General features: G+C 64.7%; 103 protein-coding genes, 2 pseudogenes and 1 riboswitch (1 of these 106 running past the window's edge). Of the genes and pseudogenes, 61 read left to right on the top strand and 44 right to left on the bottom strand.

Translation table 11 applies throughout. The annotated features are described in order from the left end of the window. Nucleotides 1–67: 67 nt before the first annotated feature. The 5 genes from ACE04A_RS26760 to ACE04A_RS26780 all read left to right on the top strand — a co-directional run bounded on the left by ACE04A_RS26760 (nt 68) and on the right by ACE04A_RS26780 (nt 4387). Entirely contained in the window at nt 68–850 is a 783-nt protein-coding gene (locus ACE04A_RS26760) for an amino acid ABC transporter permease (protein WP_259251306.1), read from the top strand. Nucleotides 851–859: 9 nt separating this feature from the next. After that, nucleotides 860–1549, top strand: coding sequence for an amino acid ABC transporter permease (locus tag ACE04A_RS26765; protein WP_259251307.1), 690 nt, complete (start codon nt 860–862; stop codon nt 1547–1549). A 33-nt stretch (nt 1550–1582) separates the two neighbouring features. Continuing rightward, nucleotides 1583–2317 (top strand): amino acid ABC transporter ATP-binding protein, encoded by a 735-nt coding sequence (locus ACE04A_RS26770; protein WP_050447375.1) that lies wholly within the window; start codon nt 1583–1585, stop codon nt 2315–2317. A gap of 5 nt (nt 2318–2322) precedes the next feature. Continuing rightward, nucleotides 2323–3381: a threonine aldolase family protein gene (locus ACE04A_RS26775; protein WP_485820698.1), complete on the top strand. Its 1059-nt coding sequence runs from the start codon at nt 2323–2325 to the stop codon at nt 3379–3381. Between the two features lie 100 nt (nt 3382–3481). Then, nucleotides 3482–4387, top strand: coding sequence for an EamA family transporter (locus tag ACE04A_RS26780; RefSeq protein WP_279993507.1), 906 nt, complete (start codon nt 3482–3484; stop codon nt 4385–4387). A gap of 128 nt (nt 4388–4515) precedes the next feature. On the opposite strand, the gene ACE04A_RS26785 is transcribed toward ACE04A_RS26780, so the two are convergent. Then, nucleotides 4516–4812 (bottom strand): acylphosphatase, encoded by a 297-nt coding sequence (locus tag ACE04A_RS26785; protein ID WP_438859310.1) that lies wholly within the window; start codon nt 4810–4812, stop codon nt 4516–4518. 159 nt (nt 4813–4971) lie between these two features. On the opposite strand from ACE04A_RS26785, the gene ACE04A_RS26790 reads away from it, so the two are divergent. Then, nucleotides 4972–5868 carry a phytanoyl-CoA dioxygenase family protein gene (locus ACE04A_RS26790; RefSeq protein ID WP_046804032.1) on the top strand — a complete coding sequence of 299 codons (897 nt, stop codon included), beginning with the start codon at nt 4972–4974 and terminating at the stop codon, nt 5866–5868. Between the two features lie 205 nt (nt 5869–6073). Further along, nucleotides 6074–7237, top strand: coding sequence for an alpha-hydroxy acid oxidase (locus tag ACE04A_RS26795; RefSeq protein ID WP_100853675.1), 1164 nt, complete (start codon nt 6074–6076; stop codon nt 7235–7237). Between the two features lie 305 nt (nt 7238–7542). Here ACE04A_RS26795 and ACE04A_RS26800 read toward each other — a convergent pair whose 3' ends face one another. Next, a complete protein-coding gene (locus ACE04A_RS26800) occupies nt 7543–8385 on the bottom strand; it encodes an IclR family transcriptional regulator (protein WP_100853674.1) in 843 nt (280 codons plus the stop codon). 211 nt (nt 8386–8596) lie between these two features. Here ACE04A_RS26800 and ACE04A_RS26805 point away from each other — a divergent pair, with 211 nt between their 5' ends. The 9 genes and pseudogenes from ACE04A_RS26805 to ACE04A_RS26845 all read left to right on the top strand — a co-directional run bounded on the left by ACE04A_RS26805 (nt 8597) and on the right by ACE04A_RS26845 (nt 17926). Beyond that, nucleotides 8597–9676, top strand: a complete 1080-nt coding sequence (locus ACE04A_RS26805; RefSeq protein ID WP_448715689.1) for an ABC transporter ATP-binding protein — start codon at nt 8597–8599, stop codon at nt 9674–9676. A gap of 1 nt (nt 9677) precedes the next feature. Beyond that, nucleotides 9678–10559: an ABC transporter permease gene (locus tag ACE04A_RS26810; RefSeq protein WP_259251314.1), complete on the top strand. Its 882-nt coding sequence runs from the start codon at nt 9678–9680 to the stop codon at nt 10557–10559. Between the two features lie 17 nt (nt 10560–10576). Then, nucleotides 10577–11371, top strand: a complete 795-nt coding sequence (locus ACE04A_RS26815; RefSeq protein ID WP_279993509.1) for an ABC transporter permease — start codon at nt 10577–10579, stop codon at nt 11369–11371. Nucleotides 11372–11408: 37 nt separating this feature from the next. Next, nucleotides 11409–11750 carry a (2Fe-2S)-binding protein gene (locus tag ACE04A_RS26820; RefSeq protein WP_448715690.1) on the top strand — a complete coding sequence of 114 codons (342 nt, stop codon included), beginning with the start codon at nt 11409–11411 and terminating at the stop codon, nt 11748–11750. Further along, nucleotides 11747–13132 (top strand): FAD/NAD(P)-dependent oxidoreductase, encoded by a 1386-nt coding sequence (locus ACE04A_RS26825; RefSeq protein ID WP_448715691.1) that lies wholly within the window; start codon nt 11747–11749, stop codon nt 13130–13132. The genes ACE04A_RS26820 and ACE04A_RS26825 overlap by 4 nt, the downstream gene beginning before the upstream one ends. Next, a pseudogene (locus ACE04A_RS26830) lies at nt 13129–14297 on the top strand (NAD(P)/FAD-dependent oxidoreductase). The gene ACE04A_RS26825 and the pseudogene ACE04A_RS26830 overlap by 4 nt, the downstream one beginning before the upstream one ends. Continuing rightward, on the top strand, nt 14294–15364 hold the full coding sequence (locus ACE04A_RS26835; protein ID WP_279993514.1) for an ABC transporter substrate-binding protein: 1071 nt from the start codon (nt 14294–14296) through the stop codon (nt 15362–15364). Before ACE04A_RS26830 ends, ACE04A_RS26835 begins: the two are co-directional and overlap by 4 nt. Before the next feature lie 107 nt (nt 15365–15471). Beyond that, on the top strand, nt 15472–16407 hold the full coding sequence (locus tag ACE04A_RS26840) for a 2-hydroxyacid dehydrogenase (RefSeq protein ID WP_448715693.1): 936 nt from the start codon (nt 15472–15474) through the stop codon (nt 16405–16407). Nucleotides 16408–17092: 685 nt separating this feature from the next. After that, nucleotides 17093–17926 carry an AraC family transcriptional regulator gene (locus tag ACE04A_RS26845; RefSeq protein ID WP_448715694.1) on the top strand — a complete coding sequence of 278 codons (834 nt, stop codon included), beginning with the start codon at nt 17093–17095 and terminating at the stop codon, nt 17924–17926. Between the two features lie 9 nt (nt 17927–17935). Here ACE04A_RS26845 and ACE04A_RS26850 read toward each other — a convergent pair whose 3' ends face one another. After that, nucleotides 17936–18832 (bottom strand): LysR family transcriptional regulator, encoded by an 897-nt coding sequence (locus tag ACE04A_RS26850; RefSeq protein ID WP_259251323.1) that lies wholly within the window; start codon nt 18830–18832, stop codon nt 17936–17938. Between the two features lie 159 nt (nt 18833–18991). Here ACE04A_RS26850 and ACE04A_RS26855 point away from each other — a divergent pair, with 159 nt between their 5' ends. From ACE04A_RS26855 to ACE04A_RS26865, 3 genes are read left to right on the top strand one after another with little or no spacing between them, the layout of a single operon-like run. Beyond that, on the top strand, nt 18992–19972 hold the full coding sequence (locus ACE04A_RS26855) for a Bug family tripartite tricarboxylate transporter substrate binding protein (protein WP_259251324.1): 981 nt from the start codon (nt 18992–18994) through the stop codon (nt 19970–19972). Nucleotides 19973–20009: 37 nt separating this feature from the next. After that, nucleotides 20010–22073: a hydantoinase/oxoprolinase family protein gene (locus ACE04A_RS26860; RefSeq protein ID WP_485820699.1), complete on the top strand. Its 2064-nt coding sequence runs from the start codon at nt 20010–20012 to the stop codon at nt 22071–22073. Then, a complete protein-coding gene (locus ACE04A_RS26865) occupies nt 22066–23844 on the top strand; it encodes a hydantoinase B/oxoprolinase family protein (RefSeq protein ID WP_448715697.1) in 1779 nt (592 codons plus the stop codon). Before ACE04A_RS26860 ends, ACE04A_RS26865 begins: the two co-directional genes overlap by 8 nt. Here the strand turns inward: ACE04A_RS26865 and ACE04A_RS26870 are convergent. Further along, complete coding sequence (locus ACE04A_RS26870) at nt 23831–24634, bottom strand: GntR family transcriptional regulator (RefSeq protein WP_259251328.1); 804 nt, start codon at nt 24632–24634, stop codon at nt 23831–23833. The two genes, ACE04A_RS26865 and ACE04A_RS26870, sit on opposite strands and share 14 nt — an antisense overlap. Nucleotides 24635–24766: 132 nt before the next feature. Here ACE04A_RS26870 and ACE04A_RS26875 point away from each other — a divergent pair, with 132 nt between their 5' ends. The 9 genes from ACE04A_RS26875 to ACE04A_RS26915 are packed head-to-tail and all read left to right on the top strand — an operon-like array spanning nt 24767 to nt 33026. Continuing rightward, complete coding sequence (locus ACE04A_RS26875; protein ID WP_259251329.1) at nt 24767–25798, top strand: ABC transporter substrate-binding protein; 1032 nt, start codon at nt 24767–24769, stop codon at nt 25796–25798. A gap of 59 nt (nt 25799–25857) precedes the next feature. Beyond that, nucleotides 25858–26919: an ABC transporter ATP-binding protein gene (locus ACE04A_RS26880; protein WP_279993521.1), complete on the top strand. Its 1062-nt coding sequence runs from the start codon at nt 25858–25860 to the stop codon at nt 26917–26919. After that, nucleotides 26916–27782 carry an ABC transporter permease gene (locus ACE04A_RS26885; protein ID WP_448715698.1) on the top strand — a complete coding sequence of 289 codons (867 nt, stop codon included), beginning with the start codon at nt 26916–26918 and terminating at the stop codon, nt 27780–27782. The genes ACE04A_RS26880 and ACE04A_RS26885 overlap by 4 nt, the downstream gene beginning before the upstream one ends. Nucleotide 27783: 1 nt before the next feature. Then, nucleotides 27784–28584, top strand: coding sequence for an ABC transporter permease (locus tag ACE04A_RS26890; protein WP_100853657.1), 801 nt, complete (start codon nt 27784–27786; stop codon nt 28582–28584). After that, on the top strand, nt 28584–29741 hold the full coding sequence (locus ACE04A_RS26895; protein WP_448715699.1) for an NAD(P)/FAD-dependent oxidoreductase: 1158 nt from the start codon (nt 28584–28586) through the stop codon (nt 29739–29741). The genes ACE04A_RS26890 and ACE04A_RS26895 overlap by 1 nt, the downstream gene beginning before the upstream one ends. Then, nucleotides 29725–30033 carry a (2Fe-2S)-binding protein gene (locus ACE04A_RS26900; protein ID WP_100853655.1) on the top strand — a complete coding sequence of 103 codons (309 nt, stop codon included), beginning with the start codon at nt 29725–29727 and terminating at the stop codon, nt 30031–30033. Before ACE04A_RS26895 ends, ACE04A_RS26900 begins: the two co-directional genes overlap by 17 nt. Continuing rightward, nucleotides 30030–31472 (top strand): FAD/NAD(P)-dependent oxidoreductase, encoded by a 1443-nt coding sequence (locus ACE04A_RS26905; RefSeq protein WP_259251334.1) that lies wholly within the window; start codon nt 30030–30032, stop codon nt 31470–31472. The genes ACE04A_RS26900 and ACE04A_RS26905 overlap by 4 nt, the downstream gene beginning before the upstream one ends. Nucleotides 31473–31476: 4 nt before the next feature. Continuing rightward, nucleotides 31477–32640 (top strand): NAD(P)/FAD-dependent oxidoreductase, encoded by a 1164-nt coding sequence (locus tag ACE04A_RS26910; protein ID WP_485820700.1) that lies wholly within the window; start codon nt 31477–31479, stop codon nt 32638–32640. Next, the gene (locus tag ACE04A_RS26915) at nt 32637–33026 is read left to right on the top strand and encodes a RidA family protein (protein WP_448715701.1); all 390 of its coding nucleotides are present in this window, start codon (nt 32637–32639) and stop codon (nt 33024–33026) included. Before ACE04A_RS26910 ends, ACE04A_RS26915 begins: the two co-directional genes overlap by 4 nt. On the opposite strand, the gene ACE04A_RS26920 is transcribed toward ACE04A_RS26915, so the two are convergent. The 5 genes from ACE04A_RS26920 to ACE04A_RS26940 form a co-directional block, all read right to left on the bottom strand. Further along, nucleotides 33001–34281 carry an amidohydrolase family protein gene (locus ACE04A_RS26920; RefSeq protein ID WP_448715702.1) on the bottom strand — a complete coding sequence of 427 codons (1281 nt, stop codon included), beginning with the start codon at nt 34279–34281 and terminating at the stop codon, nt 33001–33003. The genes ACE04A_RS26915 and ACE04A_RS26920 overlap by 26 nt on opposite strands. A 143-nt stretch (nt 34282–34424) precedes the next feature. Further along, nucleotides 34425–35375, bottom strand: a complete 951-nt coding sequence (locus ACE04A_RS26925) for an ABC transporter permease (protein ID WP_485820701.1) — start codon at nt 35373–35375, stop codon at nt 34425–34427. Between the two features lie 10 nt (nt 35376–35385). Continuing rightward, the gene (locus tag ACE04A_RS26930) at nt 35386–36459 is read right to left on the bottom strand and encodes an ABC transporter permease (protein ID WP_100853649.1); all 1074 of its coding nucleotides are present in this window, start codon (nt 36457–36459) and stop codon (nt 35386–35388) included. A gap of 49 nt (nt 36460–36508) precedes the next feature. Continuing rightward, nucleotides 36509–38038 (bottom strand): ABC transporter ATP-binding protein, encoded by a 1530-nt coding sequence (locus ACE04A_RS26935; protein WP_279993527.1) that lies wholly within the window; start codon nt 38036–38038, stop codon nt 36509–36511. Continuing rightward, the gene (locus tag ACE04A_RS26940) at nt 38035–39069 is read right to left on the bottom strand and encodes a BMP family protein (RefSeq protein ID WP_259251344.1); all 1035 of its coding nucleotides are present in this window, start codon (nt 39067–39069) and stop codon (nt 38035–38037) included. The genes ACE04A_RS26935 and ACE04A_RS26940 overlap by 4 nt, the downstream gene beginning before the upstream one ends. Nucleotides 39070–39399: 330 nt before the next feature. On the opposite strand from ACE04A_RS26940, the gene ACE04A_RS26945 reads away from it, so the two are divergent. From ACE04A_RS26945 to ACE04A_RS26975, 7 genes are all read left to right on the top strand, one after another. Next, complete coding sequence (locus ACE04A_RS26945; RefSeq protein ID WP_485820702.1) at nt 39400–40314, top strand: DedA family protein/thiosulfate sulfurtransferase GlpE; 915 nt, start codon at nt 39400–39402, stop codon at nt 40312–40314. A 197-nt stretch (nt 40315–40511) separates the two neighbouring features. Beyond that, a complete protein-coding gene (locus ACE04A_RS26950; protein ID WP_279993529.1) occupies nt 40512–41339 on the top strand; it encodes a VRR-NUC domain-containing protein in 828 nt (275 codons plus the stop codon). Nucleotides 41340–41509: 170 nt separating this feature from the next. Continuing rightward, nucleotides 41510–42922, top strand: a complete 1413-nt coding sequence (locus tag ACE04A_RS26955) for a type VI immunity family protein (protein WP_448715752.1) — start codon at nt 41510–41512, stop codon at nt 42920–42922. Nucleotides 42923–43079: 157 nt separating this feature from the next. Continuing rightward, nucleotides 43080–44006 carry a 2-dehydropantoate 2-reductase gene (gene panE, locus ACE04A_RS26960; RefSeq protein WP_279993531.1) on the top strand — a complete coding sequence of 309 codons (927 nt, stop codon included), beginning with the start codon at nt 43080–43082 and terminating at the stop codon, nt 44004–44006. Between the two features lie 183 nt (nt 44007–44189). Continuing rightward, entirely contained in the window at nt 44190–44801 is a 612-nt protein-coding gene (locus ACE04A_RS26965; protein ID WP_259251349.1) for an NAD(P)-dependent oxidoreductase, read from the top strand. Between the two features lie 53 nt (nt 44802–44854). Further along, nucleotides 44855–45442, top strand: coding sequence for a flavin reductase family protein (locus ACE04A_RS26970; protein WP_438857844.1), 588 nt, complete (start codon nt 44855–44857; stop codon nt 45440–45442). After that, complete coding sequence (locus ACE04A_RS26975; protein ID WP_259251351.1) at nt 45442–45951, top strand: nucleoside 2-deoxyribosyltransferase; 510 nt, start codon at nt 45442–45444, stop codon at nt 45949–45951. The genes ACE04A_RS26970 and ACE04A_RS26975 overlap by 1 nt, the downstream gene beginning before the upstream one ends. 24 nt (nt 45952–45975) lie before the next feature. Here the strand turns inward: ACE04A_RS26975 and ACE04A_RS26980 are convergent, their stop codons facing one another. Then, a complete protein-coding gene (locus ACE04A_RS26980) occupies nt 45976–46626 on the bottom strand; it encodes a TetR/AcrR family transcriptional regulator (protein ID WP_259251352.1) in 651 nt (216 codons plus the stop codon). 150 nt (nt 46627–46776) lie between these two features. Here ACE04A_RS26980 and ACE04A_RS26985 point away from each other — a divergent pair. After that, nucleotides 46777–47981, top strand: a pseudogene (locus tag ACE04A_RS26985) (MFS transporter). A gap of 85 nt (nt 47982–48066) precedes the next feature. Here ACE04A_RS26985 and ribB read toward each other — a convergent pair. Then, nucleotides 48067–48780, bottom strand: coding sequence for a 3,4-dihydroxy-2-butanone-4-phosphate synthase (gene ribB, locus ACE04A_RS26990; protein ID WP_485820703.1), 714 nt, complete (start codon nt 48778–48780; stop codon nt 48067–48069). 113 nt (nt 48781–48893) lie between these two features. Next, nucleotides 48894–49048, bottom strand: a riboswitch (FMN riboswitch). 85 nt (nt 49049–49133) lie between these two features. Next, nucleotides 49134–49664 (bottom strand): SET domain-containing protein, encoded by a 531-nt coding sequence (locus tag ACE04A_RS26995; protein WP_279993537.1) that lies wholly within the window; start codon nt 49662–49664, stop codon nt 49134–49136. Between the two features lie 127 nt (nt 49665–49791). On the opposite strand from ACE04A_RS26995, the gene ACE04A_RS27000 reads away from it, so the two are divergent. Then, nucleotides 49792–50712 carry a bestrophin family protein gene (locus ACE04A_RS27000; RefSeq protein ID WP_341767766.1) on the top strand — a complete coding sequence of 307 codons (921 nt, stop codon included), beginning with the start codon at nt 49792–49794 and terminating at the stop codon, nt 50710–50712. A 7-nt stretch (nt 50713–50719) separates the two neighbouring features. Here the strand turns inward: ACE04A_RS27000 and ACE04A_RS27005 are convergent, their stop codons facing one another. Next, on the bottom strand, nt 50720–51190 hold the full coding sequence (locus tag ACE04A_RS27005; RefSeq protein WP_050447422.1) for an Lrp/AsnC family transcriptional regulator: 471 nt from the start codon (nt 51188–51190) through the stop codon (nt 50720–50722). A gap of 93 nt (nt 51191–51283) precedes the next feature. Between ACE04A_RS27005 and ilvB the strand changes: the two genes are divergently transcribed. After that, nucleotides 51284–53110, top strand: coding sequence for a biosynthetic-type acetolactate synthase large subunit (gene ilvB, locus ACE04A_RS27010; RefSeq protein WP_438859791.1), 1827 nt, complete (start codon nt 51284–51286; stop codon nt 53108–53110). A 285-nt stretch (nt 53111–53395) separates the two neighbouring features. Here the strand turns inward: ilvB and ACE04A_RS27015 are convergent, their stop codons facing one another. From ACE04A_RS27015 to ACE04A_RS27035, 5 genes are all read right to left on the bottom strand, one after another. After that, complete coding sequence (locus ACE04A_RS27015; protein ID WP_259251358.1) at nt 53396–54175, bottom strand: SDR family oxidoreductase; 780 nt, start codon at nt 54173–54175, stop codon at nt 53396–53398. 25 nt (nt 54176–54200) lie between these two features. Continuing rightward, on the bottom strand, nt 54201–55055 hold the full coding sequence (locus ACE04A_RS27020; protein ID WP_167400949.1) for an ABC transporter permease: 855 nt from the start codon (nt 55053–55055) through the stop codon (nt 54201–54203). A 13-nt stretch (nt 55056–55068) separates the two neighbouring features. Then, entirely contained in the window at nt 55069–55839 is a 771-nt protein-coding gene (locus tag ACE04A_RS27025) for an ABC transporter ATP-binding protein (protein WP_259251360.1), read from the bottom strand. Beyond that, nucleotides 55839–56897 (bottom strand): ABC transporter substrate-binding protein, encoded by a 1059-nt coding sequence (locus tag ACE04A_RS27030; RefSeq protein WP_100853635.1) that lies wholly within the window; start codon nt 56895–56897, stop codon nt 55839–55841. The genes ACE04A_RS27025 and ACE04A_RS27030 overlap by 1 nt, the downstream gene beginning before the upstream one ends. A 172-nt stretch (nt 56898–57069) precedes the next feature. Beyond that, on the bottom strand, nt 57070–59682 hold the full coding sequence (locus ACE04A_RS27035; protein WP_485820704.1) for a DNA topoisomerase III: 2613 nt from the start codon (nt 59680–59682) through the stop codon (nt 57070–57072). A gap of 62 nt (nt 59683–59744) precedes the next feature. Between ACE04A_RS27035 and ACE04A_RS27040 the strand changes: the two genes are divergently transcribed. Then, nucleotides 59745–62372: a GDYXXLXY domain-containing protein gene (locus ACE04A_RS27040; protein ID WP_448715706.1), complete on the top strand. Its 2628-nt coding sequence runs from the start codon at nt 59745–59747 to the stop codon at nt 62370–62372. 11 nt (nt 62373–62383) lie between these two features. Here ACE04A_RS27040 and gluQRS read toward each other — a convergent pair whose 3' ends face one another. The 4 genes from gluQRS to ACE04A_RS27060 all read right to left on the bottom strand — a co-directional run bounded on the left by gluQRS (nt 62384) and on the right by ACE04A_RS27060 (nt 67144). Beyond that, nucleotides 62384–63274 (bottom strand): tRNA glutamyl-Q(34) synthetase GluQRS, encoded by an 891-nt coding sequence (gluQRS, locus tag ACE04A_RS27045; RefSeq protein WP_448715707.1) that lies wholly within the window; start codon nt 63272–63274, stop codon nt 62384–62386. A 27-nt stretch (nt 63275–63301) separates the two neighbouring features. Next, nucleotides 63302–63760: a Smg family protein gene (locus tag ACE04A_RS27050; protein ID WP_050447430.1), complete on the bottom strand. Its 459-nt coding sequence runs from the start codon at nt 63758–63760 to the stop codon at nt 63302–63304. Nucleotides 63761–64036: 276 nt separating this feature from the next. Then, a complete protein-coding gene (locus ACE04A_RS27055; RefSeq protein WP_485820705.1) occupies nt 64037–66061 on the bottom strand; it encodes a TRAP transporter permease in 2025 nt (674 codons plus the stop codon). A 120-nt stretch (nt 66062–66181) separates the two neighbouring features. Continuing rightward, a complete protein-coding gene (locus tag ACE04A_RS27060) occupies nt 66182–67144 on the bottom strand; it encodes a TAXI family TRAP transporter solute-binding subunit (protein WP_485820706.1) in 963 nt (320 codons plus the stop codon). Nucleotides 67145–67433: 289 nt separating this feature from the next. On the opposite strand from ACE04A_RS27060, the gene ACE04A_RS27065 reads away from it, so the two are divergent. Beyond that, entirely contained in the window at nt 67434–68573 is a 1140-nt protein-coding gene (locus ACE04A_RS27065) for a DSD1 family PLP-dependent enzyme (protein ID WP_279993546.1), read from the top strand. A 63-nt stretch (nt 68574–68636) separates the two neighbouring features. On the opposite strand, the gene ACE04A_RS27070 is transcribed toward ACE04A_RS27065, so the two are convergent. From ACE04A_RS27070 to ACE04A_RS27100, 7 genes are all read right to left on the bottom strand, one after another. Beyond that, entirely contained in the window at nt 68637–69368 is a 732-nt protein-coding gene (locus ACE04A_RS27070; protein WP_050447434.1) for an amino acid ABC transporter ATP-binding protein, read from the bottom strand. Further along, nucleotides 69349–70005 (bottom strand): amino acid ABC transporter permease, encoded by a 657-nt coding sequence (locus tag ACE04A_RS27075; protein WP_259251370.1) that lies wholly within the window; start codon nt 70003–70005, stop codon nt 69349–69351. The genes ACE04A_RS27070 and ACE04A_RS27075 overlap by 20 nt, the downstream gene beginning before the upstream one ends. Further along, the gene (locus tag ACE04A_RS27080; RefSeq protein ID WP_100853627.1) at nt 70002–70670 is read right to left on the bottom strand and encodes an amino acid ABC transporter permease; all 669 of its coding nucleotides are present in this window, start codon (nt 70668–70670) and stop codon (nt 70002–70004) included. Before ACE04A_RS27080 ends, ACE04A_RS27075 begins: the two co-directional genes overlap by 4 nt. A gap of 18 nt (nt 70671–70688) precedes the next feature. Beyond that, complete coding sequence (locus ACE04A_RS27085; protein WP_100853626.1) at nt 70689–71471, bottom strand: transporter substrate-binding domain-containing protein; 783 nt, start codon at nt 71469–71471, stop codon at nt 70689–70691. Between the two features lie 223 nt (nt 71472–71694). Further along, nucleotides 71695–72603, bottom strand: a complete 909-nt coding sequence (locus ACE04A_RS27090) for a LysR family transcriptional regulator (RefSeq protein WP_448715708.1) — start codon at nt 72601–72603, stop codon at nt 71695–71697. 18 nt (nt 72604–72621) lie between these two features. Then, complete coding sequence (locus tag ACE04A_RS27095; RefSeq protein ID WP_259251372.1) at nt 72622–73395, bottom strand: SDR family oxidoreductase; 774 nt, start codon at nt 73393–73395, stop codon at nt 72622–72624. A gap of 189 nt (nt 73396–73584) precedes the next feature. Continuing rightward, nucleotides 73585–74550 (bottom strand): Bug family tripartite tricarboxylate transporter substrate binding protein, encoded by a 966-nt coding sequence (locus tag ACE04A_RS27100; RefSeq protein WP_259251373.1) that lies wholly within the window; start codon nt 74548–74550, stop codon nt 73585–73587. A 220-nt stretch (nt 74551–74770) separates the two neighbouring features. On the opposite strand from ACE04A_RS27100, the gene ACE04A_RS27105 reads away from it, so the two are divergent. Continuing rightward, the gene (locus ACE04A_RS27105) at nt 74771–75964 is read left to right on the top strand and encodes an acetylornithine transaminase (RefSeq protein WP_259251374.1); all 1194 of its coding nucleotides are present in this window, start codon (nt 74771–74773) and stop codon (nt 75962–75964) included. A 112-nt stretch (nt 75965–76076) separates the two neighbouring features. On the opposite strand, the gene ACE04A_RS27110 is transcribed toward ACE04A_RS27105, so the two are convergent. Next, complete coding sequence (locus ACE04A_RS27110; protein WP_448715709.1) at nt 76077–76682, bottom strand: HD domain-containing protein; 606 nt, start codon at nt 76680–76682, stop codon at nt 76077–76079. Nucleotides 76683–76910: 228 nt separating this feature from the next. Here ACE04A_RS27110 and ACE04A_RS27115 point away from each other — a divergent pair, with 228 nt between their 5' ends. Further along, complete coding sequence (locus ACE04A_RS27115) at nt 76911–77477, top strand: ECF transporter S component family protein (RefSeq protein WP_448715710.1); 567 nt, start codon at nt 76911–76913, stop codon at nt 77475–77477. Between the two features lie 8 nt (nt 77478–77485). Here ACE04A_RS27115 and ACE04A_RS27120 read toward each other — a convergent pair whose 3' ends face one another. Further along, a complete protein-coding gene (locus ACE04A_RS27120) occupies nt 77486–78457 on the bottom strand; it encodes an AraC family transcriptional regulator (RefSeq protein WP_448715711.1) in 972 nt (323 codons plus the stop codon). Between the two features lie 93 nt (nt 78458–78550). Between ACE04A_RS27120 and ACE04A_RS27125 the strand changes: the two genes are divergently transcribed. From ACE04A_RS27125 to ACE04A_RS27155, 7 genes are all read left to right on the top strand, one after another. Continuing rightward, on the top strand, nt 78551–79381 hold the full coding sequence (locus ACE04A_RS27125) for an oxidoreductase (protein WP_448715712.1): 831 nt from the start codon (nt 78551–78553) through the stop codon (nt 79379–79381). Between the two features lie 93 nt (nt 79382–79474). Continuing rightward, nucleotides 79475–79957: a cupin domain-containing protein gene (locus ACE04A_RS27130; RefSeq protein WP_485820707.1), complete on the top strand. Its 483-nt coding sequence runs from the start codon at nt 79475–79477 to the stop codon at nt 79955–79957. A gap of 88 nt (nt 79958–80045) precedes the next feature. Then, on the top strand, nt 80046–80627 hold the full coding sequence (locus tag ACE04A_RS27135) for a nucleotidyltransferase family protein (RefSeq protein ID WP_448715714.1): 582 nt from the start codon (nt 80046–80048) through the stop codon (nt 80625–80627). Nucleotides 80628–80969: 342 nt separating this feature from the next. Further along, a complete protein-coding gene (locus tag ACE04A_RS27140) occupies nt 80970–81302 on the top strand; it encodes a hypothetical protein (RefSeq protein ID WP_447987684.1) in 333 nt (110 codons plus the stop codon). 167 nt (nt 81303–81469) lie between these two features. Beyond that, nucleotides 81470–81973 (top strand): hypothetical protein, encoded by a 504-nt coding sequence (locus tag ACE04A_RS27145; RefSeq protein ID WP_438858772.1) that lies wholly within the window; start codon nt 81470–81472, stop codon nt 81971–81973. Nucleotides 81974–81994: 21 nt separating this feature from the next. After that, nucleotides 81995–82606 (top strand): class I SAM-dependent DNA methyltransferase, encoded by a 612-nt coding sequence (locus ACE04A_RS27150; RefSeq protein WP_448715715.1) that lies wholly within the window; start codon nt 81995–81997, stop codon nt 82604–82606. Between the two features lie 45 nt (nt 82607–82651). Continuing rightward, complete coding sequence (locus tag ACE04A_RS27155; RefSeq protein WP_448715716.1) at nt 82652–83158, top strand: GNAT family N-acetyltransferase; 507 nt, start codon at nt 82652–82654, stop codon at nt 83156–83158. Between the two features lie 101 nt (nt 83159–83259). Here the strand turns inward: ACE04A_RS27155 and ACE04A_RS27160 are convergent, their stop codons facing one another. Beyond that, a complete protein-coding gene (locus tag ACE04A_RS27160; protein WP_448715717.1) occupies nt 83260–83673 on the bottom strand; it encodes an ASCH domain-containing protein in 414 nt (137 codons plus the stop codon). Nucleotides 83674–83814: 141 nt separating this feature from the next. After that, nucleotides 83815–84759 carry a LysR family transcriptional regulator gene (locus ACE04A_RS27165; protein WP_448715718.1) on the bottom strand — a complete coding sequence of 315 codons (945 nt, stop codon included), beginning with the start codon at nt 84757–84759 and terminating at the stop codon, nt 83815–83817. 135 nt (nt 84760–84894) lie between these two features. Here ACE04A_RS27165 and ACE04A_RS27170 point away from each other — a divergent pair, with 135 nt between their 5' ends. The 6 genes from ACE04A_RS27170 (at nt 84895) to ACE04A_RS27195 (ending at nt 91321) form a co-directional block, all read left to right on the top strand. Continuing rightward, the gene (locus ACE04A_RS27170) at nt 84895–86331 is read left to right on the top strand and encodes an NAD-dependent succinate-semialdehyde dehydrogenase (RefSeq protein WP_485820708.1); all 1437 of its coding nucleotides are present in this window, start codon (nt 84895–84897) and stop codon (nt 86329–86331) included. 14 nt (nt 86332–86345) lie between these two features. Then, the gene (locus tag ACE04A_RS27175; protein WP_448715719.1) at nt 86346–86696 is read left to right on the top strand and encodes a carboxymuconolactone decarboxylase family protein; all 351 of its coding nucleotides are present in this window, start codon (nt 86346–86348) and stop codon (nt 86694–86696) included. Beyond that, nucleotides 86693–87700: an NAD(P)H-quinone oxidoreductase gene (locus ACE04A_RS27180; protein ID WP_485820709.1), complete on the top strand. Its 1008-nt coding sequence runs from the start codon at nt 86693–86695 to the stop codon at nt 87698–87700. Before ACE04A_RS27175 ends, ACE04A_RS27180 begins: the two co-directional genes overlap by 4 nt. Nucleotides 87701–87997: 297 nt before the next feature. Next, nucleotides 87998–90400: a mechanosensitive ion channel domain-containing protein gene (locus tag ACE04A_RS27185; RefSeq protein WP_448715753.1), complete on the top strand. Its 2403-nt coding sequence runs from the start codon at nt 87998–88000 to the stop codon at nt 90398–90400. Further along, entirely contained in the window at nt 90378–90920 is a 543-nt protein-coding gene (locus tag ACE04A_RS27190; RefSeq protein WP_448715721.1) for a helix-turn-helix domain-containing protein, read from the top strand. The genes ACE04A_RS27185 and ACE04A_RS27190 overlap by 23 nt, the downstream gene beginning before the upstream one ends. Continuing rightward, nucleotides 90917–91321, top strand: a complete 405-nt coding sequence (locus tag ACE04A_RS27195; protein WP_279993560.1) for a VOC family protein — start codon at nt 90917–90919, stop codon at nt 91319–91321. The genes ACE04A_RS27190 and ACE04A_RS27195 overlap by 4 nt, the downstream gene beginning before the upstream one ends. A 31-nt stretch (nt 91322–91352) precedes the next feature. Here the strand turns inward: ACE04A_RS27195 and ACE04A_RS27200 are convergent, their stop codons facing one another. Next, nucleotides 91353–91973 carry a LysE family translocator gene (locus tag ACE04A_RS27200; protein WP_448715722.1) on the bottom strand — a complete coding sequence of 207 codons (621 nt, stop codon included), beginning with the start codon at nt 91971–91973 and terminating at the stop codon, nt 91353–91355. A 118-nt stretch (nt 91974–92091) separates the two neighbouring features. On the opposite strand from ACE04A_RS27200, the gene ACE04A_RS27205 reads away from it, so the two are divergent. Together ACE04A_RS27205 and ACE04A_RS27210 are read left to right on the top strand one after the other, a co-directional pair. Further along, nucleotides 92092–92568: an Lrp/AsnC family transcriptional regulator gene (locus ACE04A_RS27205; protein WP_259251389.1), complete on the top strand. Its 477-nt coding sequence runs from the start codon at nt 92092–92094 to the stop codon at nt 92566–92568. Nucleotides 92569–92764: 196 nt separating this feature from the next. Then, complete coding sequence (locus ACE04A_RS27210) at nt 92765–95560, top strand: CheR family methyltransferase (RefSeq protein WP_485820710.1); 2796 nt, start codon at nt 92765–92767, stop codon at nt 95558–95560. Here ACE04A_RS27210 and ACE04A_RS27215 read toward each other — a convergent pair. Together ACE04A_RS27215 and ACE04A_RS27220 are read right to left on the bottom strand one after the other, a co-directional pair. Next, on the bottom strand, nt 95530–96849 hold the full coding sequence (locus ACE04A_RS27215; RefSeq protein WP_485820711.1) for a sigma-54-dependent transcriptional regulator: 1320 nt from the start codon (nt 96847–96849) through the stop codon (nt 95530–95532). The genes ACE04A_RS27210 and ACE04A_RS27215 overlap by 31 nt on opposite strands. Beyond that, nucleotides 96846–98234, bottom strand: coding sequence for an ATP-binding protein (locus ACE04A_RS27220; RefSeq protein WP_485820712.1), 1389 nt, complete (start codon nt 98232–98234; stop codon nt 96846–96848). The genes ACE04A_RS27215 and ACE04A_RS27220 overlap by 4 nt, the downstream gene beginning before the upstream one ends. A gap of 343 nt (nt 98235–98577) precedes the next feature. On the opposite strand from ACE04A_RS27220, the gene ACE04A_RS27225 reads away from it, so the two are divergent. The 4 genes from ACE04A_RS27225 (at nt 98578) to ACE04A_RS27240 (ending at nt 101800) form a co-directional block, all read left to right on the top strand. Continuing rightward, nucleotides 98578–99063 carry a tripartite tricarboxylate transporter TctB family protein gene (locus ACE04A_RS27225; protein ID WP_242001359.1) on the top strand — a complete coding sequence of 162 codons (486 nt, stop codon included), beginning with the start codon at nt 98578–98580 and terminating at the stop codon, nt 99061–99063. A gap of 3 nt (nt 99064–99066) precedes the next feature. Further along, nucleotides 99067–100587, top strand: coding sequence for a tripartite tricarboxylate transporter permease (locus tag ACE04A_RS27230; RefSeq protein ID WP_279993565.1), 1521 nt, complete (start codon nt 99067–99069; stop codon nt 100585–100587). A gap of 120 nt (nt 100588–100707) precedes the next feature. After that, nucleotides 100708–101130, top strand: coding sequence for a hypothetical protein (locus ACE04A_RS27235; protein ID WP_448715726.1), 423 nt, complete (start codon nt 100708–100710; stop codon nt 101128–101130). 55 nt (nt 101131–101185) lie between these two features. After that, entirely contained in the window at nt 101186–101800 is a 615-nt protein-coding gene (locus ACE04A_RS27240) for an ABC transporter ATP-binding protein (protein WP_259251396.1), read from the top strand. Nucleotides 101801–101844: 44 nt separating this feature from the next. On the opposite strand, the gene ACE04A_RS27245 is transcribed toward ACE04A_RS27240, so the two are convergent. The 8 genes from ACE04A_RS27245 to ACE04A_RS27280 form a co-directional block, all read right to left on the bottom strand. Beyond that, nucleotides 101845–102396: a type 1 glutamine amidotransferase domain-containing protein gene (locus tag ACE04A_RS27245; protein ID WP_438860097.1), complete on the bottom strand. Its 552-nt coding sequence runs from the start codon at nt 102394–102396 to the stop codon at nt 101845–101847. A gap of 405 nt (nt 102397–102801) precedes the next feature. Continuing rightward, nucleotides 102802–103176: a glutaredoxin family protein gene (locus tag ACE04A_RS27250; RefSeq protein WP_050447462.1), complete on the bottom strand. Its 375-nt coding sequence runs from the start codon at nt 103174–103176 to the stop codon at nt 102802–102804. A 153-nt stretch (nt 103177–103329) separates the two neighbouring features. Next, nucleotides 103330–105357 (bottom strand): acetyl/propionyl/methylcrotonyl-CoA carboxylase subunit alpha, encoded by a 2028-nt coding sequence (locus tag ACE04A_RS27255; protein ID WP_485820713.1) that lies wholly within the window; start codon nt 105355–105357, stop codon nt 103330–103332. Nucleotides 105358–105414: 57 nt separating this feature from the next. Continuing rightward, nucleotides 105415–107022: a carboxyl transferase domain-containing protein gene (locus ACE04A_RS27260; RefSeq protein WP_100853598.1), complete on the bottom strand. Its 1608-nt coding sequence runs from the start codon at nt 107020–107022 to the stop codon at nt 105415–105417. 307 nt (nt 107023–107329) lie between these two features. Continuing rightward, nucleotides 107330–108511, bottom strand: coding sequence for an acetyl-CoA C-acetyltransferase (locus ACE04A_RS27265; protein ID WP_100853597.1), 1182 nt, complete (start codon nt 108509–108511; stop codon nt 107330–107332). A 2-nt stretch (nt 108512–108513) separates the two neighbouring features. Then, nucleotides 108514–110451, bottom strand: coding sequence for a bifunctional isocitrate dehydrogenase kinase/phosphatase (gene aceK, locus ACE04A_RS27270; RefSeq protein WP_447987699.1), 1938 nt, complete (start codon nt 110449–110451; stop codon nt 108514–108516). Between the two features lie 22 nt (nt 110452–110473). Beyond that, nucleotides 110474–111652 (bottom strand): isovaleryl-CoA dehydrogenase, encoded by a 1179-nt coding sequence (locus ACE04A_RS27275; protein WP_100853595.1) that lies wholly within the window; start codon nt 111650–111652, stop codon nt 110474–110476. A gap of 195 nt (nt 111653–111847) precedes the next feature. Beyond that, nucleotides 111848–112091, bottom strand: the 3' end of a protein-coding gene (locus ACE04A_RS27280) for a hypothetical protein (protein ID WP_448715728.1). Its footprint extends 848 nt past the window's final position; the window shows 244 of its 1092 coding nt (coding positions 849–1092); the start codon falls outside the window, past its right edge; it ends in the stop codon at nt 111848–111850.

Here is a 112091-nt window from a genome sequence, read left to right on the forward strand (position 1 = left end):
GCCCAGGCCCCCCGCGGCGGTTTTGGGGCAAGGCGCCACGCACGGCGCCGCCATCTAGGGCACGGGCATGAATTACAACTGGAGTTGGAGCGTCTTCCTGGAGATGTCGCCGGACGGCGTGCACACCTTCCTGGAAACGCTGCTGATCGGCGTGGGCTGGACGCTGGCGCTGGCGCTGACCGCGTGGGTCTTTTCGCTGTTGCTGGGGTCTTGGCTGGGCGTGATGCGCACGGCGCAGTCGCGCGTGATGAACGTGCTGGGGGCGACCTACGTCGAGCTGTTTCGCAACATACCGCTGCTGGTGCAGATGTTCCTGTGGTATTTCGTGCTGCCTGAATTGCTGCCGCATGCCTGGGGCCTGGCGATGAAGCAGATGCCGCAGCCGTGGGGGCAATTCGTGCCTGCCGTGCTGTGCCTGGGGTTCTATGGTTCGGCGCGCGTGGCCGAGCAATTGCGCGCCGGCATCCAGTCCTTGCCGCGTGGCCAGTTCCAGGCGGGCACCGCCCTGGGGCTGACCGAGGTGCAGGTGTACCGCTACATCATCCTGCCCGAGGCGTTTCGCATTGTGCTGCCGCCGCTGACGTCCGAGTTCATGGGCACCATCAAGTATTCCTCGGTGGCGCTGACGATCGGCCTGCTGGAGCTGACCGGCCAGGCGCGTTCGATGCAGGAATTCAGCTTTCACATCTTCGAGGCGTTCTCCGCCGCGACGGTGATCTACCTGATCCTCAACGGTATCGTCGTGCTGGGCATGCGCCTGCTTGAACGGCATATCGCGGTGCCCGGCTTGATCGGCGCGGCCAGCAAAGCCGGTCCGGCCGCGGTCAAGACCGCCGCCCTGAGCCGATAGGGGATCGCGATGGGTAAATTTGATTTCGACGTTATTTCGACCGCGCTGCCCTATCTGTTCCAGACGGGCATGACGTTCACCCTGACGCTGACGGTGCTGGCCGCCGTGATGGGCCTGGCGCTGGGCACGCTGCTGGCCATGATGCGGCTGTCGCGTTTCAAGATTCTGTCGGTGCCGGCGGGCATCTACGTGAACGTGATGCGCTCGATTCCGCTGCTGCTGGTGATCTTCTGGTTCTACTTCCTGATGCCGTACATCGCGGCCTGGGTGGTGGGCTCGGCCACGCCCTTGCGCGTGGGGGCGTTCAATTCGGCGGTCATCACCTTCACCTTGTTCGAGGCCGCGTACTTTTGCGAAATCATGCGGGCGGGGATTCAGTCGATTGCGCGCGGCCAGGTGTCGGCCAGCATGGCAATCGGCCTGACGCCGTGGCAGGGCATGCGCTACGTGGTGCTGCCGCAGGCGTTTCGCAACATGGTTCCCGCGCTGTTGACCCGCGTGATCATCCTGTTCCAGGACACGTCGCTGGTCTATGTGCTGTCGTTGACCGACTTCCTGGGCGCGGCGTCCAAGATCGGCCAGCGCGATGGCCGGCTGGTGGAGCTTTATCTATTCGTGGCGGTGGTGTATTTCGTGATCTGCTTCACGGCGTCCCGCCTGGTCAAACTACTGGAAAAGCGCACCCGTGTGCTGCGATAGGGTTTAGCGATGCAACTATCTTCGACGCCTCCGATGATCGAGATCTCGCAGGTCAGCAAGTGGTACGGCGCCTTTCAGGTGCTGGATGAATGCACGACGACAGTCGGCAAGGGTGAAGTCGTGGTGGTGTGCGGGCCGTCGGGGTCCGGCAAGTCCACGCTGATCAAGACCGTGAACGCGCTGGAGCCCTTTCAAAAGGGCAACATCGTGGTCAACGGTATTTCGGTGGGCGACCCGCGCACCAACCTGCCCAAGCTGCGGTCGGTGGCCGGAATGGTGTTCCAGCACTTTGAACTGTTCCCGCATTTGTCGGTGACCGAAAACCTGTGCCTGGGCCAGACCAAGGTGCTGGGCCGTGGCAAGGAAGAGGCCCGCGCCCGGGCGCTGACGCTGCTTGAGCGCGTGGGCCTGTCGGCGCACAAGGATAAGCACCCCGGTGAACTCTCGGGCGGCCAGCAGCAGCGCGTGGCGATTGCGCGCGCGCTGTCGATGGACCCCGTGGTGATGTTGTTTGACGAACCCACCTCGGCGCTGGATCCCGAGATGGTCAACGAGGTGCTGGACGTCATGACCGACCTGGCCAGCGAAGGCATGACGATGATGGTGGTGACCCACGAAATGGGGTTTGCCCGCCGCGTTGCCGACCGTGTGATCTTCATGGACGGCGGCAAGATTGTCGAAGACTGCGTCAAGGACGAATTCTTCGGCAATGTCGAGGAGCGTGCCCCGCGCACGCGCCAGTTTCTTTCCAAGATTTTGCAGCATTGATACCCATGACCCAGCGGACTTCCGCCGACAATCCCGCCCTTCCCGTCGACCTGCGCAGCGACACGGTGACCCATCCCACGGCGGCCATGTACGAACGCATGCGCACCGCCCCGATCGGCGACGACGGCCTGGATGGCGACCCTTCCGTGCGCGCGCTGGAAGCCCACGTGGCGACGCTGCTGGGCAAGGAAGCCGGGCTGTTCGTGCCCAGTTGCACGATGGCCAACCTGCTTGCCGTGTTGGCGCAAACGCAGCGTAACGAGCAGGTGGTGCTGGAGTCGTCAGCCCACATGTACACCTCGGAACGCGGCGCGGCTACCTTTACCGGGCTGTTCTACCAGGGCGTGTCCGGCACCGATGGCGCGATGGACCTGAACCGGCTTGAAGAGGCGCTGTTGTCCGGTGGGCACCGGCTGAAGACGTCGCTGGTGGCGATGGAAACGTCGCACAACAACGCCGGGGGCGCCGTCCTGCCGCTGGAGCACATGCGCGCGGTGTACGGCATGGCCAACGCCGGCGGCATTCCCGTGCACCTGGACGGGGCGCGCTTGTTCAACGCGGCCGTGGCGCTGGGCGTGCCGGCGGCCGAGATCACGCAGTACGCCGACACGGTGTCGCTATGCCTGTCCAAGGGCTTGAGCGCACCCGTGGGCGCGGTGCTGGTGGGCAGCAAGGCCGTGATGGCCCGCTCGCGCACGTTGCGCCGCATGCTGGGCGGCACGCAGCGCCAGTCGGGCATCATGGCGGCGGCCGGCCTGGAAGGCGTGCAGACGATGACCGACCGGCTGGTCGAAGACCACGTGCGCGCGCGCCGCTTGAGCGATGGCATCAACCGTCTGGCGCCGGCCTTGTCGGCCACGGTGCCGCAGACCAATATCGTGCAGGTCGAGACCGCCGACTCCGGCATGACCAACACGCAGTGGGTGGCGGCCTTGCAAGCCGAAGGCCTGCTAACGCGCCCCTGGGGCCGCACGCGCCTGCGTTGCGTCACCCATCGCCACATCGAGGACGAGGACATCGACAGCGCTGTCCAGGCCTTCGCGGCGGTGCTGGAAAAGCGCTGAAAGTCACTGAAGAATCGCTGAAAGCCAGCGCTGAAAACTGGCCCTGAAACCCCGTGTTCATCGACGCCGCCGGCAGGTTCCGGCGGTGCGATAATGCCGCATGTCCACGACTCACCTCACCCGAAAAGACTATTTCTGCGCGCTGGCGGTTGTGGTCATATGGGGCCTTAATTTTGTAGTCATGAAGGTCGGCATGCGGGGCTTGTCGCCCATGATGCTGGGCGCGCTGCGATTTGCGCTGGCTGCCTTTCCCCTGATTCTTTTCGTGCGCCGGCCGCAACTGCCGTGGCAGTGGATCGCGGCCTATGGGCTGGTGCAGGGGCTGGGCCAATTCGGCCTGCTGTTCACCGCGCTGAAATTCGGCATGCCGGCCGGCATGGCTTCGTTGGTTATCCAGACCCAGGCATTCTTCACCTTGCTGCTGGCGGCGCCCGTGCTGGGCGAACGCGCGCGGCGGCATCACTGGATCGGCCTGGGCGTGGCCGCGCTGGGGCTGGCGGTGATTGCGGGTGGCCGGGGCGAAGGTCCGGGCCAGATGACCATGCTGGGCTTTGTGCTGACGCTGGGCGCCGCATTCATGTGGGCAGCGTCCAACATGATCGTGCGGCGGGCCAGCCGCAAGGCGCCCGGCTACGACCCGTTTGCCTTCATTGCCTGGAGCAGCGCCGCGCCGGTGCTGCCGTTCCTGCTGCTGGCCGTGCTGATCGATGGCTGGGAGCCCGTGGTGGGCATGATCACCGGCATCGGCTGGGGCGAGGCGCTGTCGGTGCTGTACCTGGCGGTGCTGGCGACGCTGGTGGCCTACACGCTGTGGACACGCTTGCTGACGCGCCACCCAGCGGCCAAGATCGCGCCGTTCTCGTTGCTGGTGCCGGTGGTGGGCCTGTGGGCGGCGTCCATGGCGTTTGGCGAACAGTTGCAGCCCTTGCAGTGGCTGGGCGCGGCCTGCGTGCTGGCGGGCCTGATCATCAATCAGGTCGGCGGGCGCTGGCTGCGCAGCCGCTGATTTTCCCGTCGAACCGGGTTACCAAGCTCGTCGCAGCCCCGCCGTAACTACTGTCTCAGCCCGGCCTCAACTCCTCGGCCGACCGGACTACGGCTTAACGCCGAGGCGCCTGATCGCCTACTCCACGCCTAGACCTGTTCGAAGCGAATGTAACGCTTGTCGGTGTATTCCCGGCGGGTCGTGATTTCTTGCACGGACGCGCCCGGCGGGCCGCGCCGCAACCACTCAAGCATGTGATCCACCTGGTCGGGCGTGCCCTGCACCAGGGCTTCGACCGTGCCGTCCAGCAGATTCTGCACCCAGCCCGTCACACCCAGCATGTGGGCGCGCCGCACAGTGGCGTGGCGATACCCCACGCCTTGCACCGTGCCGCTGACGGACACGAGGACGGTTTCGATAGGGGAGTCGGTTTTAGGGTCGTGCATGGATTTTTCCTTCGGATGATGCGCCGCCAATGGGATGAGTAGGCGGATAAGGCTACAGCGGATGGTCTATAGGCCCGGTGGGCATCGAAGCGATACGTTAGTGCTCATGTCAAAACGTGCCAACGGGAACACCCGCTACTAGAGCTTGGAGAAGCCATTATGGAAGAGACCAGTTTGTTGTCGGAAGCTGAGACAGCGCGCTACAGGGATCAGGGCTACCTGGCCCTGAAGGACATGTGCCCGCAGGATGAGGTGGGCTACATCCGCCGCACCCTGCTGGACTTGTTCGCGAATAAAACGGGATACAACGAGGGTGCGCAGTATGACTTCGTCAGCCGCGACGACCCGTCCAAGCCCGCGAAGTTTCCAAGCCTGCACGATCCGCGTCATTATGCCCCCGGTCTGCTGAAGACGACTTACCACGAGCGTACGTTGGACCTGGCGCGGCAGTTGCTGGGCGAAGAGGCGGCGCTCTATGGCGAGCACGCACTGCTCAAGCCTGGCCCGTTCGGCCCGGAAACGCCGTGGCACCAGGACGAGGCGTTCCGCTCGCCCGACTTCGTCTACAACGAGCTGAGCATCTGGCTGGCGCTGCAACCCGCCACCGTGGAAAACGGCTGCATGCAGTTCATCCCCGGGTCCAACAAATGGGACGTGCTGGAGCATCGTTCACCCGGCGGCGACAAGAGCCTGCATCCGCTGGAATGCTGCGGCGACTTCCGGCGCGACCAGGCGGTGGCCGAACCGCTGGATCCGGGCGGCATCACCGTCCACGACGCCCGCACGCTGCACTTCACCGGGCCGAACACGTCGCCGTCACCGCGGCTGGCGTACATCCTCATCTACAACACGCCACCGGTCTACAAGCCGGGGCGTCGCGAATTTCCGTGGCTGGAAGGCCGCTGGACCGATAGCCAGACGCGCAAGAAGCAGTGGCACAAGCGCGGCGGGCTGGCCGTGGACGTGATGCGCCGCTTGCCGGGCGCGCGGCTGACCAGCCCGCGTTGGGTGGCGTGGGCAACCATACGCGCGGTCAGCAAGGTCTGGCCGCGATAGCTCGGGCGACGGGGCCGTAGAGCCCCAGTCAGAGGGGGGGCGAACGAGGCCGGCAAGCGACGCTTGCCGGCCTCGGCGCGTATACTGGGCGGCGCCGCAGGGCCTGTCGCCCAAGCGTTGCGGCGCAGCCGCCCGCAGCCGGCGGCTCCAGATTCCAAGAATACAAAACGTAGCTGGCGCCCCTCTCTCACTCCTCAGACCTCTCATGACCGCTAACCTTTCTACGATCACCTGCATCGAAGATCTGCGAGTCGTCGCGCAAAAGCGCGTGCCGCGCATGTTCTACGACTACGCCGATTCCGGCGCCTGGACCGAAGGCACCTACCGCGCCAATGAAAGCGATTTCCACAAGATCAAGCTGCGCCAGCGCGTGGCGGTGAACATGGAAGGCCGGTCGCTGCGCACCACGATGGTGGGCCATGACGTGGTGATGCCGCTGGCGATTTCGCCCACCGGCCTGACCGGCATGCAGCATGCCGACGGCGAGATCCTGGCGGCCAAGGCCGCGGCCGATTTCGGCGTGCCGTTCACCTTGTCCACAATGAGCATCTGCTCGTTGGAAGACGTGGCCGAAGCCACCAGGAAGCCGTTCTGGTTCCAGCTCTACGTGATGCGCGACCGAGAGTTCGTGGCCAACCTGATCGACCGCGCCAAGGCCGCCGGCTGCACCGCGCTGGTGCTGACGCTGGACTTGCAGATCCTGGGCCAGCGCCACAAAGACATCAAGAACGGTTTGTCGACGCCGCCCAAGCCCACGCTGCGCAACCTGATCAACCTGGCGACCAAGCCGCGCTGGTGCATGGGCATGCTGGGCACCAAGCGCCGCACGTTCGGCAACATCGTCGGGCACGCCAAGGGCGTCAGCGACCTGTCGTCGCTGTCGGCCTGGACGGCCGAACAATTCGACCCGCGCCTGAGCTGGGACGACGTGGAATGGATCAAGCAGCGCTGGGGCGGCAAGCTCATCATCAAGGGCATCCTGGATGTGGAAGACGCGCAACTGGCCGCCAACAGCGGCGCCGACGCGTTAATCGTCAGCAACCACGGCGGGCGCCAACTGGACGGCGCCATGTCGTCGATCGCCGCGCTGCCGGCGATTGCGGATGCGGTGGGTTCGAAGATTGAAGTGTGGATGGACGGCGGCATCCGCTCCGGCCAGGACATCCTGAAGGCGGTGTCGCTGGGTGCGCGCGGCACGATGATCGGCCGCGCATTTTTGTATGGCCTGGGCGCGTATGGCCAGGCGGGCGTCACCCGCGTGCTGGAGCTGCTGTACAAGGAAATGGATACCACGATGGCGCTGTGCGGCCGCCGCAATATCGAGGTGGGCGATCGCAGTATTTTGCTTCCGGGCACGTATCCGACGTGATGTTGTTGGGGTGTTTTGGGGCGGGGGCTGCTTGATGGGTTCGCGCGATCGGCGGCGTGGTTCTTGGGTATAGCTTCGCGCGCCGCACCCATCCTACGGCCACTCGTAGGATGGGTGAAGCGCGCAGGATTCGCGGCAAGAACGCCTGTGACGAACGCGCGCAACCCATCGAACCACCGCCAAGATATGGCTGGGTTATTTCGGGTTCCGGCGTTGCTTGATGGGTTTCGCGCGATCGGCGGCGTCGCTCTTGGGTATGGCATCGCGCGCTGCACCCATCCTACCGCCAGCGCCCCACCCCAACATCACCCCCCGTTTCCTGCGCCCAGGTACTGGCTGGGGCGGCGCAGCGCGGGGTCGAAGGGGTTGATCTGCGCGCCTACCGCGTCGGCCTCGCGGCGCAGCATTTCAACGATCAGCGGCAGGCGTTCGTCGTCGATGCGTTCAATGGGGGCGGCCACGCTTAGCGCTGCCACCGTAACGCCGTTGGGGTCGTAGACCGGCACCGCCAGCCCTGCAATGTTCGGAAACACGCCCTGCCCCTGGCTGCGCGCGTATCGCCGTTCCAGGCATTCCTTGATGCGTACCCGCATCGAAATCTCGTCCACAAACCCCAGATGGTGCAAGCGCGGGATGTTGAAGCGGATGACTTCTTCGCGTTCGGCTTCCGGCAGGCTGGCCAGCAGCACCAGGCCGCCCTGGCCCATGCCCAGGGGCACGCGCCCGCCGATATCGCCGGTATGCGAACGCACCGGGAATGCGCCATCCACGCGGTCCACGCAGACCGCGTCAAAGCCGCTGCGCACCAGCAGAAAGATGGTGTCGTTCAACATGCCAGACAGGCGCAGCATGGCCGGGCGGTATAGCGAGCGCAGGCTGGACTGGTGCGTGCCGGCCGCCGCCGCCAGCGCAAAGAACGCCACGCTCAGTTGATACCCCTTGCTTTGCGCGGGCTGCTCCACCACGCCTTCCTGCATCAAGCCCTGAAGCACGCGGTGCACCGTGGCTTGCGCCTGCCCGGTACGCGCCGCGATGTCGGTCAGGCGCAGCTTTTCCCCCTTGGCATCGGCCAGCACCCGCAGCACGGCAAACGCCCGTTGCAACACACCCTGGCCGCCCGAATCATCCGCTGTCTCTGATTTCTTCATTATTGAATTCCGCTGATCAAAATACCTAACCATATTTTTATCAGTAAATTCAGTCAGATGGAAAGTATCAACAAAAAATTCGATTCTTCGGAAAACCCTAATTGACCCTGCCTTTTCGCGAATCCTAGACTGCCCCATCAATAAGCCGCCGCACCGGGAAACCGGATCAACGGGCGGCACAACGCCCGCACCGGGCGACGGGGTTTGGAAAATGTCATTTCTGCGGCTGGACAACGTCTCGAAGAACTACGGCGACCTGCGCGTCGTTTCCGATCTGAACCTGACCGTTGAAAAAGGGGAATTCGTCTCGCTGCTGGGGCCGTCGGGCTGCGGCAAGACCACCACCTTGCAGATGATTGCCGGCTTTGCGGACGTGACGCAGGGCGTCATCACGCTGGACGGGCGCGACATCACCCACGCCAAGCCCAATACGCGCGGGCTGGGCATCGTGTTCCAAAGCTATGCGCTGTTCCCGCACCTGACCGTGACCGACAACGTGGCCTTCGGCTTGAAGATGCGCAAGGTCGAACGCGCCGAACGCCAGGAGCGCGTGCGCGAAGCGCTGGCGCTGGTGAAGCTGGACAAGCATGCCGACCGCTACCCGCGCGAGCTTTCGGGCGGCCAGCGGCAACGCGTGGCGCTGGCCCGCGCGCTGGTCATCCGCCCGCCCGTGCTGCTGCTGGACGAGCCCCTGTCCAACCTGGACGCCAAGCTGCGCGAAGACATGCAGTTTGAACTGCGCGGCATCCAGAAGAAGATCGGCACCACCACCGTGATGGTCACGCATGACCAGGCCGAAGCCTTGTCCATCAGCGATCGCGTGGTGGTCATGCAGGACGGCCGCGCCACGCAGGTCGACGCCCCATTCCGCATGTACGAACATCCGCAAAGCGAATTCATTTCGCGCTTTGTGGGCAAGACCAACCTGCTGCCCGGCCGCGTCACCCGCTGCGGCGAGCAAGCCGAAATCGAGACCGGCGCGCTGCGTGTCCTGGTCGATGGCGAAGGCTTGCGCCATGGCGACAACGTGCAGTTGTCGCTGCGCCCGGAAAAGCTGGTGCCGGTGCCCCCAGGCCAGGGCAAGCTGGCCTGTGTGGTCAGCACGCGCTACTTCCTGGGCAGCCAGTGGATGTACGACCTGGATTCGCCGGTGGGCACGCTGACCATCCTCACGCCCAACGACGGCCGCCGCCCGCATGACGATGGCGAGGCCATCGGGCTGGACTGGGCCGAGGGCGTGTTGCGCGTGCTGCGCGCTCCGGCCGCCTCGACCGTTCAAGAGGCCGCCTGACATGGCAACGCTGACTCACGCCGCGGCCGGCCCCAAGCCCCGCAACGACGGCCTGCTTGCCATCCTGGGTTCCATTCCGCTGACCATCGTATTTTTGACCCTGGTGCTGACGCCGCTGGGGCTGACGCTGGTGCTGTCCTTCCGTCCGTTCGACTACAGCGCGGGCATCCTGCCGGGCCATACGTTCGAACATTATCTGGCGGTGGTCACCGACAGCTACTTCGTCGAAATCTTCTGGCGCACCTTCTGGATCGCCGGCGTGACCACGCTGATCTGCGTGCTGATCGGCGCGCCCGAGGCCTACATCCTGTCGCGCATGGGCAAACCCTGGCGCTCCATCTTTCTCTTGGTGGTGCTGTCGCCGCTATTGATCTCGCTGGTGGTGCGCGCCTTTGGCTGGAGCATGCTGCTGGGCCCGCACGGTGTCGTCGGCCGCGCCGCCGACGCCTTGGGGCTGGGGCCGCTGCTGTACACGCCCACCGCCGTCATCATCGGCCTGGTGCACGTGATGCTGCCCTTCATGGTGATCCCCGTTTGGACCTCGCTGCAAAAACTGGACCCCACCGTCGAGCACGCCGCGCTGTCGCTGAACGCATCGCGCTTTCAGACCTTGACGCGCATCGTGCTGCCGCAGGCCATGCCGGGCATTCTGTCGGGCAGCCTGATCGTGTTCGGCCTGTCGGCAAGCTCGTTCGCCATTCCCGCCCTGCTGGGTGGACGCCGCCTGAAGATGGTGGCCACCGTGGTGTACGACGAGTTCCTGACCGAGCTGAACTGGCCGCTGGGCGCGGCCATCGCCATCATCCTGCTGGTGGTCAATGTCGTGATCATGATGGCCTACAACCGCGTTGTTGAACGCTCTTACCGCCGCAGTCTGGGCTAAGGCGCCAAGGAACCAACATGCAAAAAAATGGCCCCTTCGCGCTGGCGTTCAACTTCCTGGTGGTGGTGTTCGTGCTGGCGCCGCTTGCCATCGTGTGCCTGGTGGCGTTCACGCCCGACACCACCCTGACGGTGCCCACCACCAGCTTTTCGCTGCGCTGGTTCCGCGCCGTGTTCGAGCACCCCAACTTCATGCAGGCATTCCAGAACAGCCTGTGGCTGGCCTTCCTGTCGGCCACCATCGCCGTCTGCCTGGCCGTGCCCGCCGCCATCGCCATCACGCGCTACCGCTTTCCGGGGCGCGACGTGTTGAACGGCTTGTTCCTGTCGCCGCTGATGATTCCGCATCTGGTGCTGGGCGTGGCGCTGCTTCGATTCTTCGCGCTGATGGGCATGGCGGGCAGCTTTCCGTGGCTGGTCGCCGCGCACGTCGTCGTCATCACGCCTTACGTGATGCGGCTGGTGATCGGCGCGCTGGTCGGCTTTGACCGCTCGATTGAACACGCCGCCCTGTCGCTAGGCGCCAGCCGCGCCACGGTGTTCTTCCAGATGACCTTGCCGCTCATCATTCCGGGCGTGTCGGGCGGCTGGCTGCTGGCCTTCATCAACAGCTTCGATGAGCTGACGATGTCGGTGTTCATCACCGCGCCGTCCACCATCACCCTGCCCGTGCGCATGTACATGTACGCCACCGAATCCATCGACCCGATGATGGCGGCCGTGTCCGCGCTGGTCATCGCGCTAACCGCCGTCACCATGCTGCTGCTGGACCGCGTGTATGGCCTGGACCGTGTGCTGGTGGGGCAAAAATGAAACCCTTGCCGATGGCGAAAAGAGAGGCGCCGGCATCATGGCAATACTGAAACGCCTGGCCGAAACGGCCCGGCCCGCCGTGCCCTTCATGCTGGACGGTCAAGCCTGCCAGGCCCTGGCGGGCGACACCGTGCTGACCGCCGTGCTGACGCAAGCCGAACGCCTGCGCCATTCCGAATTCAGCGGCGCGCCGCGCGCCGGCTTCTGCATGATGGGCGCGTGCCAGGACTGCTGGATGCAGCTGGAAGACGGTTCGCGTCTGCGCGCGTGCTCCACCTTCATCGAACCCGGCATGCGCCTGCAAAGCACGCCCCTGCCGCCCGCCGCCGTGCCGGGCACCTTGGCGGTGGCCGCCTGGCCCGAGGACAACATCGCATGAGCATCGTGATGCCCGTTATCGTCGGCGCCGGCCCTGCCGGTGTGCGCGCCGCCCAGGCGCTGGTGGCACAGGGCCTGCGGCCCGTGATCCTGGATGAGGCCCCCCGCGCGGGCGGTCAAATCTACCGCCAGCCGCCGCCGGGATTCCAACGCGCAAAGCCCGCGTTGTATGGATTCGAACACCGCAAGGCCGATGCCGTGCACCGCGCCATGAACGACATGCTGGCGCAGGTGGACTACCGCCCCGGCAGCCTGGTGTGGAACGTGGAAGGCAAGACGCTGGACGTGCTGCAAGACGGCGTCAGCACCGCCGTGCCCTACACGCATCTGATCCTGGCCACGGGCGCCACCGACCGCGTGCTGCCCTTTCCTGGCTGGCTGACGCCCGGTGTCTACACCTTGGGCGGATCGCAAGTGGCCTTGAAGTTCCAGGGCTGCGCCATCGGGTCGCGCGTGGTGTTCATGGGCACAGGGCCGCTGCTGTATTTGGTGGCCTACCAATACGCCCGCGCCGGCGCGCAGGTGGCGGCCGTGCTGGACACGTCGCGCTTTACCGACCGCCTGGCGGCGCTACCCGGCATGCTGCGCGCGCCCGGCCTGTTGGCCAAGGGGCTCTACTACATGGCGTGGTTGCGCGCGCATGGCGTGCCGCTGCGTAGCGGCGTGCGGCCGATAGCCGTGCAGGGCCAGGCGCGCGTCACGGGCCTGAGCTACCGCCAGGGCGGGAGCGAACATACCGTGGAATGCGATGCGCTGGCCTATGGCCTGGCCCTGCGTTCCGAAACCCAACTGGCCAGTCTGGTTGGCTGCGAATTTGAATTCAACGCGCGCGACCGTAACTGGACGCCTCGGCGTGACGCCGCCGGGCGCGGCAGCGTGCCGGGCGTCTACGTGGCCGGCGACGGCGCAGCAATCGCAGGCGCCGATGCCGCGGAACTGGCGGGCGAGCGCGCCGCGTTGGCGCTACTGGAAGACATCGGGCAGCCCGTGGATGCCCGGCGCGCGCGAGAGTTGGAAAGCCACCTTGCCGCCAACAGCCGAATCCGGACAGCGCTGGAACGCGCCTTTCCCTTTCCGGAGGATTGGGCGGCAAGCATCGCCGATGACACCGTCATCTGCCGCTGCGAAGACGTTACTGCCGGGACCGTGCGGCGCGCGGTGCACGACACGGCGGCACAAGAGATGAACCGAGTGAAGGCGCTGACGCGCGTGGGCATGGGCCGCTGCCAAGGCCGCATGTGCGGCGCGGCCACAGCCGAGGTGCTGGCGCAGGCCTGCGGCCGCACACCCGCCGAAGTCGGGCGCCTGCGCAACCAGCCGCCGGTCAAGCCCGTGCCGGTGCGCGTGGTGTGCCTGGAGCGCCAGGAAAAGGTGTCGGCATGACGCAGCGTATCGACACCGAGGTGGCCATCATCGGCGGCGGCATCGTGGGTGGCAGCGCCGCGCTGTTCTTGCGCCGCGCGGGCGTGCCCGTCGTGCTGTTGGAGTCCGCGCTGTGCGGCGCGCGCGCAAGCGGCGTGAACTACGGCGGCGTGCGCCGCCAGGGACGCGGCCTGGAACAGATGCCCCTGACGCGGCGCGCGCACGAACTCTGGGGCCAGCTGCCCGCGCTGATCGGCATCGACGGCGAATACGTGCGCTCTGGCCATTTGAAACTGGCGGCGTCTGACGCCGACATGGCGCTGCTTGAGGCGTATCGCGACCGCACGCGCGGCTTCGGGATGAACCTGCGGCTGCTTGGCCGCCACGACCTTGCCGACCGCTTCGGCTGGCTGGGGCAAGACGTGGTGGGTGGATCGCTCTGCCCGGAAGACGGCCATGCCAACCCCAGGTTGGTGTCGCCCGCCTTCGCGCGAGCTGCCGCCGCGCTGGGTGCCGACGTGCGCGAAGGCGTGCGCGTCACCACCGCTGAACATGACGGCTCGCGCTTCATCGTGCGCGCGGACGGCCTGGAAGTGCGCTCGCGCTACCTGCTGAATTGCGCGGGCGCCTGGGCCGGACAGTTCGCCCAAAGCTTTGGCGAAGCCGTGCCTGAAACCGCCATCCATCCCTTGATGATGGTCACCGAGCCGCTGCCCGTCTTCATGGACGTCAGCCTGGGCGTGCAAGGTGGCGGCATCTATGCGCGCCAGGTCGCGCGGGCAATTGCGTGAGCGGAGGCGGGCGCGGCGTGTCGTCCGGCGCGGACTACGCGCGGCCCGGCCGCGCTGGCCTGGGGGCGCTGATGGCCAACGCCATGAAGCTGCTGCCGGTGCTGCGCGGTGCGCAGGTCATCCGTTTCTGGACGGGCGTGGAAGGCAACATGCCCGACCACAATCCGGTGCTGGGACCCAGCGCCACCACGCCTGGCCTGTTCCATGCATTCGGCCTGTCGGGCGCCGGCTTTCAGATTGGCCCCGCCGTGGGTGAAGTGTTGTCCGAACTGGTCGTGCGCGGCCAGTCCTCCATTCCTATCGATGCGTTTCGCATCGAACGATACGCGGTGGCCGCTCACGCCGCCGTGGCTCGGCCCGGACCTGTTCGTGAGCAAACGCTGGAGTCACCATGATGGATAAGAAACAGGGCGCATCGCGCCTGAGCAAGGGGAAGCGGTTGTTGGGCGCGGCGATGTTGATGATGCTGTCGGCAGGCGCGATGGCGGATCAGAAAACCTTGTACGTCGGCATGAACGGCGGCGACATGGAGCGCGCGTTCACGCAGTACGTGTTCCCCCCCTTTGAAAAAGCCAACAACGTGAAGATCGTCGTCGTGCCCGGCACCTCGACGGACGTGCTGGCCAAGGCCCAAGCCTACAAAGACAACCCGCAGATGCACGTCATGTTCCTGGACGACGGCATCATGGCGCGCGCCATTTCCATGGGCCTGTGCCAACAGCTCAACGACGACCCCGTTCTGAAAGAGCTCTACCCCACAGCCGTGATGAAAGACCGCATGGCGGCCGGCATCGACATCGGCATGACCGGCCTGGGCTACAACACCAAGATGTTCGCCGACAAGGGCTGGGCGCCGCCCACATCCTGGATGGACCTGGCCGACCCCAAGTACAAGGGCAAGGTGGTGTTCCAGTCTGCCTCCAGCAGCACCTTCGGCCTGCATGGCTTCCTGATGTTCAACCGCATCCAGGGCGGCGACGACAAGAACTACGAGCCCGGCTTCAAGAAGTGGCCCGACACCATCGGCCCCAACGTGCTGGAATACATCCCCAACTCGGCCAAGCTTGCCGAGATGATCCAGTCCAACGAAGCCGCCATCTTCCCGCTGACGCCCACCGCAATCGCGCGCCTGAAGAAGCGCGAGATTCCCGTGGAATACGCGCAGCCCAAGGAAGGCTCGGTGATCCTGATGGTGGGTGAATGCGTCATCGCCAAGAACAGCGAGCCCGAACTGTCGCAGAAGCTGGCGCTGTACCTGTTGTCCGCCAGCGCGCAGGCCAAGGCGCTGGAAATGGGCGGCCACTTTCCGTCGAACAAAAACGTGAAAGCGCCGGCCGACAACGTCGATGCGCTCAAGCGCTTCCAGGGCTACATGGAAAACGCCGAGATCCTGGACTGGGACGACGTGAACAAAGCGCGCCCCGCCTTCAACGCCCGCTGGAACCGCACCGTCGAACGTTGATAAGATCTTGCGGCGCGGCACCTGTGGATAAACCACCGGCGCCGCGCGCAAACCGACGGCGCGCCACGCCCGACGCGCCCGAAGCGTTCGACACAAGGAACTGATCCATGCGGCTCATCATCAACTCCGGCGGCCCCCAGGCAATCGACGCCTGGCGCGCGCAGTTCCACACCTTTGCGCCCGGCCTGGACGTGGTGGGCTGGCATGAAGACGTCGACCCCGCCAGCGTGGACTACGCGTTGGTCTGGGCGCCCGACGCCGGCCGCCTGGCCACCTTTCCCAACCTGAAACTGATCATCAGCGCCGGCGCCGGCGTCGACCACATCCTGGCCGACCCCCAACTGCCACGCCACCTGCCCATCGCGCGCATGGTCACCGCCCGCACCCAGACCGAAATGGCCGAGTTCGTGCTGACCTCTGCGCTGATGCTGACGCGCGATATCAAACGCGTTGTGGATAACCAGGCACGCCGCCATTGGGAGCTTTTTGATTCCCTGCGCGTGGCCGCCGATGTGCGCGTGGGCATCATGGGGCTGGGGCATCTGGGCGTGGCGGCAGCCCAATTGCTGTCGCGCGTGGGCTTTCAAGTCAGCGGCTGGTCACGCGGGGCCAGCAAGCTGGAAGGTTTGCCGTCCTATGCGGGGCAGGAGCAGTTTGGCGAATTCCTGGGCAACACCGATTTGTTGGTCTGTTTGTTGCCGGCGACGGAAGCGACGAAGGGCATATTGAACACCACCACCTTGTCGCAATTGCCGCGCGGCGCCAGCCTTATCAATGCGGGGCGAGGCGCGCACATGGTGGAGAAAGATGTGATTGCCGCGTTGGATAGTGGCCAGTTGCATCAGGCGGTGTTGGATGTGTTTGAAGCCGAGCCGTTGCCAGTGGAGTCACCGTTGTGGTCGCATCCGGGGATCATCATTACGCCGCATTGCGCGGCGATTCCGGATCGCAAGGAACGCGCCCGTCATACGTCGTGGTTGATTGCGGCGAATGAGCGTGGGGAAGCGTTGCCGAATATTTTTGATCCGGGGCGGGGGTATTGAGTTGGGGAGATGATGGGTTACGCGCGTTTGTCGTCATCGCCCTAGCAGAGACCCGGACGCGCTTCACCCATCCTACGATGTATGAGTCAGTCCAAGCATTGGCACATCGCATCAGTCCGAGAATTGGCACGTTGCGTAAGCCCCAAAAGGCCGCCCGCGCGGCCGGCCTGGGGCGGGCCCTGCAAGATCTTTCATGCCGCCGACATCGTACGCAAAAATGCCAAGCACGCAGCTCTCCCCTGCTGACGCCAGATTGCCGCAATTCGAGCATGGTGGGGTGGTGGCTGGTGGGGGGCGGGGAGTCGATCAGCCCGAGGGAATCCGTAGGGAGCCGTAGGCGTACGAGGATGACGACGGGGCAGTCCGGAGCGAAGGCTCCGGACCCCCCCCCCCCCCCCCCCCCCCCCCCCCCGCCGCCCCGCCGTGCGCCACCAGAATGCACGACGCCGTGCTTCACCAGAATGCCGCCCCGCCGTGCGCCACCAGAACGCACGACGCCGTGCGTCACCAGAATGCGCCACGCCGTGCGTAACGAAAACCCCACCATGCTGTGCGCCACCAGAATGCCGCCACGTCGCGCCTCACAAGACGCCACCATCCCCCCGTCAAAAATCCCCGCACCCTCCCAAAAAAACCGCAAAATCCGCAAATCACCCAAAGCTACATTGCCCTCCAAGGAGCAAGCATGAAGCCCGAAACCCGAACCCTTTACATCGAACGCCTCGACCCCGTTTTGCGTTGGCTTGCCGCCCACCCTGACGCCGACCCCGATCTGCACCAGCTTGCCGACCTGGCTTGCCTGTCGCCGTATCACTTTCACCGGGTCTACCGCGCCATGATCGGCGAAACGGTCAACGCCACCGTCCAGCGCCTCCGCATGCATCGTGCCGCGGCGGCATTGGCGGATTCGCAGGCCTCGCTCAGGGATGTTGCACAACGCGCCGGCTACGACTCCGACGCTGCGTTCAACCGGGCCTTCGGTGCTTTATTCGGCATCCCGCCGGGCCGGTATCGCGCCGCGCGCTCCCTACCCCTAGCCTCCCAGGAGATTGCCATGTACCCCATCGTCATCGAAAACTTTCCCGGCGCCACCTTGGCCGTCCTGCCGCACCAAGGCAACTACCAGGACATCGGACCCGTCTTCACCCGCGCCTTCCTGCTTGCCTTGGGCCGTGGCATCGCCAACCCCGAGGCCACCGGCTTCGGCATCTACTTTGACGATCCCGAACAAGTGCCTGCCAGCCAACTGCGTTCATTGGCAGGCATGGTCGTCCAACCCGACGCCGACCTCGGCGACGAACTCGAACGCTTCGACATCCCCGCCACCCGCTGCGCCATCCTCACCTACACCGGCCCCTACAACGAAATGGCCAAGCCCTACCAATGGATGTTCTCGGAATGGCTACCCGCCAGCGGCTTGGTCCCCGCCGACATCCCCATGTTCGAGCAATACCTGAACGACCCTCGCACCACCCCGCCCGCCCAGCTGCAAACCCGCATCTGCCTGCCGCTGAAATAGCACCCCACGCTACCCCAGCACGCCGGCCAGGTACTGCCTGAGCCAGGCGTGCGCGGGGTCATCCTGATAGCGCTCGTGCCAGTACAGCGACACCGCAATCGGTGGCAACGTCAGCGGCACCTTCTGCGTCACGATCCGCGCCGCGCCCGCCATCGCCCGCGCGATGCTTGCCGGCATCGTCGCAATCAGATCTGACCCTTCCACAATGAACGGGCAAACCAGATAACTCGACAGCGTCGCCACGATCTTGCGGCTGCGATTCTGCCCCAACAGAATGCGGTCAATCGCCGTACTGAAATAGCGCGTATGCGCCGCCAAATCCAGATGGCCATAACGCAGGTACGCATCCAGATTCCAACGCTTGCGCAAACACGGATGGCCTTCGCGCACGATGCACACCGCCGGCTCCTGATACAAGAACCGCGTGCGCAGATCCGGCGCCGGGTCCGGGAAATAACCCGCAATCAACTCCACATGATTCGTGTCCAGCATGCTCAAACCATGCTGCGGCCGCGCCGGCACGATCTGCAACTGGAAATGCGGAGCATCCACCGCCAGACGCGGGATCAGCTTCGGCAGCAAGGTGTATTGAACATAGTCCGTGGCATACAGCGACAGAGTGCGCGATGAATGTGCCGGGTCGAATGCCTCGCGAGTGCGCGTTGCGCGATGCCAGCTTTCCAGCAAAGGCTTGAAGTTCTGATGCAGCTCCAGCGCGCGCGGCGTCGGCTGCCACGTGCCTCCCTCGCGCACCAGCAACGGGTCGCCAAACAATTGCCGCAGCCGATTCATCGCCGCGCTCATTGCCGGCTGGCTGATGTTCAGTGTGTCCGCCGCGCGCGACACGTTGCGGCACGCCATCAAGGCGTCGAAATGCATCAGCAGATTCAAGTCCGGGTTTTTCACGGCCGCGCACCTATAAATGGCATCTATACAAATATAAACCTGTAGGACTGCTGTCATTGAAGTCAGAAGCCTAGGATGGCCCTGTTGTTGCAGCGAACCAGGACCGGACACGCATGATCCGGCCACCACGAAGTTCTATCAACAAGGGGAAACCAAGCCATGAACCAAGGGCTGATACGCAGTTGCTTCCGCATTGCCGCCGGGGTCGCGTTGTTTGCCGCTGCCGGCACCGCTACCGCCGCGTGGCCGGACAAGGTGATCCGCATCGTCGTGCCGTTTGCCGCGGGTGGGTCCACCGACCTCATTGCACGCAAGATCGCCGACGGATTGGGCCAGCGCCTGTCCGCCAACGTTATCGTTGAAAACCGGCCCGGCGCCGGCGGCACCGTCGGCACCGAATACGTGGCCCGCCAACCGGCCGACGGCTACACCATTCTGATGGGCTCGGTCAGCACACACGGCAGCGCCCCGTGCATCTACTCCAAGCTGCCCTACGACGCCGTCAAGGACTTCACGCCCCTGACCGTGGTGGCCACCATTCCCAACGTGATGTCGGTGAACCAATCGGTGCCCGCCAACAGCTTGAAAGAGTTCGTGGCGCTGCTGAAAAAGGAACCCGAGAAGTACTCCTTCGCCTCCAACGGCCAGGGCACCTCCAACCATCTGGCGGCCGAACTGTTCAAGTCCACCGCCGGCGTCTCCATGGTGCACGTGCCGTATCGCGGCTCCGGCCCCGCGCTCATTGATCTGGTGGGCGGCCAGGTCAACATGATGATGGACGTGGTGATGACGTCGTACCCCTACATCAAGGACGGCAAGATCAAGGCGCTGGCCGTGACCTCGCCCGAACGTTCTTCCCTGTTGCCCGATGTGCCCACCGTCGCGGAATCCGGTTACCCCGGCTACGAGGCCATGGTGTGGTTCGGCATGCTGGCGCCCGCCAACATGCCCGAGCCGCTGCGCCAGCAGCTCACGGACGGCCTGGTGCAGACCCTGCACGCGCCCGCCATGAAGACGTACCTGGAACAACAGGGCGCGCAGGTGTCGGACGTGGCGGGCCCCGCGTTCGCCACGATGATCAAAAGCGAGATCAGCAAATGGTGCGGGGTGGTCAAGCAAGCCGGCATCCGCCTGGACTGATCTTCCCCGGCTCGACCTTTTCTTTGGAACACACGATATGTATCGCATAGGGATAGACGTCGGCGGCACGTTCACCGACTTCACGATGATCGATGAGGACGCGGGCGTGGTGCACTTCCACAAAGTGCCCTCCACCCCGCACGATCCGTCCGAGGCCATCGCCACCGGCATTGGCCAGATGTTGGCGGACCATGACGTGGCGCCCTCGCAGGTGTCGCACGTGGGCCACGGCACCACCGTTGCCACCAACCTCATCATCGAGCGCAAGGGCGCGCGTGTTGGCCTGATCACCACGCGCGGCTTTCGCGACGTGCTGGAAATTGGCCGCCAGACGCGGCCCCACCTGTACGACTACAGCGTCGGCAAGCCGCCCGTGGCCGTGCCGCGTGAGTTCCGTGTTGAAGTGAGCGAGCGCGTGAGCGCGTCGGGAGACGTGCTCACGCCGCTGGATGAAGCCCAGGTGCAGGCCGCCGCGCGGCAATTCGCCGAAGCCGGCATCGAAGCCGTCACCATTTGCTTTCTGCACGCCTACCGCAACCCCGCGCACGAGCGCCGCGCCGCGCAGATCGTGGCCGAGGTCATGCCCGGCGCCTACATCAGCATGTCGTCCGATGTGCTGCCAGAATTTCGCGAATACGAGCGCCTGTCCACCACGGTGCTGAACGCGGCGGTGGGGCCGAAGATGGCGCGTTACCTGGAACGCTTCCTGCAACGGGTGCGCGACCTGGACATCAGTCACGAGCCGCACACCATCCACTCCAACGGCGGCCTGATGTCGATCGGCACCGTGCGCCAATACCCCGTGCGTACCTGCCTGTCGGGGCCGGCGGCCGGCGTGGTGGGCGCGGCGGCGGTGGGGCGCGCCATCGGCAGCCTGAACCTCGTCACCTTCGACGTCGGCGGCACCAGTACCGACGTGTCGCTGGTGTGCGACGGGCGTCCGCTGTTTACCTCGCATCGGCAGGTGGCTGGCTACCCCGTCAAGACGCCCATGGTCGACATCCACGTGATCGGCGCGGGCGGCGGCAGCATCGCCTGGCTGGACGATGCGGGTGCCTTGAAAGTGGGCCCGCACAGCGCGGGCGCGGTGCCCGGGCCGGTGGGCTATGGCCGTGGCGGGCAGGAGCCCACCATTACCGATGCCGAAATCGCGCTACAGCGGCTGAACCCCATCGCATTGCTGAACGGACGCATGCCCGTGCACGCCCAGGCCGCGCGCGACGTGATCGAGCAGCGCGTGGCGCAGCCGCTGGGCCTGGAACCCGAGGCCGCGGCCGAAGGCATCCTGCGCATCGCGGCAGCCAACATGAGCCGCGCCATTCGCGCGGTATCCACCGAACGCGGATATGACCTGTCCTGCTTCGCGCTCTACGCCTATGGCGGCGCGGGGCCCCTGCATGCGGTGGAAGTGGCCGAGGAATGCGGCATCCCTGTCGTCATCGTGCCGCAGGAGCCAGGCACCATGTGTGCGCGCGGCATCTTGTTGAGCGACATCTCGTTCGACTTCGTGCAAAGCGAAATCTCGCTCGCGTCCGATGACACCTGGCCCGCCATCGCCGCCATCTTCGACGGCTTGCGCCAGCAGGCCGAGCGCTGGCTTGAAACGGAGCGCGTGGACCCCGCACTACGCGTGTGCCATAGCGCCATCGATGCGCGCTATGAAGGCCAGAACTTTGAAGTGCAGGTCAGCCTGGATGGCGTCGACATGGGCGCGGGCGGCCATGCGGAATTTGCCCGCCGTTTTGCCGAGGCGCATGAACGCGAATATGGCTACACGGTGGATGACCGCAAAGTGCAGATCATCAATTGCCGCATGCAGGCCGTGGGCCAGGTGGTGAAGGCGCCGCTTGCGCCGCGCTACATCGGTGGCGTGCTGGAAGACGCCAGCCTGGGACGGCGCAAGGCCTACTTCGGCGCCGAGCACGGGGGGGGGGAGACGCCCGTGTACGACCGCGACCGTGTGCCCACCGGCGCATGCTTCACCGGCCCCGCCCTGCTTGAGGAAATGAGCTCGACCACGGTGGTGGGCGTGGGCCACGCTGCCAGCGTGGACGAGTACGGCAACCTGATCATCCGTTTGCAAGGAGGCTTGCATGAATAAGCCCGACAACGCTATGCCCGACAACGCCACTCCCGACCATTCCAATACCGCCGTGGCGCTGGCCGACCCCATCGGCATGGAGGTCTTCTGCAACCGCCTGCTCTCCATTACCGAGGACATGAACAACACGCTGGTGCGCGCGTCGTTCTCCACCAACATCAAGGAACGCAAGGATTGCTCGGTGGCCTTGTTCGACGCGGCCGGCAGGCTGGTTGCGCAGGGCACGCAGATTCCGCTGCACCTGGGTTCGCTGGACGGGGCCATGGGCGCGATCTTGCGCACCTACTCCGTGGATGACATCCGCGAGGGCGACGTTTTCATCTGCAACGACCCCTATCTGGCCGATGGCAGCCACCTGCCCGACATCAACATCGTCACCCCCGTATTCTGGGACGGCGTGCTGCGCTTCTTCGCCGCCAACATCGCGCACCATTCGGACGTGGGCGGCGCGGTGCCAGGGTCCATCGCGGGCGGCTTGAAGTCGATCTTCGAGGAAGGTATTCGCATCCCCGCCTGCCGCATCGCGCGTCACGGCCAGAACGATGAAGACATGCTGCGCCTGATCTGCGCCAACACCCGCGACCCCGAAGAGCGCGTGCTGGACCTGCGTGTGCAGATGGCCACCAACCGCCGTGGCGCGGCCGCCGTGCAAGGCCTGATTCGCCAGATGGGGCTGGACGCCGTGCTGCGTTCGGTGGACGACGTCATCGCCTACACGCGCCGCCGCCTGCTCAACCGCATTGCCGAACTGCAAGCGGGCAGCTACACCTTTCGTAGCGATCTGGACGACGACGGCATGGGCGGCGATCCCGTGCCCATCCAGGTGACGCTGACCGTCAGCCACGACAACCTGCACTTTGATTTCGAAGGCTCCGGCAAGCAGGCGCGCGGCGCGATGAACCTGCCGATCAATGCCCTGCGCGCCTGCGTGTACTACGCCGTGAAAGCGCTGCTGGACCCTGACCTTGCACCCAACGCCGGCTTGTTCGATCCCATCACGCTGTCGGCCCCGGTGGGCACCATCACCAACCCCGAGCACCCGGCCGCCGTGGGCGCGCGGTCCATCACCGCGCAGAAAGTCGCGGGTGCCATCTTCGGTGCGTTCCGTGGCCTGCTGCCGCCGGAAAAGACCATGGCCTCCAGCAATGACTGCTGCCCCGCCATCGTGTTTTCAGGCCGCTGGCGCGAACGCGCGGGCCACTTCGTGTACTTGGAAACCTTGGGCGGCGGCGCGGGTGCGCGCTTTGATGCGGACGGCATGGACGCCGTGCATGTGCACATGACCAACACCTCGAACCTGCCCGTGGAAGCGCTGGAAAACGAATACCCCTTGCTGATGGACGAGTACGCGATGATCCAGGACTCGGGCGGCCCAGGCCGCACGCGCGGCGGCATGGCGATTGCCAAGCAGATTCGCGCGGTGGGCCCCGGCATCGTGTTCTCGGCGCGGTCGGATAGCCACACGGTGGGCGTGGCGGCGGGCGTGGATGGTGGCGGCGACGGGCGGCGTGCCCGGCTGGTACGCAACTTCGGCACGCCGCAAGAGGAAGAGCTGTTTTCCAAGACCGCCAACATTGCGCTGGCGGCCGGCGAAAGCGTGCGTATCGAAACGCCCGGCGGCGGCGGCTATGGGCCGCCCGCCGAACGCACCCGGGCTCGCATCGCCCAAGACCTGGCCGACGGCAAGATCAGCTTGGATGCGGCACGCACGGCCTACGGTATGCGAGGCGTGCGGGCGGCCGACGGCGCAGGGGCAACTACCCCACGTTGAGGGTCATGGAGTACTTCATCTTGTCGTGCGGGAAGGTGGTGATGGTGGCCAGCAGCAGCAAGCCGCCATCGCCGTAGTAGCGGCGGGTGATGACGAAGCCCGCCGTCTTGGGTTCCACCTTGAGCTGCTTGGCAATGGTGGCGTTGATGGGCGTGGCCGAGAACTCCTGGTTGACCTCGGTGATGCGGTCGCCGAAATGGTCTTCGATCAGGCGCAGTAGCGATATGCGTGATTTGACGTCCACGCGCACGTCCGAATGCTCGGGGTCCGCGTAGATCAGCGTGCTGGCCGCGGCGGTGCCCTGGTCGTCGAGCGTCTTGATGGAGTTGATATGCAGCCAGGACTTGTCAGCGGGGCAGCCCAGCGATTCGGCCAGCCGCTTGGGCAGCTTGATAGTGCGCACGTCCTGCACCAGCAGCGCGGCGTTGCGCGCGTACTGGAGCAGGTCGGGGAATTGCGAGATGCGTTGCGTGAAGCGCGTGCTGGCGCGAGCCGTTTCAACGCGGGTGCCCACGCCGGGGCGGCGCGACACCATGCCCGCCACGGTCAGCATGCGGATGGCTTCACGGATGGTGTGGCGGCTGGCGTCGAACTGGTCGCAAAGCTCGTGCTCGGTGGGCAGCAGCGTCATTACGGGATAGCGGCCGGCGCTGATGTCCTGCGACAAGGTTTGAAAAATGCTCTTGTAGCGGGGGCCGCCGGTGTCAACGTCCGGCGCTTGCGATTCGGGCTTGCCACGCGCTTGCCGTGCTCCGCCGGGGCCGGTTGCGCGCTCGGAGGATCGGGTCATGAGGAGGCTCCTTGAATTGTTATATGGGGTTTGTACGGACGATAACCCGATTGACAACGATGTCCGGTCGGATTCATTATTTGTCCGGACATTCATGTACGGACAAAGTGTACCAACAAATCGGGGGTTCTCATGAGCAAGGTACTTGCAGTACTCGCAGCGGCAACGGTAGCCGCAGGGCTCAGCGCCAACGCCATGGCGCAGCAGAAGTTGGTGGTGGCAGGTTATGGCGGCTCGTTCGAAGACATCATGCGCAAGGACATCTTCCCGCCCTTCGCCAAGCAGCACGGCATTGAACTGGACTATGTGGCCGGCAATTCCACCAACACGGTGGCGCGCCTGCAAGCGCAGAAAAGCAATCAGCAGATCGACGTGGCCATCATTGATGACGGCCCCATGTATCAAGCCATCGCCCTGGGCTTTTGTGCCCCCATCAAGGGCCTGCCCGCCGACGACCTCTACAGCACCGCGCGCTACAAGGACGACAAGGCAGTGGCCATCGGCATCGTGGCCACCGGCATCATGTACAACAAGAAGGCTTTCGAAGAGAAGAAGTGGGCCCCGCCCACGTCCTGGAAAGACCTGAAGGACCCCAAGTACAAGAAGCTGTTGGTGGTGCCGCCGCTGAACAACACCTATGGGCTGCACGCCGTGGTGGAGTACGCCCGCGAGGGTGGCGGCGGTGAAAAGAATATCGACGCCGGCTTTGCCACCTTCAAGAATGAAATCGGCCCCAACGTGCTGGTGTACGAGCCTTCACCGGGCAAGATGACCGAGCTGTTCTCCAGCGGCCAGGCGCTGATCTCGGTCTGGGGCAGCGGCCGCGCCAAGTCCTTCGCCGACACCGGCTTCCCGGTGGGCTTCGTCTACCCGCAGGAAGGCGCCTACGCCTTGCTGTCGTCCGTGTGCCCGGTGGCCAAGCCCAACGCCAACCCGGCCGCGCAGGCGTTCGTGCAGTACCTGGTGTCGCCCGAGGTGCAGGAAAAGCTGGCCTCTGCCTATGGCTACGGCCCGGTCAACAAGAAGGCCAAGGTCACCGACGACCCGCGCGTGCCGCTGCCGATTGGCAAGCGCGCCGCCGACCTCATCGTGATCGACTGGGACACCGTCAACCAGAACCGCGACGAATGGAACAAGCGCTGGACGCGCGAAGTCGAGCGTTGACGCGCAATCGCCGGTAGTGCAATACGGGGCGGCGCGGCGCGTCGCCCACGGGAGCCTTCATGACCTATCTAGTGTTGAACCGCCTTAGCAAGCGCTATGGCGAGACCACCGCCGTGCAAGAGCTGAGCCTGTCCGTGAATCGGGGCGAATTCATTTCGCTGCTGGGGCCCTCGGGTTGCGGCAAGACGACCACGCTGCAAATGATTGCGGGCTTTGTCGAACCCACGGGCGGCAGCATCGTGCTGGACGGCCGTGACGTCAGCCGCGTGCCGGCCAACAAGCGCGGCCTGGGCCTGGTGTTCCAGAACTACGCGCTGTTCCCGCACATGACGGTGGCCGAGAACGTGTCGTTTGGTCTGGAGATGCAGCGGGTCAAGAAGGACGAACGCGAAGCGCGCGTGGCCGATGCGTTGAAGCTGGTGGGGCTGTCGCACCTGGCAGACCGCCATCCCGCACAGATGTCGGGCGGGCAGCAGCAGCGGGTGGCCTTGGCCCGCGCGCTGGTCATCCGGCCCAGCGTGTTGCTGCTGGACGAACCGCTGTCGAACCTGGACGCCAAGCTGCGCGAGGAAATGCAGTTGGAACTGCGCAGCATTCAGCGCACCATCGGCACCACCACCATCCTGGTCACGCACGACCAGTCCGAGGCGCTGGCGCTGTCGGACCGCATCGTAGTCATGAACCAGGGCCGCGTGGAACAGGTGGCCGAACCCTTCCAGGCCTACGAAGGGCCGGCCAGCCATTTCGTGGGCGGCTTCCTGGGCAAGGCCAATGTGTTCACGCCCCAGGCCGAGCAGTACGAAAACGAAACGCGCGCCCGCATCGGCGAGGCGCATATCCCGATGGCCGGCGCGGCCGTGCCGCAAGGCGCGGTGATCGTGCGGCCCGAGAAAATCCTGTTTTCCGAACCCGCCGCCTGTGCCCTGCCCGGCCGCATGAAGACCCGCGTGTTCCAGGGCAACCACTGGCTATGCCAGGTGGATACGTCGGTGGGCGAAGTGATGGTGATCCGCCAGAACGACGGCGTGCCGGTGCCCGCCGAGGGCGAGACCGTGCACTTGCGCTGGCGCGCGCAAGACATGTGCGAGGTGGCGTCCGCGCCGCGGGGCAGCGCGTCATGAGCACGCGTACCAACCCCTGGGTACTGAGCGCGCCGGCGCTGGTGGTGTACGCCACCTTCCTGGTGGTGCCGATGGCGCTGGTATTCCTGATCAGCTTTTTTGACTTCCAGTTCTACGGCGGCATGCAGGCCACGTTCACCTGGAAGAACTACTTCGAAATCTTCAGCGACGGCTATTACTACGAGATCTACGCGCGCACGTTCGTCGTGGCCGCCGCCGTGACCGTGGCCTGCCTGATTCTGGGCACGGCCGAAGCGTATGTGCTGTCGCGCATGGCCAACCCGTGGAAAGGCTTGTTCCTGATGGTGGTGCTGGGGCCGCGCTTGATTTCGGTGGTGGTGCGCACGCTGGGCTGGGCGCTGCTGTTCGGCTCCACCGGCCTGATCAGCAAGGTGCTGATGGGTATCGGCCTGACCTCGACTCCCGTGGACCTGATGTACAGCAACCTGGGCGTGGGCATCGCGCTGACGCACGTGCTGGTGCCCTTCATGGTGATTTCGGTGTGGGCGTCCCTGCAACGGATCAACCCGGCTACGGAGGCCGCCGCGCTGTCGCTGGGCGCGTCGCAGTTCACCGTGATCCGGCGCGTGATCGTGCCCCAAGTCATGCCGGGCATTCTGTCGGGCGCCATCATGGTGTTCGCGATGGCGGCCAGTTCGTTCGCCACGCCTGCCATCATCGGCGGACGGCGGCTGAAGAACGTGGCGACCGCCGCCTACGACGAATTCCTGAACACGCTGAACTGGCCTTTGGGCGCGGCCCTGGCGGTGGTGCTGCTGCTGGCGACCGTGGTGGTGTTGCTGTCGGCCAACCGCATCATCGAACGCAAGTACGGCGCCGTCTTCAACCAGGCCGGAGGCTGAGATGCAATTTCGAAACGGCCCCATCGGGCTGATCTTCCACACGCTTTTCATCCTCTTCATCCTGGCGCCCATCGTCATGGTGTGCGCGGTGGCGTTCACCTCCGAAGGCTTTATCTCGCTGCCCACCACCGGGTTGTCGCTGCGCTGGTTCCGCGCCATTCTGGACAACCCGCGCTTTGTCGAGGCGTTCTGGTTCAGCCTGGGCCTGGGCACGCTGTCGGCCACGCTGGCGATCGGCCTGGCCGTGCCCAGCGCGCTGGCCCTGGCCCGCAACCGTTTCCGTGGCCGCGAGGCGCTGGTGGCCTTCTTCATGTCGCCGCTGATGATTCCGCATGTGGTGCTGGGGCTGGCCTTCCTGAAGTTCTTCACCACGGTGGATCTGGCCGGCACTTATGTGGGTTTGGTGGTGGCGCACGTGATATTGGTGATGCCGTATGCGCTGCGCCTGGTGCTGGCGTCCGCCACCGGCATCGACCCCGCGCTGGAGCGCGCCGCGCAGTCGTTGGGCGCATCCAACTGGACGGCGTTTCGGCGCGTGGTGCTGCCGCTGCTGCTGCCGGGGGTGGTCAGTGGCTGGGTGATCGCATTCATCACGAGCTTTGACGAATTGACCATGTCGATCTTCATTGCCTCGCCGTCCACGACGACGTTGCCGGTGCGCATCTTTCTGCACATCGAAGACACGATCGACCCGCTGGTCACCGCCGTGTCGGCCGTGCTGATCTACGTGACCATCATCGCCATCTTCATCCTGGACCGCGTGGTCGGCCTGGAAAAGCTGTTTGTAGGAAAGGGACGCTAATGACGGACGAGAAAGAACTGGCGCCCCGCGCGCCCGTGCATCGCGGCATTTATGACGCCGTGGTGATTGGCGGGGGCTTGGTGGGCTCAGCAATCGCTTATGGCTTGCGGCGCGAACTGGACCACGTGGCCGTGCTGGACGAAGGCGACGTGGCTTACCGCGCGTCACGCGGCAACTTCGGGCTGGTGTGGGTACAGAGCAAGGGCATGGGTCTGCCGCGCTACGGCGTGTGGACGATGACGTCCGCGTCCGGCTGGCCTCGGCTGGCCGCGCAACTGCTGGATGAGACCGGCGTGGACGTGCATCTGGAGCAGCGCGGCGGTCTGCACGCGCTGCTGAGTGATGAAGAAGTGGAAGCGCGCGGCCAGTTCATGAAGACCCTGCTGGCGCAGCCCGGCATGGCGCAGTACGACTGGAAACTACTCGACCGCGCCGAAGTCGCCGACCTGGTACCGGGCATCGGCCCCGACGTGCGTGGCGCCACGTGGACACCGGTGGATGGCATTGCCAACCCGCTCAAGCTGCTGCGCGCGTTGCATGCCAGTTTTGCACAGCGGGTTGTGGATTACCTGCCGCGCCGGCCGGCACAAAGCATCAAGCAGCGCGACGGCGTGTTCGAGATCGGAACGCCAGGCGGCACGGTGCGTGCACACAAGGTGGTGCTGGCCTCGGGCCTGTCCAATAAGGATCTGGGCGCGCAAGTTGGCCTGGACGTGCCGGTGCGCCCGCAGCGTGGCCAGATCGTGGTGCTGGAACGCACGCGCCCCATGCTGGAGACGCCGCTATCCACCTTGCGCCAGACCGATGAAGGCACCTGGCTGATCGGCGATTCGCAGGAAGAAGCCGGCTATGTGGATAACCTGGTGGGCCTGCCCATCCTGGGTACGCTGGCCGATCGTGCCGTGCGCACGCTGCCGGCCTTGCGCGACGTGCGCGTGGTGCGCAGTTGGGCGGCGTTGCGCGTGATGTCCAAGGACGGTTTTCCCATTTATCAGCAATCCGAAACGTGCCCCGGCGCCTTCGTCGCCACCTGTCATAGCGGTGTGACGCTGGCCGCCGCGCACGCGCTCAATCTGGCGCCCATGATCGTGGCCGGCAAGCTTGCCGACGACATGGCGCCCTTCTCGACCCGGAGGTTTCATGTTCAAGAGGCTTGACGAGGCGCAGCGCCAGACGCAAAGCGCGCCCGTGCGCGTGACGGTCAATGGGGCCGAACTGCAATGCCGGCCGGGTGATACGGTGGCGGCGGCGTTGTTCGCGGGCGGTGTGTCGGCCTGTCGCGACACGGCGGTGAACGAAGTGCCGCGCGGCCCCTATTGCATGATGGGCGTGTGCTACGACTGCCTGGTCACCATTGATGGCCAGGCGAACCAGCAGGGCTGCATGACGGCCGTGCGCGAGGGCATGAAGATCGAGCGCCAGTTGGGCGCGCGCAAGGTGCAGGCATGATCGAAACAACGCAATGCGATTTGCTGGTGGTGGGCGCGGGCCCGGCGGGCCTGGCGGCGGCGACGCTGGCGGCCACCTTGGGCGTGGACACGGTGCTGCTGGATGAACAGCCGGCGCCGGGCGGCCAGATCTACCGTGCCATCACCACGACCCCGGTCACTGACCGGGGCATCCTGGGCGAAGACTATTGGCATGGCGCGTCGCTGGTGGCGCCGTTCAAGCAATCGGGCGCGCGCTACGTGCCGGGCGCCACCGTCTGGGCCGTGGCCGAACGCACCGCGCCGGAACCCGACAAAGGCTTCGAGGTGGCGTATTCGGTGGCGGGCGAAGCGCGCATCGTGCACGCGCGCCGACTGCTGCTGGCCACGGGCGCGCAAGAGCGGCCCTTCCCGATTCCGGGCTGGACGCTGCCCGGTGTCATCACGGCGGGCGCGGCGCAGATTCTGCTGAAGTCGGCGGGCGTGGTGCCAGCCGACCGCACGGTGCTGGCGGGCAGCGGCCCCCTGCTTTATCTGGTGGCCTGGCAGTACCTGAATGCCGGCGTGAAGATCGACGCGCTGCTTGAAACCACGCCGCCCGGACGCATGGGCCAGGCGCTGCCCAAGGTGTGGGGGTTCTTGCGATCGCCTTACCTGGGCAAGGGGCTGAAGCTGCTGCGCGCCGTCAAGGCGGCCGTGCCGATCACGCGCGGTGTCACGGCCTTGGAAGCGTTGGGCAACGGCAAGCTGGAAAGCGTGCGCTACACGGCGGGCGGCGTCACCAAGACCTTGCCCGCCGCGCAACTGATGCTGCATCAAGGCGTGGTGCCCAACGTGAACCTGTCGCGCGCCGTGGGCGCGGAGCACCGCTGGAACGACGCGCTGGACTGTTGGGAGCCGCAGGTTGATGAATGGGGGCTGACGACGGTGGACGGCATCGGCATGGCGGGCGATGGCGCGGGGATCGCGGGCGCGCTGGCGGCGGAACACCGGGGCCGGCTGGCCGCGTTGCAGGCCGCGCATCTGCTGGGCCGCATCGATGCCCGCAAACGCGATAGCGAGGCCGTGGCGCCGCGCGACGCGTTGGCTCGTGCCGTCAGGGGCCGCGAGTTCTTCGATGCGCTGTACAAGGCGCCTGACGCCTTCCGGCGGCCCACCGGCGACACCATCGTGTGCCGCTGCGAGGAAGTCACCGCCGCGCAAGTGCGCGAGACGGTCAAGCTGGGCTGCACCGGTCCGAACCAGATGAAGGCCTTCCTGCGCTGCGGCATGGGGCCGTGCCAAGGGCGCTTCTGCGGGCTGACCGTGGCCGAGATCATTGCCGAGGAACGCGGCGTGCCGACGCAGGAAGTGGGCTATTACCGGCTGCGCTTCCCGACCAAGCCGCTGACCTTGGGAGAACTCGCGTCGCTGCCGCAGACGGATGATTCCCGCCAGGCCGTGGTCCGCTTGAAGAAGTAATGCCATGACCGATGCAACGCGGTCGGCGCAAGTCATCATCATCGGCGGGGGCCTGCATGGCAGCTCGGCGGCGCTGCATCTGGCGCGCGCGGGCGTGTCGGCTTTGGTGATTGAAAAGAACTACGTGGGGCGGCATGCCTCGGGCGTGAACGCGGGCGGCGTGCGCACCTTGTCGCGGCATCTGGCCGAGGTGCCGCTGGCGCTGGCCTCGCGTGAACTTTGGTATCGCATCGGCGAGCTGGTGGATGACGACTGCGGCTTCGAGCAGCACGGCCAGGTGCGCGTGGCCGAGAACGCCGCCGACGTCCAGGCGCTGCAAACTCGCTTGCGCACGATGACCAATCACGGCTACACGCATGAACAATGGATCAGCGCTGAAGCGCTGCTGGACATGATCCCGATGATTGCGCCCAGCATTCAGGGCGGCTTGATCGCGCGCGAAGACGCGGCGGCCGACCCCTACCGCACGACGCTGGCGTTTCGCAGCAAGGCCGCCAGCCTGGGCGCGCGCTTTCTGGAAGGCGTGCGCGTGGACCGCGTGGCGCAAGATGGTGGACAGTGGCGCGTGGAGACCGATGCGGGCACGTACACCGCGCCGCAAGTCTTGAACTGCGCGGGCGCCTGGGCCGACCGTATCGCGGCGCAATGGGGCGAGCCCGTGCCGCTGCTTGCCATCAGCCCCATGATGCTGGTGACCTTGCGCATGGACCATTTCCTGGACCCCGTGGTGCTGGGCACGGGACGCGCGCTATCGTTCAAGCAACGCACGAACGGCACCGTGCTGATCGGCGGCGGCCGGCGCGCCTGGGTGGACCGCGACGCGGAATGGACCGAGCTGGACTTTCGTTCCCTGGCCGAGGGCGCGCGCACGGTCTGCGACCTGTTTCCGCACATGCGCGACGCCATCGTGAACCGAGGCTGGGCGGGAATTGAAGCGGCCATGCCGGACGAGATTCCGGTCATTGGCCGCAGCAGCCGCCACGAAACGGCCTTCCATGCCTTCGGCTTTTCGGCGCATGGCTTTGAATTGGGCCCGATCGTGGGCCGCATCATGGCCGACCTGATCACCACCGGCACGACGGACATGCCGATCGAGCCATTCCGGATTGAACGTTTTTCGGACGCCACGATGGCGTCCACCCCATCAGAAAAGGAGCAGGACGTATGAACAACGATATCGTGCGCAAAGACACCAACCAGCGCTTGAGCCGCATCGTGATCCATGGCGATACGGTCTATGTGGCCGGCGTTACGTCAACGGCCGAAGGCGGCATCGTGCCGCAGACGCGCGACGTGCTGGCGAAGATCGACGGCTATCTGGCGCAGGCCGGCACCGATAAGTCGAGGCTGTTGTCGGTGCAGATCTGGTTGAAGGATATCGACCGCGACTTTGCGGGCATGAACAGCGTGTGGGCCGAGTGGGCGCTGCCTGGGGCGATGCCCACCCGCGCCACCTGCGAGGCCAAGCTGGCCGCGCCGGAGCTGCTGGTGGAGATCATCGTCACGGCCGCCAAGCGACCGGGTTATGTCAGCGGGCCGGTGTCTGAAAGCTGACCTGACCGGGGCGGCCCGGCAGGTTCAGGGTGGCGGTGGCCGGTGGCGTGGTCGCGATGACCTGGCCGGCGCGCAGCACTATCAGCCGGGTCGCGCGTAGGCGTAGCGCCTCGACGGGGTCGCGCGCTTGCAGCAGTACCAGGTCGGCACGCTTGCCGACCGCGATGCCCGTGTCGTCCAGCCCCAGGATCTTGGCGGGCGTGGTCGTCACGGCCTCGAAACAGGCGCGCATGGCGTCCTGGCCCGTCATCTGGGCCACATGCAGACCCATGTGCGCCACTTCCAGCATGTCGCCCGAACCCAGGCTGTACCAGGGGTCCATTACGCAGTCATGGCCGAAGGCCACCGGCACGCCGGCCGCCAGCAGTTCGGGCACGCGCGTCATGCCGCGGCGCTTGGGATAGGTGTCGTGGCGGCCTTGCAGCGTGATGTTGATCAGCGGGTTGGCAATGGCGGCCACGCCCGCTTCGCGGATCAGCGGGATCAGCTTGGACACGTAGTAGTTGTCCATTGAATGCATGGACGTCAGGTGCGAACCGGTCACGCGCCCATGCAGGCCCAGGCGCTGCGTGTGATAGGCCAGCGTTTCGATGTGGCGCGACAGCGGGTCATCGCTTTCGTCGCAGTGCATGTCCACGCGCAGGCCGCGCTCGGCGGCCAGTTCGCACAGGATGCGCACGGATTCGGCGCCGTCCTGCATGGTGCGTTCAAAGTGCGGAATGCCGCCCACCACGTCCACGCCCATGTCGAGCGCGCGCTTCAGGTTGTCCAGCGCGCCGGGTGCGCGCAGCACGCCGTCTTGCGGGAAGGCGACCAGTTGCAGGTCCAGGTACGGTTTGACCTTCTCGCGCACGTGCAGCAGCGCTTCGGTGGCCAAGAGGCGCGGGTCACAGACGTCCACGTGCGAGCGAATGGCCAACAGGCCGCGCGCCACCGCCCAGTCGCAATACGCCAGCGCGCGTTCCACCAGCGCTTCCTGCGTTAATAGTGGCTTCAGTTCGCCCCACAGCGCGATGCCTTCCAGCAGCGTGCCCGACTGGTTCACGCGCGGCAGCCCGAACGACAGCGTGGAGTCCATATGAAAGTGCGCGTCGACAAAAGGCGACGACACCAGTTGACCGGCCGCATCGATGCTCTGGCCAGCGTCAGCCTTCAACGCCGGTTCCACGGCAGTGATGCGACCTTGCGCCACACCAATGTCGATGTTCGTGCGGCCATCGGGCAGCGTGCAATTCTTGATGATCAGGTCGAGCATGGTTGGGTCCTAGCGAAAATTCTCAATAGTTATAACGCTGCAATGGTCTCCGGCCCTGCCAGGTCCCACGGAGCCGGCTCCGCCGGTCCGTCGCGACGCCCCCTTGAGGGGGAAGCGCGTAGCGCTTCGGGGGTGGGCCCACCTTAGCGTTCGCCCTTGCGGTAGGGCTTCATCAGAGCTTGAGGGTAGGCGGCGCGGCGCGCCATCACCACCAGGGCCAGGATGGACAGGATGTAGGGCAGCATCAAATACACCTGATACGGTAGCTCAGGCAGGCCGGGCAAGGCCGCGCCGCCTTGTTGCAAGCGCAGTTGCAGTGCATCGAAGAAGGCAAAGATCAGCGCGCCCAGCAAGGCCTTGCCGGGACGCCAGGACGCTAACACGACCAGCGCCACACACACCCAGCCACGGCCGTTGACCATGTTGAAAAAGAAGGCGTTGAACGCGGCCAGCGTCAGGAAGCTGCCGGCAACCCCCATCAACGCCGACCCGGCCACGATGGCGCCCATGCGCAGGCGCGTGACCGACAGGCCCTGCCCTTCGGCGGCGGCGGGGTTTTCGCCCACCATGCGGATCGCCAACCCGACCGGCGTGCGGTTCAGCACCCAGGCCAGAATCGGCACGGCGGCCAGCGCGATCAGCGTCATGGGCGTCTGCCCGGCCAGCACGGGCCCGATCAACGGAATGCCGTCCAGGTATTTCATTTCAGCAAACGGCGTGATGGTGGGCGGCGTGTTCACGCTGGGAAACGTCACGCGGTACGCAAAGTACGACAGGCTGGTTGCCAGCAAGGTCACCCCCAGCCCCGACACGTGTTGCGACAGCCCCAATGGCACCGTCAGCACGGCGTGCAACAGGCCGAACACGGCCCCGGCGAACGCCGCCGCCAGCACGCCCACATACAGCGGCGCGCCCAGGTACACAACCAGCCAGCCGGTGAAGGCGCCGGCGGCCATGATGCCTTCGATGCCCAGGTTCAGCACGCCGGCGCGTTCGCACAGCAGCACGCCCAGCGTACCCAGAATCAGCGGCGTCGCCAGGCGCAGCACAGCGACCCAGAAGGCCGAGGTGCTCAATAGATCCATCCATTCCATGGCGTGTTCCTCAAGCCTGGTTGCGGCGCAGGCGGTACTGCGCGAATAGCGTCGCGACCAGCATGGCAAGCAACGAAGTGGCGACGATGACGTCGGCGATGTAGTTCGGCACGGCAATGGCGCGGCTCATGCTGTCGGCGCCCACCAGCATGCCGGCCACGAAGATGCTGGCCAGGATCACCCCCAGCGGATGCAGGCCGGCCAGCATGGCGACGACCACGCCGGTGTAGCCGTAGCCCGGCGACATATCCAGCGTGACGTAGCCGGTGCGGCCCGCCACTTCAATAGCGCCCGCCAGGCCGGCCAGCGCGCCGGACAACATCGCGGTGCCCAGCATCACGCGGTTGACCGGCAGGCCCAGGAAACGCGAGGCGTGCGCGTTGGCGCCCACGGCGCGCATCTGGAAACCAAACACCGTGTAGCGGTTCAGCAGCCACAAGCCCAGCGCCAGCCCCGCCGCCCACAGCAGCCCGGTATGGGCGCGCGTGCGCTCGATCAGCTTGCCCAATTCCAGGTCGCCGTTAAGCGCCACGGACTGCGGCCAGCCCATCGCCATCGGGTCCTTCATGGGGCCGTCCAGCATCATGGACACGAACAGCAGCACGATGAAGTTGCCCAGCAAGGTGGTCACCACTTCGTCCACGCCCAGGCGGGTCTTGAGCAGCGCGGGAATCAGCAGCAGCAAGGCGCCGGCCAGCGCGGCCGCCAGCATCATGCCGCCGAACAGCACGGGCACGGGCAGGTCGAACCCCGTGCCGTCGTGCAGCCCGCCGATGGCCACCGCCGCCAGCGCGCCCAGATATAGCTGGCCTTCGGCGCCGATGTTGTAGAAGCGCGCGCGAAACGCCACGGCACAGGCCAGGCCCGTCAACATCAACGGGGTGGCGCGGGTCAGCGTTTCAGACAGCGCGAAGCGCGAGCCGAACGCGCCTTCGAACAGCAGCGCGTAGGTGCGGCCCACGGGCGCGCCGGCCCAGGCCACCAGCAAGGTGCAGATCGCCAGGGTGAAAAGGATGGCCGCGATCGGGGCCAAGGCCAGCGCCATGCGGCTGGGCTCGGGGCGACGTTCCAGGATCAGTTTCATGCGAAGAGTGCTCAATAGAAAAGGAAGCGGCGCGGGGCGGCGTGAACCGTCACGCGCGGGTTCCTGTCATGGCCAGGCCGACGGTCGCGGGCGTCCAGTCGGCTACCGGCTTGATGGCGACGAGCTTGCCGCCGCACAGCACGGCGATGCGGTCGGCCAGGGCGAAGATTTCTTCCAGGTCTTCCGACACCAGCAGCACGCCGGCGCCGCGTGCACGGGCGGCCAGCAACTGCTCGCGCACATAGGCCACGGCGCCGATGTCCAGGCCCCAGGTGGGCTGGTCGGCCACGATGAAGCGCGGTTCGCGCGCCAGCGTGCGTCCCAGGATCAGCTTTTGCATATTGCCGCCCGACAGGCTGCGCGTGCGCACATCCAGCGACGCCGCGCGCACGTCGAATTGCTTGGCCAGCGATGCGGCGTAGGCCCGGCCCGCGCGCGCGCGGATCAGGCCGTAGCGCGCGAAGCGCTTGTCCTTCAGGTCTTCGACGATGGCGTTTTCCCAAAGCGGGCTGTCGCCGATCATGCCTTCGCCGTGGCGATCTTCGGGGATGCGGCCGACGCGGGCGGCGGTCCAGCCGGCGGGCGACGTGGGCGCGGGCGCGTGCTCGGCGCCCAGCCGGATTGTGCCGTCGGACGGTTGCGCCAAGCCGGTCAAGACCGACACCAGCGCCTGCTGGCCGTTGCCGGCCACGCCCGCGATCGCCACGATTTCATGTTTGTGGACGGTCAGGTCCAGGCTGTCCAGGCGCGGCGCGCCGGCGCGGCTGTCGCGCACGGTGACTTGAGACAGCGTCACCACGGGCGCCGCCTGTTCGGCGGCGGCCACCGCTTCGGCGCGCGGCATGACGACCTTGCGCCCGACCATCAATTCAGCCAGTTCGGCGGGGCTGGTGGCGGCGGTGTCGCGTTCGGCCACCAGCTTGCCCTGGCGCAGCACCGCCACGCGGCGCGACACGGCCATCACTTCGTCCAGCTTGTGCGAAATGAAGATGACGGCCAGGCCGTCGTCGACAAAGCCGCGCAGCGTGGCGAACAGGTCCTGCACTTCCTGCGGCGTCAGCACCGCGGTGGGTTCGTCCAGGATCAGCACGCGCGCGCCGCGATACAGCGCCTTCAGAATTTCAACGCGCTGCTTTTCGCCGACGGACAAGCCGCCCACGCGCGCGTCCGGGTCCACGCCCAGGCCAAAGCGTTGACCCAGTTCAACCAGGCGGCGGCGCGCCTTGCTCCGCCCGGACGCCAGCTTCCACAGCGATTCCGTGCCGACCATGATGTTGTCCAGCACGGTCAGGTTGTCGGCCAGTGTGAAGTGCTGGTGCACCATGCCCACGCCCGCCGCCAGCGCGGCGTCGGGCCGGCCGGGCGGCAAAGGCTTGCCGAACACGTCGATGCTGCCGGCGTCGGCCAGATAGTGGCCGAACAGAATCGACACCAGCGTCGATTTGCCGGCGCCGTTCTCGCCCAGCAGTGCCAAGACCTCGCCCTGCCGCAGCGTCAGCGAGATATCGTCGTTGGCCGTCAGGCTGCCGAAGCGTTTGGTGATCCCCGTCAGTTGCAGGGCGAGAGGCGCTTGGTTCATCGTGCCGAGGACTTGGGTTCTTTGTCGTTGACCTTGACGGTGAAGCTGCCGTCCAGAATGGCCTTCTGCTTGGCTTCGACCTTGGCGACGAGCTCGGCGGGAATCTTCTTTTCGAAGGTGCCCAGCGGCGCCAGCGACGAGCCCTTGTACTTCATCAGCGAGTACTGGCCGTAGTCGTCGGCCTTGAACGTGCCGGCCTTGACCTGCTTGAGTGCTTCGTCGATGGTGGGCTCCATGCTCCACAGGGCCGAGGCCACCACGGTTTCGGGGTACTGCGGCTGCGTGTCGATCACGTTGCCGATGGCCAGCTTGCCGCGTTCCTTGGCGGCATCCGACACGCCGAAGCGCTCGGCGTACAGCACGTCCGCGCCCTTGTCGATCATGGCGAAGGCGGCTTCCTTGGCCTTCGGGGGATCAAACCACGAACCGATGAAGGTCACGGTGAATTCGGCCTTCGGGTTCACTTCCTTGGCGCCTTCGATGAAGGCGTGCATCAGGCGGTTCACTTCCGGAATGGGGTAGCCGCCAACCAGGCCGATCTTGCCGCTCTGGCTCATGCCGCCGGCGATCATGCCGGTCAGGTAGGCGGGTTCCTGGATGTAGTTGTCGAACACCGAGAAGTTGGGCTGCTGCGGCTTGCCCGACGAGCCCATCAGGAAGGCGGTTTGCGGATAGTCCTTGGCTACCTTGCGGGCGGCGGATTCCACCGCGAAGGCTTCGCCCACCACCAGCTTGTTGCCCTGCTCGGCGTACTGGCGCATGACGCGCTCGTAGTCGGCGTTGGTGACGTTTTCCGAGAACGTGTAGTCAATCTCGCCACGGTCGCGCGCTGCCGTCAGCGCCTTGTGGATGCGCGACACCCATTGCTGTTCGACCGGCACCGTATAGATGGCGGCAACCTTGGTCTTGGCGGGCGCCTGGGCTTGCACTGCGCCCGAGAACAGCAGCGCGCCGGTCGCGGCGGCCGCGGCCAGCTTGAGCAGCCCACGGCGAGCGATGCCGCCTGTGGACAGGGTGGACAGGGATTTCATGCGGGTGACTCCTTCGCGGGGGATGGAAACGTGATGGGATGGCAGCGATGCGGCGGCAGGATCGGCATCGCGGCCCATCCTGGCGAAGCAAGTTGTATGCCATGCGGCATTCCTCGCGACAAGTCGGGGAAACCTGATGGACGGGCAGGATTATAGGCACCCCGGCTGGGATACGTGGCACCAATTTGGTGCCCGTCGTTTCATGGGATGGACACGCGGGGGCAAAACGCGGTGTACCCCTATTGGCCACTCCGACAAACCGCTGCGCGGGCGGCCACGCCATTAAAATCGCCGCTTCGGTCGCGCGTAGCGCGGCATGCTGGAAGATCCATGCAAGACATTCAATTGCTGCTCGAGCAGTACGGCGGGTGGCTGGTGTTCGCCAACGTCCTGGTCGAACAAGCGGGCCTGCCCGTGCCTGCCTATCCCATGCTGATTGCGGCGGGCGCGTTGGGCGGCGCGGCGGGTTGGCTGACGCCCTGGCTGGCGGCCACCGTGGCCTGTCTGTTGGCCGACACGCTTTGGTACGTGGCGGGGCGGCGCTATGGCGCACGGTTGCTGGGCGTGGTGTGCAAGATGTCCTTGTCGCAGGACTCCTGCATCCGCCAGACGCAGCGGCTGTATTTGCGCATTGGCGTGCGGGCCTTGCTGGTCTGCAAGTTCCTGCCCGGCGCGGGCGCGCTGTCCACCGTCATGGCGGGCCTGACCGGCACGGCCTATCGTCGCTTCCTGCTTTATGACCTGGCAGGGTCCATGATCTGGGCGGGCTCTGCCTTGTTGCTGGGCGGGCTGTTCCAAAGCGTGATCAACGATGTGCTCGACGTGCTGGGCACCTACGGCCCGACGGGGCTGGGCGTGCTGGCGGCGGTGCTGGCGATTTACATCCTGGCGCGCTTCCTGCGTCGTCGGCTTCTGTTGCGCAGCCTGCGCGTCATTCCCCGCGTGTCCGTCGACGAGCTCATGCAATGGCGCCAGGACGGCCGCGACACGCTGGTCTTCGACGTGCGGCCCGAGGCGCAGCGCGACGCCGCGCGCATACCCGGCGCCATCGCCGTGGACCTGAAGGCGCCCCTGCCCGCGCTGGACCCGCAAGCGCTGGAGTCCGACATCGTGGTCTATTGCGCCTGCCCCAACGAGGTCTCGGCCGCGCTGCTGGCCTCGCGCCGGCGCGCGGCGGGGTATCCAAAGACCTGGGCGTTGCGGGGCGGCTTTGAAGCGTGGATGGAACGCAATCACGAGGCGTGAGCCGCCGCGCTCGGAAGGCACTGCTATCGACGCGCGCGTCTGGCGGACGCCTGGCCCCCTGACACGCGGAATCGTACAGATCCTATAGACGCCCCCTGCGCCCCTTGCGCAAGATCTTGGCTTCGGTTGAGTTCTGGGGAGCACCGCGCCATCACGCATGGACGACTTCCCGTTTCCCCGTCGCAAGGAGGTCTTCCATGGCAGCCCCCGCTGTCGGCGCGCTTATCTGGGGATATCGCGCCTATCGTGCTTATGCGGCGTACGAAACCGCGCAAACCGCCATCGAGACGGCCGAGACGCTGGCGCAGATCAGCCAGCGCAGAAGGGACGTCGAGACCATCCTGAAGGATGTCATTGGCGGCATGAAAGAAGAGATCGACATCAAGAGCTCGACGTTCGTGCTCACTGGCGGCAACGTCACGGTGTCGCGCGGCCGTCGCGAAAACGTGACGTACCAGCAGTACATCGAACGCAAGATTCCATTCCGGCCCGTCATCAGCAGGGTGTGCCAGTGGGCGTTGAAGTCGCCGCTGGTCGTGCCCAGGCGGATACGCAAGAAAATCCCCGGCGAGGTCATCGAAACCACGATCGATATTGCGCTGAAGCAGACCACGGCATCGCTGGTATTTGAAGCGGTGGATGACTTGCTGTCGTGGCAGAGTCCCTTGAAGGCGGAACCGAACTACAACGCAACGACGGGGGCGGCGATGCTGGGAGAGCCCGCGACGAAACCCATGCGTATCAGTGAGGTTTTTCCCTTCTGGCCAAGGCCGAAGGGCAGCCTGGCGCCGGATCTCGTGATCGTGGAATACCGGCAGCAGCCGTTTGAAGTTAGCAACGTGTTCGCGGCGGTGGAGATCAAGTTTCCGAATGATTGGGTGAGAGGGAAGCAGATGAACGACTACCTAAAGCTGATGGGCCGCGATTCAAAAAAAGTCGCGCTGTTGCGCGTTCCAGAAGATTGCACAGGTTACCGGCCCGAAAGGGCGGCTCATGGCGATCAGCCAGGAAGGAAAGGGCGATGAGTACAAGCCATCCTTTGATTAACGACGATGACCTGGTAGGCATGATCGCGGATCTGAAAAAATGGCCACACACCGCGATTGATAATGGCACGTTCGAGCTGTCTACAACGCTGTTCTCCACGTTCTACTTCACCTACGAGCCAGCAAATTATCTTCAAACAACGCTTGCGATGATCGATGTGAAAGAGGCATTTGAGAAGTTGCTTAGCCACCCCTTCACCATCGCTACACATCCGGATTCGGAACGTCCGCATCCCTACGGGTCAAAGCGGCTTGGTGATCTAAGGGAATGGGCGAGGCGAACGCCTCTGGAAAAGGCGTTCACAGTCGAGTTTACGGACGAAAAGAACCATCAAAGTTCGCCAACGCATTCCGCCTATTTGTGGCGAACCTCCTACTGGAGAGATTCGGACGAAGACTACTCATCAATCCAGTTCTACTACCGCTGGCAATGGTGGCTGGAGAACAAAGATGCCTGGCGCCGATTCGTGCTCGATACGATCGGACGCCTGAAGCCCGCGCAAGTCTATAGCGGATTCTCGATGGGCAACCCGCTGGAATTCGGCATGCGCGCCGAAGCGGCGGTGTGGGACCGTGCGCTGACGCCGCACTTCTACGGCCTGGATACCGATTACCCGTTCGGCATGTCTCTTACGCCGCAACTGCCTTCAGGCATCCGCCCGCCCACCTGGGGCTTCTTCCTGTCCGACATCTGGCGTGAAAAGCTCTCTCTATCCCGCGAAGACGTCGCCACGCAGCTTGCTGACCCGCGCATTCGCGTCGACACCTTGAGTTGCGGGCAATGGATAGAACTCGGCCCTCAGCCCGAGCTCTACCCCGTCGAAGACGGCGTGCCCGAACTTCCCGTGTTGCTGAACCGAGTGCTGCGCCGCATCCGTCATCCGCAACTGGACCTGATCGGATTCGGTGAATGGGATGGCGATCCCAACGAACGCTTTGACCGCCGCGATACGCAGCGTTGGCTGGGCCGGTTCGATGACGACAGCGATTGGCCCACACCGGAGATCCGTGGCCGTGTGCCTGGCATGCCGGGCGCCCCGGCGGTCGAACCCACGCCGACCCACGTCGTTGTGGGCGAAACGATTCCGTCGGAAGGCTATTGGTACACCCTGGCGAAAACCCATTCACGCCGCTACTTCAAGGCGGGCGAGCTGGCGCCGCCGATATCGCAAGACACGTCGCGCGGGCGTGTCATCTGGCAGCGGGACGTAGACCAGCGCGCGCCGGAGCCCGAGCCGGCGCGCCGCGCCGAGAGCGGCCAGCTTGCGCCCCGCGCCGGCCAGTGGCGGGCCGATGAGAAGGGCGAAATCCTCTGCGTCGTGTCCAAGCACGAACCCTTGCCGGCGTATCGCGGAGAATCGGTAACGTGGCACTGGATGCACGACGCCGCTGTGGCCCCCGCGAGCGCCGTGCGTGTGCGGTCTGGCGCGCCCTGCCCTTACCCCGGAACGTGGACGTGCGAAGAATTTCCCACCGGTCCCCAGACCTTCATGCATCAAGTGATCTTGCCGCAAGTCAACGGCCAGGACGTGACCTGGGTGTTGGTGAGGTTCTTGAAATAGCAGCAGGCCACTGGCGACCCTCAGCCGTGACGCCGGGGTCGGCGTGGCTTGGCCGCGCGCTGGACTGACCCGCTCGGCCGGGCTGGGCGATGTTCCGCGCCAAGCGCATAATTCCGTATCAGCCCGCAAAACAGGCGGGCGGCTACAGGAGAGACGAATGCGGTTGTTGTTCTTGGGTGCTGGCGGCACCGGTGGATATTTTGGTGGACGCGCGGCGCAGGCTGGCGCGGATGTGACCTTTCTGGTGCGCGAGCCGCGCGCGGCGCGTCTGCGTGAACAAGGGCTGCGCATCCAGAGCCCGCTGGGTGATGTCACGTTGCAGCCGAAGCTGGTCACTGAAAAGACCTTGCAGGGCGCGTATGACGTGGTCGTGCTCAGTTGCAAGGCATATGACCTGGCCAGCGCCATCGACGCCATCCGCCCCGCGGTCGGGCCCGATACGGCGGTGCTGCCCATCATGAACGGCGTGCTGCAATACGACGTGCTGGACCGCGAGTTCGAGCCGCATCGCGTGCTGGGTGGCCTGTGCCAGATCAACGCCACGATGGGCCCGGAAGGTGAAGTGGTGCACTTGGGCAAGCACGCGAATATTGTCTTCGGTGAACGCGCCGGCCCTGCCCGTAGCGAGCGTTGCGTGGCGTTGGAGCAGGCGCTGGCCGGGGGCGAATACGTCAGCCGCCTAAGCGAAGACATCCATCAGGACATGTGGGAAAAGTACGTCATGCTGACCACGCTGGCCGCCGCCACGTGTCTGATGCGCGGCTCGATCGGTCAGATCGCGTCCACCGATGACGGCATCGATATCCTGAAAAGCCTGTTGCAGGAATCGCAGTCCGTGGCGGCGGCGTCCGGCCATGCCGTGCGCCCTGAAGCCGATGCGTTTGTGCAGAACCTGATCAGTGACCGCAAGCAGCCCATGACGGCCTCCATGTTCCGCGATCTGCGCCAGGGCCTGCCGGTCGAGGCCGATCACATCGTGGGCGACATGGTCAACCGTGCCCGTACGCTGGGCGTGGATGCGACGTATCTGCGGGTGGCCTATTCGCACTTGCAGGTCTATCAAGCGCAGCGCGCGGCGGCTTGAGCCACGGAATGAGGATTGAGGCATTGATGTATTGATGCATGGATTGCAAAAAACTCGTCTGATCTATTGGGTTTTTTGTTCGGATTTGACCGAATAGTATGGATTGCCGAATTCGGGGCGGCGCAGGGCAAAGGCGCGTGGTGCGCCGCCAGCCGCCCCGGTTCCCGCTTAAGGAGCAAGACCATGAAAATCGCATTGATCGGCATTTCGGGCCGGGTGGGTTCGCGCGTGGCGGACGAGCTGCTCAAGCGCGGCCACCAGGTGACGGGCATCGCCCGCAATCCGGCCGACGTCAACACCCAGCCAGGCTTGACCGTGCAACAGGGCGACGCTACCGACCCTGAAACCCTGACGCCCCTGCTGACCGGCCACGATGCCGTGGTCAGCGCCACGCGGTTTGTATCCACCGACGCCAAGCCCTTGCTGGCCGCCGTGAAGAATGCCGGCGTGCCGCGCCTGCTGGTGGTGGGCGGCGCGGGCAGCCTGCAAGTGGCGCCCGGCACGCTGCTGATCGACACCCCTGAATTTCCGGACGCCTACAAGCCCGAGGCCCGCGCGGGCGTCGTCTTCCTGGACACGCTGCGTCAGGAAAAAGTGCTGAACTGGACCTTCCTGTCGCCATCGGCCATGTTCGAACCCGGCGAGCGTACCGGGGCATTCCGGGTCGGCGATGACACCCTCTTGGCCGACGAGGAAGGCAAAAGCTGGATCTCGATGGAAGACTACGCGATTGCGTTGGCCGACGAAATCGAATCCCCCAAACACTCCCGCCGCCGCTTCACGGTCGGGTATTGAAGCCGGCAACCTGAAGCCGGCAACCCGCCCTGCAACCCCATCTTGCAACGTCCATGTCCAACATCGAACCCGTCGAACTGCCTCGCTCTTATCTGCTTTTAAACCATGGCCCGACGGTGCTCGTCACCAGCGCCCACGGCGCGGCCCGCAATGTCATGGCCGCCGCCTGGGCGATGCCCCTGGATTTCAATCCGCCCAAGATGCTGGTGGTGGTGGACAAGAACACCTACACGCGCGAACTGATCGAGGCCTCCGGCGAATTCGCGCTGTGCATTCCTTCACGCGCGCAGGCCGCCGCCACAATGAAAGTGGGTTCGGAAACGGGCCGCGACGAAGACAAGTTCGCGGCTTGTGGCTTGAGCACGTTCGCGGCCAGCAAGATCGGCGCGCCGCTCGTCAGCGACTGCCTGGGTTGGCTGGAATGCAAGGTGGTGCCCGAGCCGCACAATCAACAGGCTTATGATCTGTTCATTGGCGAAGTCGTCGCCGCCTGGGCCGCGCCGGATGTGTTCTCGCAAAACCGCTGGCATTTCCCGGCGGACGAGCGGCGTTCAATCCACTACCTGGCGGGTGGTTCGTTCTTTACCACCGGCCAGCCGTTCAATGTTTCAGAACCCGTTTCAGAACCGGAGCAGCCCTGATGCGCAGTGTGTATCTTGCGGGGTTCGACGTATTCCTTCCCGATGCCGTGGCGCATGGCCAGCGCCTGAAGGCGCTATGCGCCACCTACGGGTTCGACGGCCTGTTTCCCTTGGACAATACGGCGCCCCAGGACTTGTCGGGGCCCGCGCTGGCGCAGTGGATCTACCGCGAAAACGTCGCGTTGATCCGCCGCGCCGACATGGTGATGGCCAACCTGAATACCTTTCGCGGCGCCGAGCCGGATTCGGGCACGGCTTTTGAAGTGGGCTACGCCATCGCCTGCGGCAAGCCGGTCTGGGGCTACACCAGCCAGGCCGGGTCTTTGATTGATCAGGTGGCGGTGGGGGCGGCGGCGGACGACGGCGCGTCGCGCATGGTGGATGCCGAGGGGTATACGGTGGAAGATTTCGGCCTGAACTTGAACCTTATGCTGGCGTGCAGCGCGCGCATCGTGGTGGGCAAGGCCTCGGACTGCCTGGCCCTGATGGCGGCAGAGGCCAGCCGGTGATTGCCAAGCGGTAATCCCCAGCCGCTATTTCGCCGCCTTTTTGCGCGCCGGCTTCTTGGCCGTAGGCGTACCCAGATATCCCATCACCGCGTCCACCACGGCTTGCTCAAGCTGCTCGGTGGAAAAGCCCACGGGCGGCTCCAACGCCGCCGCATGCACCAACGATTCCATGATGCGCAGCACCACATAGGTGGCCAGGTCGCGGTCCTGTTGCGCGATCTCGGCCCGATGCAGTTCCAGCAAATGCCGCATGCGGCGGTGGATGTCCTGGTCGGCCAGGCTGTGGTCGCGCGGCGTGTCGAACAGCGGAAACTCGCGTTCAAGCACCCGGTGCAAGGCGGGTTCCAGCAGATGCGCATGCAGCATGGCCTGCACGATGGCCGCCACGCGCTGCTTCAGCGTCGCGGCGGGGTTGGTGTTCAACACCTCGTCGATGACATCCAGCATGTCGTTGTCGTGGCGCTGATGTAGCGCGGCGATCAGCGCATTCTTGTTCGGAAAATACTGGTACAGCGACCCGACGCTGACCCCAGCCGTTTCGGCGATCAGATTGGTGTTGGTGCCGGCATAGCCGTGCGTGGCCAGAATGCGAGCCGTGGCTTGCAGGATCGTGTCGACGGTGTGCTGGGACCTGAGCTGGCGCGGCGATTTTCGGGGCTGAGGGATAGCGGTCATGGATGCGTGGAAAGGCGAGTATCGAACCTGAGCAATGGCTCATAAAATTCAGGGCAGGCAATCTGATTGTTCACCCGCAAGCGCGGATTATGCCATCGACGAATTCTCCGCGATGGTTTCGGATTGCCACAACCCTATCAAGGATTTCTCATGTCGAACGTATCGACGGCTGGGGCAGCGCCCGCAGCCGGTGTACCCGTGCGCTCTGTTTTTGTGCAGTTGTCGCCGTTGGTGGTGGTGGTGTTCATTGCATTTTTCATGGTCGGCCTGCCGATGCCGGTCTTGCCGCTTTACGTGACCGGCACGCTGATGATGAGCGCGCTGGTGGTGGGCGTGGTGGCCGGCCTGCAGTTTGCCGCCGCCCTGCTGTCGCGCGCCTATGCCGGTGCGCTGGCCGACCGCCAGGGCACCAAGCGGGCGGTGGTGATCGGCTGCCTGCTGGGGGCGGCGGCGGGTGTGCTGTATGTGTTGGCCGACATGTTGTCGGCGCGGCCGCAAGGGGCGCTGACGGCGCTGTTGGCGGGCCGCGCGCTGATGGGATGCGCCGAAAGCCTGATCGTCACCGGTGCGTTGAGCTGGGGCGTGGGCCGCGTGGGGCCGCAGAACGCGGGCCGCGTCATGGCCTGGGTGGGTGTCGCCATTTACGCCGCCTATGCCTTGGGCGCACCCGCCGGCATGCGGCTGTATGCCTATGCCGGCTTCGCGGGCCAGGCGTGGGCAACGGTCGTGATTCCGTTGGCGGCGCTGGCGCTGGTGCTGCCGCAACGCGCCGCGCCTGCCGTGGGTGGGGCGCGCACGCCCTTCTATCGGGTGCTGGGCATGGTGCTGCTACCCGGTCTGGGCCTGGCCCTGACCAGTGTGGGATTCGGCGTCATCACCGCGTTTGTCAGCCTGCTGTTTGTGCAACGCGGCTGGGACGGCGCGGGATGGATGTTCAGCGCGTTCGGCGTGGGGTTCATTCTTGCCCGCGTCTTCTTCGCGGGTCTGCCTGACAAGTGGGCGGCGCGCGCGTGGCGCTGGTGTGCGTGCTGATCGAGGCGGTGGGCCAGTGGCTGATCTGGCACAGCGCCACGCCGGTGTGGGCGTATGCCGGCGCATGCCTGACCGGCGCGGGCTATTCGCTGGCGTTTCCGGCGTTCGGCGTCGAAGCAGTGCGGCGCGTGCCGGCCGCAAGCCGTGGCGCGGCCATGGGGGCGTATGTGGCGTTTCTGGACGTGGCGTTGGGGATCAGCGGCCCGGTGGCGGGCGGGCTGGCCGGTGCGCAAGGCGTTGGCGCCGTGTATGCGATGGGCGGCGCATGCGCGCTGGCCGCGGTGTTCGTGGCCCTGGCGCTGCGACGTCCGGTGTGGCCGTAGCCCGGCGACCCGCTGGCGCCAGCCCGGTGGTTCGCTAGCCCGGCGGGGCCGCGCGTGGCTGCGGCCCGCCGGAATGCTGCTTGCCTTAGACGGTGGCGGCCATTTCCAGGACTTCGTCGTCCACGGTTTCGGCGTTGCCGTCTTTCAGCCTCTGCAGGTGGTCGGCCAGTTCGGCGATGGTCAGCGCAACCAGGCCGTGCTGGGCCGCGTAACGTTCCAGCGAGGCGCCGCGCATCATGGTGCCGTCGGCGTTCATCAGTTCGCACAGCACGCCGGCGGGGCGCAGGCCGGCCAGCACGGCCAGGTCCACCGAGCCTTCGGTGTGGCCACGCCGGGTCAGCACGCCGCCGGGTTGGGCGCGCAGGGGGAACACGTGGCCGGGGCTGACGATGTCATCGCTTTGGGCCGACGGCGAGATGGCGGCGCGGATCGTGGTGACGCGGTCAACCGCCGACACGCCGGTGCTGACGCCTTCGCGCGCTTCGATGGACACGGTGAAGGCGGTGGCGAAGCGGCTTTGGTTGCGCGTGACCATGGGCGGCAGTTCCAGCCGGTCCAGGGTTTCGCCGGGCAGGCACAGGCACACGATGCCGCTGCCGTCGCGGATCAATTGCGCCATGACGGGCACGGTGAGCTTGTCGGCGGCGACGATCAGGTCGGCTTCGTTTTCGCGGTCGAAGTCGTCCATGAGGATGACCGGACGGCCCAGGCGCAGATGATGCAGCGCGCGCTGCAAACGGTCGGCGAAGGGTTGCGAAGCCAGGCTGGGAAGGGACTGCGGGGTATTGAGGTTGGACATTGAAACGCTCTCGCAAAATAAAGGGGGCGAAAAACGTTTCAGGGCTAATCGACAGCCGAACGCAATACGACGTTCCAGGCGCATGGGCGCCTGGATGACGGGGTGTTGTGCCGGCACATCTTCTCTCATCCGGACTATGACCGTCGGCTCTGGCATCTCACCAGATCTGCTGACCCCGATGTCCGTGAAGGACGCCGGGCGCTCGCGGGCTCGCCACATTGCATGGCATACCGCCGGTGGGGAATTACACCCCGCCCTGAAGACGTACTGCATGTCGTGTTAACGACATCGGCGATTGTACGCCTGTCTGCGCGGATCGCGGAACCGACCGGGCGGGATGTGAACGCGGATGTTCAGGGGACGGATTTGTCGGCTTGGGCGGATTTGGTCGCCAATTTCTTTGCCGTCTTCTTTTTCGGCAGCGCCAGCATCGTGCCCCGGCACGGCGGCGTACCGCACAGGCAGCGGTAGCCTTCCTTCAGCGCCTTGGTGATGCGGCCGTCCAGGACCAGGCCGTAGTCGTATGACAGTTCGGTGCCGCGCGCGATGTCCTGCAAGGCGACGATGTACACGCGTTTGCCGTGCTTGCCTTCCTGGGCCTCGCAGTTGGGCTCACAGGAGTGGTTGATCCAGCGGGCGTCATTGCCTTCGTCGCCGCCGTCGATCACGCGGCCGGAGCTGAGCGCGAAGAAGAAGGTGTGGAAGGGGTCGTCGGGGTTGGTCGGGTGGCGCCGGTCGGCTTCCTTGGCGCTGATGCGCGCGCCGCCGTATTCGATGATGCGCGTGCCGGCGGGGATCTTGCGGGCGGCGAAGACGCCGGTGCCATGCAGCTTCGAGCGGCGAACAACATGCCAGGGCTTGATCGGGGTGGCTTCGGTGGTCATGTAGGCGTTGGGGAAGGCGTTGAAGGAGGCGTCGGGGCGCGCGAGACGAAACAGAATTATATCGACGCGCCTGTGACAGGATCACAGGCGTATAGTTGGCGCCGCCTTGTCCTTGGTTGATTTCATCATGATCGTCCGTCCGCGTCCTTCCGCGCTGGCTTTGTTCTTTGTGATGCGCGGTTCCATCATCCCGCGCATTCTTGGCAAGATCCTTGTCATCACATTGTTGTCGTGCGTGGTGGTGTGGATGTACCACCGGCTATGGTTCTCGCCCGCGCACCTCACGGCGGTGCCCTTCTCGCTGTTCGGCCTGGCCCTGTCGGTCTTCATGGGCTTTCGCAACAACGTCTGCTATGACCGCTGGTGGGAAGCCCGCAAGCAATGGGGCGACCTGATCGTGCAGGCGCGCAGCCTGGCCCGCGAAAGCGCGGTGCTGCTGGCCGCCAGCACGGCCAACCCGATTCAGGAACGGCTGGTGCGGCGCTGCATCGGATTCGGCTACGGCCTGGCGGCGCGGCTGCGCGGGCAGGACATGGTGCAGGCCGTACGCCCGTGGGTGCAGCAGGACGAACTGGACACGCTTGCCGGTTGCCGCAATGTGCCGGACGCGCTGCTCATGGCGATCAACCGCGACCTGGCCGGCTGCCTGCGGCGCGGCGAACTCAGCGACATTCTCTACCAGGCGCTGACCCAGCGCGTGGCGCAGTGCGCCGCCATCCAGGCCGCCTGCGAACGCATCAAGTTCACGCCCTGTCCGTTTGCCTATTCGCTGCTGCTGCATCGCACGGCCTGGCTGTTCTGCCTGCTGCTGCCGTTCGGCCTGGTGGGCACGCTGGAATATCTGACGCCCGTGGCGGTCACCATCATCGCCTACACCTTCTTCGGGCTGGATGCCTTGGGCGACGAGCTGGAAGACCCGTTCGGCCTGGAAGAGAACGACCTGCCGCTGTCGGCCCTGGCGCGCGTGATCGAGATCGACCTGCTGGAAGGCCTGGGCGTGCGCCCGTTGCCGGACGCCGCGGTGCCTGAAGACTTCATCCTGCGCTGACGCCGGCTTAGCCCACCGGCCCGGTCAACGGCAGCATGGTTTCTTTCAGGCGGCGCAGCACAAAGCACGATTTGCTGTGGCGGATGCCGGGGATGCGGTAGAGCTGTTCGCGCAGCAGGCGTTCGTAGTCGCGGGTGTCGCGCACGGCGATGCGGATGTAGTAGTCGTAGTCGCCCGACACCAGGAACGCTTCCAGCACCTCGGGTATGGCCGCCAGGGCGCGACCGAACTCGTAGAGCGTTTCTTCGCTGTGGCTTTCCAGCGTGACGTGGACGATGACCGTGTCCATGAAACCCAGGCTGGCCGGATCGATGTCCACGGTGTAGCCGCGGATGACCCCGGCGCCCTCCATGCGCTTGATGCGGTTCCAACACGGGGTGGACGACAGCCCCACCGCCGCGCCGATCTCGTTCAGGCTGGCGCGCGCGTTGTCCTGCAAGACCTTCAAAATGGCCAGATCAAACTTGTCCAGGTTCATTTTCTTTGATTCCTCCAAATCAAAGATGAATTTACTCTGGATGGCCCTGATTCGTAGAAAAGAAGATAAAAATTCTTCGCCGCTCCGAATAAGATAGATAGCATGAACGATCGCCTGCACCCCACCGCCGCCGCCGCGCTTGCCGCCACTGAAACCCCCCCTGCTAACGGGGCCAAGATTCTGCTGGACACCTTGATTGCGAACGGGGTCGACACGGTCTTTGGCTACCCCGGCGGCGCCGTCCTGCCGCTGTACGACGCCCTGTATGCCGAGCCGCGCTTGCGCCACGTGCTGGTTCGCCACGAACAGGCGGCCGTGCATGCCGCCGAAGGCTATGCCCGCACCACGGGCCGCACGGGCGTGGTGTTCGTGACCTCGGGCCCCGGCATGGCCAACACCACGTCGGGCTTGTTGGACGCCATGTGCGATTCGATTCCGGTGCTGTGCGTCAGCGGCCAGGTGGCCACGGCCGCCATCGGCACCGATGCGTTCCAGGAGTGCGACGCCATCGGCATTTCGCGTTCCGTCACCAAGTGGAATACCCAGATCCGCGCCGTGGACGACGTGGCCAATGTGGTGGCGCGTGCGTTTGAATTGACCCGCCAGGGCCGCCCCGGCCCGGTGTTGGTAGATTTTCCGAAGGACGTGCAACTGGCCGTGCCGCGCGACGCGGACGATGATGTGCCGGGTTTGCCGTCGCAGCAAAAGCTGGCCGCGCTGCGCGCACGTCGGCAGTCCGGCAAGCTGGCGGCCAAGCTGCCGCAGTCGGCCGTGCGCCGCGCCGCCGCGCTGATCGCCCAGGCCAAGCGGCCCATCTTCTACGGCGGGGGCGGCTTGATCAATGCCGGCCCGGAAGCCTGCGAGGCCTTCACCGACCTGGTCCGCCACACCGGCGCGCCCTGCACCCTGACGCTGATGGGGCTGGGCGCCTTCCCCGCGTCCGACCCGCAGTTTGTCGGCATGCTGGGCATGCACGGCACGGTCGAGGCCAACCTGGCCATGCACAACTCAGATTTGGTGGTGTGCATCGGCGCCCGTTTCGATGACCGCATCACCGGCAAGCTGTCCGAGTTCTGCCCGCATGCGCGCAAGATCCATATCGACATCGACCCCGCTTCCATCAACAAGGTGGTGCGCGTGGACGTGGCGCTGGTGGGCGACTGCCTGCCACTGGTGCGCGCGCTGCGCGCCGAAATGGGCGATGCGCCCTTGGACGCCGCGCGGCTGGCGCCCTGGTTCAAGCGCATCGAGGCGTGGCGCGCGCAGGACTGCCTGGGCTTCACGCCCGCCGCCGATGCGATCCTGCCGCAGCACCTGATGGCGAGCCTGAACGCCGCGCTGGCCGACCGCGATGCGATCGTCTCCACCGACGTGGGCCAGCATCAGATGTGGGCCGCGCAATACCTGCGTTTCGACAAGCCGAACCGTTGGCTGACGTCCGGCGGCGCGGGCACGATGGGCTACGGCGTGCCAGCCGCGATTGGCGCGCAGGTGGCGCATCCGGACAAGACGGTGGTGTGCGTCAGCGGCGACGCATCAGTGCTGATGAACATCCAGGAATTGTCCACCGCCATGCAGCACGAAACGCCCGTGAAGGTCGTGCTGTGCAACAACGGCTACATGGGCATGGTGCGCCAGTGGCAAGAGCTGATCCATGGCGGGCGGTATAGCCACAGCTATAACGCGTCATTGCCGGATTTCGTGGCCTTGGCGCGTGCGTTCGGCTGGGGCGCGGCGCGCGTGGATGATCCGGCAAAGCTGGATGCGGCGCTGGCGGAATGCCTGGCGCACGATGGGCCTTACTTTTTGGACGTGGCCGTGACGGCGCAGGAAAACTGCTTTCCGATGATGCCCGCCGGGCACGGGCATCAGAAGATGATGCTGGCGGAAGGGGTTTGGTATCAGGACGAGACGACCTGAGTTTTTGCGGGGGTGATGGGTTGCGCGCGATGGGCGTGACCGTGCGCGGGGCGATATTTCCGCGCTTCACCCATCCTACAGTGGTGGCGCACGGCATTCGCCGTGCGTGATGAATGACCCCCGCTACTTCGTAGGATGGGTGAAGCGCGCACCGGTCTACCTGTTCCAAGATGCCCGCGTTCGCGCGCAACCCATCACCGGCGTTCGCGCGCAACCCATCACCCGCGTTCGCGCGCAACCCATCATCGCCACAAAAACGCCCATCACCTCAAACGTCGATTCACCTCAAAACTGAATCGACAACCCCCCATCCACCACCAACACGTGCCCGTTCACATACGACGCCGCGGGTGATGCCAAAAACACCGCCGCTCCGGCGATTTCCTCGGGCTCACCCCAACGCCCCGTCGGGTTGCGTGCCGCGATGCGCGGACCGAAATTCGGGTCCGCCACCATGGCCGCGTTCGTCTCGGTGGCGAACGTGCCCGGCGCGATCGCGTTGCTGGTGATGTGGTGGCCGCCGAACTCCGCCGCCAATGCCCGCACCATGCCCGTCAGGCCCTGCTTGGCGGCGGGATAGACCGCATCGCCGGCGCGCGCCAACTCGCCCACCACCGACGTGATGGCGATCAACCGGCCGCCGCCCTGGCGCATCATGCGCTCGGCGGCGAACTTGGCCAGCAGCATGCCGGCCACCAGATCCGTATCGATCAACTCGCGAATTTCGGCGGGGCTGGTGTCGCGCAGCGTCTTGCGGTTGCGGGCGCCCACGTTGTTCACCAACACGTCCAGCCGGCCATGCTCGTCGTCAATGCGCTGGAACGCGCGTTCCATGTCGGCATCGTCGCTGACATCGAACGGCAAGGCGTGCGCGTCCAAACCCGCGTCGGTCAGCTCGGCCACGGCCGCGTCCACGGACCCGCTGTTGCGGCCGTTGATCAAGACGCGCGCGCCGCAACCGGCCAAGGCCCGCGCAATGCAAAAGCCCAGCCCGCGCGCGGACCCGGTCACCAGCGCGACCTGTCCGGTCAAGTCGAAGTTACGCAGATACGGAAGTGTGCTCATCAATGCTGCCCCGATTTTTTCATCGTCATTCCCTGAACTCCGGTGCCCAATGCAAAAGCCGCCGTTCCAGCCAGGTCACACAATAAACCAACACAATGCCCACGATGGACAGCAGCGTCACGGCCGCGAACATGTCGGTGGCGTTCAGCGTGGCCAGCGCGGTGATCATCAAATACCCCATGCCCGTGGTGGACCCGACGAACTCGGCCAGCACCACGCCGATCAGCGCGAAGCTGATGGCGTTGGGCAAGGCGGCGAACGTCCATGCCGCCGCGGTCGGAATACGCACGCGCCACAGAATCTGGCGCGGCGAGCCGCCTAGCGTGCGGCAGAAGTCGACCAATTCACGTTCCACGCTGCGCCCGCCCTTGTAGGTGTTGAAGAACACCAGGAAGAACACCACGAACCACGACGTCACCACCTTGGACGCCAGCCCCAGGCCGAAGAACATGGTGATGAGCGGCACGAAGGCGATGCGCGGCATGGAATTGAACGCCACGATGAAGGGGTTGAACACGTCGGCCAGAAAGCGGCTGCGGCTAAGCGTCATGCCGACGATGAAGCCGCTGCCCACGCCCACCACCAGCCCCACCATCGTGGCCTGCAGGGTCAGCCAAAGATGCGGCCAGACCGAGCGCGGGCCGGGTTGCAGCCATTCCCAAAGCCGCACTGCCACGCGCGACGGCTGGCTGATGAAGAAGGGGTCGAATAGCGTGTTCTGCGTGAACCAGGGAATGCGCGTCAGCGTTTCCCACGAACCCAGGATGACGGCAAGAATCAGCACTTGCCACAAGGTGATGCGGACGCGGCGCTTGACGGCGGCGCGGCGGTCCAGCCGTAGCTGGTCTTGCAGGGAATCGGAAGTGTCAGTCGAAATCATGGTGCGAATCGGGTCAGGCGGCGGCGCGGAACTGCTGGCCCAGCACGCTCCAGAGGCTTTGCACGTGAGAGACGAACTGCGGTGTTTCGCGCAAGGTGAAGACGTCGCGCGGATGCGGAATGCGGATGCGCTCGTCCAGCAGCACGCGGCTGGGCGGGCCGGACAGCACCACCACGCGGTCCGACAGCAGGATGGCTTCGTCCAGGTCGTGCGTGACCATCACGATGGTCTGGCCCAGCTTGCGCCAGATCTCCATCAGTTCGCGATGCAGGTGCGTCTTGGTGTGCGTGTCCAGCGCGCCGAAGGGTTCGTCCAGCAACAGGATGCGCGGTTCCACGGCCAGGCTCATCAAGAGTGCCACGCGCCGCCGCATGCCGCCCGATAGCTGATGCGGAAAGGCGTCGGCGAAGGCGCTCAGGTGGCCCAGTTCAAGCAGTTCAGCCACGCGGCGTTCGATCTTGTCGGCCGCCACGCCCTGGAACTTCAGCCCCAGCGCCACGTTCTTTTTGACGCTGAACCACGGCAACAGCGTGTCTTTCTGAAAGATGTAGCCCAAGGCGGGCGGCACCTGCCCGTCCACGACCCGGCCGTCTACTTGGATCGTGCCCGTGGTGGGGCGCAGAAAGCCCGCGATCATGTTCAAGAGCGTGCTCTTGCCGCAGCCCGAGGGGCCCACGATGGACACGAATTCGCCTGCCTCGATCGTCAGGCTGACCTCGCCCACCGCATGCGTCGTGCCCTGGCGGGATTGGTACGCCTTGCCGACCTTGTCCAGCGTAATCATCAAAGGCCCCGCGCCTTGCGCACGAAGCTCATGTTCACGCACTTGGCGTAAGGCACGGTCTTGATCTCGTCGTTCGAGAACTGGCGGCCGTCGCCCATGATGGCCGTCATGCGGTTGTAGGCGTCTTCGGTGATGAGGTTGTCTTTCAGGAACACCGTGTCTTTGTAGACGCCCAGCGTCTTCTCGATGGCGGCGCGCGGAAAGGCGCTGAGGTAGTCGTCGTAGATCGCGTCAGTGACGCCCGCGGCGCTGTTGGCGGTGATGAAGTCTTGCGCCTTGACCATGGCGGTGACGAAGGCCTGCACCACTTCCGGCCGCTTCTGGATGGTGTCTTCCAAGGTCAGCGCGGCAATGCCCGGCACGTCGCCGCCCATGAATTCGTTCCATGAACTTTCGGTGGTGGCGTCGAATATCGGCACGCCCCAGCCTTCCTGGCGGGCCTGTTCCATCATGGACATGGTGGCCATGCTGGCGGACACCGAACCGGTCTTCAGCGCGCCCAGCATCGTGGCCAGATCGCCCAGCGGACGGATGTCGACCTTGTCGGCCACGCCGGCCTTCTGCATCAGGTACAGCGCCATCAGCCAGGTGCTGGACTGCGGCTGCGTGGCGCCCACGCGCTTGCCGGCCAGGTCCTTCAGCGACTTGATCTTGCCGCTGTCGAAGTCTTCGCGGCGCACGATGATGTTGGCGTAGGTCAGCTTGCGGTCAAAGCCGAACACCAGCGTGGCGGCCTTGCCGGCGATAGTCAGCGCGGGGGCGGCGGTGGCTGCCGTGGCGCCGAACACGATCTGGCCCGCCGCCAGCAACTGGTTGGTGCGCGGGCCGCTTTGCGAATTCAGGTATTCGACGTCCAGGCCGCCTTCGCCAAAGTAGCCCTTTTTCAAGGCCACGTAGCCCGCCGCGAAGAAGGGGTCGATGCTGCCTTGCCCGTAGGCCACGCGGCCCAGCTTGGGCTGGGCGAAGGCGATGCGCCCATCAAGCAGGCTGACGCCGGCCAAGGCCCCGGCGGCGGTCAGCATGCGGCGGCGGGTGGTGAAGCGGGGGCTGTGGGTCATGTCGTCCTCGGATTGAGTTTGGGTGTTGCTGTTTTGGGGTAGACGATAACGCAGGGGTGTGGGGGCAACAATGGAAAACGCCCGGCGGGGCCGGGCGTTCTGGGGAAGGGTGATGGGTTACGCGCGTTCTTTGTTTGGGTTCTTCTTCCCGGTTTATCGCGCTTCACCCATCCTACGTGGCTTTTTTAGGGGCGGTTTTTTTTACGGCGGCTTTTTTGACTGCCGTTTTCTTTACCGCGGCTTTCTTGGCCGGGGCCTTTTTCGTGGCCGTTTTGGTTGCCGTTTTTGCCGCCGTTTTGGTCGCGGTCTTGGACGGGGCGCGGCCGGGCTTTTCAGGACGCGGCTCGAACTCGAAGCCGATCTTGCCGTCGGGCTGACGCACCAGGAAGGCCTTGAACTTGCGGTTGGTGCGGCTGGACACGAAGCCTTCAAGCAGGTCGGTGCGGCCGTTACCCAGCAGCTTGCCCATCTGTTCGGCCGAGATCTCTTGCTGCAGGATGACCTTGCCCGAACGGAAGTCGCAGGTCTTTTCGGGGCCGACGGACTTTTCGCACACGTAGCTCATGCCGTGCTCGAACACGCGCGACTGGCACTTGGGGCAGGCGCCCACCGGTGTGTGGCCGGAGAAGTCCACCGCTTCGGCATCGTCCTCGTCGTTCTGGCCGAAGTCGAATTCCAGCTTGTATTCATCGCTGATGCGCAGGATGGCGGCAAACGGCCGGCCCATCTTGCTGATGAAGCCTTGCAGCGGACCGATCTCGCGCTTGGCCAGCAGCTCTTCCACTTCCGGCAGCTCAAACGTGCGGCCGCCCGGGTGCTTGCCGATTGAAAAGTCGCAGGCGGTGCAGGCGAAGCGGCGGTAGTTTTCCTTGACCACCGCGCCGCACTTGGGGCACGGCGTTTGCAGCGTGGCGTAGTCGCCCGGCACCGTGTCGCGCTCGTATTCCTTGGCGCGCTTGACGATCACCTGCGTCATCTGCGCGATTTCGCGCATGAAGGCCTCACGGCCCAGGCCACCCTGCTCGATCTGCTTGAGCTTGTGTTCCCACTCGCCGGTGAGCTCGGGCGAGGTCAGTTCGGTGACGTCCAGGCCCGACAGCAGCGTCATCAACTGGCGCGCCTTGGCGGTCGGCACCAGGTCGCGGCCCTCGCGGCGCAGGTAAACCTCGTTGAGCAGGCCTTCGATGATGGCGGCGCGCGTGGCCGGCGTGCCCAGACCGCGCTCGGACATGGCTTCGCGCAGTTCTTCGTCGTCCACCAGCTTGCCCGCGCCTTCCATGGCGGACAGCAAGGTGCCTTCGTTGAAGCGGGCGGGCGGCTTGGTCGACAGGCCGACGGCTTCGACGTCTTCCGTGCGCACCGTTTCGCCGTCGGCAACCGGCACCAGGTTGGCGTCTTCGCCCTGGGCTTCCTTGCCGTACACGGCCAGCCAGCCCGGGGTGACCAGCACCTTGCCGTCAGTGCGGAAGCGGTGCCCCTGCACTTCGGTCAGGCGGGTGGTAACGCGGTATTCGGCGGCCGGGAAGAACACGGCCAGGAAGCGCTTGAGCACCAGGTCGTACAGCTTGGCCTCGGCTTCGCTCAGGTCATGCGGGATTTGCAGCGTGGGGATGATGGCAAAGTGATCCGACACCTTCTTGTTGTCGAAGATGCGGCGGTTGGGCTTCACCCACTGCTGGCTGACGACGGTGTCCGCGTGGCGCGACAGGCCGCCCACGGCATTCGAGCCGCCCTTGGCCAGCGCGCGCATCGTTTCCTGCACCGTGGTGATGTAGTCCTCGGGCAGGTAGCGCGAATCGGTACGCGGGTAGGTCAGCGCCTTGTGGCGTTCGTACAGGGTCTGGGCCAGCGACAGCGTGGTCTTGGCCGAAAAGCCGAACCGGCCGTTGGCCTCGCGCTGCAACGACGTCAGGTCGTACAGGGCCGGCGACATCTGGGTCGACGGCTTGGATTCCTCGGTGACGTTGCCCGGCTGGTCGCGGCAGGCGGCCACCACGCTTTGCGCGGCGGCGGCCGACCACAGGCGCGATTCGCGCTTTTCCGGGTCACGTTCGTCTTTCTTGAATTGCGGGTCGATCCAGCGGCCTTCGTACAGGCCGGCGGCGGCGATGAAGGTGGCGCGCACTTCCCAGTAGTCGCGGGGCACGAAGCGGCGGATGCGCTCTTCGCGCTCGGCCACGATGGCCAGCGTGGGCGTCTGCACGCGGCCGACCGGCGTCTTGAAGAAGCCGCCGTCCTTGCTGTTGAAGGCGGTCATGGCGCGCGTGCCGTTGATGCCGACCAGCCAGTCGGCTTCGGCACGCGAGCGGGCGGCCGCTTCCAGCGGCTTCAACTGGGAGTCGTCGCGCAGGTTGGCGAAGGCTTCGCGAATGGCGGCCTGCGTCATCGATTGCAGCCACAGGCGCTGAATCGGCTTTTTCACGCCCGCATACTGAATGATGTAGCGGAAGATCAGTTCGCCTTCGCGACCCGCGTCACAGGCGTTGATGATCGAATCCACGTCCTTGCGCTTGGCCAGGCGGACCAGCAGCTTCAGGCGTTCCGCGGATTTCTTGTCGGTGGGGCCCAGTTCGAATTCCGGCGGAATCACGGGCAGGTGCGTGAAGCTCCACTTTCCCTTGACCGGATCATTGGGCGCGACCAAGCTCAGCAGGTGGCCGATGCTGGACGCGAGTACGTAACGTTCGCTTTCAAAATAGTCGCCCTCGCGCGCAAAGCCTCCCAAGGCGCGTGATATATCAAGGGCCACCGAGGGCTTCTCGGCAATAATCAGCGTTTTATTCATGTGTATCCAGTGGCGGTAGTCCCGCCTTAGTAGCGCGGATAATAAGATCGGAGATTCGCCAGATGCAAGTCGGCACTGAAAGGCAAGCGGGATCCGAACTGCACGCTTGGCGTCAATTCTTGGCGCGAAGCACCTTGTGGCTAGGCGTTTTGCTGCTGGGCAGCGCTGCGATTTGCTGGGTCGCCGCCAACTGGCAGGACATGACAAAAGTGCAACGCTTTGCCGGCACGCAAGGCTTGCTGGCCATTTCTGCGCTGGCTGCTGCCTGGGCCGGACTGCGCCTACGCGGCAAGCCTGGCGTGCGGCGCAGCGTTCCCGGCGCGCTTCTGGCTTTGGCCGGCATCTTGCTGGGCGCCTTGCTCGCGTTATTGGGTCAAACTTACCAGACTGGCGCCGATACCTGGGAATTGTTCGCCTGGTGGGCGGTTCTGCTGCTGCCCTGGGCGCTGGCCTCGGCCAGCCAGGCCGTGTGGCTATTGTGGGCCCTGGTGCTGAATATGGCGGTTGCCCTGTGGCTGGGCGAGCGCGTCTTCACCTGGTTCGCCATCCTTGACGGCACGGGGCTGCCCAACCTGATCATGGCGGCGCTGAACCTGACCTTGCTGCTGGGCTGGGAGCTGGCGGCACGCCGCTGGCGCGCCAGCACGATGATCGGCCCGCGCGTGCTGGCGGCCATCGCCATCAGTGCCTTGGTGCTGTCGCTGATGTTCGGCGACTTCCTCGTGCGCGGTGTGGGGTCGCTGAACGGCATCGCCTGGCTGGCGGCAACCTTGGGGCTGGGCTTTTACTATCAGCGCGGCCGGCTGGACCTGGTCATTCTGGCCATGCTGGCCGCCGGCGTCATCTGCGTATCGCTGCGGGTGGTGGGCGAATGGCTGCTGCGGCTGGAGCCCGGCGTGTGGGCCGCCCTGCCCTTGGCCGCCTTGCTGATGGCCGAAGCGGTGCTGGCGGCGCGCTGGCTGCGCGGGTTGGCGGCTGGCCCCCAGGCCGCCGTGGCCGCCGCGGATGCGGAACCGGCCGCGGCCTCGGCGGGCAATGCCGTCGAGCCGGGCGATTCCGGCGCCGCCGTGGCGCAACTGGCGCCCGTTGCCACGCCGCATGCCGAACCCCCCTGGTATGTGCAATGCCTGCTGGGCCTGAGCGCCTGGCTGGCGACCTTGCTGCTGCTGGTGTTCGTGGCGTTCTCCGGGATTGTGACGTCGGACGAAGGCGCGCTGGTGGCCGGGCTGGTGTTGTGCGGTGCGGGCGTGGCGGTGCTGCGCAGCGACGCCGGGCCGTTCTGGCGGCAATGCGGCACGGCGATGGCGTTCACGGGCCAGATCCTCATCATCTACGGCCTGTCCAGCTCGACCTCGTTCACTAGCGCCTGCTTCTTTGTGCTGCTGCTGGCGGCGGTGATCTACGCGCTGGGGCCTGACGTCATCCTGCGTTTTCTGTCGGGCCTGATGATCGCGGCGGCAGGCGCCGCCTTGATCTGGCGTGGCTTGTCGCCGGAGTTGATGCGGGACGACCTGCTGGACGCCTGGCTTTATTTCGACGCGGGACGCGCCGGCTTTGTCTGGCTGCCGATCGCCGTGATCGGCGCCTGGGCCACCGCCGTCATCCTGACCTGGAGCCACCACGTGGGCGGCAAGCGCGGTCATGCGCTGGAGCCGCTGGCCTGGGCCTTCCTGCTGTCCGTGCAAGGCATGGTGTGGCTGGCGGGCGGCATTTCGGCCCTGCATCTGCCCGCCATGTGGCAACTGAACCCCCAGGGCGCCTTGCTGCTCGTGGCGGGCGCGCTGCTGCCGGCGGCGGCGGCGATGGCGGTGCTATGGCCGCGCCGCCATGTGTTGACGGCTGGCGTGACCTGGGGCGTGCCGATCGCCCTGCTGGTCCTGGCGCTGTTCTGGCTGCCCAGCCCGGGCGTGGGCTTTGCGCTGGCCTGGCTGTTGCTGGGTTTTGGGCTGAACCAATTGCGCCTGGTCATTTTCGGGGTCTTGAGCCTGCTGGCCTATCTGGGCGTCTATTACTACCAGTTGGACGTGCCCTTGCTGCAAAAAGCCTTGTGGCTGGGCGGCGGGGCGCTGCTGCTGTTCGTGCTGCGCGGCCTGGTGTGGCTGGTGCCCAGGCTGATGCGCACGCAAGCCCCCCAACGGCGCGTGCCGCTGCCGCCGGTGTCGGCGCTGTTGCGCTGGCGCACGCTGGCCATTCTGGGCGGCCTGGCGCTGGTGCTGGTGGTGGCCAACGGCGGCATCTGGCAGCGCGAGAAGCTGCTGGCCACGGGCAAGGTGGTGATTCTGGAGTTGGCCCCGGTCGACCCCCGGTCGTTGATGCAAGGCGACTACATGGCGCTGAACTTCGCGGCCGGCCGGGATATCACGCGCTTGCGGCTAAGCGCTGATCGCACGGCGGACGATGACGCCGTCCTGGGTTTCGAGCCCGACGGCTATGTGATGCTGCAAGCCGATGCCCGCGGGGTCGCCACGCCCTTGCGCATCCAGCCCAACGCGCAGCCACATGCGGCCGATGAGGTGCCGTTGCGCTATCGCCTGCGCGACCGGGGCGTGCGCATTGTGACCAATGCGTATTTCTTCCCGGAAGGCCAGGCGAAGCGCTACGAGGTCGCGCGTTATGGCGAACTGCGCGTGGCCGAGAACGGCGAAGCCTTGCTGGTGCGGATGCTGGGTGAGGACTTGCAGCCGCTGTAGCGAATCAGCGGCTAAGGCAGCGGAAAGCGCCGCGCCCACTGCGCGGTGGCCGTCCGCAGAAAGTCGGCACGGTCTGAGGCGGCGATGGGGGCGAACCCCAAGGCACGCCAGGCGTCTGCCAGCGCGGCTAACGCGTCTTGCGGCGTGTCGACATCGATGGCGGCGGCGCCATTCTGCTTGGACAGCTTCAGCCCGCTGGCGGCGTCCAGGATCAGCGGCACGTGCAGATAGCGCAGCGGCGGCAAGCCAAGCAGGCGGCCCAGCACGCGCTGGCGCGCCGTGGAACTGAGCAAGTCCGCGCCCCGCACCACGTCCGTCACGCCTCGCTCAGCGTCGTCTACCACCACCGCCAGCTGATACGCCCACAAGCCGTCCGCGCGCCGCAAGGCGAAGTCGCCGACAGCGGTTGCCACGTCCTGCTCCTGCGGACCCAGCCAGCGGTCTTCAAAGCGTTCGATGCCGTCGGGCACGCGCAAGCGCCAGGCGCGCGCTTGCCGGCCGGGCGGCAAGCCGTGGCGGCAGGTGCCTGGGTAGGGACGCTCTCCGTCGGCGCCTGGCGCGGTCTGGCCGCGCAGTGCGGAATCGGCGATTTCGCGCCGCGTGCAGCCGCAGCCGTAGATCAGGCCACGTGCGGCCAGGGCGTCAAAAGCGGATTGGTAAGCGGCGTTGCGTTGCGACTGCCACATGACGTCGCCGTCCCAATGCAGGCCCAGCGCGGTCAACTGCGCCATGATGGTGTCGGCGGCGCCCGCGACGGTGCGGGGCGTATCCACGTCTTCCATGCGCAGCAGCCAGCGCCCGCCGTGGGCGCGCGCGTCCAGCCAACTGGCCAGCGCGGCCACAAGCGAACCCGCGTGCAGCGGGCCGCTAGGGCTGGGGGCGAATCGGCCTACGTAGGTCACAGCAAAAGCAAGGGCCTGCGCGTCGGGTCAGTGCAACAGCCGCACGCCTTCTTCGTCCAGCAGCTCTTCCAGGACCAGGTTGTCGATCTCGGCTTCCTGGCTCCAGAGAACCATGAGGGCGATGATCTTGATCTTGGATAGCGGCACGGGCGTTTCGGGCGAAGCCAAGCCTCGGTCGATGACGATCTCACGCAGGGGCGCCGGCAGCACGCCGGCCGATTCCAGGAAGGCGATGAAGCCGATGGATTCGGTGCCGAGCTGGCTGTATTCGTTGTCGGTGTAGATCCGGGTTCCGGTGTTGGGCGCCTGAGCGAGGTCGACACATCGTTCGGTAGTCTCGGCAAGGCCATACAGCCAACCGAGAGCGTCGTCGATGTCTTCGTGCTCGAAACCGGCAGCGGCAAGCCGCTTAGCGAGCACATCGGCCGCAGGACAGGCTTGCGGCGTGTAGTAATTCTCGAACAGATAAACCAGGATATCGAACATATGGCGCAGTTTGTGCCTGTTTGCACAGTCGGCCCGCATATCGGCAGACCAGCAAACATGAATTTTACTTTACGCTGATTTATTTAGCCGGGCAACCGGCGAAAAGGCGGAATGTTGTATGGCGTCACCCTGTCGTTTGACGGCCCCCATTCTGCCCGTATTTGCTGACAAAATGCGCGATTGGCCGAAAGAAAAACAGGGGCGGACACCTAAGTCCGCCCCTGTTTAATCTTTTGGCAGATTGCTTCGTTGCCAGATTGCTTTTGGCGTGCCGCGCTAGGCCGCCTTGGCTGCATTCTCCAGCTTCAGTCCGGCAAGCTGGCGGATGAACACCGGGATGCAGATGGCCAGCCCGATCAAGCCGCTAGCCACGCCCGGCACGATCGTCAGCAACGCTCCCACCGTGCACACCCACCGTTCCCAGCTCTTCATGCCGACCAGCATGTAGCGCGAGAACGCGGCCGACAGCAGCACCAGGCCCACCATGCAACCGATCAGCGTCACGAAGAAGTCGTACCAGGTAAAGCCCTGCACCGATATCAGCAGCGATGGCGAAAACACGAACACGAACGGCACGATCAGCTTGGTGATGCCCAGCCTGAACGCCGTGTTGCCGGTCTTGAACGGGTCGCTGCCCGCCATGCCGGCCGCCGCATAGGCGGCGAGTGCCACCGGTGGCGTGATGTCTGCCAGGATGCCGAAATAGAACACGAAGAAGTGCGCCGCGATCGGCTGCACGCCCAACTGCACCAGCGTGGGGGCGGCCACCGCCACCATGATCAGGTAGTTGGCCGTGGTGGGAATGCCGCAGCCCATCAGGATGCAGACGATGCCCGTCATGATCAGCGCGGCCACCAGCGTCAGCGACTGCGTGTTGGCGATGGCTTCCGGGATCACCACCGATGCCACGCCGGCGATGGACTGCGCCGCCGAGATCACGATGTACGACACCTTGAAGCCCACGCCGGTCAGCGTGACCACGCCGATGACGATGCCCACGGTGCCGGCGGCGGCGCCCCCGGCCCGCGCGTACTTGGCGCCGGTCTCGAAGGCTTCGTACAGGTCGCGCAGGCGCAAGCGCTGATACGGATTCAGCAAGCCCACCAGGATGCAGCCCGTAATGCCCGCGAACGCCGCCAGATAAGGCGTGCGGCCGCTGGCCAGCACGCCGATCAGCAGGACCAGCGGGATCAACGTGGGCCAGCGCATCTTGATCGACTGCTTCAGCTTCGGCATTTCTTCGGGCGTCAGGCCGCGCAGCCCTTCACGCTTGGCCTCGAAGTGCACCTGCATGAACAGGCCGAAGAAGTACAGGAAGGCCGGGAAAACGCCGGCAATCGCAATCTGCTGGTACGGGATGCCCAGGAACTCGATCATCAGGAACGCGGCCGCGCCCATGATGGGGGGCGTGATCTGTCCGCCCGTGCTGCTGGCGGCTTCGACGCCCGCCGCGAAATGCCGGGGGTAGCCGACGCGGATCATGGCGGGAATGGTCAGCGACCCGACCGTGACCGCATTGGCCACTGACGAACCCGACAGCATGCCGAACATGGCCGAGCCGAACACCGACACCTTGGCGGGTCCGCCCGCGTAGCGCCCGGCAACGGTCGAGGCCACGTCCAGGAACAACTGGCCCAAGCCGATACGGGTGGCCAGCACGCCGAACAGCACGAAGTGGAACACGTAGGTGGCCACCACGCCGACCGCCACGCCATACACGCCCTGGCTGGTCAGGTACATGTGGTTGACGATCTGGGACCAGGTGTTGCCGGCGTGCTGCAGCAGCCCCGGGAAGTAAGGCCCGAACATGGCGTAGGCCATGAACACGATGGCGATGATCGGCAACGGCCAGCCCATGGCGCGGCGCGTGGCTTCCAACAGGCCGATCAGGAGGATCGACCCCATGAACACGTCGATGGGCAGCGGATTGCCCACGCGGAACGCCAGGTCTTCGAAGATGTACGGGATGTACATCACCGACAGCGCCAGCGCCACGGCGATGATCCAGTCATACAGCGGGATGCCGCCAGGCGCCCACCACGTGGACTTCGGCTCGCGCTGGTAGTGCGACTTGGAAAAGCCGAACACCAGGAAAATCAGGCTCAGCACAAAGGCCAGGTGCACGCCGCGATGGGTGGCTTCGCGCAAGAGGCCAAAGCCGGCGGTGTAGTAGTGAAAGATCGAGAGCGTCACCAGCAGGCCGGAAACGATCCAGGTGGCGGTCTTGTCCAGTGGCCGGAAGCGGATTTCGGAATCGTACTTTTCCGCTAGTTGCTGGGTCTTTTCGTGGTCTATTTCCATCGACGTATTTCTCAGGTGAATCCGCAAACAGGGCCGCACTAGGCGGCCCTGCGCAATGCCGGGGCGACACCGGGGTGACCCGGCGCGCTGGCGTATCGCCGTCGGGAGGACGGCTTGGGCTTACTTCAGCAGGCCGATTTCCTTGTAGAACTTCTCGGCGCCCGGGTGGAACGGGATGCCCGCGCCCTTGATCGCGTTTTCGCGCGTGATGAGCTTGCCCTTGGCGTGGCCGTTGTCCAGCGTCTTGCGCGTGGCGTCGCTGTACAGCGCCTTGGTGACGTCGTACACGACCTGTTCGGACTGCTTGGCCGACGTGACCATTTGCGCGTTGACCGAGATGGTCTTCACTTCGCCCACGTTCTGATAGGTGTTGGCGGCGATGGTGTCGGGCGTGAAGAACTCCTGCTTGGCGCGCAGCGCATCGATTTCCGGGCCGACCCGCGGCACGATTTCGATGCCGCCGCCGCTGGAGGCCAGTTCGGCGATGGCGCCGGCAGGCGCCCCGCCCACGAAGAAGAACGCATCCAGGCCGCCGTCCTTGAGCTTGTCGCCCGCTTGGTTGGGCTTGAGGTATTCGGCCTTGATGTCCTTGTCGGTCATGCCGTAGGCGCCCAGGATCAGGCGCACGTCAACCAGCGTGCCCGAGCCCGGTTCGTCCATCGACACGCGCTTGCCCTTCAGGTCGGCCACGCTCTTGATGCCCGCGCCCTTGCGCGTCACCAGGTGGATGCTTTCCGGGTACAGGGTTGCAATCAGGCGCAGGTCTTGCGCCTTGGGCTTGCCTTCGAAGGTGCCGGTGCCGCTGTAGGCCCAGAACGCCACGTCCGACTGCGTGAAGCCGGCTTCGAACGAGCCGCCCAGGATGCCGTTGATGTTGGCCACCGAACCATTCGAGGCCACGGCCGTGGCGACGAGCTTGCCCGGCTGCGACACGGCGTTGGCGATGATGCCGCCGATGGGGTAGTACGTGCCGGCCGTGCCGCCCGTGCCGATGCGGAAGAATTGCTGGGCCTGTGCGGAGCCCACGGTGCCGACCGCGGCAACCGCGACGGTCAGGGCGGTGATCCAGTGTTTGAGTTTCATGCGTGCTTCTCCGGGTGTTGTTGGGTAGGGTTCGTGTGACGAAAATCGTCTTGTCATTCCTGCATCGGGCGGTTCAAGAAAAGCGCCGCCACGGCGCAAAAATGGGCCTCCCCTTGGGGGCCGTTTTCATGTTGAAATTCTGGCATGCGGGGCATGCGTAGCCAATGGTTACGGAGCTATCGTTTACCTGGGGGTCAATGAACCCTTTGGTTATGGATGGTCGTGCTTTGGTTATGGCGTCCTGCCCCACGGTTACATCCCACGCGCTGTAGATAACGGAGTTACCCCGATGTCCCAGGAAGTCATACGCGGCATAGCGCTGCCCCCGGCCGCGCAACCCGGCGATCCCTTGGCCCGCGTCGACACCCCTAGCCTGGTGCTGGATCTGGTGCCGTTCGAAGCCAACCTGCGCTCCATGCAGGCCTGGGCCGACCGCCACGACGTCGCGTTGCGCCCGCACGCCAAGGCGCACAAATGCCCCGAGATTGCCCTGCGCCAACTGGCCCTGGGCGCGCGCGGCATCTGCTGCCAGAAAGTCAGCGAAGCCTTGCCCTTCGTGGCCGCCGGCATCCATGACATTCACATCAGCAACGAAGTTGTGGGGCCGTCCAAGCTGGCCTTGCTGGGCCAACTGGCGCGCATCGCCAAGATGAGCGTTTGCGTGGACAACGCCAAGAATCTGGCGGACATTTCCCAAGCCATGGTGCATGCCGGGGCCGAGATCGACGTGCTGGTGGAAGTTGACGTCGGGCAAGGCCGCTGCGGCGTGTCTGACGACGCCTTGGTGCTGGCGCTGGCGCAGCAGGCGCGCGACCTGCCCGGTGTGAACTTCGTGGGCTTGCAGGCCTACCACGGCTCGGTGCAGCACGCTCGCACGCGCGACGAACGCGCCCAGGTCTGCCGCCAGGCGGCGCGCATTGCGGCGTCCTACGCGCAACTGCTGCGTGAAAGCGGCATCGCCTGCGACGTCATCACCGGCGGCGGCACGGGCAGCGCGGAATTCGACGCGGCAAGCGGCGTCTACACGGAACTGCAAGCGGGGTCCTATGCCTTCATGGACGGCGACTACGGCGCCAATGAATGGGACGGCCCGCTCCGCTTTCAGAACAGCCTGTTCGTGCTGTCCACCGTGATGAGCGTGCCCGCGCCCGAGCGTGTGATCCTGGATGCAGGCCTGAAATCCACCACCGCCGAATGCGGTCCGCCCGCGGTCTTCGGCGTGGACGGCCTGACCTATGCCGCCATCAACGACGAGCACGGCGTGGTGAGCGTGGCGCCCGGCGCGCAGGCGCCCGCGCTGGGTGATGTGCTGAAGCTGGTGCCCTCGCATGTGGACCCGACCTTCAACCTGCATGACGGCTTGGTGGTGGTGCGCGACGGCGTGGTGCAAGACATCTGGGAGATCGCGGCGCGCGGCTTTTCACGCTGATCGCCACCGCACGAAGGTCGACGTATATCGTTCGGCGTTCAACCTTCAACGCCGCACGGCAATTCAAAGGTTCGTCATCCCCAGGAACTGGCGCAATTCCGGGGTGGCGGGCGCCGTGAACAATTCCTCCGGCGGGCCAATCTCATGCACGCGGCCCTGATGCATGAAGACGACGCGGTTGCACACTTCGCGCGCAAAGCGCATTTCGTGCGTGACCATCAGCAGCGTCATGCCATCGGCGGCCAGTTCGCGCACCACCGCCAGCACTTCGTTGACCAGTTCCGGGTCCAGCGCCGACGTGATCTCGTCGCACAACAGGGCCAAGGGCTGCATCGCCAGCGCGCGGGCAATCGCCACGCGCTGCTGCTGCCCGCCCGATAGTTCCTCGGGCCACGCATCGAACTTGTGCGCCAGCCCCACGCGCGTCAGCATGGCGCGCGCCATGTCGGCCGCTTCCGCTTCCGGCATGCGCTTGGCCACCATGGGCGACAGCATCACGTTGCGCCCCACCGTCAGGTGCGGGAAAAGGTTGAACTGCTGAAAGATCATGCCCACCTTGAGCCGCAGCGCGCGCAGCCGCAGTTCGTCGTCGCCCAGTTGCGCGTCGGCCACCATGATGGCGCCGCCGTCTATCTGTTCCAGCCCGTTCACGCAGCGCAACAGCGTGCTCTTGCCCGAGCCGCTCTTGCCGATGATGGCGATGACCTCACCGGGTTCGACGCGCAGCGTCACCCCCTTCAGGACTTCGTTGTCGCCGAATTTCTTGCGGACGTCTTCAAGGGCGATGAGGGGCATGCAACTTCCTTTCCAGCCGGAGGCTAAGGCGCGACAGGGGCCAGCACAGCGCGAAGTAGATCAGCGCGGCGCAGGCATAGACGGTGAAGGGACTGAACGTGGCGTTGGTGATCACCGTGCTGGCCTTGGACAGCTCGGTGAACCCGATGATGGAGGTCAGCGCGGTGCTCTTGACGATCTGCACCGCGAAGCCGACGGTGGGCGCAATGGCAATGCGCAGCGCCTGCGGCAGCACCACGTAGCGCATCTGCTGCACGTAGCCCAGCGCCAGGCTGGCGGACGCTTCCCACTGGCCTTTCGGAATCGCTTCCACGCAGCCGCGCCAGATCTCGGCCAGGAACGCGCCCGACCACAGCGTCAGCGCCGCGCCCGCGGCCAGCCACGGCGGCACTTCCAGGCCCAGCAACGACAGCCCGAAGAACGCCAGGAACAGTTGCATCAGCAGCGGCGTGCCCTGGAACAGTTCGATATACGCCCAACTGGCTCGCCGCATCAGCGCCACGCGCGACGTGCGCATCATCAGCGCCAGCACGCCCATCAGCGCGCCACCCGCGAACGCCACCAGCGACAGCAGCACCGTCCAGCGCGCGGCCAGCAGCAGGTTGCGGACGATGTCCCACATTGAAAATTCAATCATCGCGCCGCCTTGCGAAACAGGCGCCGGCCCGTCATGCGCAGCAATTGGCGCAAGACGATGGCCAGGGCCAGATAGATGCCGGTGGTGACCAGGTACACCTCGAACGCGCGGAAGTTGCGCGACTGGATGAAGTTGGCGGCAAAGGTGAGGTCTTCAGCGGCAATCTGCGAGCACACCGCCGAGCCCAGCATCACGATCACGATCTGCGACGACAGCGCGGGCCAGATGCGTTGCAACGCGGGTTTCAGCACCACGTGCCGAAACACCTGAAAGCGCGTCATCGCCAGGCTGGCGCCGGCCTCGTATTGCCCTTTGGGCGTGGCATCGATACCGGCGCGGATGATCTCGGTGCTGTAGGCGCCCAGGTTCAAGGCCATCGCCAGGCAGGCGGCCTGCATTTCGCCCAGTTGTATGCCCAGCGACGGCAAGCCGAAGAAGACGAAGAACAACTGAATCAGGAACGGCGTGTTGCGTATGACCTCGACATAGGCCGTCACGGGGGCGCGCAGCGCGCGCGGCCCCTGCGTGCGGACCCACGCGCAGGCGATGCCCAGCGCCACGCCCGCCACCGCGCCGAAGGCAATCAGTTCGATCGTGACGCCGATGCCCTTGATGAGCACCGGCGTGTAGTCGAACACCGACGCAAAGTCGTATTGATAAGCCATGATGGCCGCCTTCCGGACTTACAGATCCTTGGGCAGCTCGGCCCCCAGCCACTTCTGCGAGATCGCCGACAGCGAGCCGTCGCGCTTGGCGGCGGCCAGGATGTCGTTGACCTTGGCGCGCAGCTTGGGCTCGTCCTTGTTCATGCCGATGTAGCAGGGCGAGTTCTTGATCAGGAATTTCGTTTCGGGCTTCTTGGCCGGGTTGCGCGCCAGGATGGCGGCGGCGACCACGTTGCCGGTGGCGATCATCGGCACCTGGCCAGACAGGAAGGCGGTGATGGTGCCGTTGTTGTCTTCATAGCGCTTGAGGGTGGCGGTTGCCGGCGCAATCTTCGACAGCTCGATGTCTTCCACCGCGCCGCGCGTCACACCGATGGTCTTGCCGGCCAGGTCGGCGGCCGACGAGACCTTCAGGTCCGCCGGACCAAACACGCCATTGAAGAATGGCGCGTAGGCATCCGAAAAGTCGATGGCCTTCTCGCGTTCCGCGTTCTTGCCCAGGCTGGAAATCACCAGGTCCACCTTGCGGGTCTGCAAGTACGGCACCCGGTTGGCGCTGGTGACCGGCACCAGCTCCAGCTTCACGCCCAGTTGCTTGGCGATCAGTGCTGCCGTATCGATGTCATAGCCCAGCGGCTTCATGTCGGCGCCCACCGAACCGAAGGGCGGAAAATCCTGCGGCACGGCGATCTTGATGGTGCCGGCTTTGACGATATCGTCCAGCGTGTCGGCATGCGTCAGCGGCGCGGCCAGCAGGCTGGCGGCGGTGCAAAGGGACAACAACAGGGTTCTGCGGTTCATGAGGGGACTCTCCAGGGCGCGCATCGCCCAGGGCGGGCCAATGCGTTGCACACCAATTCGGTATACAAAGCTGGAAAAGCAAGTTCCGTGCCATTTTGCGTGCGCCGGGAGCCGACCCTGTAGGGCCCACGCCCTGCCCCGATTTGGTGCGCGCCGTGCGCTGAATTCGGGCACGGACGGCACCGGTTTGGGGGCGGTGGGGGACGGAAGCGCCAAGCGGGCTTCAAACGTCCAGATGGGGCCGCATCAGGGCTTCAAACCACTCTTGAAAGACGGTCAGTCGGCGCGTGCGTTGGCGGCGGTGTGGGTAGATCAAGGACACCGGCATCGCCTCCGCCCGGAACCCGGGCATGACTTCCATGAGCCCGCCAGCGTCCAGCAGGTGCTGGACATCGAAACGCGGAATCTGAATCAGCCCCAGTCCCGCGAGACAGCAGGCGATGTAGTTCTCGGCGTTGTCCACGACCACGCGGCTGGGTAGGGCCGCGGGCGCTGTGCCCGCGTCACCGGGTCCCACTTCCCAAGGCAGTTCCCGGCCCGTCTTCGGCGACGCATACCCCACGCTCCAGTGTCCGTCGGACAAGTCCGCGGGCTGACGGGGTTCGCCATGGTCGCGCAGGTAAGCGGGGCTGGCGCAGTTGATCAGCGCAATACGCCCCAGCGGCCGCACCACCAGGCTGCTGTCGGCCAACGCGCCGATCCGCACCGCGCAGTCCACGCCTTCGTGCACCAAGTCGATGGCGCGGTCCGTGGACCGTAGCGCCAGTTCAAGCCGGGGATGCCGGTGCAACAGACTGGGCAGCGCCGGGGCGATCAGCCGGCGGGCAATGCGGCTGGGCACGTCAACACTCAACCTGCCCGACACCTGCCGCTGGCTGGCGTGGAACAACTGGTCTATGTCTTCCACTTCGGCCAACAGCGGACGCACGCGCGCCAGCAATTGTTCGCCGTCGGCCGTCAGGCGCACCTGCCGGGTGGTCCGGTGCAGCAGGCGCACGCCCAGCTGCGATTCCAATTGCTGGATCGCCGCGGACACCGACGCCCGCGGCGCGTCCAGGGCGTTGGCGGCCTTGATGAAGCTGCCCATCTCGGCGACTTGGGCGAATACGCGGTACTGGTCGAATCTGTCCATGCGTGACAGATTAGCCGCTTACTTCGTGGTGTAGCCGCCGTTGATCAAGATCGTCTGGCCGGTGATCCACCAGCCGTCGCTGACCAGGTGGCGAATGAAGGGCACCACGTCTTCAATGTCGGTCAACCCGGTCTTGCTGAACGGCGACAGCGCGGCGGCGGTCTTGTGATACGCCACCGCGTCGGCGCCTTCGGCCGGGTAGAAGAACGGCGTGTCCATGGGGCCAGGGCCCACGGCGGTGACCGAGATGCCGCGCGCGCCGAACTCCTTGGACGCGGCGCGGGTGTAGTGCTCCACCGGCGCCTTGGTGCCGGCATAGGCCGCGTAGAACGGCGTGAAGGCGCCCAGCAGCGACGTCACCAGCGTGCAGATCTTGCCGTTGTCGTTGACGTGGCGGCCCGCTTCGCGCAGGAAGAAGAACGCCGCCTTGGAGTTCACCGCCGTCATCTCGTCGTAGTCGGCCTCGCTGATCTCGGTGAATGATTTCTTCATGACCTTGCCGACGGTGTTGATGGCGATGTCGGGCTTGCCGACGGCGGCGATCGCATCGGCAAACAGCTTCTCGACGGCCGTCGCGGTGGTCAGATCGCCTTGCAGGGCCACGGCTTTGGCGCCCGCCGCTTCAATGGCGGCCACCGTGGCATCGGCATCCGCCTTGGACGCGGCGCTGTTGTAGTGGATGGCAATGGCGCGGGCGCCGTGCGCTGCCAGGTCGCGCGCAATCAGCCCGCCCAGATTCTTTGCCCCGCCCGCAATCAGCGCGACTTTGCCCTTGATGGAATGGTCTGCCATGGAATGCCTCTTTCTTGAATCGATGGAGCTTCGAGCTTAGGCAAGCGCACGCCGCCGATAAACCCGCTGGCGCGAGATGCATCATCCAGAAAAACCGCCCAATCCGAGGGCGCCGTGCTCAATGCGCGGCAATAAAAAAAGCCGCCCCGGGGTAAAACCCGGGACGGCTTCCTGGAGACGCCTGGACGCTTAGTCCACCTGCGCGCCGGACTGCTTCACCGCGCGGCCCCACTTGTCCACTTCAGCGGCAATGAACTTGCCGGTGGCGTCAGGCGTCAGCGGCATCGGCTCGGCGCCTCGGTCACGCAGGAACTTCTGCATTTCCGGCGTGTTGAGTGCTGCGCTGATCTGCTTGCTCAGGTAGTTGGTCACCTCGGGCGGCGTGTCGCGCGGGGCCAGCACGGCGGCCCAGCCGATGGCCTCGAAACCCGGGTAGCCGGATTCCGCCACCGTCGGCACGTCCGGCAATTGCGGCAGGCGCTTGGCGGTGGTGACCGCCAGCGCCACGGCCTTCTTGCTTTGCACGTGCGGCAGGCCGGCCGTGACCGAATCCACCATCAGCGGCACCTGGTGCCCCAGGAAGTCCGCCTGCGCCGGGCCACTGCCCTTGTACGGAATGTGGCGGATATCGATATCGGCAGCCGCTTTGAACATTTCCGCCGACAAGTGCTGCGTGCCGCCGATGCCGGCGCTGGCATAGGCCAGTTCGCCCGGATTGGCGCGCGCCTGGGTCACCAGTTGCTTAAGCGAGGTAATGCCCGAGGCCGGCGTGGCCAGGAACATCAGCGGCACCGAGAACACGCCCGAGACCGGCGCGAAATCCTGCGTCAAGCTGTACTTGATGTTCTTGTAGAGCGTCTGGTTGACCGCCGCCGCGCTGCCCGCGATGACCAGCGTGTAGCCGTCCGGCGTGGCGCGGGCGGCCTGCTCCATGCCGATGTTGCTGCCGGCGCCCGCGCGGTTTTCCACCACGATCGGCTGCTTGACGGCGGCGCCCAGCTTTTCAGCCAGGGCGCGGGCAAAGATGTCGGTGGCCTGCCCGGGCGGGAAAGGCACCACCAGGCGGATGGGGCGGTCGGGAAACTCGGCGTGCGCCGTGGCGCTGGCCGCCGCCAGCGTCAGGCCAGCGGCAAGACTGGAAAGGATACGTTTCATGATTGGTCAGTAAAAAGCGACAACGGAGTGCGCGCGCGGGGCGCGCCACTGCTCATAAAATAGAGCGCCCGATCAGGCGGCCCTTGTGAGGCGGCCCGGGGCGATTCGGCGGGGGGTGCGTCACGATAGCATCCCTCTGTCGGTGCTACATTTGCCTTTTCGCGCTTTCCGCCGCGAACTTCTTCCTTCACCGCTGTCCTTACCCCCCGCAGGAACCGCCATGGAATTCAGCCAGTTCAACGTCAACACCCTCATGGATATCACTTCCCGCCCGGACCTCGTGTTCGTCAGCGGCAAGGGATCCTGGCTGGAGGATCACGCGGGCAAGCGATATCTGGATTTCGTGCAGGGCTGGGCCGTGAACACGCTGGGCCATTCGGCCCCGGAAATGCAGCGCGCGCTGGTTGAACAGTCGCAAAAGCTGATGAACCCGTCGCCGGCGTTCTACAACATCCCCTCGATCGAACTGGCCCAACGCCTGACCGGCGCGTCCTGCTTTGACCGCGTCTTCTTCGCCAACAGCGGCGGCGAAGCCAACGAAGGCGCCATCAAGCTGGCGCGCAAGTGGGGCCAGGTCAAGAAGAACGGCGCCTACAAGATCATCACCATGAACCACGGCTTCCACGGCCGCACGCTGGCCACGATGTCCGCATCGGGCAAGCCGGGCTGGGACAAGATGTTCGCCCCGCAAGTCGAAGGCTTCCCCAAGGCGGAACTGAACGACCTGGAATCCGTGAAGAAGCTGATCGACGACAAGACCGTCGCCATCATGCTGGAACCGGTGCAGGGCGAAGGCGGCGTCATCCCCGCCACCAAAGAGTTCATGCAAGGCCTGCGCAAGCTGGCCGACGAGAACCAACTGCTGCTGATCGTGGACGAAGTCCAGACCGGCATGGGCCGCACCGGCAAGATGTTCGCCTACCAGCATTCCGATGTCACGCCCGACATCATGACGCTGGCCAAGGGCATCGGCGGCGGCGTACCGCTGGCTGCGCTGCTGGCCCGCCAGGACGCCTGCGTGTTCTCGCACGGCGACCAGGGCGGCACGTACAACGGCAACCCGCTGACCACCGCAGTGGGCGTGGCCGTGTTCGACGCACTGGCCGCCCCGGGCTTCATGGACGCCGTCAACGCGCGTTCCAAGCAGTTGTCCGAAGGCCTGCTGGCCCTGTCGGCCAAGTACGGCATGAAGGGCGAGCGCGGCCAAGGCCTGCTGCGCGCCTTGATCATGGACCGCGACGACGGCCCCGCCATCGTCGAAGCCGCCCGCAACCAAAACCCCCAAGGCCTGCTGCTGAACGCCCCGCGCCCGAACCTGCTGCGCTTCATGCCGGCGCTGAACGTTACGGCCGAAGAAATCGACCTGATGCTGACGCAACTGGACGCGCTGATCGCGCAGGTGCGCAAGGCTTGATTGGTGCAGGTAGGTAGGAAATGAGCAAGGGCCGCGGATTTGCGGCCCTTGTTCTTATCGGTGTACGAACATGCGGGGCGATCAACGAGCATTCACGTTTGCTCTAGTGCTGTTAGCCTATGTCGCCGCCCGCATCCATTCGCAGCTGAAAATGCCGCCTCACCCACCCCTCGCATTCTTCCCATAGCCGGGGCGCGCCCCTTTTGATGGCAGGCCCATACCGCGCCAGCACCTGTTCAAGCGACACGCCGCTTTCTGTCCACGTGCCCCCACCCGTGTAGATATTGACCAGCAGCGGCTGAAAGCGATCAAGCGCTTTCGCAAACCTGGCGTCCTCTGTTTCCGCCCGCTCGAATTCTTGCCACAAGCCAAGGAATTCATCGCGTTGCGGCGGCGGCAACAAGCCGAACAAACGCTCGGCTGCCTTCTGCTCCAGCTCTGCCTGTAGTTCGCCCGACGATCCGCCGTGAATCGGAAAATCGCCGACATCTATCTCCACGATGTCGTGCAGCAAGAGCATCCGCATGACCCGATTCGTGTCCACGGCGCCGCTGGCGTACTCGTTCAGGATCAGGGCATACATCGCCAGGTGCCAGGAATGCTCGGCAGAGTTTTCCTTTCTGCTGCGGTCCAGCAGCGGAGACTGCCGCACGACGGTCTTGAGCCTGTCGATCTCTCTTAGGAAGGCAAGCTGGTTTTCCAGGGGGCTTGGTGGCATGCGCGGCTACCCGTGATGTGGAACGTAAAGTGTACGGAAATGCTTGTCCGACGAACACGCCGCCAAGCGCCTCGCCGGACCGCCTCGCTGCCTACCGTCGATTGAATCCCCCAATCAGTTGTATTCTTTTGGCCGTTGTCATCATTCGCGAGGAAGCGCGTGCATTGCGAAACTTGTGGGGCCGCGTATCGCGGCCGTGGCCGTCTTTGCGACGAATGCACCAAGACCTTGTCCGGCCTTTCCGAGCCCAACAAGCTTCCGCCCCTTGGCGACTTCAATACCGATCAAACGTTTCCCGCGCCGCAGCCGCAACAGCCGCCACCGAACGAAGACGGCTGGAACGAGCCGAAAAAGCCGCTATCCAAGGAAGGCGGCTGGGATGAGCCGCAACTGGTTCGAACCGACGTCATTCCCCTGGCCCTGGGCGGTCGCCCAATCAAGCGCGGTTGGCTCACCGCGCTTGGCGCGGCCGGCGTGCTGATGACAATCGGCGAAATGGCCTTCAGATGGGGCGTCTGGTGGTTTTGGCTGATCATTCCAAGCGGCATCGCGTTCCTTGTCGGGCGTGGCCTGATGCGTAAAGGCTTCGTTCGCTTATTGGGCCTGTTCAACGTCGAAGCCGATAAGGCGGGGCGCGTCTATCTCACCACCTTGAGTGGAGACTGCCCGGTATGTGATGGCGAGATCAAGTTGAAGGACGTTGGGCCGAGCCGAACGGTCAAAACCGTCATCCAATGCACGGCGAACAACACCCACCAATGGGCGTTCAACCCCAAGCGTCTGGATAAGCTGTAGCGCCAGCGTCAGTGCGACGACACATACGTGGCGTCGGCAAACGACGCCGGTATCGCGAAACTCTCGCGCATGCGTTTCGCTTCGGCTGCCGGCGTCAACCCGAAAAGCCGCTTGAACTCGCGGCTGAATTGCGATGGGCTCGTGTAGCCCACGGCATGGCCCGCCGCTTCCGCCGTCAAGTCCTGGCGCACCATCAACAACCTGGCCTGATGCAGTCGCGTCGACTTCACGTATTGCATCGGCGACACCTGCGTAACCGCCTTGAAATGGCTGTGGAAGCTGGGCACGCTCATGCCCGCCTTCTGGGCAAGCAGCGTCACATCAAGCGGCTTGGCGTAGTCGGCATGAATCTGCCGTAGCGACATCCCTATCCTGCCGAACTGTCCTCGCATTGCCAGCGCCTCTCGCAGCGCGCCGCCCTGTGGACCGGTCAGCACGCGAAAGTACAGTTCGCGCAGCAGGCCCCGTCCCAGCACGGCGGCTTCGATTGGCCGGTGCATGGCTTCAAGAAAACGCAGAACGGAGGCATGCATCCTGTCGTCCATCCGCGTCGACATCATGCTTTGAGGCACGTCTGCCCCATCGCCCATGCCTGTGTTGCCGATCTGCGCGGCCAGCTCGGCAGCCACCGTGAAATCAAGATGCAGATACAGCGCTAGCAACGGGCGGTCCGGCGTGGCATCGGTTTCCATGCTGAACGGAACCGGCACCGAGACGGCAAGATAATGATCCGCGTCGTACTGGTACAGCCGCCCGCCAAAGTACCCGCGCTTACGCCCTTGGCACACGATCACGATGCCTGGGTCATACAAAACCGGGGTGCGCGAAAGCGCACGGTCGGAACGCAGGATACGCACGCTGGGCAGCGCGGTCAGGTTATAGCCTTCCGTGGGCGCCAAGTCGCGCAGTAGCGCGACCGTGCGCTTTCGCGTATCGGGCAGTGTGGCCGAATCCTGATTCGGGGTGTAGTCATGGCTCATAGCTTTATGCAAGAAATTCAGCGAATTTTGGCTGATAAGTCGTCTGTCGCAAGAATAGTATGCAGTCTCTCTTTCGTATTCTGGAGACGCATCATGGCGTTGAGCAAGATATTTCTGATCACCGGAGTCAGCAGCGGATTCGGCCGCGCGCTGGCACAAGAAGCGCTGGCCGCCGGCCATACCGTGGTGGGCACGGTAAGAAGCGCAGAGGCAAAGCGCGATTTCGAATCGATTTCCGAAGCGGCCCATGGGCGCGTGCTGGACGTGACCCACTTCGACCGCATTGACGACGCCGTATCCGAAATCGAAACCAGCGTGGGACCCATCGACGTCCTGGTCAACAACGCGGGCTATGGGCACGAGGGCGTGCTGGAAGAATCGCCGCTCTCGGAAATGCGCCGGCAGTTCGACGTGAACGTATTCGGCGCCGTCGCCATGATGAAGGCCGTGCTGCCCTACCTGCGCGCGCGACGACGCGGCCACATCCTGAACATCACGTCGATGGGCGGACACCTCACCATGCCGGGAATCGCCTATTACTGCGGCAGCAAATTCGCGCTGGAAGGCATCTCGGAAAGCCTCGGCAAAGAGGTCAAGCCCTTGGGCATCGCCGTCACTGCCATAGCGCCGGGTTCGTTCCGTACGGACTGGGCCGGCCGTTCCATGACGCGCACCCCGCGTTCCATCCCGGACTACGACGTCATCTTCGACCCCATCCGGCAGGCGCGTGAAGAGAAAAGCGGCAAGCAGCTTGGCGACCCGGTGAAGGCGGCACGTGCGATGCTTGCAGCGATCGAGGCTGAGAATCCTCCGGCACATCTATTGCTGGGCAGTGATGCGTTGATGCTGGTGCGAGCCAAGCTTGCTGCGTTGGAAGACGAGTTTCAAGCGTGGGAGGCGACTACGGTATCGACGGATGGGTGAAGGCGGATTGACGATGGAATTTGGCGGCGCGGCGTTCGAGTGTCAGACTGCAATCCATACATCCCTTCGTAGGAACAACCTGGAGAACCGCCGATGAGCCGACCGGAATTCATCAAGCACTGGACCGAACTCGAAACCCCCGACGCGCATTCCTACCAGGGCGATACCGAACCCATGGCACTGGACGCGGCGCTTTCCGCGGCGCTCGGCATCACACGCATCGGCATTCATCACGTCAGGCTGTTGCCCGGTCGACGTACCTCATATCCGCACGCCGAAAGCACCGAGCAGGAATTCGTCTTCGTGCTTCAAGGCAAGCCCGATGTCTGGATCGACGGCGTGTTGCATCCCATCGCCGAAGGGGACGCTGTTGCGTTTCCCGCCGGCACCGGCATCTGTCACACCTTCATCAACAACACGCAGGACGAAGTCAGGTTGATGGTGGGCGGCGAACCGACACGCGCCGACAACCTTGTGCGCTTTCCGCTCAACGAAGCGTATGAGAGTACCCGCGTGAACCGCTGGGTAGACTGGCCCGCCAGGCCGCTTGGCGACCATGATGGGAAGCCGGATTGAGTGCGTGGTCAACGGCACAAGGTCGAAGAGGCAGGCTGACAACTACATTCGCAATCCTGAGTTTCAGGACTTCAGCAGCAGAAGAATCATGGCAGATATTCGAGCCACCTATGAGCAACAGCTTTGCGATTTAGTCGAGGCTTCTGATCCATTAATGGTGGCGCTGCGAACCGTGCGCTCGCTGGGTATGTCATCCTGGTGTATCGGGGCCGGGACAATTCGATCCTTGGTATGGGATGCCCTGCATGGCTTCCAGAATCCGTCCAAGGTGGACGACCTTGACGTCGCCTACTTTGATGTCGATGCGGCTCCGGGGCAGGATGCTGAGCTTCAAGAAAAGCTCTCGCTTTTGGCCCCGCATCTGGCCTGGGATGTGACGAATCAAGCGAAGGTGCACGAGTGGCTCGTTGACGCATCAGGTCGGGCCGTTGCACCCCTGACCTCGTTGCAAGACGGACTAGCCACGTGGCCGGAGTTTGCCACTTGTGTGGGTGTTTATTTGGATGACGACGAGTCGCTGCACGTCATAGCGCCACATGGATTAAATGATCTATTCGGCCTGCTCGTTCGACATAATCCTAGACGAGCCAGTGTGGCGACGTTCACGGATCGCGTTCGTTCCAAACGATTTGGCGCACGATGGCCGCGCCTTTCAATTTGCGTCCCGTGAGCGTGCATTCCCGCGGCGGGGCAGAAATTAACTTTCGGGCGTCCGCCAGCACATTCCGCACCGATCTCCGCGTCTCTCAAGCTTTCCCTCATTGCCCTATACTCCACTCACTACCGCACCAACGGTAGTCCGGAGTGGAAGCCGGCAATGTCTTTGGCGGACAGCCGCCGCTTAGGCGGCGTTTTTACGTCTGCGCGCCTTTGCACGTCCCTATGGGCGGGCCTTGGCGAGGGTGCGTTCGCGCACGCCGGTTTCCAAAGACGCCGGTCTTCCAACCTTGCCTTGCGCCCGCCCACCCCATTTGGAAGTGGGGAGCGGGTTGACCTGTCTTTGGAGAAAGCCATGCAATCCCATCCCCTCACCCAAAATCCCTGGGCCATCGACACCGATCCCGAGTTGGGCGTCGTTTCACTCGCGAATCTTCAGCATATCGACCGCACTCGCCACGCCATCGACGCCATTGCGCGCCTGGTTGGCAACAGCGCTTGCGAACCGGACGCGACCGGTGCTCAGCCTTTGGGCGCGTGGACAGTCGCGGCGTTGATGGGTGGGGTGCAGAGTTTGTGCGATCACCTTGGGACGCTGAACGACACCATGCTGGAACAGGCGCGAGCGGAAGCCGCTGATGTCAGCACGGCGCATTCGTCGTACGACCTGCCTGCATCAATCCAGTAGAAGGCGGCCTGGATTCCAGATGTCAGACTGCAATTTTTGACGTTGAAAAATCCGCGAAAGAAATTCAACTGGAAAAGCGTGTTCTGAAACCGTAAAGTTCAGCGGGGCGCTAGGCAACGCCTGCTGATCATTTCGCCAACACTGTCGAAAAAGTAGAACCTAATTTCATGTCGCCGCTTCAGCTAGATATCAACTCACTCATCGAGCAGGCACAAGCCGCACTGATCAACTCACCCCCTTTTCCAGTGAGTCATCATGACGTGGAAGACTTGGCAGCAGGTACGCATCCCGAAGGAGTCGCTGGCCGAAAATTTAATGTGTATGCGCTGTGGTCGCGTAGGACCGCGCAGTCCGAGTGGATGCTGATGTACATCGGCGAGCGCCACAGCGCTGCCGGTTTGAGGCGCCTGCGTGAACACCTATTCAAGGTAGGTAAGGGAACGGCCTCTAAACTGGATGAGGTTCGAACCATAGTCCGAGGCGGGGCACAGATGGGAGTTACCGCCATCTTGGTACAACCGGAATCCCTGCGATTGGCGATAGAAGAGGAGCTTCTGCTGCAAAACTCTCGCTACGTCGGGCAGCTGCCATGGAATAAGAGAGGCGTAACGAAGCTTGCCTTGCGATTGCAGCCGACTTCCTCGAATAGCGCATCCGATTGCGCCTCCTGAATGCTTATTCGGAAAACGAAGATGCCCTCATCCGCCGCTGACGTTATCGCCCTCTATCAAGACCATGCAGCGGCGTTTGAAGCGCTGCGCGGGACGGAGCTTGTCGAGCTCGGCTGGTTGACGAAATTCCTGTCATTACTGCCCGGCCCGCACCCGCATGTGCTCGACATCGGTTGCGGCAACGGTGTCCCGATCGCGCGTCATCTGATCGAAAGCGGTTGCGCGATCACAGGCATCGATACATCGTTGCCCTTATTGTCGCGGGCGCAATCCACTTTTCCCGACCATCGATGGATCGCCGCTGACATGCGGCGGTTGCCGTTCACCGAGCCCTTTCACGGCTTGATTGCCTGGCATAGCTTCTTCCATCTGAGCCCCGAAGACCAGCGGCCCATGTTCAGCACTTTTGGGCGTCTGGCGGCGCCCGGGGCGGTACTGATGTTCACCAGCGGTACGTCGCTGGGGGAAGCCATTGGCCAGTTCGAAGGCAAGCCGCTTTATCACGGCAGTTTGGATCGCGAGGAGTATCAGCAACTGCTCAACGCCAATGGCTTTACCGTGAAGCAGCATGTGGAAAACGATCCGGCTTGCGGTGGTGCGACGGTGTGGCTGGCGCAGCGGGACGCTGACTAGTCCTAAGCTATAACGGTCACACCACTATCCAATAGGCACAATCCCATGACCTTGACCCTGCGCCCCGAGAACGCCGAAGACATCGCCGGTATTTCCGAGCTGACCCGCGAGGCGTTCGAACATGAAGAACATTCCAGTCACACCGAGCAATTCATCGTGGATGCGCTGCGGCGTAGCGGGCAATTGACGATTTCGCTGGTGGCGGCAGAGGGCAAGGATATCGTCGGGCATGTTGCCATATCGCCCGTCACGGTGTCGTCGGGGGCGACTGGCTGGTTCGGGCTGGGGCCCATCTCCGTGCAGCCCGGGCGGCAAGGCCAGGGTATCGGCTCGCGCTTGATGAACGGTGCGCTGACCGCGCTGCAAGAGCGCGGCGCCGCGGGTTGCGTGGTGCTGGGAGACCCGGGCTTTTATGGCCGCTTTGGCTTCAGTGCCTGTCCGGGGCTTGAGTTGCCGGGAGTTCCACAGGAGTATTTTCAGGCCAGGGCGTTCTCAGGAGAACCGCCGGCGGGCAGCGTTCAGTACCACGCGGCTTTTGAGGCCACTGAATAAGCGTCCATTCGCCAAGCCTTGTACTCGCGCACCCTATTCCGTATGTCCTGAAACGGTAGGACGCCATCGCCGGGCGGCGCGCGCCAGCAGTCACATAGCCGCTATCGCGCAAAAACCTCTACGACGCGAAAGCGCTCGCACACCAGCATCATGTCCGGCGCATATCCGCCGTTGCGTTCAAAGTAGGCAATGTGCGCCTCGCGCCAGACGGGGTACGGGCCCTCGCCTTCTGCCAGCGCAAAGGCCTCGTCGACCTGGTCGAAGCGCTGGATCAACACGCCGGTGGTTTCGATGACGCAGGCGGGTCGGCCCTGGCCATCCAGCACGACATCGCGCCGGCCTGCTTGCGGCACGGGTTCTTCGTCGTCGAAGTGATGCAGCGCGCCGCAGGTGGCTGTCTTCGTGCCCGCCAGAACCAGCGCGAGCAATTCGTCGGCGAGTTCGGGCGAATCGCCGAATTGAAACGTCACGGCGTCTTCGTACGGGGCAGGCGGCTTGATGCTTGGTTTGGTCATGGGGATAAGGATAAGGGTTGAGGCGTCAGGCATGCTGGCACGGCAACGTAGTCTGACACGTTAATTCTGCTGCCACGGCAACGTAGTCTGACACGCTAATTCATAATGCAGTCTGACACGTTAATTCACCCGTCGATCCCTTCAGCCCGTCTCTTTCTCCGTGATGCCCAGCTCAGCGGCATAGCCCGCAAGCTGCTCGCCCACATGCAGCTTCAGCGCGTCCACGAATAGCTTGATCTTGGCGTCGACAAACTGACGCGATGGGTACAGCGCATACACGTTGCGCTGGTTCGTGTAGTGCCCGGGCAGTACGCGTACCAGCGTGCCTCGGCGCAGATCGTCGATCGCCGAGAAACCCGCCAGCAGGCCGATGCCGGCCCCATCGCGCAGCGCGGTGGCCATGGCGTCCATGTCGTTCACGCCAAGGTGCCCGCCCGCCGGCCGATGGGTGAAAGTGCCGCCCTCGCCTTCCAGATGCCATTCGTCCGGGGCATAGTCCACCGTCGTCAACAAGACGCAAGCGTGCTGGGCAAGGTCCTCGGGGGTGTGCACCGGGGGATGCTGCGCCAGGTACTCTGGCGATGCCGCCAAGATGCAGTGGCTGACGCCAATCTTCTGGCTGACGTAGGTCGAATCCGGCAAGGCGCGCGCGATCACGATGCCGACATCGAGCTGTTCTTCAAGCAGATTCGGCATGCGCTGCGACAGAAGCAGGTCCACCGAGACGTCGGGGTAGGTCTTTCTATACGCCAAGGCTGCGCGGGCGACCAGCGTACGCCCCAAGCCGGGTACGGCGTGAACGCGCAATACGCCGCGTGGCGACACCGTTGCATGCCCCGCCTCGGCTTCGGCTTGCTCGACGTCGCCCAGGATCGCAATACAACGGTCATAGAAGCGATGCCCCACATCGGTGACGACCAGGCGGCGGGTGGAGCGCTGAATCAGCCGGGCATTCAGGCCTTCTTCCAGCACCGTGACGGCGCGTGAAATGTTGCCGACCGTGGTGGAAAGATGGTTGGCCACGGCAGTGAAACTGCCCATCTCCACCACTTTCGCAAAAACCGACATGTTGTATAGCTTGTCCATCGTGGGCCCATTGTGTTCGTGCGACTTTTCCTCTGGAAGGGAAAGTCATTCTTCCGCAAGGGGCTAAATCCGCGCGCCGCTCACGCCTAGACTCCGTTCCGAGGTTCACCAACAATCTTATCGGAGTTTGCAACCATGAACGGCAACTATGACCCGCTTTACCTCTTCATCAATGGCGAATGGATCGGCGCTGGCGAGCGCGACACGGCCGGCGTGGTGAATCCCGCCACACGTCAGGAACTGGGCCGTGTGCCGCTTGCGACGACGGCGGATCTGGATCGCGCGCTTGCCGCGCCGCAGCCGGCCTTCAATGCCTGGCGCACGACGGTGCCCAACGAGCGCGCTCGTGTTCTCAAGCGCGGGGCGGAATTGATGCGCGAACGTGCCGAGCACATTGCCACGCTGATGACGCTTGAAGAGGGCAAGCCCTTGGCTGAAAGCCGTGATGAAGTGTTGCGCGCCGCCGAGTATTTCGAATGGTTTGCCGAAGAAGCCAAGCGGATCGACGGCCGCGTCGTGCCCGCCAACCGCCCCGGTGTGCAGCAACTGGTCAAGCGGCAGGCGATCGGTCCGGTGGCCGCGTTCACGCCCTGGAATTTTCCCGCGATCACGCCGGCGCGCAAACTTGCCGCCGCCCTTGCGGCCGGTTGCAGCGTCATCATCAAACCCGGTGAAGAGAGCCCGGCAACCGCGCTGGCGCTGGCCCGCGCCCTGGACGATGCAGGCTTGCCCAAAGGGGTGCTGCAAGTTGTCTTCGGCGTGCCGGACGATGTGTCGCGGCATCTGATTGCGTCGCCGGTGATCCGCAAGGTGACCTTCACGGGCTCCGTACCGATCGGCCGCTTGTTGTCGGCGCGTGCCGCCGAAGGCGTGAAACCCATCACGCTGGAACTTGGCGGGCATGGGCCGGTTCTGGTGTTCGACGATGCCGACGTCCAGCGCGCCGCGGTCGAGGGTGCGGCCAACCGCTTCCGTGGCACCGGCCAGGTCTGCATTTCGTCCACGCGCTTTCTGGTTCAGCGTGGCGCCTATGACGAATTCCGTGAACATTTCGTCAAGGCTACCCGCGCCCTGAAGGTCGGAAACGGGCTTGATCCCGATACGCAAGTTGGGCCGTTGGCGAACCCGCGCCAGTTGGAGAAGATGCAGGCGTTGATTGCTGACGCGGTGGCATGCGGCGCCACGGTATTGACCGGAGGCAAGCCCATCGACGGCGCGGGCTACTTCTTCGAACCGACGGTGCTGGCCGATGTGCCGATGCATGCCAAGATCATGCACGAAGAGCCCTTTGGCCCGATCGCGGTACTGATGCCCTTTGATGAATTGGCGGACGGTTTGCAGGAAGCCAACCGGCTGCCTTATGGCCTGTCGGCCTATGCGTTCACCAGCAATGCTCGCACGGCGATAGACGTGGCCGACGGCCTGGAAGCCGGAATGATCGGCATCAATCAATACCGCATCGTGGCCACGGAACTGCCGTTCGGCGGCATGAAGGAAAGCGGACACGGTTCGGAGGGCGGCGTGGAAGGCATCGAGTACTACCTCACGCACAAATTCATCAGCCAGGCTTGAACCAGGAGCACACCATGTCGAGTATCGATTTCAGCCGTCCGCGCGAAGCCGCGCGTGCCTTCACCCCGGCGCTGTCGGCCTTTGTCGACAACACGCTTTACCCCGATATCTGGAGCGACCCCGCGTTGGCGCCGCGAGACCGCAGCCTGATTACCGTGGCCGCCTTGATTGCCGCGGGCCACACGGATGAGTTGCCGGCGCACCTGCGCCGCGCGGTCGGCAATGGGCTGACGCAGAATGAGCTGTCGGCCGCCATCACGCACCTGGCGTTCTACGTCGGATTTCCCGCCGCGATCACCGCCTCGGCGATTGCGCAAGCCACATTGGCCGTGTCACACGAAGGCGCCCTGAAGGATAAGCAATGAAAGCGATTATTTTTGAACAGTTTGGCGAGGCGGATGTGCTCCAGGTGGCCGACGTGGCCCAGCCCGACATGCGGCCCGATGACCTTATCGTGCGCGTCCATGCAGCGGGTGTGAATCGTGCCGACCTGACCCACCGCCGTGGCGGCTATGGCCGGCCGAATTTTGGTGACTCCACCATCATGGGTCTGGAGATCGCGGGCGAAGTGCTGCAAGCCGGCAGCGCCGTACGCGGCTTCAAGGCGGGCGACCGCGTAATGGGCGTGGTGGGTGGCGGTGCGTATGCGGAGGTCGCCCGGTTGGACTGGCGCATGGCCTTGCCCATTCCCCAGGCGCTGGACTACGTACACGCGGCCGCCATCCCCGAAGTGTTCGTCACCGCGCACGAAGCCATGCTGCACCTGGGCCGTCTGAAAGCCGGAGATTCCGTGCTGATTCACGCGGCAGCGGGCGGCGTGGGGTCGGCGGCGGTGCAGCTTGCTCGGGCAACGGGCGCCACCGTGTACGCCACGGCCGAGGCCAGCAAGCTTGAGCAGGTTCAGCGGCTGGGTGCCGATTGCGTCATCGACTATCGCACGCAGGACTATGCGCAGGTCGTGGCCGAGCGGACATCGAAGCGTGGCGTGGACGTGGTGATCGACTTTATTGGCGCACCCAACTTTGCGCGCAACATTGCCTCGCTGGCCAACGGCGGGCGGCTGGTTCAGGTGGGTATCCTGGGTGGCGGCGGCCAGGTCAGTATTGCGTTGGAAGACATCCTGTATCGCCATCTGCAAATTTTCGGCACTGTCATGAAATCACGTCAGCAGACTGAAAAGCACGCGATGGTGCAACGCTTTCGCGAGCATTGGCTGGACCGCTTTTCCAGCGGCGCCGGTCTGGTGCCCGTGGTTGACAGCACCTATCCGCTTGAACGCGCAGCGGACGCGCATCGCCGAATGGAGTCGTCTCAGAACGTTGGGAAAATCATTCTGACGATGTCGGATGACGGTAGGGATGGCAATTGATAGGGTGTCAGACTGCAATTCCTGATGCCGTGATGCAGGCTGAAACTTGACGTTGCGGAGCGGGGAACCGGGGAGGCCGAACAAGGGGACGGCTCCATGGGCGATATCATTTGGAAATTGCCGGCGTCCCCACCGCGATCGCGCGCCGCGATTTTCTGCCCTGATCGCCTAGGAGATTTATTAGTGGTTCTATCCGCAACGACAGCATCCGCGTCTTCCCTGTTCCGCAACCATGCCGCCAGTCTCTGGCGGCGCCGACGAGAAAGACCCTGGCTGGCGGCCCTGCTGCTGGCGGCGATGCTGAGTTGCCTGTCGTTGCTCTGGCAAGCCCCCGCCACGGCCGCATTGCCGCTGCAAGCCAAGGAACCCGCTGCCTCCCCCTCGGCGCTGACTCCCGCCGCGCTGGCCGACCTGTTGGAGAATCCCGAGGCGCGCAAGGCGCTGGTGGACGAGTTGCGTGCGCAGGCGTCCGAGACCAAACCAGCGGCCTCCCGCGCTTCGGGCGCGGCCGAGCCGGCCGAACCCGCCGTGCCGGGCTTGCAGGCACGCATGGCCGACGGCGTGCAGCGTTTTCTGACCGGTGTTGCCGCCGACATGGGCCAGGGCGTGGACGACATGCGCGTGCTGGCCTCGGGGCGCAGCCTGCGCATGGACAGCGGCACGGCGGGCCAGGCCTTGCTGCCCCTGACGTTGGCCGCCGTGGCCACCATCATTGCCTTCCTGCTGTTGCGGATGATCGCGATGCGCATCTACACCCGCATCGATCGCTGGGTGGCGCATCAGGGTGCGGGCGAGCCCGTCACGCCGCCCAAGCGCGGCGTGCCCGCCTCCATGCGTGTGCTGTATCGGCGCGGCGGAGCCATCGTGGGCGCGGTGGCGATCGACGCGGGCGTCGTCCTGCTGGCGGCCATGGCGGGCGGCGCGGCTGCCCTCTGGGGCACGCCGGGGCGCGGCACGCTGGACCCCTTGGCGGCCGTTTTTCTGCAAGCCTTCGTGGCGGTGGAGATCGTCAAGGTGCTGATCCGCACCGTGTTCGCCGTGCGGCATCCGCACCTGCGCCTTCTGCCCATGTCAGACGAACTGGCCAAGTACTGGAACGGCTGGCTGGTGCGCGTGGTGGCGGCGGCGGGCTATGGCACGTTGCTGATAGACCCCGTGATCTCGGCCACGCTGTCGCCCGCCCTGGGTCGGCTGGCCAACATGGTCATCATGCTGGCGGTGTACGTGTATGCGGTGCGTGTCATCTGGCAGAACCGCCAGTCGGTGCGCGAACGCCTTAGCCGACGCGCCGCCAATGCCGCCACCTTCATGGGGTCGCGGCTGCACTTTCTGTCGCGCGTGTGGCACGTGTTGGGTATCGGATACTTCACCGTCCTGCTGGTGGTCAGCCAGATCGACCCCACCAATGCGCTGCCCTTCATGGCCCGCGCCACCGCGCAGACCTTGCTGGTGATCGGCGTGAGCAGCCTGTTGGTGCTGTTGGTGAACACCGTACTGGCCAAGCCCATCGTGTTGTCAGACGACCTGCGGCGGCGCCTGCCGATGCTGGAGACGCGTGTCAACGCCTATGTGCCGGCCCTGCTGAAAGTGCTGGGATGGATCATCCGCATCGTCGCGGTGCTGCTTATTCTTGACGCCTGGCAGGCGTTTGACCTGTCTAGCTGGCTGGCCTCGGATGCCGGAGGCGCGGCCATCAAGGTGGTGCTTAACATCGTCATCGTGCTGCTGATCGCGGCTCTGGTCTGGACGGTTATCGCCAGCGTCATCGAACACCGCCTGAGCCAGAGCGAGGGGCGCGGCATGCCCACCGCGCGGGAACGTACCCTGCTGGCGCTGTTTCGCAACGCCGCGTTGATCGTCATTGTGACGATGACGCTGATGGTGCTGCTGTCGCAGATCGGAATCGACGTGGGGCCGCTGATCGCCGGTGCCGGGGTGGTGGGCCTGGCGATCGGTTTCGGCGCGCAGAAGCTGGTGCAGGACATCATCACCGGTGTCTTCATCCAGCTTGAAAATGGCATGAACGAGAACGACGTGGTGCAGGTGGCGGGCGTGTTCGGCACGGTCGAGAAGATGACGATACGTTCGGTGGGCATCCGCACGCTGGACGGCGGCTATCACCTGGTGCCGTTCTCGTCGGTGGACGTGGTGGCCAACCACATGCGTGACTTCTCGTACCACCTGGGCGAATACACGATCGCGCATCGCGAAAGCGTGGACGACGCCATCGAGCATCTGCGCGCGGCCTTCGCCGAGCTGATGACAGATTCGGTGCTGGGTCCGGAGATTCTGGAAGAGATCACCATTGCCGGCGTCACGGCGGTCAACGACAAGGGCGTGACCATCCGCATCCTGATCAAGACCACGCCCGGCATGCAATGGGCCGTGCAGCGCGGCTACAACCGCTTGTTGAAGAAGCACTTCGACGCCGCCGGCATCGAGCTGCCCTATCCGCACACGGTGGTTTACTTCGGCCAGGACAAGCGGGGCTATGCGCCTGCGGCAAACGTGGCGTTGCAAACCGAGCGCCCCGACGAGGGCGAAGACGCCCGCGCCGCGGGCCACACGCGCCGCTGCCTGACGCCGGAAACCAGTGGCGACGATGCCGCCGAGGTGCTGGGCAACGAGCTGGAGGCGCGCGAGGAAGCGGAGCTGGATTCGGAATCGCCAGGCACCCATGACCATCCGCGCAGCCAGTGATTCGCAGCCGCTTGCCGCCGCCTCGGTAACGGACTCATCCCGTCCGTTGGAGGATGCGGCGCTGCTGCGCCGCCTGCTGCGTGCCAAGGACCGCATGGACGCGGCGTCCAGCGAGGCTTGGCCGGTCAGCCGTCTGGCCGAAGTCAGCGGGGTTTCACAAGCCTATTTCGCGCGCTCGTTCAAGCGCGCCTTCGGGCTTCCACCGCACCGCTACTTGCTGACACGCCGGATCGAGCGCGCTATCGCCCTGTTGCGGGATACCGACATGAGCATTACGGAGATCGCGTTCGAGACCGGCTGGCAGAGTTTGGGTACCTTCGGCCGCATCTTCCATGACGTTACAGGGCTTAGCCCAGGGGGGATGCGCGCCCAGCTTCAAGCTCAGCCCGAGGAACTTGCCCGTGTGCCGGCCTGTGTGGTCAAGGCGGCGCAACGCCCCGACCTGGACAGCGCAGTTTTGGAGAAGCGCCGTCGCGCCGCCGCCGCTACATTGCGTGAATCCACCAAGGAGGAGTCATGAACGAAGGAATCAATGTTGTCGGCTTGTACGTGAACGATCAGGACGAAGCGCTGGCGTTCTACGTCGAAAAATTGGGCTTTCGCGTTCACACGGATGTGCGCAATGGCGACTACCGCTGGCTGACCATCCAACATCCGGACCAGCCCTCGTTTCAGCTTGGCCTGTTCAAGCCCGGCCCGCCCATCCATGACGACGCCACCGCGCAAACGCTGCAAGCGATGGTTGCCAAGGGCGCCATGCCACCGTTGGTGTTGTCGGTGGCTGACTGCCGCGCCAGCCATGCCAGATTGCAGGCGCTGGGCGTTGAGTTCACCCAAGAGCCAACGGACCGTTACGGCAGCGTCGATGCCGGTTTCCGCGACCCGGCCGGCAATGGGTGGAAGATGATCCAGGCGGGCTAGCTTCCCGGCCCCTGTTCACCTGCCGTGGCGCCTAAGCGACGCCAGCAGCCAGTTGGATACTCAAGCCGACCAGCGCTAGGCCGGCGCACCGGGTGGCCAGCAGCCTGGCGCTTGGAAACGTCGCAAGGCGCAAGGCCAGGGCGTTTCCGATCAGCACCAATGCGCTTTGATAGAGCAGGCTTAGCACGGTCACATGCAGCATCATCACCGCCAGCGTTACCGGGGATGCCGCCGGTTTAAGAAACAGGGGAAAGAACGCGACGAAGAACAGGATCACCTTGGGGTTGGTCAGGCTCACCATGAACGCCCGGCGAAAGTACACCCAGGGTGATCGGTCGCGTTCGCGTTCCTGATCCTGCGCACTGGGACGTGTGCGGATAAGTTGCGCGCCCAGCCATAGCAGATACGCGACTCCCGCCCATTGCAGGCCTTGAAAGACTAGCGGATGCGTCCGCATGATCGCGGCCAGGCCCGCCGCCGCCGCGACCATGAACAGGAAGTCGCCCGCGATGGTGCCCATCACCGCGGCCATGCCGGCGCTTTTGCCATGGCGCGCCGTGGCGTCCAGGATGGCGATGGTGCCCGCGCCAGGAATGGCCTGGAATACCAGGATGGCGAGGATAAAACTGCCGTAGTGCTGGATGTCGAGCATGCCGCATCGGGATTCGCAATAAGAAGAATCGATTATCCCGTCGGTCCCATTGCCAAATACAGCGCATTATTCCGGTGAATGCTAAATTTAGCCGTCGGTTTTCTGGTAGAAGCGCGCCATGGCAAGAACGGATAAAAATGAACTGGATGACGTGGCGTGGCGCTTGCTGCGCGCCCTGCAGGTTGACGCGCGCGCGCCACTGAAGACCCTTGCCGAGGCCGCCGGCTTGTCGGTTGCGGCAACGGCGGAACGGCTCAAGCGGTTGCAGGATGCCGGCATTGCGCAGCGATTCACCCTTGAGGTGGATGCGGCGCAAGTGGGCTACCCCGTAAAGGCGATTGTGGGGATCACCGCGACACAGCCCGGCAAGAAAGCCCTGCTTGACCGGCTGCGCCACGCACCCGAAGTGCTTGAGTGCCACCATGTGGCCGGGGCCGATTCCTACCTGATGACCGTGGTGGCAACGGGCTTGATGGATCTTGAGCGTTTTATCGGGACCATCAACGGATACGGAGAAACACGGACTTCCATTATTTTCTCTACCCCCATCGAGCGGCGCGGCCTGGTGCCGCCCGGCACTGCAAAACGCCAGTAGGGTTATCAGGGATTATTTATTTCGGGTTTTTTTGCTTGCCTGAAAATGGCATCGGGATTCACCCGAGCCATATGGCTTAACCCGTATCAAAGCGTAATTGCCCATGGTAATGTTGACGCCAGGGGTTAATGCGTATCCCTTGCCTTGCATGTGACACCCAATATGCTGTTTGCCAGGCCGGCTTGGCCAGAGGGACATGATGCTGCGAACGGAATTTCCCATCGTGGGTCTCGGCGCGTCCGGCGGCGGAATCCAGGCATTGGAAGCGTTTTTCCGTGGCGTGCCCCTGAATCCCGGCATGGCCTTCGTGGTGGTTTCCCATTTAAGTTCTGGCCACGAACAACACCTGCTTGACGCCATCGCGCGCCACACCTCGCTGGCGGTGATGATCGGCGTTGATAATCAGCAGCTTGAACCAAATTGTGTATATCTGCTGCCGCGCGACGCCCTTATGTCTATTGGCCAGCGGCGCTTGCGCGTGATTAAGCGTCCGGCGAATCTGTCGGTTCGCCGCCCTGTTGATTTATTCTTTTCCGCCTTGGCGCAGGATTGCCTGGATTATGCGGCGGGCGTGGTGTTGTCCGGCGGGAATTCAGACGGCACGCTTGGCATCAAGGCCATCAAAGAGTATGGCGGGTTAACCATGGCGCAGGCCACGGACGAAGACGGCCCGGTCAATCCTGAAATGCCGGCCAGCGCCATCGCCAGTGGGTGGGTCGATTTTGCGCTGCCCGCGAGCGAAATGGCGCGCAAGCTGGCCGAGCTTGGCGTGGGCGTATCGCTGCGGGGCGAGGCGAGTCCCGACACGCAAGAAGGGGGTGAACCGGACGGCTTGGGCGCTTCGGGCATGAAAATCCGGGAGTTGCTGCGCGCCAGCATCGGCCACGATTCCAGTGGCTACAGCGATCAGGATTTCATGCGCCGTGTGCGGCGCCGCATGCAGGTCAAACAGCTTGGCGCCGTTGATGCCTACATCGACCATCTGAGCCAAGAACCCCAAGAGGCCATTGCGCTGTTCCGAGATCTATCGGTCGGCATCACGAACTTCTTCAAGGACGCCGAGGCGTTCGACGTGCTGAACCGGCTGGTCATTCCGGAACTGCTGCAAAGCCGGGGGGCGACGGATACCGTGCGCGTATGGGTGCCCGGCTGCGCCACGGGCGAAGAGGCCTATTCGCTGGCCATGCTATTGCGCGAACACATGGACACCATGGCGGCGCCGCCTCGTGTGCGTTTGTTCGCCACCGATGTGGACGACTGGGCGCTGCTTGCCGCGCGCGCGGCAAGATACCCTGGCCAGTCGCTGGAAGGAATGTCGCGAGAACGGCGTGACCGTCACTTTCTTGCGGACGGCGACGGCTATGTCGTGAACAAACACCTGCGCGACATGTGCGTCTTCGCGCCCCATAGCGTGCTGCGTGACCCGCCCTTCGCCCGAATCGATCTGATCTCGTGCCGCAACCTGCTTATCTGTTCTGATCGCCAGGCCCAACAGCAGATCATCCCGACGTTCCATTATTCGTTGCAGCCCAATGGCTTTCTGTTGCTTGGCGCGGCAGAAGACGCGGGCGAGGTCGGCAGCTTGTTCAAGGCCATTGAACGCAAGCACCGGATCTTTCAACGGCGCAACGGGCAACCGGTTGCGCCGCGCCTGGCGTTCTCGTCGTGGCCCTTGCAGGCGGCCAGCCTGCCCAGTTCCATGCACCGCCCCGGCGATGCGGTCGGCGCGACGCTGCACGCGGCGATCGAACGCCAGGTGCTGACTCGGCATGCCCCCGCGCATGTCGTGATCAATGCTAACGGCGACGTGCTGTATTACTCGAACGGCACGGGCAAGTTCTTGCAGGCCGAGATGGGCGTACCCAGCCATCAGGTGCTGGCCTTGGCTCGCAAGGGCCTGCGGCCGGATCTGCGTGCCTTGCTGCACGAGGCGGCCGAGACCTGCAAGCGCGCGCGACGGGAGGGCGTGGCCTTTGAAGACGACGAAGGACGCTTGCAGCGGGTCTCGCTAGAGGTCGAGCCCTTATGCTGGCAGCGAGACACGGAAACGCGATATCTGGTCCTGTTTTTTCAGCGCGGCGTGGATAGCGCGGGCGGCGCCCCTTCCCCAGCAAATGCACCGCAAGACGGCGCAGCCCGCCATGTGGAAATCGAACTGCTGCAAGCGCGTGAACGCTTGCAGTCCATGGCTGAGGAATACGAGGCCGCGCTGGAGGAATTGAGCGCGTCCAACGAAGAGCTGCTGTCCGTCAACGAAGAACTGCAATCCGCCAACGAAGAGCTGGAAGCCTCCAAGGAAGAACTGGTTTCGCTTAACGAAGAGCTGCACACCGTCAACGACGAACTTCACGGCAAGGTCGACGAGCTGGACCGCTGCAACAACGATCTGAACGTGCTGTTCGATAAGGCGGCCATCGCAACCTTGTTCCTCGACCGCAACTTGATCATCCGCAGCTTCACGCCGGCAATAAGCGATGTGTTCAACATCCTGCCCAGCGACTGCGGCCGGCCCATTACCGATTTGGCCAGCCGCTTCGACCTGCCCGCGTTTGCGAACGATATCGAGCACGTCTATACCGACTTTCGGCCCGTTGAACGCCGCATCGCCAGCCCCCTGGACGGAAAGCACTACCTGCTGCGGATGGTGCCGCACAGTGGCGCCGATAATCACGTGGACGGTGTCGTCGTCACGTTCATCGACATCACCGACATCATCAAGGTCGAGCGGCGCCACCGCGTGCTGATCGCGGATCTGCAACGCCACACGCGCAGCTTGTTCGCGATTGCGCAAACCGTGGCGCAGTCCCCGCTGGATGATGGCGACGCCTTCAAGCGTTTCAACAATCGCCTATCGGCACTTGAGCGGGTGCGAGGCATGCTCGACGTCGAATGGCGCATCGAACGCCGCGACGCCACTGATTACCTGCTGCTTGAAATCCCTTTGGACGGCTCAAGCGCTAGTCAGGATGGCTCGGAATCGGTGCTTTCCTGACGGCCGGCGCGCAGCTTTTTCCATAGTGTCGTTCGAGAAATTCCTAGCCGCTTGGCCGCCAACCCCATATGACCGCCGGATTCGGAAATGGCTTGCTGGATGGCGCGCTGTTCGGCGTCCAGGCGCGTGGCGGCCAGGTCCGGTTGTTCCGTAAGCCGCCTTTCAGGGAACAGGTCGCTGGCATGTAGCGTGGCGCCCTCCATCATGACGAGGGCGCGCGCGATCCGGTTCTTCATCTCCCGGATATTGCCGGGCCAGGCATGGTCATGCATCGCCTGCATGGCGTTCGCCGAAAACGTGACACCCGCCGTGTGTTGTTCTTCCAACAAGGCGCTGGCCAGCACGTCGATCGCCGCCGGCCGGTTTCTGAGCGGCAAGGTCGCAACCCTTGCCACGGCAAGCCGATAGAAGAGGTCGGCGCGAAACGTTCCCTGCGCCATCGCCGCTTCCAGGTTCGCGCAGGTGCTGGCAAGGATCCGGCAGTTCGTCTGGCGGCTGGAAGACTCGCCCAAGGGTCGATACTCTCCATTTTCCAGCACACGCAACAGGGCGGCTTGCGCTCTGGGTGTCAGCTCGGCCACTTCATCCAGATACAGGGTGCCACCCGCCGCTTGGGCAAACAGGCCCTCCCGCGCCGCGCCGGCGCCGCTGAAGGCGCCCTTGGCATGGCCAAACAACAGGCTCTCGACCAGGTCGGTGGCCAGCGTGGCGCAATTGACCGCGACGAAGGGGCCGGACGCAAACGCCGAGCGCGCGTGGACGTATCGTGCCGCACGGTCTTTGCCCGTTCCAGTTTCTCCTTCAAAGAGCACTGGCAACGCGCTGACCGCAAACCGTTCCAGCTCTTGCGCGACAGCGTGCGTGGCGGCGTCAAGCAAGAACGGATTGTCCTGGACGGCAGCGTTGCTGCCTGCGGGCTGAGCGGCGATGACGGAGCGGATGCGTGCAACCAGCGCGTCGGTGTCATAGGGCTTGGTCAGGTAGTCGTTCGCGCCCGCTGATACCAGGCGCACCGCCTGGGCAATTTCCCCATAGGCGGTGGCAAAGACCACGGTGGTGCGCGCCAGATGCGGAATCAGGCGGCGATACAGGTCTTCGCCCGACCCGTCTGGAAGCCGGATATCGGCAAGCAGGAACGCGGGCCGCATGCGCGTTCGGCGAAACAGCTCGACGGCCTGCGCGCAGCTTTGCACCCATTGCGCCGAGATGCCCTCCAGCCGCAAGCGCTGCAAGAGCGCCGCGCCCAGCAAGGCATCATCTTCGATGAGCAGCACCTGGATATCGTTCACGGTGTGGGTTCCTCTGTGGCGAAGGGTAGGCGCACCGAGATGCGCGTGCCGCTTCCAAAGCGCGTCACGCGCAGACGGCCGTTCAGGGTGGTGATCAGGTCCGCAACGATGCGCAAGCCCATGCCGTCGCCGTCGGACGGATGGCCCGCCAGCGCGCGTCGCGCCGCGATCGGCAAACCAGAGCCGCTGTCCGCCACGTGTAGCGTCAATGCGTCGTGCTTGGCGCGCGCAAAGATCCGCACCCATGCACCGGGCGGCGATGCCTGGATCGCGTTCAAGACCAGATTCAGCAAAACCTGGCGGACAGCGCCAGCGGGCAGGGCCAAGGCCTGGTCGTGGAGCATGCCCTCGCTATCGAGTTGCACGCGTACGCCTGCCTTGCCGGCTTGAGCATCCACCATCAGGCGGATGTCGGCGATATCTTCCTGGCGCAACCACGCGTTGCCGGGGCGAAACGTGCGTAGGCTTGCATCGACAACGGCCTGCAACGCCTGCACACCGCGTTCGATGAAATCCAGCGATTCGGCTCTGACCTCGCGGCGTTCACCGAACTGCCGCAAGGTTTGCACGGCGGTGCGTAGGCCGCCCAATGGATTGCGTACCTCGTGCGCGAGCGCCGCCGACATGCGGCCCAGCACCGCTTCGCGTTCGATGCGCGCGTTGCGTTCGGCAAGCGCCTCGCGTTGCAGGGCGCCTTCCGCCATCCAGTTGTAGGCCGAGAGCAGTTCCCGGAGTTCCGGGTCTGTGGTGTCAACGCGCATGGGGCGCAGCCGTTCTTCCGGCCCCGCGCGCAGTGCTTCGGTCAGCGAGATGATCGGGCGTTGTAGGCGCCGAGCCATCCCGAAGCACAGCACGGCGCCAAGCAGGCTGATCGCCAGGCCGACCAGGCCAAGCTCAAGGGCCAGTTCCTGGCGTTGCCGATGGAAGGCGCTGACGTCCAGGTTGGCCACCAAGGTGCCAAGCTGGGGCTGGTTGGTGTCCAACAGACGCCACGTCCACACGCCTTCCGAGCGTGCGCTGATCCGCGTGCCGGACGTGTCCGAAAGCCGCGCGAGCGGAACCGGCTCTACCTCGGGATAGCGCGCAACGTGCGCCAGCAGACGCTGATCGGCGCCCACCACGGCAAGCGTGCGATCAACCACGCCCAGATGGGTGTCCAGCGCCCGATTCAGCACCTCCACCATTTGCTCGGCGTCGTGGGCGCGAACGGCCGGAAGAATCGCAGCGGAAAGCCCGTCCAGATACACCTGGCCCAGGTTGGTGATCTGCCGGTCGAACTGCCGTGATACGCCATGCAGCGCCAGGGAAATGAGCGCGGTGGAGATCACAAGAAATAGCAAAGCGACCGCAAGCGGAATTCGCGCGGTAAGAGACAGGCGGAGCATGGCGGCGCTTCTGGACCTCGAAAACGAAATTATGCCTCGCGTTCTACCTGCTTCGGATTTGCAATATTTGGCAAGTGCGAGACGCTTGGGAAAAATCCGTGCCAAGCGGGATTTCAGCGCGATAGCACGCATCAATGTTCACTTTTGTGAACATCGACATTGAACCGCTGTTCACACTTGTTCACTCGGACTGCCGCCCTCATGCCCACGCCATGGTTATCCCGCATAGTCGCCGGCAAAGCGTGAAAGCAGTTTGCAAGCCCCTCTCCTTAAAGTGCCCGCTCCTCCGGCATGCAACGGTTGCATGCCCGGAGCAAGTCAACAACAAACCGGGGAGCAAGCCGTGGGCAGCACCATATTCTCTAGAAAGCGCGATCTGTGGGGAGGTGCGTTCATAGCACTCTGCGGCGCGCTCACCATACTTGAAGCGACGTCATACAACATTGGAGAACTGGCCCGGATGGGGCCAGGCTACTTCCCCCTGATGGTGGGTTGTTTCCTTGTGGCGCTGGGCATTCTGATTCCGCTTAGCCCGGACCCGGACGAGGTGCAGGAGGAACTCGTCGAAGAGCATCTGCCGCAGCCGTCGCGCCGCGATCGCATCCGTGGCATGGCCTGCATTGCGGCGGGCATCGCGCTCTTCATCATCCTGGGCAGCTTCGTGGGCTTCCTGCCCGCGACCTTTGCGCTGGTGTTTGTGTCGGCGCTGGGCGATACGTCGAATTCCATTAAATCCGCCGCCATTCTCGCCATTGCGATGACGGTGTTCGGCGCGGTTGTGTTCTCGTGGGCGCTGCAATTGCAGTTCCCGATGTTGCGCTGGGGGTAAGCCATGGATCTGTTCGACAACGTATTGCACGGCTTTTCCGTGGCGCTGCAGTGGGAGAACCTGCTGTGGTCGCTGTTCGGCGTCTTCATGGGCAACATGATCGGCGTGCTGCCGGGCATGGGCGTGCTGGCCGCCATTTCCATCCTGCTTCCGCTTACCTACGCCATGACGCCGGTGGCCGCCCTGATGATGCTGGCCGGCATTTACTACGGCGCCCAGTACGGCGGCGGCATCACCTGCATTCTGCTCAACCTGCCGGGCACGCCTTCCCATGCGGTGACCTGCCTGGACGGCAATCCGCTGGCGCGGCAAGGCAAGTCCGGTTCGGCCTTGTTCATGCTGGTGATGTCGTCTTTCGTGGGCGCCAGCGTGGGCATCGTCATCATGATCCTGTTCTCGCCCTTGCTGGTCGAAGTGGCGTTTCAGTTCGGCCCGGCCGAGTACTTTTCCATGATGATGCTGGGCCTGTTCGCCGGGGCAACCTTGGCCAAGGGTTCGGCCATCAAGGGCATCGCGATGGTGTTTCTGGGGCTGCTGCTGGGCGTGGTGGGCACCGACGTCAACACCGGCACCATTCGCTATGCCTTCGGCGTGATCGAGCTCAGCGATGGCGTGCAGTTGGTTGCGCTGGCGATGGGCCTGTTCGGCTTGGCGGATTTCTTTGCCAACGTCAATCGCATCGGCAAGGCCACGACCGTGGGCGCCGGCCCCAAGATGTCGGTACGGCCGGAACCGGGCGACATCAAGAAATCGGCCATGCCGATTGCGCGTGGCAGCGCCATTGGCGCGGTGTTGGGCATCCTGCCGGGAACGGGCGCGACCATCGCTTCGTTCATGTCGTATGCGGTTGAGAAGCGCGTGTCGAAGACGCCCAAGCGCTTTGGCAATGGCGCCATCGAAGGCGTGGCGGGCCCCGAAGCGGCGAACAATTCCGCCGCGCAGACGAGCTTCATTCCCACGATGAGCCTGGGCATTCCCGGCGACTCCGTCATGGCCTTGATGCTGGGCGCGCTGATCATTCACGGCATCCAGCCCGGCCCGCAGATGGTGACCGAGCATGCGGATTTGTTCTGGGGGCTGATCGCCAGCTTCTGGATCGGCAACATCATGCTGGTGGTGATGAACCTGCCCTTGATCGGCATGTGGGCAAGGCTCTTGAAAGTGCCCTACAAGTATCTGTTCCCGTCCGCGCTGTTCTTTGTTTGCGTCGGCGTGTACAGCACCAACAACAACCTGTTCGACGTGGGCATGGTGCTGGCGCTTGGCCTGGTGGGCTACCTGTTCCTGAAGCTGCGCTTTTCTCCCGCTCCGCTGCTGTTGGGTTTCGTGCTGGGCCCCATGGTTGAAGAGAACTTCCGCCGCGCGCTGTTGCTGTCGCGGGGCAGCATGAGCGTGTTCGTTGACCGCCCGATCAGCGCGGGCTTCATCTACGCGATTGCTGCGCTGGTCATCTGGCTGGTGTTTTCGACGGTGCGCAACAGGAAGAAGGTGCGCGCGCTGCAGGAGGCGCAGGCTCAAGCCTGATCGCGCAACACAGGCAGGACTGAACGGGGGGCCATTCGTGAGCCCCCTTTCGATTAACAGGAGGGTGTCGTGAAGCAATGGGCGCGCGGTCCACGCGGCGATGAGCCAAGGGTGCCGCTGATGGTGATACGTGAGCTGGCCTTTGTTGAACTCATCGAATTGCTTGAATTCAGCCACCTGCGCTTGGATGCGCCAACACAAGGGTCGGGATCGACTTGGGGCGGCACGCAGGAATGGCTGCGCCGCATTGAAGGCGAATCCAGCGACCCTGGCGCGGTCTACGTCTGCACCACGCTGGATGCACTCCATGACGCCGTCCTCGCGCCCGAACATGCCGAACTGAAGATCGATATGCCGACGCAAAGTCGCGTCCGCCTGCGCACCCTGTCAACGCGGCAGGGGGTGTCGCAAGCGTGCCTGCGCGTCGACTTGCAGGCCCTGATCCGGCGTGTCCTGGTACCCGCGAGCGCACCCGCGCATCTGTTTGATCTGGTCAAGCACGTTGTCATGACGCGGCTATGGGTGGAAGTGGCGCGCGTTTGAACTGGCGGCCACGGGCGACGTCACGCGAGCCGGCGCATCGATTAAACTTTCCGCCATGCTACGCATCGACAATCTCAGCAAGCGCTATGGCGACCACCTTGTATTCCAGGGGCTGACTCACACGTTCCCGCCTGGATGCATGGCGCTGTGCGAAGAAGACAGCACCGGCAAATCCAGTTTGCTGGGCATCATCGCGGGCGTGATCGCGCCGGATGGCGGTGAGGTATGGATCGACGGGCATTCGCTGGCCAACGCGCCGCAACAAGCCCGCGCCCGCCTGGCTTACGTGCCGGATAACTGCCTGGCGTTCCCCACGCAGACCGGGCGCGAATTCCTGCTGAACGCCGCGGCCGAGAAAAACGTGAGTCTGGACGATAACGTCCTGGATCTGGCTTTCCGCCTGGGGCTGGAGCCGCATCTGGACAAGCGCTTTGAGCAAATGTCCACGGGCACGCGGCGCAAGGTCTACCTGACCGCCGCCGCGCTGGGCGCGCCGGCCGTCGTCATTGCGGATGGTCCCAGCAGTGGCCTGGACGCCCAGGCGCGCGGGGTGTTGGCCGAGGTTTTCACGACCTGGGCGAGAGACCGCGTCGTGCTGTTCGCCAGTCACGACCCCGAGCTGGTGCAGGCCTGCAACGCGCGCACGCTTAACGTGGGCGACCTGCGCTAGCCGCGCCTTGGTTGAACTAGCCGAGCCTTGGTTAAGCTCGCGCGTCAGCGCTTGGACGCCTGCAAGACCTCGATGAATGCCGTGCTGAACGCCGGGATGTCGTCGGGCTTACGGCTGGACACCAGCGCGCCGTCGACCACGACTTCCTGATCCACCCAGTTGGCCCCGGCGTTGCGCAGGTCGTCCTGCAGCGACGGCCAACTGGTCATGGTGCGGTCACGCACCACGCCGGTGGACACCAGCAGCCACGCGCCGTGGCAGATGACCGCCACGGGCTTGCCGGCGTCGAACATGGCGCGCACGAACGCCTGCGCCTTGGGGTGCATACGGATTTCATCGCTGTTGACGACGCCGCCGGGCAATAGCAGCCCGTCGAACACCGAAGGTTCGGCTTCGGCTTGCGCGAATATCAGATCCACCGGAAAGCGGTCGCCGGGTTTGTCGTGATGCATGCCCAGGATCGGATCATTGCGCGCCGACACCAGTACCGTGCGTGCGCCTTCGGCGTGAAGACGATCACGTGGACCGGTCAGTTCTACCTGTTCGAATCCGTCGACCGCCAGAATGGCGATGGTCATATCTTGGAGTGTTGCCATGATTGCTCCCTGTGCTTGGCCCCGTGCAAGCGATGCGCGGCGGGCCGGGGCGTGCTCGCCGAAGCCAAGGTGCAGCAAGTGGCATGCCGAAGGGGGTGAGGCAGATGGGAGGGAGGCGGATGGGGGGGGCGGATGGAGGGGGACAGAGGGGAAGGAGACAGAGGGGAGGTCGGCAGATGGGTTTCGCGCGGCATGCGGTAGCGCTTTTTGCGTCGGTCCGCGCGCGCTACACCCATCCTGCGGGCATAGCCGCAACAACATGGGCGCTGCCGAGGCCGTGGGTCAATGCGCAGCACCGTCATTCGTGCGACGGGGCAACATCTTCATTCGTAGGATGGGTGAAGCGCGGCAAGTTCGTCGCTAGAACGTGATGTCCAACGCGCGCAACCCATCACCACCCCCGCCTCAAGCCACGCCCGCGAAGCGCTTGTCCAGGTACGCAATGATCTCGCTGGATTCATACATCCAGCGCGTGCCGCCGGCCTCTTCAATACGCAGGCAAGGCACCTTGACCTTGCCGCCGCCAGCCAGCAGTTGTTCACGGGCCTGCGGGTCGTTCTTGGCGTCGTGCAACGTCACCGGCACGTTCAAACGATGCATTGCACGCCGCGTCTTCACGCAGAACGGGCAGGCATGGAATTGATACAGCGACAGCGCGGCGGCTTCCGCATTCACCGTAGCCTGGCCTTGTGCTGAACGTTGTTGCGGGCGCGGACGGGTCAGCGCGTCGCCAAGAACGATCAATTGACCCAGGCCGACACGCAAGGCTTTGACAAACATGGATGTTCAACTCAAACAAAGGAAAGAGGCGGTCAGTCTACTCTTTTGCAGGGTTGCGCCCCTGCAAGGTCCTTAGCGCGCTGACGGCATCCACAGCGCCCCAAGGGTCCATGCTCCACATCGACGATGCCCCGATCAGTGATGCCCAGCGGGCTAGCCCCCGATCGACACCAGTTCCGCGCCTTCGGTCACCTGGTCGCCCACGCCATAGAACACTTCTTCGACCTTGCCGTCGGCGGGCGCGGAAATCGTGTGTTCCATCTTCATGGCTTCCATCACCAACAGCGGCTGGCCTTTTTCCACCGTGTCGCCCGCCTTGACCGAGATCGAGATGATCTTGCCCGGCATCGGGGCCGTCAGGCCGCCGCCGTGCTCGCCCTGGGTGTCCTGGGCATGCGCCAAGGGGTCATACAGTTCCAGCACGTGCACGCCGTCGTCGCCGAAGACGTGGGCGCGGTCGGCATGCAGCACGACGGTGCCGGCGTGCTCATGGCCGGCCAGCGTGACGCGCAGGCCGTAGGCCAGGTTGGGGTTGGCGCTGGCATGCGAGCGCCACAGGAACGGTTGCGCACCGGCGCCGGCGTCCAGCGTCCACGCGCCGCCTTGGCGGGCCACGGTAACGCGGCGCGTTTCGCCGTTGTCCACCCATTGCAGGTGACGCTGGTACTGGCCGCCCAGGCGCCAGCCGTCGCGCGCATCCCAGGGGTCGGCGGGGGCTTTGCCCGGGGATTGCGCGCCGGGCTGCGCCAGGCCCTGTCGCACCAGCACGGCGGCCGAGGCCAGCGCCAGCGTGGCGGCGCTGGCCGCTTGCGGTTCGGGCAGCAAGGTGGCGCGCTGGCGTTCGATCAGGCCGGTGTCGAGGTCGGCGGCGGCAAAGGCGGTGTCTTTCATCAAACGCGACAGGAACGCCACATTGGTCTGCACACCCACGGCCTGCGTTTGCGCCAGCGCTTGAAGCATGCGGGCACGCGCCTGATCGCGGTCGGCGCCGTGCACGATCAGCTTGGCGATCATGGGGTCATAGAACGGCGTAATCGTGTCGCCCGTGCGCACGCCGCCATCCACGCGGATGTCGGCATTGGTGAACGCGCTGTGCGGGGGCAGGCCCAGGTACGCCAGGGTGCCGATCGACGGCAGGAAGCCTTTCTCGGGGTTCTCGGCGTAGATGCGGGCTTCGATGGCGTGGCCGTTGATGCGCAGGTCTTCCTGGCGCGCGGGCAGCGGCTGGCCGGCGGCCACGCGCAACTGCCATTCCACCAGGTCGTGGCCCGTGATCATTTCCGTGACCGGGTGTTCGACCTGCAGGCGCGTATTCATTTCCATGAAGTAGAAGCGGCCGTCGGGTTCGGCAATGAACTCCACCGTGCCCGCGCCCACGTAGCCCACGGCGCGCGCGGCCGCCACGGCGGCTTCGCCCATGGCGCGGCGGCGCTCTTCGGTCATGCCGGGGGCCGGAGCTTCTTCGATCACCTTCTGGTGGCGGCGCTGCACCGAGCAATCGCGTTCGAACAGGTAGACGCAATTGCCATGTGTGTCCGCGAATACCTGGATTTCAATGTGGCGAGGCTTTTGCAGATAGCGTTCGATCAGCACGCGGTCATCGCCAAAGCTGGATGCGGCTTCGCGTTGGCACGAGGCCAGCGCGTCCAGGAACGCGCCCGACGATTCCACCACGCGCATGCCCTTGCCGCCGCCGCCCGCGCTGGCCTTGATCAGCACGGGGTAGCCGATGCCGTCGGCCTGGGTCTTCAGGAATTGCGGGTCCTGGTTGTCGCCGTGGTAGCCGGGCACCAGCGGCACGCCGGCTTTATCCATCAGCGACTTGGCGGCCGACTTGCTGCCCATGGCGGCAATGGCGGACGCCGGTGGGCCCACGAAGGCAATGCCGGCTTTCTCAGCGGCTTCGGCAAAGGCTTCGTTTTCCGACAGGAAACCGTAGCCAGGGGGGAGGGCGCCCGCGCCGGTATCCCGCGCGGCTTGCAGGATGGCGTCGGCGCGCAGGTAGCTGGCGCGCGGCTCCGATCCGCCGATGTACACGGCTTGATCGCAGGCGGCCACGTGGCGCGCGTTGGCGTCCGCGTCCGAGTACACAGCAACTGTGCGGATGCCCATGCGGCGGGCGGTGGCGGCGACGCGGCAGGCGATTTCGCCGCGATTGGCAATCAGCAAAGTGTCGAACATGAATGTCATCCTGGCTGTAATTCTTCTTGAACTGCGGGCACGAATAGCGCGATGGCGCTACATGCGGAAGACGCCGAACTTGGTGTCTTCGATGGGGGCGTTCAATGCGGCGGACAAGGCCAGGCCCAGCACGCGGCGCGTGTCGGCGGGCGCGATGATGCCGTCGTCCCAGAGCCGCGCGGTGGCGTAGTACGGGTGGCCTTCGTGCTCGTATTGGTCGCGGATGGGCGCCTTGAAGGCGGCTTCCTCGTCCGCCGACCATTGGCCGCCGCGCGCTTCGATGCCGTCGCGCTTGACGGTGGCCAACACGCTTGCGGCCTGTTCGCCACCCATCACCGAGATGCGGGCGTTGGGCCACATGAACAGCATGCGCGGCGAATACGCGCGGCCGCACATGCCGTAGTTGCCGGCGCCGAACGAGCCGCCGATCAGCACGGTGAACTTGGGCACGGCGGCGGTGGCCACGGCCGTCACCATCTTGGCGCCGTGGCGCGCGATGCCTTCGTTTTCGTACTTGCGGCCCACCATGAAGCCGGTGATGTTCTGCAGGAATACCAGCGGAATCTTGCGCTGCGCGCACAGCTCGATAAAGTGCGCGCCCTTTTGCGCCGATTCGGAAAACAGGATGCCATTGTTGGCGACGATGCCCACGGGCATGCCCTGAATGTGCGCAAAGCCCGTGATCAGCGTGGGGCCGAAGCGGGCCTTGAATTCATCGAACTCCGAGCCGTCCACGATGCGCGCGATGACTTCGCGCACGTCATAAGGCTTGCGGGTGTCGGCGGGAATGATGCCGTTCAGTTCGTTGGGGTCGTAGCGCGGTTCGCGCGGGGCGATGGTGGCCAGTTGCGCGGGCTTCTTGCGATTCAGGCGCGCGACGGCGTTGCGCGCCAGTTGCAGCGCATGCATGTCGTTGGCGGCCAGGTGGTCCACCACGCCCGACAGGCGCGTGTGCACGTCGCCGCCGCCCAGGTCTTCGGCGCTGACTTCTTCACCCGTGGCGGCCTTCACCAGCGGCGGGCCGCCCAGGAAGATCGTGCCCTGGTTCTTTACGATGATGGATTCATCGCTCATGGCCGGCACGTACGCGCCGCCCGCGGTGCACGAACCCATCACCACGGCGATCTGCGAAATGCCTTGCGCGGACATCTGCGCCTGGTTGTAGAAGATGCGGCCGAAGTGTTCGCGGTCGGGGAACACTTCGTCTTGCTGCGGCAGGTTGGCGCCGCCCGAATCCACCAGGTAGACGCAGGGCAGATGGTTTTGCGCGGCGATTTCCTGCGCGCGCAAATGCTTCTTGACCGTCATCGGGTAGTACGTGCCGCCCTTGACGGTAGCGTCGTTGCAGACGATGACGCATTCGGTGCCCGACACGCGGCCGATGCCAGTGATGACGCCCGCGCCGGGCGCGTCGCCGTCGTACATATCGTGTGCCGCCATGGGCGACAGTTCCAGGAACGGGGTGCCCGGGTCGATCAGGTTTTCAACGCGATCGCGAGGCAGCAGCTTGCCGCGCGCCACATGCTTGGCGCGCGCGGCTTCACTGCCGCCCAGCGCGGTCTGCGCCAGCTTCTGATTCAGATCATCCAGCTGCGCCTGCATGGCACGCGCATTGTCGGTGAAATCTTGCGACCGCGGATTGATGCGGGATTCGATGATGGGCATGGGGTACCACCCGTCCTGCGAAATGGGGATTTGAAGGCGTAGGATGGGTGAAGCGCGAGAGACCAGAGGCAAGAACGCCAAGGTCTCAACGCGCGCAACCCATCAAACAGACGTTAAGTTGTGGCAGAAGATCAAAAGAACCGGGGTGTAGCGATGATGGGGTGTGGGGGCCATCTTTTTTTGGCGTAGGTCGTCCGAGAAATTTGATGTTGCTTGATGGGTTGCGCGCGTTGAGGCTTCTGGGTTTTTGCCATCGGTCTCTCGCGCTTCACCCATCCTACGGCGGAGCTTTGCGCTCCGCCATTTTTCACACCATCTCGATGGCCATTGCCACGGCTTCGCCGCCGCCGATGCACAGCGTGGCCACGCCGCGCTTGCCGCCGGTCTTGCGCAGCGCGCCGACCAGCGTGGCCATCAGGCGGGCGCCCGATGCGCCGATGGGGTGGCCCAGGGCGGTGGCGCCGCCGTGGACGTTGACCTTGTCATGCGGCAACTTGAAGTCGGTCATGGCGGCCATGGTGACCACCGCGAAGGCTTCGTTGATTTCGTACAGGTCCACGTCCTCGGCCTTCCAGCCGGTCTTGGCGAACAGGTTCTTCAGCGCGCCGACGGGGGCGGTGGTGAACCAGCCCGGCTCTTGCGAGTGCTGGCTGTGGGCCACGATGCGGGCCAGCGGCTTCACGCCAAGTTTCTCGGCGGTGGACGCGCGCATCAGCACCATGGCGGCGGCGCCGTCGGAGATCGACGACGAGTTCGCGGCGGTGATGGTGCCGTCCTTCTTGAAGGCGGGCTTGAGCGTCGGAATCTTTTCCGGCATGGCCTTGGTGGGGGCTTCGTCGGTGTCGATCACGGTGTCGCCCTTGCGGCCGGCCACGGTCACGGGGGCGATTTCCCACTTGAAGCTGCCGTCTTCCGTGGCGGCGCGGGCGCGGCGCAGCGATTCCAGCGAGAACTCGTCCTGCTGTTCGCGCGTGAATTCATATTTGGCGGCGCAGTCTTCGGCGAACACGCCCATGGCCTTGCCCTTGTCGTAGGCGTCTTCCAGACCGTCCAGCGCCATGTGGTCATACACGGTGTTGTGGCCGAAGCGGTAGCCCTGGCGCGCCTTCAACAGCAGGTACGGCGCGTTGCTCATGCTTTCCTGGCCGCCGGCCACCACGACTTCGGCGCTACCGGCCGCCAGCAGGTCGTGGCCGAACATGGCGGCCTTCAGGCCCGAACCGCACACCTTGTGGATCGTGGTGCAAGCCACGCCCAAAGGCAGGCCGGCGCCAAGTGCGGCCTGGCGAGCCGGGGCTTGGCCCTGGCCGGCTTGCAGCACGTTGCCCATGATGACTTCGTCGACTTGTTCCGGCTTGATGCCGGCGCGTTCGATGGCGGCCTTGATGGCCACCGAGCCCAGCTCATGCGCGGCCAGGCCGGACAGGCTGCCAAGCATGCCGCCCATGGGCGTGCGGGCGATGGAAACGATAACGATGGGATCTGACATGACTAACTCCTGTGAGGGTCGGGACAGCGTCTGGGTGTCGGCACTGCGCGGTCGCCAGGAAGGCGTGCCGGACGCAGGCGTCTGTCTGTATCGTAAGGGAAAAATTCTTCAATCCGGCCCTGCGCCACGTGGGCGCGGCAGGCCTGCCACCAGTCCGGTTCCAGCAAGTCGGCATGGTGACGCATGAAGGCGCCGCGCACGCGCGGGTCGCCTAGCAGAAAGCGGCCGAATTCTTCGGGAAATACGTCGTTCGGTCCGATGGCGTACCAGGGTTCGGAGGCCATTTCCGCTTCTTCGTTCGGGGCCGGCGGGATGCGCCGGAAATTCATTTCGGTCATGCGCTGGATTTCGTCGTAGTCATAAAAGACGACGCGGCCCAGGCGCGTGACGCCGAAGTTCTTGTAAAGCATGTCGCCGGGGAAGATGTTGGCGGCGGCAAGCTGGCGGATGGCGTCACCGTATTCGCGCACGGCGGGGTCCAGCAAGGCGTCGGAGGCCTGGCGCAGATAGATGTTCAGCGGCGTCATCCGCCGTTCGATGTAGACGTGGCGGATGACGACGGTGTCACTGGTTTCTTCGATCAGGCTGGGCACCAGGCGGCGTAGTTCGTCCAGCAAGGCGGGGGCGAAGCGGCTGCGCGGCAGCGCCACTTGTGAATATTCCCAGGTGTCCGCCATGCGGCCCACGCGGTCGTGCAGTTTCACCATCTGATACTTGCGGCGCACGGTGGCGTGGTCCATGCCGTCTTTGTCGATGCGGTCCTTGATGAGCTTGAACACGTAGGGGTAGGACGGCAGCGTGAACACGCACATCACCATGCCCTTGATTCCGGGCGCGATGTCGAAGGCGTCGCGCGAATGGGCCAGGTGATGCAGGAAGTCGCGGTAGAACAGCGTCTTGCCCTGCTTTTGCAGGCCGATCATGGTGTAGAGCTCGGCCTTGGGCTTGCGGGGCAGCAGCGTCGCCAGGAAGTTGACGACGGCGGCGGGCGTTTCCATGTCCACCAGGAAATACGCGCGCGTGAAGCTGAACAGCGTGCTCAGGTCGTCAGCGCCCAGCAGCAGCGCGTCCAGCGTCACTTGCCCGGCCGGGTTGCGCGTGAGCGCCACGGCGAAGGGGTAGACGGTGGTCTGGTTGATCAGCCGGCCGACGATGTAGGCGCCCTTGTTGCGAAAGAACAGCGAGCCCAGCGCGTGGACCTGGCAGTCGCTGGCGATGCGCCGGCCCACGTGGCGCGGCAGCAGCGTGCGCAACTGCGCAACCGCCGCGCGCGCCAGCATGCGGGTATCGCGCGGCAGGTCTTCAAAGGGCAGCGCCAGGCCGAAGTCGGCCACCATGCGGATCAGGCTCTTTTCAAGGCCGTCTGTCGCCGGGTAGTACACCCGGTACGACGGCATGCTGCTGTCCAGGTAGTCGGTGGCAACGGCGGGCCGCACGAAGAGGAAATCGTTGTGGAAATAGTCGCGGTGCAGCAGGCGGCACGTGACCGAATTGAAGAAGGTCTCGGCGCATTCGGGCTGCTTGTGTGCGCCCAGCAGGCCCACGAATTCCTGTTTGATCTGTTGCCAGTAGGCGGTCTGGGCGTCGGTCAGGGTGGGTACGGCCGTGCCCTTGCCGTTGCCATTTCCGCTGCCGCTGCCGTTGCCGGTGTGGCTCGGGATGTCGTCCAGCGCGCCTTCCGGGCGGCCGCGCAGCACGCTTTCCAACTGCGTGGCGCATTCGCGCACGCGCATGTCGTAGTACTCGATACGTTCCCGCGACAGGTGCTGGATGCCGTGCCAGTCGCCCGATTCAAACAGCGCCTTGGCGCGCTGCGCGCTGTAGCGAAACAGGGCGTAGTGGCGGTCGAAGCCGGCCAGGATCAGCCGCGCCACGTCCAGCGGAGAGGGCCCCGGGGCGGGGGCCTGCTCGATGTGCTGGACGTCGGACATGCGGATCATGGCGTGGCGCTCGGCCGAAGGATCAGGCGGTTTCGTTGAAGAGTTCGCGGCCGATCAGCATGCGGCGGATTTCGCTGGTGCCGGCGCCGATCTCGTACAGCTTGGCGTCGCGCCACAGGCGGCCCACCGGGTATTCATTGATATAGCCGTTGCCGCCCAGGATCTGCACGCCCTCGCCCGCCATCCAGGTGGCTTTCTCGGCCGTGTACAGGATCAGCGCGGCGCAGTCCTTGCGCACCTGGCGCACGTGTTCGGCGCCCAGCTTGTCCAGGTTCTTGCCCACCTGGTAGCAGAAGGCGCGGCTGGCTTGCAGGGTGGTGTAAAGGTCGGCCACCTTGCCCTGGATCAGCTGGAATTCGCCGATGGCCTGGCCGAACTGCTTGCGGTCGTGGATGTAGGGCACCACCACGTCCATCACGGCTTGCATGATGCCCAGCGGTCCGCCGGACAGCACGGCGCGTTCGTAGTCCAGGCCGCTCATCAGGACCTTGACGCCGCCGTTGACCTGGCCCAAGACGTTTTCTTCGGGAATTTCGCAGTCCTGGAATACGAGCTCGCCCGTGTGGCTGCCGCGCATGCCCAGCTTGTCGAGCTTTTGCGCCACCGAGAAACCCTTGTAGCCCTTCTCAACCAGGAACGCGGTGATGCCGCGTTGGTGCGCTTCGGGGTCGGTCTTGGCGTAGACCACCAGCGTGTCGGCGTCCGGGCCGTTGGTGATCCACATCTTGGTGCCGTTCAGCACGTAGCGGTCGCCCTTCTTGTCGGCGCGCAGCTTCATGCTGACCACGTCCGAGCCGGCGCCGGGTTCGCTCATGGCCAGCGCGCCCACGTGTTCGCCGGAAATGAGCTTGGGCAGGTACTTGGCTTTTTGCGCCGCCGTGCCGTTGCGGTTGATCTGGTTCACGCACAGGTTGGAATGCGCGCCATACGACAGGCCCACCGAGGCGCTGGCGCGCGAGATTTCTTCCATCACCACCATATGGGCCAGATAGCCCATGTTGGCGCCGCCGTATTCCTCGTCGGCCGTCATGCCCAGCACACCGAGTTCACCGAATTTGCGCCAGAGATCCATGGGGAACTGGTCGCTGCGGTCTACCTCGGCCGCGCGCGGCGCGATCTCGGCTTGTGCGAAATTGCGCACGGCGTCGCGCAGCATGTCCAGGTCTTCGCCCAGGTCGAAGTTCAGGCCGGGAAGGTTCATCGATGTCTCCGTGATAGTGGGTACTTACATTCTTATGGGCGCCTGTAGCCGACGCCGCGTCGCCGTCGTGTGGCTCATCATGCGCCGATCACGCACCGCTACGCAATGATGCACCGCAAATATTACGTTTACGTAAACGTAAAGTGGAGTCGGGTAATCCCTAGGGAATGAAAATTCCCCGGCAAGAAGATCTGCTTATGTTTTGACGGCTGGCTGGGTAGCTCGTCTGCGCGGTTTGTGCGGCACGCCGCGGTCGTCCACGGGCAAGTCCATCACCCGATACCGCATGACCGCCAGGGACTTGGGGTTGGTGATCCGCGCCATGTGTGCGCACTGCGCGCACCAGTGGCCCGCCCTGATCGACGCGAACGGCGCGTGCCAATCGTGCCCGCGATGGCACAGCCAATGCATTTTCTTGGTGGTGTTCTGGTAGACGGAC

The organism is Achromobacter colocynthidis, assembly GCF_057334535.1.

Excerpts from the sequence above, each read along its gene's own strand:
- ACE04A_RS26885 (WP_448715698.1), top strand. The coding sequence starts at position 26,916 with ATGAGCACGCGTACCAACCCCTGGGTACTGAGCGCGCCGGCGCTGGTG.
- ACE04A_RS27130 (WP_485820707.1), top strand. The coding sequence starts at position 79,475 with ATGAGCCGACCGGAATTCATCAAGCACTGGACCGAACTCGAAACCCCC.
- ACE04A_RS27175 (WP_448715719.1), top strand. The coding sequence starts at position 86,346 with ATGTCGAGTATCGATTTCAGCCGTCCGCGCGAAGCCGCGCGTGCCTTC.
- ACE04A_RS27020 (WP_167400949.1), bottom strand. The coding sequence starts at position 55,055 with ATGATTTCGACTGACACTTCCGATTCCCTGCAAGACCAGCTACGGCTG.
- ACE04A_RS26930 (WP_100853649.1), bottom strand. The coding sequence starts at position 36,459 with ATGAAACTGATCCTGGAACGTCGCCCCGAGCCCAGCCGCATGGCGCTG.
- ACE04A_RS26820 (WP_448715690.1), top strand. The coding sequence starts at position 11,409 with ATGGCAATACTGAAACGCCTGGCCGAAACGGCCCGGCCCGCCGTGCCC.
- ACE04A_RS26915 (WP_448715701.1), top strand. The coding sequence starts at position 32,637 with ATGAACAACGATATCGTGCGCAAAGACACCAACCAGCGCTTGAGCCGC.
- ACE04A_RS27240 (WP_259251396.1), top strand. The coding sequence starts at position 101,186 with ATGCTACGCATCGACAATCTCAGCAAGCGCTATGGCGACCACCTTGTA.
- ACE04A_RS26975 (WP_259251351.1), top strand. The coding sequence starts at position 45,442 with ATGCGCAGTGTGTATCTTGCGGGGTTCGACGTATTCCTTCCCGATGCC.
- ACE04A_RS26970 (WP_438857844.1), top strand. The coding sequence starts at position 44,855 with ATGTCCAACATCGAACCCGTCGAACTGCCTCGCTCTTATCTGCTTTTA.
- ACE04A_RS26910 (WP_485820700.1), top strand. The coding sequence starts at position 31,477 with ATGACCGATGCAACGCGGTCGGCGCAAGTCATCATCATCGGCGGGGGC.
- ACE04A_RS26900 (WP_100853655.1), top strand. The coding sequence starts at position 29,725 with ATGTTCAAGAGGCTTGACGAGGCGCAGCGCCAGACGCAAAGCGCGCCC.
- ACE04A_RS27040 (WP_448715706.1), top strand. The coding sequence starts at position 59,745 with ATGCAAGTCGGCACTGAAAGGCAAGCGGGATCCGAACTGCACGCTTGG.
- ACE04A_RS26780 (WP_279993507.1), top strand. The coding sequence starts at position 3,482 with ATGTCCACGACTCACCTCACCCGAAAAGACTATTTCTGCGCGCTGGCG.
- panE (WP_279993531.1), top strand. The coding sequence starts at position 43,080 with ATGCGGTTGTTGTTCTTGGGTGCTGGCGGCACCGGTGGATATTTTGGT.
- ribB (WP_485820703.1), bottom strand. The coding sequence starts at position 48,780 with ATGTCCAACCTCAATACCCCGCAGTCCCTTCCCAGCCTGGCTTCGCAA.
- ACE04A_RS26845 (WP_448715694.1), top strand. The coding sequence starts at position 17,093 with ATGAAGCCCGAAACCCGAACCCTTTACATCGAACGCCTCGACCCCGTT.
- ACE04A_RS27080 (WP_100853627.1), bottom strand. The coding sequence starts at position 70,670 with ATGGCTTATCAATACGACTTTGCGTCGGTGTTCGACTACACGCCGGTG.
- ACE04A_RS27245 (WP_438860097.1), bottom strand. The coding sequence starts at position 102,396 with ATGGCAACACTCCAAGATATGACCATCGCCATTCTGGCGGTCGACGGA.
- ACE04A_RS26840 (WP_448715693.1), top strand. The coding sequence starts at position 15,472 with ATGCGGCTCATCATCAACTCCGGCGGCCCCCAGGCAATCGACGCCTGG.
- ACE04A_RS27035 (WP_485820704.1), bottom strand. The coding sequence starts at position 59,682 with ATGAATAAAACGCTGATTATTGCCGAGAAGCCCTCGGTGGCCCTTGAT.
- ACE04A_RS26760 (WP_259251306.1), top strand. The coding sequence starts at position 68 with ATGAATTACAACTGGAGTTGGAGCGTCTTCCTGGAGATGTCGCCGGAC.
- ACE04A_RS26855 (WP_259251324.1), top strand. The coding sequence starts at position 18,992 with ATGAACCAAGGGCTGATACGCAGTTGCTTCCGCATTGCCGCCGGGGTC.
- ACE04A_RS27230 (WP_279993565.1), top strand. The coding sequence starts at position 99,067 with ATGGATCTGTTCGACAACGTATTGCACGGCTTTTCCGTGGCGCTGCAG.
- ACE04A_RS27065 (WP_279993546.1), top strand. The coding sequence starts at position 67,434 with ATGTCCCAGGAAGTCATACGCGGCATAGCGCTGCCCCCGGCCGCGCAA.
- ACE04A_RS26810 (WP_259251314.1), top strand. The coding sequence starts at position 9,678 with ATGGCAACGCTGACTCACGCCGCGGCCGGCCCCAAGCCCCGCAACGAC.
- ACE04A_RS27135 (WP_448715714.1), top strand. The coding sequence starts at position 80,046 with ATGGCAGATATTCGAGCCACCTATGAGCAACAGCTTTGCGATTTAGTC.
- ACE04A_RS27070 (WP_050447434.1), bottom strand. The coding sequence starts at position 69,368 with ATGCCCCTCATCGCCCTTGAAGACGTCCGCAAGAAATTCGGCGACAAC.
- aceK (WP_447987699.1), bottom strand. The coding sequence starts at position 110,451 with ATGATCCGCATGTCCGACGTCCAGCACATCGAGCAGGCCCCCGCCCCG.
- ACE04A_RS27145 (WP_438858772.1), top strand. The coding sequence starts at position 81,470 with ATGTCGCCGCTTCAGCTAGATATCAACTCACTCATCGAGCAGGCACAA.
- ACE04A_RS26940 (WP_259251344.1), bottom strand. The coding sequence starts at position 39,069 with ATGAAATCCCTGTCCACCCTGTCCACAGGCGGCATCGCTCGCCGTGGG.
- ACE04A_RS27140 (WP_447987684.1), top strand. The coding sequence starts at position 80,970 with ATGCAATCCCATCCCCTCACCCAAAATCCCTGGGCCATCGACACCGAT.
- ACE04A_RS26825 (WP_448715691.1), top strand. The coding sequence starts at position 11,747 with ATGAGCATCGTGATGCCCGTTATCGTCGGCGCCGGCCCTGCCGGTGTG.
- ACE04A_RS27110 (WP_448715709.1), bottom strand. The coding sequence starts at position 76,682 with ATGCCACCAAGCCCCCTGGAAAACCAGCTTGCCTTCCTAAGAGAGATC.
- ACE04A_RS27055 (WP_485820705.1), bottom strand. The coding sequence starts at position 66,061 with ATGGAAATAGACCACGAAAAGACCCAGCAACTAGCGGAAAAGTACGAT.
- ACE04A_RS26890 (WP_100853657.1), top strand. The coding sequence starts at position 27,784 with ATGCAATTTCGAAACGGCCCCATCGGGCTGATCTTCCACACGCTTTTC.
- ACE04A_RS26770 (WP_050447375.1), top strand. The coding sequence starts at position 1,583 with ATGATCGAGATCTCGCAGGTCAGCAAGTGGTACGGCGCCTTTCAGGTG.
- ACE04A_RS27220 (WP_485820712.1), bottom strand. The coding sequence starts at position 98,234 with ATGCTCCGCCTGTCTCTTACCGCGCGAATTCCGCTTGCGGTCGCTTTG.
- ACE04A_RS27150 (WP_448715715.1), top strand. The coding sequence starts at position 81,995 with ATGCCCTCATCCGCCGCTGACGTTATCGCCCTCTATCAAGACCATGCA.
- ACE04A_RS27165 (WP_448715718.1), bottom strand. The coding sequence starts at position 84,759 with ATGGACAAGCTATACAACATGTCGGTTTTTGCGAAAGTGGTGGAGATG.
- ACE04A_RS27025 (WP_259251360.1), bottom strand. The coding sequence starts at position 55,839 with ATGATTACGCTGGACAAGGTCGGCAAGGCGTACCAATCCCGCCAGGGC.
- ACE04A_RS26795 (WP_100853675.1), top strand. The coding sequence starts at position 6,074 with ATGACCGCTAACCTTTCTACGATCACCTGCATCGAAGATCTGCGAGTC.
- ACE04A_RS26815 (WP_279993509.1), top strand. The coding sequence starts at position 10,577 with ATGCAAAAAAATGGCCCCTTCGCGCTGGCGTTCAACTTCCTGGTGGTG.
- ACE04A_RS27190 (WP_448715721.1), top strand. The coding sequence starts at position 90,378 with ATGACCATCCGCGCAGCCAGTGATTCGCAGCCGCTTGCCGCCGCCTCG.
- ACE04A_RS26945 (WP_485820702.1), top strand. The coding sequence starts at position 39,400 with ATGCAAGACATTCAATTGCTGCTCGAGCAGTACGGCGGGTGGCTGGTG.
- ACE04A_RS26965 (WP_259251349.1), top strand. The coding sequence starts at position 44,190 with ATGAAAATCGCATTGATCGGCATTTCGGGCCGGGTGGGTTCGCGCGTG.
- ACE04A_RS27255 (WP_485820713.1), bottom strand. The coding sequence starts at position 105,357 with ATGTTCGACACTTTGCTGATTGCCAATCGCGGCGAAATCGCCTGCCGC.
- ACE04A_RS27090 (WP_448715708.1), bottom strand. The coding sequence starts at position 72,603 with ATGGACAGATTCGACCAGTACCGCGTATTCGCCCAAGTCGCCGAGATG.
- ACE04A_RS27105 (WP_259251374.1), top strand. The coding sequence starts at position 74,771 with ATGGAATTCAGCCAGTTCAACGTCAACACCCTCATGGATATCACTTCC.
- ACE04A_RS27160 (WP_448715717.1), bottom strand. The coding sequence starts at position 83,673 with ATGACCAAACCAAGCATCAAGCCGCCTGCCCCGTACGAAGACGCCGTG.
- ACE04A_RS27260 (WP_100853598.1), bottom strand. The coding sequence starts at position 107,022 with ATGCCCATCATCGAATCCCGCATCAATCCGCGGTCGCAAGATTTCACC.
- ACE04A_RS27075 (WP_259251370.1), bottom strand. The coding sequence starts at position 70,005 with ATGATTGAATTTTCAATGTGGGACATCGTCCGCAACCTGCTGCTGGCC.
- ACE04A_RS26875 (WP_259251329.1), top strand. The coding sequence starts at position 24,767 with ATGAGCAAGGTACTTGCAGTACTCGCAGCGGCAACGGTAGCCGCAGGG.
- ACE04A_RS26950 (WP_279993529.1), top strand. The coding sequence starts at position 40,512 with ATGGCAGCCCCCGCTGTCGGCGCGCTTATCTGGGGATATCGCGCCTAT.
- ACE04A_RS27200 (WP_448715722.1), bottom strand. The coding sequence starts at position 91,973 with ATGCTCGACATCCAGCACTACGGCAGTTTTATCCTCGCCATCCTGGTA.
- ACE04A_RS27195 (WP_279993560.1), top strand. The coding sequence starts at position 90,917 with ATGAACGAAGGAATCAATGTTGTCGGCTTGTACGTGAACGATCAGGAC.
- ACE04A_RS26895 (WP_448715699.1), top strand. The coding sequence starts at position 28,584 with ATGACGGACGAGAAAGAACTGGCGCCCCGCGCGCCCGTGCATCGCGGC.
- ACE04A_RS27100 (WP_259251373.1), bottom strand. The coding sequence starts at position 74,550 with ATGAAACGTATCCTTTCCAGTCTTGCCGCTGGCCTGACGCTGGCGGCG.
- ACE04A_RS27205 (WP_259251389.1), top strand. The coding sequence starts at position 92,092 with ATGGCAAGAACGGATAAAAATGAACTGGATGACGTGGCGTGGCGCTTG.
- ACE04A_RS27095 (WP_259251372.1), bottom strand. The coding sequence starts at position 73,395 with ATGGCAGACCATTCCATCAAGGGCAAAGTCGCGCTGATTGCGGGCGGG.
- ACE04A_RS27030 (WP_100853635.1), bottom strand. The coding sequence starts at position 56,897 with ATGACCCACAGCCCCCGCTTCACCACCCGCCGCCGCATGCTGACCGCC.
- ACE04A_RS27050 (WP_050447430.1), bottom strand. The coding sequence starts at position 63,760 with ATGTTCGATATCCTGGTTTATCTGTTCGAGAATTACTACACGCCGCAA.
- ACE04A_RS26865 (WP_448715697.1), top strand. The coding sequence starts at position 22,066 with ATGAATAAGCCCGACAACGCTATGCCCGACAACGCCACTCCCGACCAT.
- ACE04A_RS26955 (WP_448715752.1), top strand. The coding sequence starts at position 41,510 with ATGATCGATGTGAAAGAGGCATTTGAGAAGTTGCTTAGCCACCCCTTC.
- ACE04A_RS27015 (WP_259251358.1), bottom strand. The coding sequence starts at position 54,175 with ATGAGCACACTTCCGTATCTGCGTAACTTCGACTTGACCGGACAGGTC.
- ACE04A_RS26775 (WP_485820698.1), top strand. The coding sequence starts at position 2,323 with ATGACCCAGCGGACTTCCGCCGACAATCCCGCCCTTCCCGTCGACCTG.
- ACE04A_RS26905 (WP_259251334.1), top strand. The coding sequence starts at position 30,030 with ATGATCGAAACAACGCAATGCGATTTGCTGGTGGTGGGCGCGGGCCCG.
- ACE04A_RS27170 (WP_485820708.1), top strand. The coding sequence starts at position 84,895 with ATGAACGGCAACTATGACCCGCTTTACCTCTTCATCAATGGCGAATGG.
- ACE04A_RS26935 (WP_279993527.1), bottom strand. The coding sequence starts at position 38,038 with ATGAACCAAGCGCCTCTCGCCCTGCAACTGACGGGGATCACCAAACGC.
- ACE04A_RS27085 (WP_100853626.1), bottom strand. The coding sequence starts at position 71,471 with ATGAACCGCAGAACCCTGTTGTTGTCCCTTTGCACCGCCGCCAGCCTG.
- ACE04A_RS26790 (WP_046804032.1), top strand. The coding sequence starts at position 4,972 with ATGGAAGAGACCAGTTTGTTGTCGGAAGCTGAGACAGCGCGCTACAGG.
- ACE04A_RS27125 (WP_448715712.1), top strand. The coding sequence starts at position 78,551 with ATGGCGTTGAGCAAGATATTTCTGATCACCGGAGTCAGCAGCGGATTC.
- ACE04A_RS26835 (WP_279993514.1), top strand. The coding sequence starts at position 14,294 with ATGATGGATAAGAAACAGGGCGCATCGCGCCTGAGCAAGGGGAAGCGG.
- ACE04A_RS27155 (WP_448715716.1), top strand. The coding sequence starts at position 82,652 with ATGACCTTGACCCTGCGCCCCGAGAACGCCGAAGACATCGCCGGTATT.
- ACE04A_RS27120 (WP_448715711.1), bottom strand. The coding sequence starts at position 78,457 with ATGAGCCATGACTACACCCCGAATCAGGATTCGGCCACACTGCCCGAT.
- ACE04A_RS27250 (WP_050447462.1), bottom strand. The coding sequence starts at position 103,176 with ATGTTTGTCAAAGCCTTGCGTGTCGGCCTGGGTCAATTGATCGTTCTT.
- ACE04A_RS27210 (WP_485820710.1), top strand. The coding sequence starts at position 92,765 with ATGATGCTGCGAACGGAATTTCCCATCGTGGGTCTCGGCGCGTCCGGC.
- ACE04A_RS27265 (WP_100853597.1), bottom strand. The coding sequence starts at position 108,511 with ATGTCAGATCCCATCGTTATCGTTTCCATCGCCCGCACGCCCATGGGC.
- ACE04A_RS26800 (WP_100853674.1), bottom strand. The coding sequence starts at position 8,385 with ATGAAGAAATCAGAGACAGCGGATGATTCGGGCGGCCAGGGTGTGTTG.
- ACE04A_RS26880 (WP_279993521.1), top strand. The coding sequence starts at position 25,858 with ATGACCTATCTAGTGTTGAACCGCCTTAGCAAGCGCTATGGCGAGACC.
- ACE04A_RS26765 (WP_259251307.1), top strand. The coding sequence starts at position 860 with ATGGGTAAATTTGATTTCGACGTTATTTCGACCGCGCTGCCCTATCTG.
- ACE04A_RS27275 (WP_100853595.1), bottom strand. The coding sequence starts at position 111,652 with ATGAACCTTCCCGGCCTGAACTTCGACCTGGGCGAAGACCTGGACATG.
- ACE04A_RS27180 (WP_485820709.1), top strand. The coding sequence starts at position 86,693 with ATGAAAGCGATTATTTTTGAACAGTTTGGCGAGGCGGATGTGCTCCAG.
- ACE04A_RS26995 (WP_279993537.1), bottom strand. The coding sequence starts at position 49,664 with ATGACCACCGAAGCCACCCCGATCAAGCCCTGGCATGTTGTTCGCCGC.
- ACE04A_RS26980 (WP_259251352.1), bottom strand. The coding sequence starts at position 46,626 with ATGACCGCTATCCCTCAGCCCCGAAAATCGCCGCGCCAGCTCAGGTCC.
- ACE04A_RS27060 (WP_485820706.1), bottom strand. The coding sequence starts at position 67,144 with ATGAAACTCAAACACTGGATCACCGCCCTGACCGTCGCGGTTGCCGCG.
- ACE04A_RS26785 (WP_438859310.1), bottom strand. The coding sequence starts at position 4,812 with ATGCACGACCCTAAAACCGACTCCCCTATCGAAACCGTCCTCGTGTCC.
- ACE04A_RS27185 (WP_448715753.1), top strand. The coding sequence starts at position 87,998 with ATGCTGAGTTGCCTGTCGTTGCTCTGGCAAGCCCCCGCCACGGCCGCA.
- ACE04A_RS26920 (WP_448715702.1), bottom strand. The coding sequence starts at position 34,281 with ATGCTCGACCTGATCATCAAGAATTGCACGCTGCCCGATGGCCGCACG.
- ACE04A_RS26860 (WP_485820699.1), top strand. The coding sequence starts at position 20,010 with ATGTATCGCATAGGGATAGACGTCGGCGGCACGTTCACCGACTTCACG.
- ACE04A_RS26870 (WP_259251328.1), bottom strand. The coding sequence starts at position 24,634 with ATGACCCGATCCTCCGAGCGCGCAACCGGCCCCGGCGGAGCACGGCAA.
- ACE04A_RS27005 (WP_050447422.1), bottom strand. The coding sequence starts at position 51,190 with ATGAACCTGGACAAGTTTGATCTGGCCATTTTGAAGGTCTTGCAGGAC.
- ACE04A_RS26925 (WP_485820701.1), bottom strand. The coding sequence starts at position 35,375 with ATGGAATGGATGGATCTATTGAGCACCTCGGCCTTCTGGGTCGCTGTG.
- ACE04A_RS27000 (WP_341767766.1), top strand. The coding sequence starts at position 49,792 with ATGATCGTCCGTCCGCGTCCTTCCGCGCTGGCTTTGTTCTTTGTGATG.
- ACE04A_RS27235 (WP_448715726.1), top strand. The coding sequence starts at position 100,708 with ATGGTGATACGTGAGCTGGCCTTTGTTGAACTCATCGAATTGCTTGAA.
- ACE04A_RS26805 (WP_448715689.1), top strand. The coding sequence starts at position 8,597 with ATGTCATTTCTGCGGCTGGACAACGTCTCGAAGAACTACGGCGACCTG.